Below are 91,364 nucleotides of genomic sequence, written 5' to 3' on the forward strand. Positions count from 1 at the left end.
GCTCGCGCGCGCCGGCGGGCTGGCGGCCGTGGCCGGCGCCACGATCGTCCTGCCCTGCATCGCACTGGCGCTCGTCGCTTCGCTGCCTGCCGTCGCGCCGCAGCCGGGCCTGCGGGTGCCGCTGTCCCGCGTGCTGCGAATCATCGCGCGGCCCGGATGCAGCCTCGCGCTGCAGGGCGTCGGTTTCGCGGCGATCGGCGCGTTCGTGACGCTGCTGTTCCAGGCGCGCGGATGGGAAGGCGCGGGCCTCGCGCTCAGTTGCTTCGGCGGCGCCTTCGTCCTCGTCCGCGTCCTGTTCGGCCATCTGCCCGACCGGTTCGGCGGTTATCCGGTCGCGCTCGCCGCGCTCGCGGTCGAGGCGATCGGCCAGGCTCTCCTGTGGGCGGCGCCGGTATCCGGCGTCGCGCTCGTCGGCGCGACCGTGTCCGGCCTCGGCTGTTCGCTGGTCTTTCCCGCGCTCGGCGTCGCCACCCTCCGGCACGTGCCGGCGCAGGCACGCGGCACCGCCCTCGGCGGCTTCACGGCGTTCCAGGACGTCGCCTATGCGTGCACCGGCCCGCTCGCGGGCTGGGTCGTCGCGCGTACCGACTACCCGTCCGCCTTCGCCGTCGGCGCGTGTGCCGCATTCGCCGGCGTCCTGCTGACAGCGTGGCTGATGCACACCGACCGGTCGCCCCCGTGAGCCCCGGCGGACGGCGGGCGCATGCCCTGCCGTCCGCCGCCCGTATCCGACACACCCTCGCGGCGCCCGCGCGGCGCCATCCTGCAGTCCTTCACGCTTCTACAAGGAGTACCGATCATGGAATACCGAACCCTCGGCGGAACCGGCTTCAAGGTCCCCGTTCTGAGTCTCGGCACCGCGACGTTCGGCGGCGGCAACGCATTCTTCAGGGAATGGGGCAGCACGGACGCCGCCGGCGCGCGCGAGCTCGTCGACATCGCGCTCGACGCCGGCATCTCGATGTTCGACAGCGCGGACGTCTATTCCGACGGACTCGCCGAAGAGCTGCTCGGCCAGGCGATCGCCGGCCGGCGCGATCGCGTGATCGTGTCGACGAAGGGCACGTTCCGGCTCGGCGAAGGCCCGAATGACGTCGGGTCGTCGCGCCATCATCTCGCCAATGCCATTCACGGCAGCCTCAAGCGGCTCGGCACCGACTACATCGACGTGTACCAGTTGCATGGATTCGATGCCCAGACACGCGTCGAGGAAACCCTGCGCACGCTCGACGATTTCGTGCGCGCCGGCAAGATCCGCGTGATCGGCTGCTCGAACTTCTCCGGCTGGCACCTGATGAAGTCGCTCGCGGCCGCCGATCGCGACGGGCTCACGCGGCATGCCGTGCACCAGGTCTACTATTCGCTGATCGGCCGCGACTACGAAACGGAGCTGATGCCGCTCGCGCTCGACCAGCAGGTGTCCGCGATCGTCTGGAGCCCGCTCGGATGGGGGCGGCTGACCGGCCTGATCGGACGGGGCCGGCCGTTGCCGGAGACGAGCCGGCTGCACAAGACCGCCAACGAGGGGCCGCCCGTCACGGATGCCCTGCTGCACCACGTCGTCGATGCGCTCGACGAGATCGCCGCCGAAACCGGCAAGTCGGTCGCGCAGGTCGCACTCAACTGGTTGCTGCGGCGGCCCACCGTCGCGAACGTGATCATCGGCGCCCGCAACGCCACGCAATTGCGCGAGAACGCGCAGGCGGCCAGCTGGGCCTTGACACCCGACCAGGTGAAGCGGCTCGATGCCGCCAGTACGACGCAACTGCCCTACCCGTACTGGCACCAGCGCGGCTTCGAGCGCAACCCGGCACCGGTCTAATACGGTGCCGGCGCGTGCGGCACCGGCGGCGACCGATGCGACGGTACCGCACGCGTCGCCGCGGCCTGCATGCGCGCGGCGAGCGGCGACGCGCCGACCAGCCAGTCCAGCTCGACCGGCAACGGCGGCAGCGCGGGCGACGCGTGCGCGGTCAGCGCATCGTAGCCGAACACCCAGTCCGGCTCGGTCGGGCCGTGCATGAAGGTATTCGCGGCGGACACGCGATGCACTTCGCCGAGTCTCGCGACCCGGCACTGCGCATAGGTCGAGAACGCACTCGCCGCGTTCGACGAGCCGATGAGCGCACGCAGCAGGATCGTCGCGTCCTCGAGCGCCATGGCCGCGCCCTGCGACATGAACGGGCGCATCGGATGACAGGCGTCGCCGATCAGCACGACGCGCTCGTTGCCGAACTCGAACTGCGGCGAACGTTCGAACAACGCCCACTTCATGACCGACTCGCGTGGCGCGCGTGCCAGCATGTGACGCACGGCCGGATGAAAATCCGCGAAGATCGCCTGCATCTCGTCGACGTCGCCCGGCATCGACGAAGCCTGCGTGGGCCACTCGGCCTGCGGTGTCATCGCGGCGAAATAGAATTCGCGGCGCGCACGATCGAGCCAGTACGACAGCACGAATTTCCGGTCGCCCCACCACTTGGTCAGATCCTCGACCGCGAGTTCGCCCAGCAGCGCGCGCGGATACGCCCCGCGAAACGCGACCTGCCCGGAGAATTCCGGCGCCTCGAATCCGCGCAGCGCCTCGCGCACGCGCGAGCGCAGGCCGTCTGCCCCGATCACCAGATCGGCCGTTTCGCTCGAACCGTCCTCGAACGTCAGCCTGATCGCGTCGCCCGCCGGGTCGAGGCCGGCGAGACGCTTGCCCCACGCGATCGTCCCGGGCGCCACCGCCCCCAACAGCGCGGCATGCAGGTCGCCGCGCTTGAGCGTCACGAACGTCGCGCCGAAGCGGCCGATCGCGTGTTCGCCGAGCGGCAGCCGATACAGCAGCTCACCGTCGGCCGCCTGGCGGTTGGCGAACGCATCGGGTTCCTGGCCCGCCCACAGGGCCTGGCGATGCACGCCGAGCAGCCGCATCACCCGCATCAGGTTCGGGCTCAGGTGAATGCCGGCGCCCACCCGGGCAAACGCCGGCGCCTGCTCGAACAGGCGCACGTCATGGCCGATCCGTTGCAGCATCGCGCCGAGCGCGCACCCGCCGATACCCGCGCCCACGATCGCGATGCGCGCCGCCGAAGTCGTCCCGGTCATCCCTGCTCTCCCACGGTTGCCGCCGGTGCCGCGCCCTGTACGATGATGCCGATCGTGCGTGCGGTGCGTTCGCGAATATCCCGTGCGCGCCGATAGCCGTCGGACTCGTACCACGCCTTTGCGCGGTCGATCGAATCGAATTCGAGCACCACGACGCGCCGAGGCGACCACGCGCCTTCGAGTGTTGCCGCCTCGCCGCCGCGCACCAGGAAACGCCCGCCGAATTCAGCGACGGTCGGCGCGCCGATCTCGCGGTACTCCTCGTAACCGCGTGCGTCGTGAACATCGATGTCAAACACGATATATGCCGTCATGTCTTCCCCCCACTTGGTCTCGCGGGCCGCGGCCGAGCGCGGCCCCGGCGTCACAGGCTCCCGAGCGCGATGCTGTGCGTGTCGGCCGCATCGAGCCGCAGCTGCCTCGCGCGCTGATATTCGTCGGAGCCGTGCCAGCGGCGCGCCGCGTCGAGATCGTCGAACTCCAGCACGACCAGGCGCCGCGGCGTCCATTCGCCTTCAAGCACGACCACGTCGTCGCTGCGCGCGAGCACGCGGCCGCCGTGCGCGGCGATCGTCGGCACACCGAGCTTCCGGTATTCGGCAAATCGCACTTCGTCGTATACGTCGACATCCACCACCACATAGGCACTCATGTCCGCTCTCCCGTTGATGCATCCGCTTCGTCATGCGCGACTTCGGTATCGAATCGCACGAACACCCGGCCCGCCTCGATCTTCACCGGGAACGTCTTCACGCAAGCCGTGACCGGCGCGCACAGCGCGGCACCGGTCCGCACGCTGAAGCGCCCCTGATGCAGCGGGCACTCGATTTCGTCGTCGAGCAGAAAACCGTCGCTCAGGCGCGCCTCGCCGTGCGTGCACTGGTTGTCGGTCGCGAAGATCTCGTCGTCGACCGCGAACAGCGCAATGTCGCGCCCGCCGACGATCACGCCCGTCAGCCCCTCCTCGCGTACCGCGGCCGTATCGACCGCATAGGTCCATTCCGTCGTCACGCTGCCTCCTCAGATCGGATAGATGATCGAATTCGGCACCATCTCGCTGTCGTACACGCAGATGCGCGACTCGAAACGCAGCCCGTGCGGCGTGCGGCGTATCCGGTCGAGATAACGACCGGTGTTGTACACGTCGCTCATCTGTTCGCTCTTGGTACGCAGCACCGCGTAGTTCGTTTCGGCCTCGATGACCGATTCGTCGAGATACGTGATGAGCGGCGTGCCGATCAGGTGGCGCTGGTAGTACGGGTCGTAGAACAGCGTCTCCTTGATGCCGTACACGCGATCCTTCAGCATCCCCTTGCTCTCGAACGCGAGCAGCGCAAGCGGAAAGTCGCGTTCATGGTTCTCGCGCGGCAACAGCTGATACGTGCAGTCCTCCTCGAAGAATTCCGGCCACGCGTCCCAGTCGCCGCGATCCAGTGCAGACGCGTAGCGCGCGTTCAGGTCCACGAGCCCGTAGAAATCGGCGAAGGTCGCCGCAACCGTTCCGGTGCCGCGCGTCGCGGGCCGTGCGTCGGCCAATGCGGATGAAATCGTCATTCATGCCTCCATCACGTGGCGCCAGTACTGGTACATGCCGCGCACGAGCGTTTCGCTGACCATGTGGTCGGTGCGCTCGTCGACTTCGCGGCCGCCGAGCTCGTTGTATACGTTGCCGTGCTGGATCTGCTCGAAGCTCTGCTGCACGCACTCGATCACTTCGCCGTCGTCCGCCGAAACGAAGCCGGCCGGCCCGAACAGGTTGGCCTGACGCAGCCGCCGGCGCGTCATGTCCTCGTCGTCCGTCTCGAATCCGAAGTGCGTCCAGACGTAATCGAACACGCCGGGGCTGACCGGGCGGATGCGCCGGGTCGACAGCGCATTCACCTGCTGCTGGATGATCACGCTCGGCATCAACGTCAGCATCACGACGGTCGGCTCGCCCCACCACGGCTCGTGCACGACGTCGAGGAAACGGTCGTCGTTCAGCGTCATGCGCTCCTTGAAGCTCGTCACGTTGTGCGTGACCTCGCCGCCGCCCCCGCCGCTGCGGATCGAGATCATCGCGCCGTGACGGTGATGCGCGTCGGTGACCAGCTGGGCCGGATTGTCCGCGCGCCACAGCCCGAAGTTGACGAACCAGGTGTGCAGCAGCCCCGCGTGATAGGGGTCCTTGATGTTCTCCACCATCAGCTTCCAGTTGCTCGGCACGCGCTGGCGCGTATAACCGAGCACGGTCAGCTTCGGCCCGTGGAACAGGCGGTCGTAATAGCGCAGGATGTCGGGACCGAGGAAATCCTCGAACGACTCGACGTCCTGGTCGAACGACGCGAACACCGCGCCGCCGCGCGTCGACACGCGCAGCCGCCGCAACCCGTGATTCTTCGGATCGAAATCCGGCGGCATGCCGCCGTTGATCTTGCCGCTCTGCCGTACGCCGCGCCGGAACGGCACGCCGACAAGGTTGCCCTTCAGGTCGTAGTTCCACTGGTGATACGGGCAGTGGAAATCCTTCGCGTTCCCCGCGCGTTCACGACAGAACTGCATGCCGCGATGCGCGCAGGCGTTCTCGAACACGACCACCTCGCCGTCCTCGGTGCGCGTCATCACGACCGAACGCTCGCCGACTTCGGTGCGCTGGAAATCGCCGGGAGACGGCACTTCCGCCTCGAGGCCGATGTAACACCAGTGTTTCGAATAGAACAAACGCTCCAGTTCGCGCTGGTAAAGCGCATCGCTCGTATAGGCTTCGAACGGTGTCCGGCTTGCGCCGTCCCCCTTCCAGTCGAGCGCGTGTGCGATATCGATGGGTGAGTTCAAGAAAGCTCCTTTCAGTAAGAAATGGCTTGTACGGTGCCGGCCGGAACACCCGGTACCAGAAAGCCGACTCGGGACCGCCGCCGCGACCCGACCGCGGCGGCGAACAGCTCGATCAGTGCAACCGTGTCCTCCCAGCCGAGACAGGCGTCCGTCACGCTCTGCCCGTAGGTCAGTGCCCGGCCGGGCACGATGTCCTGCCGCCCCTCGACGAGAAACGACTCGACCATCACGCCGGCAATCGCGCGCTGCCCGTCGCGCAGCTGCCCGGCCACGTTCTCGCATACGGCGATTTGGGCGCGCGTCTGCTTTCCGCTGTTGCCGTGACTCGCATCGATCACGACGTGCGGCGGCAACTGCGCATCGCGCAGCGCCGCACAGGCGGCCGTCACGCTGACGTCGTCGTAGTTCGGCACGCGCCCGCCGCGCAGCACGATGTGCGTATTCGGATTGCCCTGCGTGGCCGCGACCTCGAGGCCGCCTTCGTCACGCGGGCGGAGATAGTGATGCGCTGCCCGCGACGTGCGAACCGCGTCGATCGCGATCTTCACGTTGCCGTCGGTGCCGTTCTTGAAGCCGATCGGCGCATCGAGGCCGGATGCGATCTGCCGGTGAATCTGCGACTCGGTCGTGCGTGCGCCGATCGCACCCCAGGACACCAGATCGTCGAGGTAGGGCGCCGTGAGCGGATCGAGAAACTCGGTCGCGACCGGCATGCCGAGTGCGTTGACGTCGAGCAGCAGGCGACGCGCGAGACGCAGCCCGTCGTCGACGCGATAGCTTCCGTCGAGCCGCGGGTCGTTGATCAACCCCTTCCAGCCGACCGTGGTGCGCGGCTTTTCGAAGTACGTGCGCATCACGACCTCGAGCGTATCGGCGTAACGCGCCCGCAGCGGCGCGAGCCGGCGCGCGAATTCGAGCGCGGCGTCCGTGTCGTGAATCGAGCACGGCCCGACGATCAACGCGAGGCGATCGTCCCTGCCCGCGAGGATGCGGGCGAGTGCGCGCTGGGCGCCACGTACCACGCGAGTGGTCGCGGCGTCGGCATGCAACTCGCCGCGCAGTTGCATTGCCCCGGTGACCGCCGCCGTCCCTTTCAGATGAGGCTGTTCCACTTGACTCTCCGATTTCGATTCGACAATACGAAACTCACGGGGGTCAATTAAAGCTTTATCAAATTCGATTCGATACTGTCACTTATCTCAGTCGCCGATCGAATTCCTCAATCTGCCATTTTTTACAGTATCTAAAACCATCCGATTCAATTTATTTTCATCGCGAGGACATGCGCCATTGCACCTCGCACTCTCACATGGAGATACACATGACGAAAAATCATTATGAAACTGAAATTACAGTTAAATACCGGGAGACGGACGGACTCGGACATGTCAGCAGCCCGGTTTATTACGATTACCTTCAGCACGCGTATCTGACGTTCATGCACGACCTGCTGGAGCTGCCGTATTCGGAGAAGTTGCCGCACATCATGGTCAAGACGTCGTGCGAGTACCTGAAGCCCGCCCAGTACGGGGATACGATCACCGTGCGCAGCAGCATTACCCGTTTCGGCTCGAAGAGCTTCGAACTCGAGCACCTGATGATGCGGGACAACGGCGCGGCCGGCGACGACGCGATCGTTGCCCGCGCGCAGTCGACGCACGTGATGTTCGACTATGCGAGCAATGCGACGATGCCGGTTCCCGAAGAGTTCAAGGCGCGCGTGCTGGCGTTCCAGGGCGCGATCTGAAAAACGGCTTCCCCGGGGCGGGCGCCCCGGGTCCTTTCTAAACGAATACGATCAGGCCCATCAGCACGGCTTTCACGACCGCGTTTGTCTTGTTCGAAGCGTCCAGCTTGGCAATGGAACGTGAAATGTGAAAATTGATCGTACGTTCGGTCAATCCGAGAATCATGCCTATCTCATAGGCAGTCTTCCCTTCGGCTGCCCATTTCAATACTTCACACTCTCTCGTGCTCAACGCGACCGCAGTGGGGGGTGTCATGTTCAATGCCAACCGAGTCATTCTAATCTCCAGAACAATTAACCATGCTGGCCGACTCGGCGCACGCCCATCCTGCGAAGCGTGAATCATCCTGTTCAGCCCTCGAAAGCGCAAACGACAGTGCTTGGCGCCAAAGCGCCAGCCTGTTTCTTTATTTATTAAGTCAGTAATGCACGCGAATCGGCCATGTGCCGCTCGCGTACCTCGGGATCATTATCAGCAACGATCAGGCAACAATCACGAATCAAGGTGCATTGAGCGAAACAATGCAATACGGATTAATTACGCCGGACGCAGCAATCGGACAAGGTTGAGCATACCGAGTTGCAATCCCGCGCGGAAGATGCGTCAGGCTCAATGTATTCATGCAGTTGACGCGCGCGAACGTGACGTGTGCACCGTCATGGTTCAGGTGCGCCGACATCGTACAACGACGACGCCTGGGTCGCGCAGACACGTCGCAGGCAACTGCGCAGCCAGCGATGCGCGGGGTCGTTATCGAAGCGCGGATGCCATATCTGCGAAACCGTCAACGTGGCAGTCAGCACCGGCAACGGGAAGCTGAACATTCCCCCCCGCGATTTCCCGGTCTGCCGCTCCGGAACATTGGCGATCAAATCCGAGTCGCGCGCCAGGGACAATGCGGCGGGAAAACCGGACACGATCGCCGCGACGGTTCGCTGCAGCCCCAGCGTATCAAGCACGTTGTCGATGGGGCCGCTGAGCTGCCCCCGCCGCGACACGCTGATATGGCCGAACGATGCATATCGCTGCGGCGTGACCTCCTCCCGCGCAAGCGGGTGACCGGCCCGAACGACGCCGATGAAGCGGTCGCGGAACAGCGCCTGTACACGCAATTCGGGGCCCGTATGGCCCACCACGCCGATTTCGAGATCGACGGCCCCCATGCGCAACGCCTCGACACTCTTGTCCGGCTTCGGCGCGAAGCGCAGCCGAACGTTCGGCGCGGTTTCCATCACCAGCGCGAGCAGTTCGGCCGCGAACGTATCGACGAACCCTTCGTTGGCACGAATCGTAAACGTGCGCTCGAGCCCGCCGAGGTCCGCGTTCTTGCACGGACACAGGACGGCCTGCGCGCCTTCCACGAGCGCGCGAACCTGGACCCGCAGTTCAAGCGCATGAGGCGTCGGCACCAGATCGCGTCCGGCCCTGACGAGCAGCGGATCACCCGTCGTGGCCCTCAGGCGGGCCAGGGACCGGCTCAATGCCGACGGGCTGAGGCCGAGCGTCTCCGCGGCCCGCGCGACGCTGTTCTCGGACAGCAAGGCATCCAGAACAATCAAGAGATTGAGGTCAGGTGCATTCATCTTGTTCAACTCGTGCCGATCGGGACCCGGCCTGGATTGACGATTAACGGGAACCGCGAATTCGACGTGATATCCGCGCAGCGCACGATGACGGACAACCGCGCCGGTCGATCGCCGGCACGGCGTTCCATCCGTCATCGTGCGCCGGAATACGTGAAGCGAGACGGCCCGTTTGCGCGATGTCATTCTGTTTCCGGATTGTGCACCGCACGCGATTCGATCTCAACCGCCATTCGACGTCGCCGCCTGTCCATATCGGCCGCAGACACCGGGTGACGGCAAGGCAAGCAGGAACCTGTCGTCACGGGTCGACGCGGTGCGCCTGCGTTCGGCCGATGCGGTGCCCTGCCGGCGGCCGAGAATCGGCCGGCCACGCAAATCGAACGGCATCCCGAACGCGATCTCGCGGTATTCCGGCTACCTGCATCGGCCGCGCTTCGCGGACGCGCGTCGCCACGCTACTTCGGCTTGTCGCCCATCGGATTCCGCAACCGGGCCCGCTGTCGACACGCGCACGAGTTGCACACGACGACGTCGCGATTCATCAGCGCCACGAGGGTTGGGTCACGCGCGTATCGCAATCGCCGCGCCCCCTGCGCGATCTGTCGATGCTCGTGCGTGTACTCGAGGCGGCCGAGCGCGGGAACGGACCGCGCACGTGGCGTTACCGGTCATGAGAGGAACCCCGGTTCGCCCGCGTCGAATGCCCGGGTTCGGCACCCGCCGGCGCGGAAGCGGCAGGAGCAGCCAACGGCGCGTTCATGTACGCCGGTACAGCCTTCTTTCCCTGTCGGACGCCCGGCGGCGGCGCCGTCGGGCGCTGCTCCATGTCGGCCAGCATCTGCCCGCACGGCAACGAGCGACTGCGGCCCGGCTGCAGCAACGCGAGCAGACTGGCGAGCGGATTCAGCAAGCCCAGCCCGATCGCGGCACCGCCACGCGCGATCAGTGCGCCCGCCTTCACCCCGACGTGCGGTTGCTTGAAGGACCCGGTGACGTACAGCGGCGAGCGTAGCGATATCACCCGGAATCCCTTGGTGTGGGGATGGATCGTCAGATTCATGGTCTCGTCCCGCAGGTTCACGTTGCCATCCATGCCGATCACCGCATCCTCGGTGTCGAGCGCGAATACGCGCGAGTCGAGCACGCCGTCGGTGACCACGAAGTCGGCCACACCGCAGTTGATCTTGACGTCGCGCGTGCCGAACAATTTCTCGTACACCACGTTTGCAACGTTCAGCCCCGCGGCTTCCATCAGCAAGAGACTCACCGTGCCGTCGGTCACCAATGTCTTCACTTCCCCGTTGGAAGTCGCGGCGAGTGCCGCCGGCGAATTGCCGGTGGCCGACAGCGCGGCATCGCCGTTGACCTCGCCGAGCGCCGTTTGCATCACCGGAAATGTCGGGAACAGTTGCTTGAGTTTCAGATGTCGCGCCTGCAGCGAGAATCGCCCCTTGAGCGGCATGCCGCTGCCGTCCAGGTGGATGTTCGAAGCAAGCGTCCCCCCCGCGACGCCGAAGTTCAGCGGGTTGAGCGTCAGCACGCCGTCGTGCAACACGACGTGGGTCGACAGGTCGGTGATCGGCAGGCTCGCGGTCTTGACGATGCGCCGCCCGGTCAATCGAACGTCGGCGTCGATCTTCTTCCAGCGGTCCGTGCGGAACGCCTCGACCGGCAATGCCTTGTTCGCGGGCTGCGCGACGGCGGCGCCCCGCCGCGCCTTGCTGGCATTCGTGTCGGCGCCGATGAGCGGAGCAAGGTCGGAAAACTGCAGCAGCCTCGACACCAGCGTACCGGACAAGAGCGGCCTCGGTTCGCGCGAAACGTACACCAACGAGCCGTTGATGTCGCTGCCGCCGACGCGTCCCGTGAAGTCCTCGTACTTGAAGACGTTGCCGGACGCCCGGAACTGGCCGACCAGTCGGCCGTCGGTCGCATAGGGAGCGGTTTCGGGAAGGGTGAGGCCCGTGACGTCATACAGCTTGGCCATGCTGGTGCCCGCGAGCCACAGTCGAAGATCGACCGCCGCCAGGTGAGCCGGATCGGTCAGCGTGCCGACGAGCGCCAGGTGCGTATCGCCGAAGCGCAAATCGGCTTGAACCGGAAACGGGTGTTGCGCGCCCTGCACCTCCAGCACATTGCCGATCTTGCCCGTGCCGGCGACCGCGCCTTTCTTGTAGGTCCCCTTGACGGTCCAGCCGATCGCGTACGTGCCGACGCCGGCAGATGCCGCGGGTGCCGCGGATGCTGCGCCCGTCGATGCGCTCGTCGTCGCCGAAGCCGTTGCGCCAGATGCGGCCAGTGCGGGCACGCTCGATGCCATCGACGGGCCTGATGCAGCCGGGGCTATCGTGGTGCGAGATGTCGTCGCCGCGGCATGGGACGCAGCGGCCAGCGCTTGCGACGCCGCGGCCGATGCGCGGGACGCCGCCTCGGCACCCGACGCAGGCACCGCCGGTTGCGCCGGGCCGGCGCGCGCCTGGGCCGCGAGCTTTTTCTGACCTGCCGGCCCGACGGCACGCGCCGATTCGTGTTGCGCCAACGCCTGCTGCTGTTTCAGCACCGCGCCGAACGGGATCGGCTGGCCAAGCGTGTCGACCACGGCGCTCAGATCGAATTGCTTTTGCTGATCGTAGTAGCCGAGACGACCCTGGGCAAACGCGACCTGATGCAGGTCGAGCGTCCATCGGCCCGGCTGCGCGGGGCTCTTGAGCTTGAGCGTCCAGTTGACTCGCCCGTCCCTGATGCGCTCGAGGTCGACGGACGGATTGACCAGGTCGATTGCCGGAATCACGATGCGGCGTGCCATCAGCGGCAGCGCCTCGACTTCGAAGCTGATCATGTCCAGCGCGACGAAATACTTCGTGCGCGCCCAATCGGGATTGGCGATCGTGACATCGCGTGCACTGAATCGCGGCCACGGCACCCATGCGCGCCAGCCTTGCTCGCTCACCGGCCGACGCCAATCGATACGCAAATCGCCGTTGATCGCGAACTGACGTCCGATCGCGTCCGACACCTTGTCATCGATCCACGGCCGGGCTCGATTCCAGTCGAACGTGACGATGAAGATGACCAGCGCGGCAAGCGCCAGGGTGACGATGACGGCAAGCCACGCGGCCACCTTGCCGACGGTGTGGCCAATGTGCATTGCTCCCTCCCCGAGTTTGCTGCACCGTATCCAGCAATTCGTGTTCCTGAATACGGGGGCCGCCCGCCAGGTAGCGTGCGTGCCTTCGAGATGGGGTTCGTACGACTTTTCAGGCGTCGATCTTCGCAGTAATGTTCCGGATCGACTGCGCTACCTGCCCTCGCCGCGTAACGCCGGCAAGCTCGTTGAGCGAGAGAAGCGGACACCTGCTGCAGTGCTTCCTGCATCCGCGGGATGCGATCGGGAGGATCAATGGATCGTCGCCATTTCCTCAAGTCGTCGGCCTTTTTTACCATTGCGGCTGCCGCCGCTGCTGTCCCGTACGACGTTTCACCAGCGGCCCTGCCGGGCAGCACCGTGCGCAAAAACACCAGTCAATTTCCGCAAGGTGTCGCAAGCGGCGATCCGCGCGATCGCTCCATCGTGTTCTGGACACGCTGTGTGCCGGTACCGAGCGGCGACCAGCACGATGCAAGAAGTGCCGCGCGCGCGGTACCGCTACGGCTCGAAGTATCGACGCTGCCGGATTTCTCGACGCTCGTCGCCAGCGTACCGCTGAGGGCGCTGGCCATCTACGACTTCACCGTGCGCGCGAAGGTGACGGCGCTCTCGCCGAAGACGACCTATCACTACAGGTTCGTCGCCAGCGGCGACGTCAGCATGACCGGTGTCGCGCGCACGGCACCGGAGGCCGGCGAGGCCAACGAACAGGTTCGCTTCGCGTGGCTCACCTGTCAGGACTGGAGCGTCAACCACTGGCAAGCGATGACGCTGATGGCCGCCGAACGCGATCTCGATTTCGTCGTGCACGTGGGTGACTATATCTATGAAACGGTCGGGACCTCTCCCCCCGGCCAGGCCGAGCCGGCACATTCTCCGCTGCATCTGCCCGACGGCAAGCGGCTCGCGGACGGCCGCGCGTATGCCGATTCGCTCGAAGACTACCGGACGCTCTATCGCACCTATCGTACCGATTCGCGCTTGCAGACACTGCACCAGCGCCTGCCGATGATCGCGATCTGGGACGACCACGAATTTTCCGACGATTGCTGGCAGGATCATCAGGTCTACACCAACGAGGAGCGACAGGAAACCCGGCGGCGGCGCAACGCCAGCCGCGCGTGGGCAGAGTACATGCCGGTGGATTGGGGCGACGTGCGCTTCGAGCCAGACGATCCGTCGTACATGAACATTCGCATCTACCGCGATTTTCGTTTCGGCATGCTGATGCATCTGGTGATGACGGACGAGCGGCTGTATCGCGACGACCATGTCGTGAGCGAAGCGGCTATCGCGCGCGCGCACGGGCACGACCCGGTGCACGGTGACGACGCGGCCGGCTCGCGCTACTTCGTCAAGCAGGATGGACTGCTACGCGACGAGGCGCGTCTTGCCCGGCAGTTGGGCCGCCCGCCGTCGCTGCTCGGTCCGGAACAGACGCAATGGTGGAAAGCCGCGATGAAGGGCTCGCCGGCAACCTGGAAGGTATGGGGCAACGAGGTGATGTTGAACCGTCTGTGGTTCGTGATGCCGGGTGCACCCCAGACACCGGGAGCCCGCCTCGTGGTCGATTGCGACGCATGGGACGGTTATCCCGCGCACAAGCACGAACTGCTCGCCTACTTGAGGGAGCACGGGATCCATAACGTCGTCGCGATTACCGGAGACCTGCATGCATTTCAGTGCGGCGTCGTGCGGGACGATCCCGATCCCGCGACGGGGGTGCCGGTCATCGTCGATTTCGTCTGCGCCGGCATCAGCAGCATGTCGTTCTATTCCTACCTGAAGGCGGCATGGAACGGCACACCGCTCGCGTCCATCGCGGCGACGCCTGCCAGGCTCGACCGCTTCCTGATGGCGAACAACCCCGATCTGTGCCACGCCGACCACGACGCGCAGGGTTACGCGTCGGCCACGGTCACGCCGGACTCCTTTTCCGTCACGTTCAACAAGATGAAGCCGTTGAACCCGGACGGCGCCGCGCCCGCGGATGCACTGCTGGGCCGCACGCGATTGACCGTGCCCAGGGATTCAGTCGAGGTACGCGTCGAGCACATGTAGGTTCCGACGCGCCGCCGTTTCCCGGCGGCATTGCGCGTCTCCGAAAACTCGAGCAAGCGGCCCTGTGCGGTCATGCACAGGGCCGTTCCGCGCGGCGCGTCAGTGGAAATGTCCGCCGAAAAGCCCGAGCAACCCTATGATGATCAGGTACAGCGCAACGATGTAATTCAGCAGTCGCGGTACCACCAGAATGAGAATCCCGGCGATCAGCGAAACCAATGGGCTCCAGTTCGTGAATTCGTGCATGGCGCGGCCTCCTGACAGTGGATCGCGAAATCGGATGTGCGTCGGTGCGACGCTGATCCACGTAACGGAGCGATTTCCATGCCTGACTCGACGCGTGCCGCGTCGGGTCTTCGAATCGGCGAGCCTTCTCTTCCGGAGCCGCGCAGATCGCTCAATCGGCGGGGGGCAGCTTCGCGGACAGGTCCGGAAAGTGGAGTTCGCCTTCGTAGGTCTCGGCACCGGCTGCGAGTATCGCCTTTACACGCGCCTGTATCGCTTCGTTGGCCACGCAAAGATCGGCCTCGTGCGCTTCCACCAGCAAGCCTTCGGAGAAGGAAACGTCGGACCCCATGTCCACGGACCGCTTCAGGTGTGCAATCGTGGAGGGCGGGAACGTCGCGATGCGGCGTGCCAGCTTGTCCACGAACGGGCCCAGTTCCCTGGCCGGCAATGCACGATTGATATAGCCGTAGTGGTCGGCCAGCTCCGCGGAGAAGTCTTCCCCGGCCAGCAGTACCTCGAGGGCGCGGGCGCGTCCCATCCGCCGCGGCAGGCGCTGCGTATTGCCGCCGCCGGGGACGAGCCCGCACACGACCTCCGGCTGACCGAACACGGCTTCGCCAATCGCGGCGAAACACATGTCCGCGGCCAGCGCAATTTCGCAGCCGCCGCCGCGGGCGATCCCTTCGACCTTCGCGATGACGGCCTTGGGCATGTTGCGCAAGCGCTCGCCAAGCATCTGTGTCAGGCGGAAGGTGCGCGTATTCGAAGTCGTCTTCGGCGCCGAGCCGACACGATGCAGGCCCGAGTGAGCGATGAAGAACTTCGGCACGGCGCTCTGCAGGACAACGACACGTACGCTCGCATCCTGTTCCAGCAGCCGGGTCAGCGAGTCGAACTCCTCCGAGAGAACCTCGTCGAGCAGATTCAGCGGCGGATAGTCCAGGGTAACCGTGGCGACGCCGCTATCGCGGGTCACCCGGATATGTTTGTAATCGGCATAGCTTCCGCCTCCCCCCTGTGATGGCGCGGACGGTTGGGGAGCAGCGCCTCCTTCCGAAGACGCGAGCAACACACCGGGCGCGAGTGTGGCGGCACCGATAGACTGGACGAAGGTACGTCGAGAGATAGTCGACATGGCAGACTCCTGGGTTGGTTTCATCTCGCCTCGGCAGAGCCGCGCCCGGCTCGCGATCCGCGGCGGCATCAAGTAACGCAGTTGCAATCCCCTGGCGCGGCGGTCCCCATGTCACTGCGCATGGCAATGACTGCGCCGGCAATCCGGCGTCGTTGAGCGGCATTCGTCAGTTCGAAAAAGCAAGCTTCGCCGACGTCATGATCCGCGCCCCGTCGGGGCCTTTGCAAGAATCCTCCCTAACTGGGGGGGCGCCCCGATCGACCTCGCGCGGCAGCGCGGAGCGGGTCGATCCTGCACGCCCTCCCCGAACAGGGGGCTGCCTTCGCGCCGGGCCATGGGTACTTTTGGCGGCATGGCCCCTTCGACACATGATCCGGCGCGCGTCTCCCTTCCTGGGCATCCGCCCGACTCATGCCTGTTGAAGTGCGTACCGGCACGCTGTCGCTGCAGGGTCGGCAGACCCTCGCGGCCGCGCTCCGACGACACCACGGAATGATCCGCCCCATCCATGAACAAAAGCCAATCATCCGGCGACAGGCCGGCGCCTGAGTCAGGCCGGCGTGTTTTCCTCAAACGCGTCGCCATCGTTCCCGCCGCCGTCGCGATAGGCGGGTGCCATTCGGGCGACGACGCATCGCCGGCACCGACGGCGACGCAAAATGCCGGCAGCGGCGTTCGGCTCGACACCTATCGTCCGGTGTTCTTCACGCCCGAAGAATGGCACTTCGTACTCGCGGCGGTGGATCGCCTGATCCCGCACGACGACGAGGGGCCCGGTGCGCTCGACCTGAACGTTCCCGTCTTCATCGACCGGCAACTGGAAACCGGTTACGGCTACGCGGCGCACTGGTACATGCAGGGTCCGTTTCGCGCCGCCTCCCCGCTGTTTGGCTATCAGTCGAGGCTCACGCCGCGCGAGTTGTATCGGGCCGGCATCCAGGCGACGAACGCACGCTGCATGCACGAGTTCGCCGGCAAGCGCTTTGCCGAACTCCCCGTCGCGGAACAAACCGGCGTGCTCGCACGCCTGGAGTCCGGCGCGATGGCATTCGACGCGATCTCCTCGGCGGATTTCTTCGCGTTTCTGCTGGAGAACACCCGCGAAGGCTATCTGTCGGACCCGATACACGGCGGCAACAAGGAGATGGGCAGCTGGAAAATGATCGGCTTTCCCGGGGCCAGGGCTGACTTCCTCGACTGGGTCGGGACCGGCAAGCGCTACCCGTACGGGCCCGTCAGCATCGAAGGTCAACAGGGTTGAGACGCATATGCCGCAAATCACGAAGCCGGAAGTGGATGCCGTCCTCGTCGGGATGGGTTGGACAGGTTCGATCATGGGGATGGAGCTGGCCGAGGCCGGCCTGACCGTGGTCGGCCTGGAGCGCAGCGCAAACCGCGATACGAGCCCCGAGTTCGCGTACCCCGCCATCGCCGACGAGCTCGCCTACATTCAGCGGCGCAAGCTGATGCAGAATCTTGCGCACGAGACGGTCACGATCCGGCATGCGCCGAACGAAGACGCGTTGCCCTACCGGCAGCTCGGCGCATTCCTGCTGGGTACCGGGGTAGGCGGCTCGGGCGTGCACTGGAACGGCACGACCTGGCGTGCCAATGCCGCCGACCTCAAGATCCGCTCGCACTACGTGCAGCGATATGGCGCCGGGTTCATCCCCGGCGACATGACGATCCAGGACTGGCCTTACTCACTGGACGAACTCGAACCGTACTTCGAGCGCCTCGAGGCCGTGATGGGCACGTCGGGCAAGGCAGGCAATCTGCGCGGCCGGATCGTCGACGGCGGGAATCCCTTCGAGGCCATGCGCCGGCGCGACTATCCGTGCCCGCCGCTCGCCGACAATTATCCGGCGACGCTGTTCCGGAACGCGGCGCGCGACGCCGGTTTTCATCCGTTTCCGATACCCGCGTCCAATGCGTCGATCGCCTATCAGAACCCGTACGGAATGCAGCTCGGCCCGTGCAACTTCTGCGGCTATTGCGAAGGCTTCGGCTGCTACATGTATGCGAAGGCATCGCCGCAAGCCTGCATCCTGCCCGCCTTGCTGGCCAAACCCAATTTCGAGTTGCGCGACCGATCCCATGTGACGCGTGTGCAGCTCGATTCGGACGGCAAGCGCGCGACCGGCGTGACCTATCTCGATGCGCAGGGCCGGGAAGTGTTTCAGCCGGCGCGCATCGTCGTGCTGTGCGCGTTCCAGATGCACAACGTGCGCCTGCTGCTGCTGTCCGGGATCGGCACGCCGTACGATCCGGTGAAGGGAACGGGAACCGTCGGCAGGAACTTCGCCTATCAGAAGAACAGCGCGGTCTCGCTGTTCTTCGACAAGGACGTCCACATCGATCCGTTCATCGGCGCCGGCTCCGGCGGCCAGGCATTCGACGACTTCAATGCGGACCACTTCGATCATTCCGCCGCGGGGTTCGTCGGCGGTGCCTATATCAGCGCGATGGTCACCGGCGGCCGCCCGATCGGACAGACCCTGCTGCCGGAAGGCACGCCCAAATGGGGCTCGGCGTGGAAGAAGGCGCTCAAGGACAACTACCTGCATTCGTTTTCCATCGGTACGGCGGGGTCGGTCATGTCTTACCGCACGAACTACCTGGATCTCGATCCGACCTATCGCGACGCATACGGCCTTCCGCTGCTGCGCATGACGTTCGACTGGCACGACAACGAGATGCGCATGACGCGCTTCGTCACCGGCAAGGCCGAGCAGGTCGCGCGCGCGATGAAGCCGAAATCGATGTCGGTCCACGCCGGGAAGATCGGCGATCACTTCGACATGCGGCCGTACCAGACCACGCATACGACGGGCGGCGCGGTCTGCGGGGATCGTCCGGACACGAGCGTCGTGAACAAGTACCTGCAATCGTGGGACGTCCACAACGTATTCGTGACGGGGGCCTGCGCGTTTCCGCAAAACTGGGCCTACAACCCGACAGGCATGGTCGGCGCGCAAGCGTATTTCTCGGCGCGCGCGATTCGCGAGCAGTACCTGAAGAATCCCGGTCCGCTGCTACCGACATAGGAAAGGCAATGGGTGAGCGATACAAGAAACTGGCCGGAATCTCATTCGGGCTGCTATGTACCTTCGTCACGCTGGCTACGTGGTTGCAACCGGCCGACGCGAACGCGCAGGATGCCGGGCAGATCGCACGCGGCGCCTATCTGGCGCGCGTCGGCGATTGCGTGGCATGCCACACGTCGCGCCGCGACCAGCCGTTTGCCGGCGGGCTGCCGATGGAAACGCCATTCGGTACGATCTATTCGACGAACATCACGCCCGATACCACGCACGGGATCGGCCGCTACAGCTACGACGATTTCGCGGCCGCGCTGCGCAAAGGCGTCGCGAAGGACGGGCACCTGCTCTACCCGGCCATGCCGTATCCGTCGTTCTCGAAGGTCAGCGACGCCGACACCCGTGCACTCTATGCGTACTTCATGCACGGCGTGCGCCCGATCGGCCAGCCGAACACCGAGACGCGGCTCCACTTTCCGTTCAACCTGCGCGTGCTGCTCGCGGGATGGAATCTTCTGTTCCGGCCCAGTGGCACGTATCGCGAGGACCTGACGCAAAGCGCGACGTGGAATCGTGGTGCCTATCTCGTCCAAGGGCTCGCGCACTGCGGCGCATGTCATACGCCTCACGGTCCGATGGGTCAGGAGAAGGCGCTGGACGCACGCGGGACGGACCTGTACCTGAGCGGCTACACGCTCGCGGGCTGGCATGCGCCCGACCTGCGCCCCGGCGACGGAAACGGCGCGGGCGAGCGCACACGGGACAGCATCGTTCAGCTTCTGCGCACCGGACGATCGCACGGCAGCGCCGCGTTCGGCGGGATGTCCGAAGTGGTGGAGAACAGCACGCAGTATTTCAGCGACGCCGACCTGGCCGCGGTGGCCGATTACCTCGTCAGCCCGGGCCCCGGTCGCACAACGCGGACGTCGGCGGCACCTCCCGTCAAGTCCGATACGACCGCGGCGTTGCGCTCGGGCGTCACGCCGACGGGCGGCGCGTTGCTGTACCTCGACAACTGCAACGCGTGCCATCGCTCGGACGGCAGCGGCGCGATGAAGGCGTTTCCCGCGCTGGCGGGCAACGCGGTGGTCACGTCCGACGATCCGTCGTCGGTCATTCACGTGATTCTGACCGGCTCGCGGATGCCGTCGACCCGATCCGATCCGGCGCCGCTGGCCATGCCCGCATTCGGCTGGCGGCTGTCGGACATGCAGGTCGCCGAGCTCGCGACGTTCGTCCGCGGCAGCTGGGGCAATCGTGCCGGCGAGGTGAGCGCCTCCGACGTCGCGAAAGTCCGGCGGCAGGTCGATCCGGCGCAACTGAAGCGGATTCGGGCCGCCGTCACGAACGAAGTGACCGACGACGGTGCGCCCGGTTCGACCGGCAAATGACCTCGGGCGGCGGCCCGTATCACGCGGAGCCCATCGCCCGCACGCGATCGAAGGACTGCGCGGCACGGGCCTTCCACTTGTTTGACTCGATTATCGGAAAACCATCATGCGATTCATCAGCTTTGTCCGCGACGGCGCCACCGGCGTCGCTATCCGGTCCGGCGACGGCCGTTATCTCGGACTGACGCGTAGCGAGCCGGACTTTCCCGGCGATCTCGACACCCTCGTTTCCGGCGGTCCTGCCGCGCTGGCGCAGGCAAGCGAACGCCTCCAGCTGGCCGGCCGGCCGCTGGACCTGGCCGATTGCACCCTGCTCCCGCCCGTGACGCGGCCGGCGAAGATCATCTGCGTCGGGCTCAACTATGTCGAGCACTCGCACGAGGCGGGATACGAGGTTCCGTCGTATCCGACACTCTTCGCACGCTTTCGCAGCAGCCTGACCGCGCACGGCGCTGCGATACGCATGCCGACGGAATCGGATCAGCTCGATTACGAAGGCGAGCTGGCGGTCGTCATCGGGCGCGGCGGCCGGCGCATCGCGCGAAGCGATGCGTTGAACCATGTGGCCGGTTATACGGCTTTCAACGACGCGACCCTGCGGGACTATCAGTTCAAGACGCCGCAATGGACGGTCGGAAAGAATTTCGACGAAACGGGCGCACTCGGCCCCGAGCTGGTGACCGTCGACGAATTGCCGGCGGGCGCGGCCGGTCTCAGGCTTCAGACCCGGCTCAACGGTGTCGTCATGCAGGACGCCAATACGAACGACATGATCTTCGACATCGCTGCGCTGATCGCCACCATCAGCGAAGTCATGACGCTCGAGCCAGGCGACGTCATCGCGACCGGCACGCCGTCGGGCATCGGCATGGCGCGCAATCCGCCGCGCTGGATGCGCGCCGGCGAAGTGTGCGAGGTCGAGATCGAGGGGATCGGCGTACTCAGGAATACCGTCGTGCAATCGTGATCCGGTCGGGCCGGCGCAGCGCGCGCCGGCACGCGTTCAGCCAGGCTGCATGATCAGCGCATCGTTCGCGAGGATCATCGCGCCGGCGTTGGTGGGCCTCGGCCGCTCCGCCGGACGAAACACCGCGTCGCCGGGGAAGATCGGCAAGTGCGTCAGCACGCAGATGCCGCGGCGCGACGCGACGACACGCCGCCAGCGCTGCTCGCCGAAGTGCCGGACGCCGGGCTCGACCCAACGAACCACCAGCACGCTTCCGTCGCATTCCAGCACCGTCACCCGGGCACCCGCGAACTCGCGGGCGGAACCCACGCGCGGCCCGTCGTCCAGTCGTGAAATCGCATCAGGCATGTCCCGCTCGCAAGCCGGTGCGGTCGAGCCGTGGGCCCGGTCGACCGCGCGTGTTCAATCGGTCACGTGATCCTGACCAGCATCTTGCCGGTGTTGGTCCCGTTCATCAGCCCGATAAAGGCCTCCGGCGCGCGCGCGACACCGTCGACGATCGTCTCGTCATGCACGATCTGCCCGGCCCTCAACCACGCCGCCATTTCGTCGACGAACGCGTCGCGGTGCTGCCGATAGTCGTGCAGCAGGAAGCCCGTCAGCGTCAGGCTCCGGTAGACGACGTTTTCCATGAACCGCGGCCCGGGCGACACGCCGACGCGGTCGTACTGCGAAATGGCGCCGCAGATCGCCGCCCGCCCGCCGTAATTGAAGGCCGACAAGGCCGCCTCGAGATGATCGCCGCCGACGTTGTCGAAATAGACGTCGATACCTGCCGGTGCCGCGGCCGCCAGCTGCTCGAGCACCGGCGCGCGCCGGTAGTTGAACGCCGCATCGTATCCGTAGCGTTCAAGCATCACGGCAACTTTCTCGTCGCTCCCTGCCGAGCCGATCACGTGCGCGGCGCCTTTCAGCCGCGCGATCTGCCCCGCGAGCGAGCCGACCGCGCCCGCCGCGGCCGACACGAATACGACTTCATCCTCGCGCATGCGTGCCACCACGAGCAGCCCGACATAAGCCGTCATGCCCGTTGCGCCCATGACGCCGAGGTGAACGCTGCTCGGCAAGTCGGGCAAGTCCGCGACGCGGGTGAATTCGGCTGCGGCGCCCTGCGCGATGTCGCGCCAGCCGTAGCGGTGCAGCACGAGATCGCCGGGTGCGAACGTGCTCGACGCGCTGTCGGTCACCCGGCCGACCGCGGCGCCCGTCATCGTTTCATGCAGCTTGAACGGTTCGACATACGACGGCCGGTCGTCCATCCGGCCGCGCATGTACGGATCGACCGAAACGTATTCGTTGCGTACGCGAACCTCGCCGTCCGCCAACGCCGGAAGCGGCACCTCGACCGTCAGGAAATCGTCCGGGACCGGCTGACCGTTCGGCCGTCTCGCCAGTTGAATCTGCGTGCTGATCGTGGATAACCTCACCGCCCCTCTCTCCTTGCAAGAACCCAGGGTGCCGGCGGTGCCGGCCGGGCACGCCGCACGGATGCGGCGGCGTACCGCGCCTCATGCACCGGCGATTCGGACTTCGCTCACGTGCTCGACCGACGGCGGGCCCACGAAGAAGGGGCCGGCCAGCTCGCGCCATCGCTGAAAATCGGCAGTCTGGCGAAAGGCGTCGTGCAGCGCGACGCTTTCCCATTGCACCATCAGGCGGTAGCGCGACGGTTGCTCGATACCGCGATACAGGCGCAAGCCATGGCAACCGGGGGCGCGTTCGATGAGCGGCTTCGCCTCGGCGACCGCGCGCTCGAATTCCTGCTCTCGGTTTTCCTGGATCTCGATCTGGGCAATTTCAAAAATCATGGCGGGTTTCTCCGCGCAACGCGAACCGTCGCGCAGTGCAATTGACACGATGCCGGCATCGATCCCGGGCCGGACATTCCGGGTGGGCGGCGCGTGCATGTGCGCTGCCCTGCTGCCGGCTCGCGTGGACAGGCGGACGCGTCCCAATCGTCGACGGGTTCATGCGCGGTTCAGCACGACGTCCTGGCAGTTTTTTTCAGCCGCGGTCGGATCGGCAGATGAGGTCGGTGCGGAACGATCGAGTCGTTTCATGCTGCGCAGTCTCGCTCCGGAACCGGACGACGTCACCTCATCCGCTCGATACGAACCGGCCTGCATCGTTTCGGCCCGTCGCGACGATGAGCCAACGATAGCGTTGTCCTGCCGACCGCTCTACCCCCACTACGGGGGGGGTGAAATAAACCTCTGGAAGCACCGGCACCCGATGCTGACGGCAACCCGCTTCCATGCATGCCGGACTATCCGACCGACCGGCGTTCGTTCGAGCCGGTCACTGTTTGCCGCCGACGACCCGCTGCCATGCGGCGGCCTGTTCGTCGCGCACGAGCTGCTCGGCGGAGTCGGGCCTGACCGTGCGATACGGCGGCGCCTCCGCCTCGATCACCGTGACGATGGCGTCGATCATTTCCGCGGGATCGTGTTGCCGATTCAGTTCGCGCGTCGGCCAATGGGCGACGACGCGCTCGCCTTGATCCCACCACTGATCCATGCTTTCCATGCCGGTATCGTTGAAGCCGGTGCGATAGGCACCCGGATTGATCGTGACGACTTCGACGCCGTAAGGCTGCAGTTCTTCCGCCATCGCGGAGCAGATGCCTTCGACGGCATGCTTCGACGCGGCGTAAGCGCCGTCGAACGGCACCTTGATCAATCCCGCGACCGACGACATCCAGACGATCCGGCCATGCCCGCGCGCGACCATCCTGCGCGCGAATCCCTGCGCAACCTCCAGCGCCGCGAAGACATTCGTTTCGAAGACCGAACGAAACACGGAGATCGGGATCTCCACGAGCGGGCCGGACTCCATGATGGCCGCGTTGTTCAGCAGGACATCGATCTCGTGCGTCAATGCGTGCGCACGATCGATTTCGTTCGTCACATCGAACTTGATGACCTGCATGTCCACGCCGCGCGCCTTGGCCTCCTGACGCAGTGCCCAGACCTGCGGCCAGATCTGGCCGCACGCGATGACGCGATGCCCCCGCTCCGCCAGTGCGAACGCGACCCCTCGCCCGAATCCGGACCCTGCACCGGTTATCAACACCGTTCTGGTCATGCATCCTCCCGCTCGGTTCACGATGATGGCGCCGCCCGGCCGGACGACCCACCCGGACGGCGATCTTGCCGACTACGTTACGGCGTTTCCCGCAGCCAACGGCCCCCCCGAATGGGGAGGCGGTCCGCATCGACGACACGGTTCGGAAGCGGCCGCATGCCATCAGTCGCAGCGACGCCCGACTCCGGCGAACGCCTTATGACACGGCCCTTGCGGGGCGCGGATACCCCGTTCGCCGTGACCATGCGCGCCGCGTCAACCGCAAACGGGACCGATCGGAAAGCGCGAAATCGCGCCGCAACCTCGCTAGACGACTGGTCTACTCAGTCGTATGATCCGCGTCACGGTTCGACCGCCATGTCGGCCCTCGCATTCATGCGATGCATGGCGCAACCCGGCGCATCCCCGCAGGTCATGCCCTGCGACGTTGCCCGCAAGCGTCCACGCTATAGACGACTGGTCTACTTTGTTCGTGCGTCGTGCCGTCGTGGCACGTCGTCCCGCGCATCTCGACCGTCACGCGAACAACCCGCCGCCGCCGGCACGATCCGGGCGGCGAAACCGTTACACAGAGGTCACCCATGCCGCATTCCCCATCCGTCAATCGCCGGGTCGTCCTGGCCAGCCGCCCCGTCGGTGCGCCGGCAGCGCACGACTTCCGGCTCGAAACCACGGCGGTGCCGACGCCCGCCGACGGCGAAGTCCTCCTGCAGACGCTTTACCTGTCGCTCGATCCCTACATGCGGTGGCGCATGAGCGACGCGCCGTCCTACGCGCCGCCGGTTGCGCTCGGCGACACGATGGTGGGCGGCACCGTCAGCCGCGTCGTCGCGTCGAAGCATCCCGCGTTCGCGGTGGGCGAGCTGGTGCTGGGCGACAGCGGCTGGCAGGACTACGCGCTCTCCGACGGCATCGACCTCATGCCGCTCGGCACGGACCTCGAGCGCCCGTCCCATGCGCTAGGCGTGCTTGGCATGCCGGGCTTCACCGCCTATACGGGCCTGCTGAAGATCGGGCAACCGAAGCCGGGCGAAACGGTCGTGGTCGCGGCGGCGAGCGGCGCGGTGGGCGCCGTCGTCGGCCAGATCGCGAAGCTCAAGGGCTGCCGCGTCGTCGGCATTGCGGGAGACGCGGAGAAATGCCGGTACGTCACCGAGACGCTCGGCTTCGACGTGTGCATCGACCGGCGGGCCCCCGATCTTGCGCGGCAACTCGCGCAAGCCTGCCCCGACGGCATCGACATCTACTTCGAGAACGTCGGCGGCGCGATTTTCGACGCCGTGCTGCCGCTCCTCAACGTCGGCGCACGCGTGCCGCTCTGCGGCCTGATCTCGCAATACAACGACAGCGAACCGGCGCCCGGCCCCGACCGGCTGCCGCGCCTGACCGACACGCTCCTGAAGAAGCGGATCCGCATGGAGGGCTTCATCATCCTCGACCACTATGCGACCGGCTATCAGGCGTTCCTGGCCGAAATGGGCCGTTGGGTCGAGGCCGGCGAGATCACGCCGCGCGAAGACGTCACCGACGGCCTCGAACGCGCGCCGGAAGCGCTCATCGGCCTGCTGGCAGGAAAGAACTTCGGCAAGGTGGTCGTGCGCGTCGCCGAAGTCGCTGCATGAAGCGAATTCGCGCATCCATCATTCATCTCCATCCCCAGACATCATGAAACTTCTGTTCGTCCTGACTTCCCACGACACCCTCGGTTCGACCGGCGAGAAAACCGGCTTCTGGCTCGAGGAATTCGCGGCTCCCTACTACACGCTGAAAGACGCGGGCGCCGACATCACGCTTGTGTCGCCGGCCGGCGGCCAGCCGCCGCTCGATCCGAAAAGCGCGGACCCCGCGTTCCAGACCGACGCCACGCGCCGCTTCGAAGCCGATCCGGACGCGCGCGCCGCGCTCGCGGCCACGCAAAAACTGTCGGAGGTCGCGGTCGACGCGTTCGACGCGGTGTTCTATCCGGGCGGCCACGGCCCCCTCTGGGATCTCGCCGAAGACGCACGGTCGGTCTCGCTGATCGAGCAGGCCATCGCCCTGGGCAAGCCGGTCGCGGCCGTCTGCCACGCACCGGGTGTGCTGCGCCATGCGAAGGGGCCGGACGGCAAGCCGCTCGTCGCCGGCAGGAACGTCACCGGCTTCTCGAATTCGGAAGAGGATGCCGTCGGGTTGACGAACATCGTGCCGTTTCTCGTCGAGGACGAACTCAAGTCGAAGGGTGGCCGTTATTCGAAAACCGATGACTGGCAACCGTACGTGGTCGTCGACGGCCTGTTGATCACCGGCCAGAATCCGGCGTCGTCCGAACCGGCCGCCCACGCGCTGTTGAAACTGCTGACGCGCGCCTGACCCGCGGAGCGCCCCCCGCGCCGGCGGCGAACATCCGGTTCGCCGCCGGCTCGCACACGAACGACACGCGCGGGAACACGGCCGTCGCGCGATCACATCGATCCTGATCCCGAAAAAGCGTTTAACACCACGCGCAATACTCGAACGCACCTCCGGAAAATACAATCACGGTCGTCCTGTCGCCGCACGCCTGCATCGCGCACCACATCCATCATGTCTTCGCCGCTCTCCAGATTCATGTCATCTATTTCGGATCCCAAAACAGGCATCGCCGATGCGGCCCGTCATTGGGCCGGCACGAGCGGCGTCACCTGGCTGTACATCTTCAAGACCCTGCTCGCCGCGCTGCTGGCGCTCGGCGTGGCGATGAAGCTCGAACTCCCGATGCCGCGCACGGCGATGACGACGGTCTTCGTGCTGATGCAGCCGCAAAGCGGCATGGTGCTCGCCAAAAGCCTGTACCGGATCTGCGGCACGATCGTGGGCCTGCTGGCCATGCTGGTGCTGATCGGCCTGTTCGGTCAGGTGCCCGAACTCTTCCTCGGCGCCACCGCGCTCTGGATCGGCATGTGCACCGCAGGTGCCGCGCGAAACCGCAACTTCCGGACCTATGGATTCGTGCTCGCCGGCTACACGGCCGCGCTCATCGGCATCCCGTCATGGCAGCATCCGGACGCGGCCTTTCTTTCTGCGATGACGCGTGTGACGGAGGTGACGATCGGCATCCTGAGTTCGGGCGCGGTCAGCGCGCTCGTCTTTCCGCAGCATGTCAGCGAACAGATCAGCCGCGTGAACCGCACGCGGTTCACCGCGTTCGCGGACGATGTGCTGTCGATTCTGTCCGGCCGGATCGACCGGTCGTTTCTCGAGGCGCTGAGCGTGCGCATCGTCGACGAGACCGTGAGCGCGGAAGCCGCGCGCAGCGCAGCGGTGTTCGAAGGCCCCGACACGCGCTTGCGAAACGGCCGCCTGACGCGGCTCAATGCGGAGCGCATGGCGGCATCGACGCGATTGCACGCATTGAGTCAGCTGATCGCCCGGCTGCGTGTCGCGCGAGCCGATGAGGTGCTGACGGAGATCGACGCACTGATGGCCGGTATCGCAGAGCCGCTCCGACTCATACGGCAGGACGCGACGCACGCCGACGATATCGACGCCTTCGCCGCGTCGCTGGCCGCCACGCTCGAGCACTGCCGCACGGCGCTGCCCGGACGCGCGCAGTCGGCGCGAGACCGGCTCGGCAGCGGCGCGACCGCGCTCGATTTCGACACGGCGGTCGACCTGCTCGACCGGTTCCTGGGCAGCTATGTCGCCTATGCGAGCACCTATCTGTCGCTGAACGCCACCGCGCACGAGCGCGAACAGTGGGTGACGCCCTACGAGCCGCGCACCAATCCGCTCATCGCGGCAGTCGCCGGCGTCCGCGCGATGCTGCTGACGCTCGTGCTCAGCGCGTTCTGGATCGCGACCGCGTGGCCGTCGGGCGCCCTGCTCGTGCTGAACGGCGGTGCCATCTGCGCGCTGGTCGCGTCCTCCGCGCACCCGTCTCGCACCGCGTTCCAGATGGCGATCGGCACCGCGTTCGCGTCCGTCGTCGGGCTGATCGTCATGTTCGTCGTCTATCCGGTCATCGACGGCTTCCCGCTGCTCTGCGTGGTACTCGCCGCGCCGCTCGCATTGGGATGCTGGATGACGACGCGCGCGTCGCTGGCCGGGTACGGCATCGGCTACTGCATCTATTTCTGCTTTCTGACCGGCCCCGACAATGTCGTCGCCTACGATCCGACCTCCTTCATGAACGACGCGATCGCGCTGGTCCTGTCCATGCTGATGGCGTCCGTCGCGTTCGAGCTGTTCCTGCCGCCGACGATGCGCGGGTTGCGCCGGCATCTGCTGGCCGACCTGCGCAGGCAGGTCGTGTTCGCATGCACCGATTCGGTCGCAACGCTGCGCACGCGCTTCGAAAGCCGCACGCGCGACCTCATGTATCAGGTCCGGTCGATATCGCGTGACGACCCGGTGGCAAACGGCGAGTCGGTCGAATGGTTTCTGTCCGTCCTCGAGATCGGCTCGGCCGTCGCGGACCTGCGCGACGCAACGGCCATCGAGGCGGCACGAACCGCGCCGGACGCCGCACCGGCCTGGCTCGACGATTGCGCATCCGCGTGCCGCGCGATCCGGCTGCTGTTCGAGGCGCCGACACCGAAGGCCAGCGCTGCTGCCACGCACGCGGTACAGGTTGCAATCGCCACGCTGCAACGGACGATGCAGACCGCCGATGCGGCAAGCCCGTCCGCGCCCCGCCTTCAGACGGTGCTCGGCAGCCTGCATTTCATTCACAGCGCACTCGCGGCACCCGACTCGCCGCTCTCCGCTTTCCGCCCGCACTGACCACGCGTCGGCACCCGCCGCGCACACCGGCTCGTTCACCGGCGCGCGGCGGGCGACGCGGTTCACTCCGGTCAATGCTCGACGGCCCGTTCCGCACCGAGCCCGGTCTGGGCGCGCACGAACTGGGCGTCGAACGCATGCCGCTCCGCGTCGGCCTTCGAACTGCGATCGAGTGTCGACATCACGTAGCTCGCCAGGAACGCCAGCGGCATCGTAAACAGCGCCGGATGATCGTACGGGAACACGGCAGCCGGATGCCCGAGCACCGACTTCCACACCGCCGGCGACAGAATGACCAGCGAGACCGACGATACGAGCCCGACGACGCCGCCGCAGACGGCCCCGCGGCTCGTCAGCCCCTTCCAGTACATCGAAAGCACGAGCGGCGGAAAATTCGCCGAAGCGGCAACGTTGAACGCCAGTGCCACGAGAAAAGCGAGGTTCTGCCCTTTGAACAGCATGCCGAGCACGACGGCCACGGCGCCGATCGCCAGCGTCGTCCACCGCGTGACGCGGATTTCATCGGCCCCGCTCGCCCGGCCCTTGCGCAACACGCCCGCATAGAGGTCGTGCGATACGGCCGACGCACCCGCCAGCACCAGGCCCGACACCACGGCCAGGATGGTGGCGAACGTCACCGCCGCGAGGAAACCGAGGAACAGGCTGCCGCCCGTCGCGTCGGCGAGATGCATCGCCACCATGTTGCTCCCGCCGCGCAGCACGCCGCCCACGCGTCCGCCCTCGAAGAACTGCGGATCGGTGCCGACGATCACGACGCTCGCGAGCCCGATGACGAACATCGCAATGAACATGAAGCCGATGCACGTGCTCGCCACGAATACGCTCTTCCTGGCTTCCCGTGCATTCGGAACGGTAAAGAAGCGCATCAGCACGTGCGGCAGTCCGGAGAGCCCGAACACTGTTGCGAGCGACATCGAGACGGCCGAGACGGGGTCCGAGAACAGGCGGCCCGGCTCCATCAGCGCGTTCCCCGCGTGGTGTACCGAGATCGCCGACCGCGCAAGCCGTTCGAAGCTGAAACCGAAGTGACCGAGCGCCAACAGCGTCAGCAACGTGCCGCCGAACATCAGCAGGACGGCCTTGATGATCTGAACCCACGTCGTCGCGATCATCCCGCCGAACGTCACGTAGACGATCATGAGACACCCGACGCCGATGACCGCATAGTTGTAGTCGATGCCGAACAGCAGCTGAACGAGTTCCCCCGCGCCGACCATCTGGACGATGAGATAGAAGAACACGACCGTCAACGAACTGACCACGCCCATCCAGCGCGTGCTGACCGGATCGAGCCGATAGGCGATGATGTCGACGAACGTGAACCGGCCGAGATTGCGCAGTCGTTCGGCCATGAGGAACAGCATCACCGGCCATCCGATGAAGAATCCGACGACATACAGCAGGCCATCGTAGCCCTTCGCGTAGACGAGACTCACGACGCCGAGCAACGTCGCGGCGGACATGTAGTCACCGGCGACCGCAAGGCCGTTCTGAAGCCCGCTGATTCCGCCGCCGGCGGTGAGGAAGTCGTTGACCGTCCTGGTACGGCGCGCCGCCCAGTACGTGATGCCCAGCGTCATGCAGACGAACACCATGAACATCGCGATGGCGGCCGGATTGAGCGGCTGACGCTGCCCCGCCTCCACGGCGGGGCCGGCCCACGCAAGGCCCCCCGGCGCGGCGGCAAGCACGAATGCCGCGGTCGAAACGCGTGCGATCGGTTTCATTGCCCCACCTCGCCCAGCAATTCGCCGGTCAGACGTTCGAACCGGTCATTCGCGACGCGGACATACAGCCACGTCAGCCCCCATCCCGCAACGATCACGGCGATCGCGAAGATCACGCCGACGGTCGTGACACTGCCAGCCCACGCGGCGCTGCGCAACAGGTCGGGCCGCAACGCGACCAGCGCAATCAACCCGAAATACGCGCCCAGCACGATGACCATCGACACCCGGCCCAGGCGTGCGCGTTCGTCGACCAGCTCTCGAAACTTCGCGTGCTCCCGGATACGTGAAACTGCGCTTGCATTCAACGTCATATGTCTCCTCCATCGCCAGTTTTGAGAATCGGGATCGCTTGTGTATCCGTCATCCCGTCAATCGATTCGTCGTCCGTAAGATAGGGTTCACTTCCTTGCCCTGTCGGCCTTCGCTGCGCGATCGCCAGGACGACCGAGCTTATTTCCGCCATCGGCGAATAGCAGCCCCCACAGGTGGGGGGCATCGGCGCGCTCACGTGTCCCCCGGGGAAACACCGACTGTTCCCGTCGACGACCGTCACTCGGGGCTCGCGCGCGCACGGAATCCCGGGGCGAGCGGCGCGAGGCGAACCGCCCCCCCGTCCGGGGGGGGAAAAAACGTGTCTTCGCGCGGTATTTCTCACGAATCGCCGCTGCTGCCGCGCCATCCTTTCATTCGCGACGTCATGAACCTTTTCCGTACCGACCTGAACCTGCTGGTGGTACTCGAGCGCATCTACGCCCAGCAGAGCATCACGCGCGCGGCGCAGCAGCTCAGCCTCAGTCAGTCGGCGGTCAGTCATGCGCTGAACCGGCTGCGCGAGTTGCTCGGCGACCCGCTGTTCGAGCGCCACGGCAATGCCATGATGCCCACCCCGTTCACGAGAGCGATCATTGCGCGCGTGCGCAACGGCCTGCATACGCTCGAATGCACGCTGCATGAAGCCAGCCGGTTCGATGTCGCGACGACGATCAGGCGTTTCACGATCGGCATCCTCAATGCGCAGGAACCGGTGGTATTGCCGGCCATCGCGCAATACGTCGCGCAGCACGCACCGTCGATCGATATCGCCGCGGTGCAACACGACCGGCGCGCGATAGAGGCCGACCTGCTCACGGGCTCGCTCGATGCCGTGATCGACGTGCTGCTGCCGCACCCGCAATCCGTCCGCAGTACCCGGCTGTCGACCGACCGGTACGTCGTGCCGTGCCGGCGCGATCACCCGCGCGTCGGCCAGCGCCTCGACCTCGACGCCTATCTCGCCGAAGAGCACGTGCTCGTGACGAGCCGGCAGCGCGGCGGAGGCGTCGAGGATGCCGCGCTCGTCAGGCTCGGCGCCGAACGCCGCGTGCCGCGTCGTCAACCAGACCGACCTGCTGCTGACCATGCCGGAGCGGTACGCGCGGCTGCTCAACGAGATGTGCGGCAACCGGATGCTCGAATGCCCGTTCGACGCGTCGATCGATACCTATCTCTACTGGCACGCGAATGCCGATGCCGATCCCGCGAATGGCTGGCTGCGTCGGCAACCGGGCGACATATTCGATCCCGTTCGCGCGGACACGGCGAGCCACCCGTGATGCGGTGCCTCGCCGGCCGCTCGCTCACCCGCGCATCTCGCGCCGCAGGATCTTCCTCGTCATGGTCTTCGGCAGTTCGTCGATGATCTCGACGATGCGCGGATACTTGTATGCCGCCATCCGCTCCTTGCAGTAGGCGACCGGCTCGTCGGGCGAGACTTCGGCATGCACGCGGCGGGTCGAATGCAGCGCCCTGCATGGCGAAGATCCTCCGGATGCGAACATCCGGAGGATCCGGTATCGCTCAGCAATGCGGCATACGCCGCATCACTGCCCGCCTTCCATGCGCAACTGAAGCTTGCTGGTCACCGACGTGACGCCCGGCACCTGACGAGCCGCTTCCACCGCGGCCTTGTCCTGCGACTCGTCGGTAATCAATCCCGCCAGCGTCACTTCACCCGTCTTTGCCTTGGCAAAGACGGTGACCTGTGCATTGCCGATCCCGTGCGCTTTCACGATCGCCTGACGGACCTTCTTCGAAAATGCACGGTTTTCCAGGCGCTCGGCCTTCTTGGCCGATCGCGACGGGGCAGCCGTCTGCGTGGCCGTTTGCGTGTCGGGGGTGCCGGATTGCGCGTAGGACGTGACGGACGTCAATGCGACAAAACCGGCGACAACGATCATAAGGCGTGACTTCATCATCCTCTCCTCAATTTGAACGAACGGGAAACTACGGGTGGGTGGGTACTCGAATCGGGCCCGGTATTGCGCCTGCGTCGCGCCGGCCACTGCCGGTTGCAGTGCGCAGGCCTTATGCGGCAATCGCATTCAACGCACCTTCGTCGGCTTCCAGCGCCGGCGAAAGCGTCATGCGCAGATGCTCGAGAAATGTCCGTATCTTCGCGTCCATGAACTGCCGGGATACGTACATCGCGTAAACGTCGAGCATCGTCAGGCGGTAACCCGGCAACACCCTGACGAGTTTCCCGCTCCGCAGATCGTCAATGACGGAGTAAATCGCCAACGACCCGATGCCCATGCCGGCACGCAACGCGATCGCCAGAGCTTCCGGTGCATTCGCCTGGAACGGGGCCGAGAGAACGGAGTGTGATTCCACCTCGCCGCGCGTGCCATGAAGCAACCATTCATCGTTCGAGTCGGCCGGCGTGTCGAGGCGCAAGCACGTATGATCGGCAAGGTCCGCCGGCTTCGACGGGGTGCCATGCCGGTCGAGATAGTCCTGCGACGCGACCAGCACGCTGTAGCACCTTCCGTAGGTATGCGCGATGTATCCCGAATCGGGAAGACTCGACGCCGCGACCACCGAAATGTCGTAGCCGTCTTCCACCAGGTTCGGCATCCTCTGCGAATAGGTGATGTCGACGGCCACCTCGGGAAAAGCCGCCTGATAGGTGACGACGGCCTCGGTGACATGGCTTTGCCCCAGGCCCGGCATCGTGTGCACGCGCAACCGCCCGTATGGCCGGACGAGTGCGTTTCTCGCCTCGGCATTCGCCTGGTCGACATCGCCGAGGATGGCCAGCAGGCGCTCGAAATAACGCCGTCCGCTGTCGGTCAGCGAAATCCTCCGGGTCGTTCGATTCAACAAGCGGGTCTGTGCATATTCCTCGAGGCCGGATACCGCCCGCGATACCTGTGCAATCGCCACATCGGTCTGTTTCGCCACTGCCGTAAAGCTGCCGGCCTGCACGACGCGCACAAACGTCCGCATGTTCTCAAGGATGTCCATTTCGACCCATCATCCAGTGCTGCATCCACGCGACACGCCAGCGAGGTGCGGCGACGCGTTCGGTGTCACCGATTGTCCGGCATTCCGCGCCGACACTTCAGCCCCCCGGTCGGGGGGCTGAAGTGTCGGTCGATCATGTGGAATGCTTGGCGTTTGCGTCAACGCGCTGATCGCGCAGACGCACCGGTCGCGATCCGATATGACCACGGAACCTCATTCGCACGAGCGTGGCGCGCGCATCGTGACGAACGAACAGTCCGTACACCTATGGGTCGACGGTCGATGTCCGGATCGGTGGCTATATCGCCTGCGGGCGCAAGCAGTTCATTCGCCGCCTGGGCGCGTGCGGGACGCTTCGAGCGCCAACCCGCTGCGCACGGCCTGGATGCGCGACGTGACGTTGAGTTTTTCGAAGATGTTCTTCAGATGCCACTTGATCGTCTCCGGCGCGACGCGCAGCGCACGGGCGATTTCCTTGTTCGAGAGCCCGCGCGCGACGTAGTCGAGGATCTCGACTTCCCGAGCGCTCAGGTTGCCGGCCACGCCGGGCCGCCCGGCCGGCGTCGCGCTCGCGGCGCGCGGCGCGTCGAACGCGCGCGTCAGTTCGCGCGGATACCACGCCCCGAGCGCCGGAAATCGCTCGAGCCGGTTCTGCACGCGCGCCAACATGCGCTCGACCGGCGGACCTTCGTCGACGAAGGTCCGCACGAGCCCGTTGCCCTGACCGTATTCGAGCGCGCGGGCGAGTATCGCGAGCGCCGTCTCTTCGTCGCCCGCCTGTTCGCACGCGAGCGCGCGCAACACGGCCGCCTGCGCCGCCAGCCAGTCGAACCCGCGGGCAGCAAGCAACTCGTGCACGGTCGCCATGACTTGCGCGGCCTCGTCCGCGCGCGCATCGGCAAGCAGCAGGCGCGCACGTGCGGATTGCGCCATCTGCCATGTCTCGACCTGGCTCGACGTTTCTTCCGGCGGCGCCTCCGACACCAGCGACGCGAGCGCCCGCCCCACGCGATGCGCCTGCGTCGGCTTCCCGGCATGGAGGTGAAGCCGGATGCCGGTCGCCATGCATGCAACGCGCAGCCGCAGCCATTGCCGGCTGCATGCGATGTGATCGGCCTCGTCGAGCAGTTCGTGCGCGCGCGCTTCGTGCCCGGCCTGGAACTGCAGCAATGCGGCGGTCTGCACGAACCTGAGCAGCGGCCCCAGCGAACACGCCTGCATCGCGATGTCGAAGCGGTCGGCCTGCGCGTCGCGCACCTTTTGCCAGTCGTTCCATTCGTAGTAAATGGCCGACAGGTAACCGGACGACAGCGCCGTCGCCGCCGACAGGCGCCCCGCCGCCCGCTCCGCGGCACGCAACGCAGTTTCGAACGTCTTCGACGCGTCGTGCAAGCGGCCGGCGACGAACTCCGCGAGGCCGGACATGTTCTGGCGATACACGTTCGCAAACAGCGGTTCGTGGCCGGACGCCGCGCGCTCGGCCCGCGCCCGGAGGTCCAGCGCGTCGTCGAGGCGGCCCGCGTACCCGAGCCCGAAACTCAGCGCGGTCTGCCCGATCTGCTCGACCCACGAACCGGACGGCGGGCCGGCCGCGAGTACGCGCTCGCCCAGGTGCAGCGCCTCGATGCTGCGATCCGACAGCGCGACGATCAGCGAGCGGACGGCCATCAGCTCGGTCGCCGTGACGGCATCGGTGTCGAGCCGCCCCGCGTCGATGTCGGCTTCGAGCGCATCGAGTGCGTGCCGCGCGTCGATGATCTGCATCGCCAGTGCCAGCGCCCAGGCATGCGCGATCCGCAGCCGCAACCGGCCTGCCAGCGCCTGCCCGGGCAGGCGCGACACCCAGTCGAGCACGGTGCGCACGTCGCTCGACGCGATCAGCTTCATCGCGCATGCCTCGACCCAGGCGGCGGCCGCGTCGAAATCGCCGGCTGCCAGCGCGTGCCGGACGGCGTCCGGCCACTGCCGCTCCGCCGCATACCACTCGCTCGCACGGCGATTGAGCGTCGCCACCGCATCGGGCTCACGCAGCGCCAGTTCCTCGCGCAGGTACTGCAGAAACAACGCGTGATAGCGATAACGCTGGCGGTCGCCGTCGATCGACCGGATGAAGAGGTTATGCCCGACCAGCCATTCGAGGCAGCCGAGCGCATCGTCCCGGCCGGTCAGCGCATCGCACAGTGCCGGCGTCATCCGGTCCAGCACGGCCGTGTGCAGCAGAAAGCGCCGGATCGCGGCCGGCACCTGCGTCATCACGTTCTCGTTCAGGTACGCGGCGATGCCGGCCCGGGCATGGCTGACCTGTTCGGCCACGCGCGCCGCATCGTTGTCGTCGTTCAATGCAAGCGCCGCGAGTTGCAGGCCCGACACCCAGCCCTCGGTGGCCGCACGCAGGCGCTCCACGTTTTCCGCGTTGAGCGGCTTGCCGGCGATCAGCTCGAAGAACGAGCGCGTTTCCGTATCGTCGAAACGCAAGTCGTTCTCGTCGATTCGCACGAGCTGGTCGCGCGAATCGAAGTAGCTGAGCGGCAGCGCCGGTGCCGAACGGCACGACAGCACGACGTGAAGGTTCGACGGCGCGTAGCGCAGCAGACCGAACATCGCGTCGTGGATGACCGGCGACACGAGGCGATCGAAGTCGTCGAGCATCAGGAACAGTTCGACACCCGAACTTTCCAGCTCGTTGAGCAGTTCGTCGAACACGACCTTCAGCGGAATCAGTGCGCGGTCGCGCAGCATCTGCCGGGCATGCGCGCCGACCCCGCCCGTCGCGTCGACGATTGCCGCGACGACGTAGGACGAAAAGATCGACGCGTTGTCGTCGTCCTGGTCGAGGCTCACCCACGCGACCTTCCTGCCCGATTCGACCAGCGTGTTGCGCCATTCCGCCAGCAGCGTCGTCTTGCCGTACCCGGCAGGTGCGCAGACGAGCGTCAAACGGCGATCGAGGCCGCGGCGCAGCCGCCCGAGCCGCGTGATGCGCGACACGATCCCGCTGGCCGACGGCGGCGCGAGCTTGGTGCGCACGAGCACTTCGATCGTGTCGGCGTCCGCCGGGCTGGTTGATCGTCTGTTGTCCCTCGGCGTCATGCTGTTCACGTTCTCCTCGCGCACTGCGCGTATCCGCCCGGCAGGAAAAAGCACCGCCGGCCGCCCGGCCGGATGCCCGGCCACGGCCCGCGGCGCTCCGCAACAGCATAGCGAGTCGGCGCCGGCCGTCAAAAGTAGGTGATGTCCGTACCGCTCCGCCCGCTCGCGGCGCCGCGTCGCGGTCGGCTCCAAAGGACCCGCATTGTTCTTGAACGGGCGCACGATGTTCAGCCCCCCATTCGGGGGGTACCTCGCACGACAATGTCGTTTCATTCTGGCAACTCGGCATCGCGGGCGACCCGCGCCGCCACCGACGCTGCGCTTTCCCCCAGGAGCCGCCATGAACAGTCGCGACGCCGTCGCCGCGTTTTTTGACCGGTATCGCCGGCATGACATCGAAGGGATGCTCACGCTGTTCGCGCCGGATGCCACCCTCGACTACGTGCCGATCGGCGTGACCGGCCGGGCGGACGTACAGGGCAAGGCCATCTGGGCGGCGCTGCTGGACGCATTTCCGGACCTGCACAACGAGGTCGGCGCCATTCATGCGGACGACGCCGGCCGTCACGCCACCGCCGAAGTCACGATCGGCGGCACGCAGGTGCGCGAATTCGCCGGCATCCAGAACCGCGGACGCACGTTCTCCCTCCGGCATGCGTTCGTGTTCGAGTTCGATACCGACGGCCGGATCGAGCGGCTCGCCGCCTACTGGGACAACGTCCGGCTCTTCGAGGATCTCGGCAAGACGACCCTCGGGTGACGTCCTCCGGAGGATTCCGTCGTGCCGCCCCGGCGCCGCACCGCAAGTGCGAGCGGCGCCCGGCGGCCACGCCGCACTCAGTCGGGCTCGTAGCGCTCGCGCAGCGCGCGCTTGTTGATCTTCCCGACGCTCGTCTTCTCGATCGCGTCAACGATCAGCAGGCGCTCCGGCACCGCATAGCGCGAGATCAGCCCGCGGTCGGCCACCTGCTTCACATGCGCCTGCAACTCCGCCGGCCCGACGCGGCCCACATGCTCGTCAGCCAGCACGACGAGCGCGAGCGGACGCTCGCCCCACCGCGCGTCCTTCACGCCGATCACGGCCGATTCCCGGACGGCCGGATGGCGCGACAGGATGTCCTCGAGCTCGAGCGACGACACCCATTCGCCGCCCGTCTTGATCACATCCTTGATCCGGTCCGTGATCTGCAGCCGACCGTCCTTGTCGATCACGCCGATGTCGTTCGTATGAAGATATCCGCCGGCCCACAGCGCGGCCGATGCCGCCCCGTCGCCGAGATAACCCTGCGTCGCCCACGGCATCCGCACGACGATTTCGCCCGCCGAGCGGCCGTCGTGCGGCACGTCGCGAAATTGGGCGTCGACAATGCGCAGGTCGACGAGCGGCAGCGGCAAGCCTGCCTTCGTCCGGCGCGCGATATCGTCGTCGTCCGTCGTGCAGCCGGCCCCGGGCGGCGGATCGACCTGCGCGATCGTCATCAGCGGGCAGGTTTCGGACATGCCGTAACCCGTGTACACCTCGATGCCGCGCGCGAGTGCCGCCCGCGCCAGCCCCTCGGGCAGCGGCGAGCCGCCCACGATCACCTTCCACGACGACAGGTCGATCCCGGCCAGCGCCGGGCTGTCGAGGATCATCGCAAGCAGCGTCGGCACGCAGTGCGAGAACGTCACCGATTCGCGCGCGATCAATGCGAGCAATCCGTCCGGCGAATAGCGCCCCGGATAAACCTGCTTGAGGCCGAGCGCGGTCGCGATATACGGAATGCCCCACGCGTGCACGTGGAACATCGGCGTGATCGGCATGTAGACGTCGTCACGATGGATGCGGCCGCGATCGCGCGCGCTCGACAACGCCGCCATGCCGGCCAACGTGTGCAGCACGAGCTGGCGATGGGTGAATGCCACGGCCTTCGGCAGCCCCGTGGTACCGGTCGTGTAGAACGTCGTCGCGCGGGTCTGTTCGTCGAAATCGGGGAACACGAAATCCGGCGGGCTGGCGCCGACCCAATGCTCGTACTCGTCGACGAACCCGTCGGGAAGGTCGATCTCGGCTCCGTCGCCGATCAGCACGAACCGTCTCACCGTTTCGAGCCGGTCGCGAATGCCGGCGAGCATCGGCAGAAAGTCGCGATGCACCAGTGCAACCTGCGCCCCCGAATGATTGAGGCTGTACAGGAGCTGATCGGGAGACAGCCGAACGTTGGCGGTCATCAGCACCGCCCCCATCATCGGAATCGCGAAATAGCACTCGAGATAACGATGGCTGTCCCAGTCCATCACCGCGACCGTATCTCCGGCCCCGACGCCGATCGACGACAACCCGCTGGCGAGTTGACCCAGACGATGGCGGAAGGTCCAGTAGTCGTGGCGCACCTGGTCGCCGTAAACGATTTCCTGTTCCGGCCGCGTCGCCAGCGGGGTGTGAAGCAATTGCTTGACCAGCAGCGGATACGTGGACGCGGACGGCAATGGCTCATCCCGGGAGCCGGAATGCGAAGGGTTCATGAGAGTCTCCGTGAGCGGCGACGTGGCCCGATTCAAGGTTTCTGGCGGCCATGCAGGCCGTCGCCAACGCCGGTTTGCGTCGGCCAGGGTGACAGTCAAGATACCGTACCGGCATGCGCCGGACACCCCCACGTTTTGGGGGGGACAAGCCGTCCTGGCGGATCGGCCATGCCGCGATCGATCGCGCGGGCGGCAACCCACCTGATCGGGGGGGCAATTAATCCCGGCCGCGTTGTAAGATTTCCGGGCATGCTCGCGCGGCCTGGCGAAATCGCCGTCTTCGCCTCGAAGTGCAAAGGAGACCTACCGAGCAGACTCGAAGGCCTCCGTCGGCTGAGCACGGCCAATCGTCGACGCCAGACCGATTCCTGAACCCAGTCCAGTGAAAGGAGCAGTTATGACCACCGAGCCGCAGCAAACGGACAAGATCCCCTCGCCCGATCCGGCCGAGAACAATGCGTACTTTCCGTCGCCGTATTCGTTGTCGCAATACACGTCTTCAAAGACCGACTTCGACGGCGCGCATTACCCGAACCCGTACAAGGGCGGCAAGTGGAAGGTCCTGATGATCGCCACGGACGAACGCTACGTCCTGATGACGAACGGCAAGATGTTCTCGACCGGCAATCATCCGGTCGAGATGCTGCTGCCGATGCATCACATGGATCAGGCCGGCTTTGAAATCGATGTCGCGACGCTTTCGGGCAATCCCGCCAAGCTGGAGCTGTGGGCCATGCCCGGCGACGACGAGGCCGTGCAGTCCACGTACCGGAAATATCTGCCGAAACTCAAGACGCCGCTCAAATTGTCCGACGTGCTCGAGAAGGACCTCGGCGCCGATTCGCCGTACATCGCGGTGTTCATTCCCGGCGGCCACGGCGTGCTCGCCGGGATTCCGCACAGCAAGGAAGTGAAGCGAACCCTCAAGTGGGCGCTCGACAACGACCGGCACATCATCACGCTGTGTCACGGCCCGGCGTGCCTGCTGTCGGCGGCCGTCGACGAGGATCCGCAAAACTATCCGTTCAAGGACTACGAGGTTTGCGTGTTCCCGGATGCCCTCGACAAGGGGCCGAATCTCGATATCGGGTACATGCCGGGCCCGCTGCCGTGGCTCGTCGCCGAAAGCCTCGAAAAACTCGGCGCCAAGGTGTTGAACAAGGACATGACGGGCCGGTGCCATCAGGACCGGAAACTGATCACGGGCGATAGCCCGCTTGCGTCCAACAACATCGGCAAACTGGCCGCCGCGGCACTGCTGAAGGAAGTCGGGAACTGACGACCGGCGTGCATCGCGCAATTGCACTGGTGTTACGCGTCACCGGTGCAATTGCTGTTGTCATCGGCGCCGGCAACAGGCAACTGTTTCCCCGGGACGGGTGCGCTACGCGTTCGATCCGTCGGCAAAACCTTCGTCGAGCATGGGTGCGCTTCAATGTCGACTAAACCGCAATCCCCGATTTGATTGGCTTCGTTTGATGCGTGTGCTCACGCAGCATCAGGATCATTCGAGAATACCGAGGATGCCAAATCATCGAGAAAAGCCATTCCCGCGTTATCTGCACAGCGCATCCCGAGCAGCCTCGAGTATTTCTTCCGACAGCGCCTCGTTATCGACCACGCGCGACATCATCAGCGCACCGATCATGGCTGACGCGGCCGCCAGCGACTTGCCACGCTTGCTTGCTTCCGTGCCGCCCAACTGTGCATCGATGAGACCTACGAGACGGAGAAACCCGTCCGTCGCGACTTGCCGCGTGCGCGAATCGGCTCTCGCCATATCTCCACCCAGCGCCGCAAACGGGCAGCCTATCGACATATTGTCGCGATGCGCGACCGACAGGTAACGCTCCGCAATCTCCCGGCGCGCCTCACGAGGCGGTTTCCCCTGCACGAACGACTCGAGCGTCCCGTACAGCGTCGCGCTGGCAACATCGCATGCTTCCGCCACGAGATGGTCCTTCGACTCGAAGTGCCGATAGAACCCGCCCGGGGTCAAGCCGGCAGCCGACATGATGTCGGCAATCCCCGCACCTACCACCCCCTTCTCGCGAAACTCCCTTGCAGCGGTTTCCACGATTCGCTTGCGGGTCTCGCTTGCCTCTTCCCTCGACTTTCTCATATCGATCTTGCGCCTGAGCGCTCCGTGTAAAACTTCCCGTTGACACTTAGAGTGTATTCATACTCTAATTGGATGTCGACCATACTCTTATTTACCCAAGGGGGCGGAAGTGGGACAGGACTGGAAACATGGATACGTCCATACCAACGGCATTCGCATGCACTATGTGGAGCAGGGATCCGGGCCGCTGATCCTGCTCTGTCACGGGTGGCCTGAATCGTGGTTTTCGTGGCGCCATCAGATCGCGCCATTGGTGCGGGCCGGGTACAGGGTTGTCGCAATGGATCAGCGAGGCTACGCCGACACCGATGCACCGCAAGCAATCGACGCATACAACGTCCTGAATCTCGTTGCGGACCTGGTCGGCCTGGTTCATGCGTTGGGGGAAGAACACGCGATTCTCGTCGGGCACGATTGGGGATCCATGGTCGCAGCGTCCGCCGCACTGCTTCGTCCCGACATGTTCCGCAAACTGGCTTTGCTGAGCGTGCCGTACCTGCCGCGCCAGACACTGCGGCCGGCCGTCCGCTTTCAATTGCTCACGCAGGAGCAGCATTTCTATCAACAGTATTTTCAGGAACCGGGGCGGATCGAGCGCGAGCTCGAAGCCGACGTTCGCCGCGCTTTGCTGGGCATTCTGTATTCGGCCTCGGGGCAGGCTCGCTCGAGTGAAAAACACCGCCATTCCAGCTTCGTCCGTTTCGACAAGGCCAGTCGTCTTGTCGACAGTCTCGTGTTCCCCGACGAGCAACTCGCCTGGCTGACGACGGAGGAACTCGACTACTTCACGGCTCAGTTCAAGGTGTCGGGTTTCCGGGGCGGCATCAACTGGTATCGGAACTTCGATCGGAACTGGGAGCTGACGCCGTTCCTGGACGGCGCGCGCATCCTCCAGCCCACGGTCTTCATCGCCGGTGAACTGGATGGCGTGCTGAAGATGGCGAAGGACGAATACGAGACGCTCGAACGCAACGTGCCCAACCTGAAGGGAAAACACCTGATCGCCGGAATCGGTCACTACGCGCAACAAGAAGCGCCGGACGCAGTCAATCAGTTGCTGCTGTCGTTCCTGTCCGACCGGGGATAGGGACGAAGCATATGGATCAGACTTCAAACAAGCCCGATGCCGGCGCGCTACGTCGCGCCCGCATTCTGGGCGGCCCCCTGTTTCGAACCCTGCTGTCGCTCGGGGTGACCACCATGGCCGTATTGATCGCCCAGACATTCGTCGGCGTGCTGGAGACGTGGTACGTAAGTTTTCTCGGTACCGATTCGTTGGTCGGCGTGTCGCTTGTCTTCCCGATCTCGATGTTGATGACGATGATGTCCAACGGCGGCATTGGAGGTGGCGTTGCGTCCGCCGTGGCTCGAGCAATTGGCGGCGGCAAACGGCGCGACGCCGATGCGCTCGTCCTGCATGCGGTTGTCGTGGCCGTGGCACTCGGCTGCCTTTTCACGATATTGGCGTGGTGCTACGGTCCCGAGTTGTATACCGCGCTCGGCGGCCGGGGGCCGGGACTCGCCGCGGCGGTGACCTATTCGAACTACGTATTCGCCGGCGCCATACCGGTCTGGATCGTCAACTTGCTGTGCGCAGCCCTGCGAGGTAGCGGGAACGTCAAGATTCCCGCGATCACGACTTTCGCCGGCGCACTGGTGCTGATTCCGCTTTCGCCTTTGCTGATTTTCGGCATAGGCCCTGTACCCGGCCTGGGCATTGCCGGTGCGGGTATTGCCGTCTCCCTCTATTACAGCATCGCCGCCGTCGCGCTCCTGATCTACATGGCCAAGGGGCGCACCGGATTGGTCCTGACACGCGCGCCGCTGAATCTGCGTTTCTTTTCGGACATTCTTCGGGTTGGTGCGCTCTCGTCGATAGGCGCACTGCAACTGAATCTGATGGTCGTATTGCTGACCGCGGTGGTCGGGCGTTTTGGCCAGGCTGCGCTGGCCGGCTACGGCATCGCTTCACGACTCGACTACGTCTTGATACCGCTGCTGTTCGGTCTAGGTACCGCCGTGCTGACCGTCGTCGGAACATGCATGGGAGCCGGCGACATCGCGCGGGCCCGACGAGCCACTTGGCTCGGTATTGCGATGGGAGCCGGCTTCACGCAGATCATCGGGTTGATCGTCGCCATCCATCCCCCCGTCTGGCTGGGCCTGTTCACGCATGACACGGCCACGACACACTTCGGGGGCCTCTATTTAAGGACCATCGCGCCACTCTACGGTCTGGTCGGCGTGTCTTTCATCCTCTCGTTTGCGGCCCAGGGTATCGGCCGTCCTTTCTGGACAATCCTGGGTGGAACGGCTCGCTTGCTCATTGCGGCCGGTGGTGGATGGCTGGCCGTCAATCAGCTGGGGGGCGGCATGGGCACGCTGTCCGCCTTCGTCGCGGCGGGGACGATCGGCTCAGCGCTGGTATGCGCGGCCACGATGGTGCCCAAACGTATCTGGACTCGGGTCGAGGTGTGACGGATCGCACAACGACCCGCCGTTATCGATCGGCTATATCTGGAGAATGGTGAAATGAATCGTACCGTCATCGCTGGTTATGTGCGCACGCCTTTCGCATTTGCACGCAAGGGACCCTTTCACGCAACGCGGCCGGACGATCTCGCCGCCGTCGCACTTGCCGAACTGGTCCGACGCAGCGGAATCGATCCGCACCTGATCGAGGATGTACTGATGGGGTGTGCCTATCCCGAGGGCGCTCAGGGAGACAACGTCGCACGTATCGCATCGCTGCTCGCGGGACTGCCCGTTCAAATCGGTGCCGCGACGGTCAATCGCTTTTGCGGCTCGTCGATGTATGCCATCCACATGGCGGCCGGACAGATAGCCATCGGTACCGGCGAAGCGTTCATCGCGGCCGGTGTCGAGAGCATGACGATGGTGCCGCAAGGCGGCTTGTCGGCGTCTCCTAATCCGCGTTTCGCGTCGAGAGAACATCCCGATGCAGACGTTCCGACCCAGGCGTACACGCCAATGGGCATCACTGCCGAAAACGTGGCGGCACGCTGGGCTATTTCGCGTGAGCAACAAGACGCGTTCGCCGTCGAGTCTCAGCGCAAGGCTTCGCGTGCGCAAGCCGAAGGTCGTCTGGACGATGAGCTCGTGCCGGTTATCACGCCCGACGGCACCGTGGTCGATCGCGATCTTTGTCTGCGTCCGCAGACTTCGCTCGAAGGGCTCGCTGCGCTGAAACCTGCGTTCGGGGAAGGCGGTACCGTAACGGCGGGTACTGCCTCGCCTTTGACGGATGGTGCCGTTGCCGTACTCGTCACGTCGGAAGCATTCGCGCGACAGCATGGGCTCGACATGCTCGCCCGCGTACGGTCGACCGCAATTGCGGGCCTTGAACCCGAAATCATGGGGATGGGGCCGGTACACGCGACCCGCAAGGCACTTGCGCGTGCCGGCCTGCGCATCGAGGACATGGATGTGATCGAAATCAACGAAGCTTTTGCCTCGCAAGCGATCGCATGCATGCGCGAGCTCGGCATCCATCCCGATCGAACCAATATCGACGGCGGAGCAATCGCGCTTGGCCATCCGCTCGGCGCAACAGGCGCACGGATCACGGCCAAGGCAGCGACGCTACTGCGTCGTGTCAATGGTCGTTACGCGCTTGCCACGCAGTGTATCGGTGGCGGACAAGGGATCGCGACTGTTCTCGAAGCGTTGTAGTCACCCGTTCGATACTCGCCCTGCAGGCTGCGCTCCACGCGCAGCCTTGAACGTGGCGCGAAGCGGCCGCCACGGACATCCATGTCGCTGCCGGCAACCAGCATCCGCACTGCGTGTTCATCTCCTCGCCGTGCAAGGGCGCATCGGGCAGACGTGTGAAGCACGGAAGGAAGACCCGGTGGAACTCATCGTGTTCGAGAACGTGCCACGGCTCGCGACGCGGGCGCCACCTGCTCGACCAGATTAGGCGGATCCTGCGCCACTACAACTACACCGTGAACGAGACGACACACGACTGCGGCGAGATCGACGGTCTCGCGCAGAGCCGGAAAGCGACTTATCACCACCCGGCGAGCGGTTTCGAAGCATCAATCACCGCGCGAATGCCGAGGTAGCACCCAGAGCATCCGTCCCACTGCCTCGGCCTGGTTCCGGGTGTGCGTCTTCTCGTAGATCGCGCGCAACTGGGTGCGAATGGTCGCGAGCGACACGCCCGCGCTGGCCGCGCATTCGTCCGGCGTCTTGCCACCGATCAACGCTTCGGCGACGGCGGCTTCCGCGCTCGACAAGCCGAACGCCTGTCGTAGCTGTTGCGCGGCGACGAGCGGCGCCCCGCTACGTTGCCTGGCCGTGACCAGCAGCGTCGCATCGCCGAGAACGGCATGCCGCCCGTGTCCGGACATAGCGGCGATGCTCAGAAAGACTTCGTGCGCGGCGTTCACGGTGCTGGACAGGGCCAGACTCTCGCTTTTGCGGGTTTTCGCGACACGCCCCAGCGCCGCCTTGAGCGCGTCATTCTGAGGCGCACTTACCGCGCCAAGATGACCGTTCTCGAGCCTGATCCAGGTGGCCGCGCGGAGCATCGCTTCGGCCGCCCTGTTGACGAACACGATGCGTGCATGCCGGTCCAGCGCGAAGACGGACAAGCCCAGTTCCTCCATCAGTTCGGTACCGAGTGCCGCATCGTGATGCAGTACCCTGGCGTCCTGCCACAGGTTGATCGAACGTTGCAGATGCCCGGCCATGCCGGTCAGCGTCGCACGCTCTTCCGGTGAATAGGGCGGGCGCCCGTGCGCGCGCAACAGCCCGAGCAAGATGTTGTCGCTACCGGGGCGGGCGAACCGAATGCCCATCAGATAGCGAATGCCCGACGGAATCTGATAGTCCTGGAAGAATTCGCTGCGTTCGATATCGCGCTCGGTCAGGTGATCCTGGCAGCAAACGAATTCGCCTAGCGGTGCATTCTCCACGAAGCCTCGGCGTGGATCGAGCGCGCCGTAATACTGGTCGTAGAGCGCGACGATCTCGTCGAATTCCGCGCGCGGTGAATAAATCGAGAATTTCGGCGCATTGCGTGCGACGTCCCAACTGAACATGTGAAATACATTTGCACCGAGGCTTTCGGATACCCGGTGAAAGACTTCGAGAAAACCATCCGGATGCAGCGCGGCCTCGTAGAGGTCCCCGATGAGTTGGTCACGGTGCATGCTCCCCCCGTCGCTTCGCGATCTTCGTATGTTGATTTTGTCTGACGATATTGCTTCGAATACCGAATGTTTTCAGGCTAACACAGGTTATTTGCATGCAGTGCCATGTTATTTCCTGATTTTCATCCACCTGAATGATGATCAAAAAAAATGGCTTTGCGAGAATCCCGGCCATTCAGCGTGCATGAGCAGTGCATATGGCACGTATCAACCAGCAGGCTCTCGGGGAAAAAACAATGAAGCTCACACCTATCGTATCCGGTATTGCAGTGCTCGTCCTGTCGGCTTGCGGCGGCGGTAGCAGTTCGTCCTCGTCGCCTGCCGAACCAACAGCACAGACGGTCAGCGGGGTCGCGGCCGCCGGCGCGGCGATGCAGGGTTCCACCGTGAAGCTGGTCGATGCGACCGGCAAAGCGGTAGACTGCCCGGCCGATGCGTCGACCGGCGCGTTTCATTGCACCGTAACGGGCTTGAGCGCGCCGTACGCATTGTCCGCGTACGGCAACGTCGCCGATTCGCAAGCCACGCTGATCGCGCTCAGCGCGAAAGCCGGCACGCAGACCATCAACATCACGCCGATCACGAACGCAATCGCCGCCACGATCATCGGCGACAACCCGACGAAGCTGCTCGCCGACACCGGCTTGCTGCAGAGCAAAGTCACCGCGCAGGCAGTTGCGAGCACCGTGCAAGCGTATTCGTCTGCGCTATCGGACCTGCTGGCCGCGACCGGCAATACGGGTGTCGACCTGATTTCCGGCCCGCTGACCGCCGGCGCACCGGGCCTCGACCGGCTGCTCGACCAGGTGAAGGTCAACGTGCTGCCGGATGGCGGCGTCCAGATCAGTTCGGTGGCAGGCGCGTCCAGCGATACGCCGGTACAGCTTCAGCTAGCACCTGGTGTCGCGCCGCAGGCCGGCGACAAGGCGAGCCTGCCGGCCGCCGCGACCATCAACGGTGCGGTAGTGTCGAATTTGCCGAGCGCCAGCGATCTGGCCGCATTGCAGACCACACTCAACCAGTGCTTCGCCGGCTCGACCGGCACCGCGCGAACGGGCGGCAGCGTAGCGGCGTGCGGCCGGATCTTCGTGGACGACGTCGCATCGAGTGCGCTGAACGCCGGCGTGCCGGCTGCATATCTCAACAACGGGATGTCGGCCGACCAGGAGTTCGGTGCAGTGGCCGGCAGAACGCCGGGGATCGTCGCCGACGACGCAATGAACAACGCCAGCTTCAGCTTGCCGGAAGTCATCCGCGTCGTTGCCGGTGACACGATGTGGGTCAAGCTCGCGTGGACGCGCAGCGATGGCATTCGCGACGGCATGCAGCAGCATGTGCAACTGGCGGTGCGGGCGGGCAGTCTCGCGAGCGGCGACAACGGCTGGCGCGTGGTCGGCAATCAGCGCGCGGTATTGAGCAAGGTGAACGCGAACGCACAAAAATGGGACTGGCTGAATCCGGCCAACCCGTCGACGGGAACCAATGCATTCGTCGATTCGCTCAACCTCCAGGTGGGCGCTGTCGATGCGACCGGTACCGCCGTGGACTTCGCGATCGTGAACGGCCCCGGCTTGCGCAACGGCGTGTTCCTGCAGCCGTCGAGCGGCACCTGCGACACCTTGAACATCCGGGCGCAGATCGCGAGCGGGCAGACTCCGGCGCAGCTTGCCGCGCTGGCGAAGAATGCGCAGTGCCGCAACAATTTCCGCCTCGCCGGCGTCGCGCAGGATCCGGCCACCCAGGGCCAGTTCACGTGGCCCGGCGACGCGCCGCGCAACAATACCGCGTGGGCGAAACCGCAACTGAGTGCCGCCGAGCTGGCCGACATCAAGCCGTTCAGCGCCTATACGATCGACGTATATCAGAACGGCAACACGTCGACACCAGCCAAACACTACACGGTTCGCTTGCGTACGCCGTCGCCGCTTCCCGAAGCGCTGCGCCAGTACGCGTGGCACGAGCTGGCACAATCCACGCGCGACAAGCTGACGCCGGGCACTGCCGATACATTCGTGGGCGGCACGACCTTTCCGCTGGCCTGGACGTCGAAAGCCGGACTGCCGTTCGTCAAGCGCGGCAACGTGCAGATTCGCGCAACCGCGGCCGGGCAGACGGCGGCGACGTTCGTCAATGGTTCGGCATCGGCGTTGCCGGTCCAGCCGGGCGCTGCGGTGACGCTCAACGTGCCGGGCGACCAGGGCGTGGCGTTTCCGTCGGTCGCCGGCTGGACCGGCAGCACGGACTTCTCGTTCGTGAATTTGAACTGGTCCGATCCGGTCGACACGCTCTTTACCGAGTCCTTCGAGTACGACCGGTAACGGGAGGCTCAAAATCGGCGCTCGCTGACAGTCCCGTGCATGCCGGATCACCTTGGTCGTGTCCGGCTGCGAGGAAAACGGCGAGCGTCGCGTCGAACCCGGCTCCGTGTCGTCGCGTAGCGGGATCGCCGCTTCCCGAGCCGTACGAAGACGGCGAGCGGACATTCCGTGACGCGATGCCTCGCGCCCAGCCCACACGTGATGGGTCCAGGTCACCCTGGACAGGCGACGAGCATTCGCGGCATTTCCGGCACGACAGAAACGACTCGAAACCATGAGTGACGCCGACCTCCCCGCGACTCGCTCACTGGCCATAATGATCTGTGCGGATACAGGCCAAATCGTTAGCCGCCGATAAAGCGAGCTATCGCAGAAACGGCGCTAACGCTTCGGAAGCTTCGGAGAACTGCTTTTCGAGGAAGTCGAGCAGTGTGCGCACGCGCGGTGCCATATAAAGCGTGCGTTGAAAGAGTGCGTTCACCGGCACGTCCGGGCAACGCCACTCCGGCAGGAGCAGTTTCAGCCGCCCGGCCTGCAGATCTGCGCCGATGTCCCAGATCGACTTCATGGCCACGCCGCGCCCCTCTATCGCCCATTCGCGGGCAAGCGAACCGTCGTTCGTTTGACGTGAACTGTCGAGCGGTGCCGTGAACAATGCTGTCTCGCCATCGCGCGCGAAACGCCAGTTGTTCGCCGCGCCCGCTGCCGAAGAAAGTACGACGAACCGATGTTCACGCAAATCGTCGGGATGGTTCGGCATACCGTGCGCGGCAATGTAGTCGGGCGACGCACATAGTGCACGGCGATTGTCGGCCATGCGCTTGGCGACCATCGAACTGTCGGCCGGCACGCCGAAGCGGATCGCGAGATCGATGTCGTCCTGCAGCAAATGTGACAGCGAATCGGACAGGACCAGCGTCAGCGTGACGTTCGGGTGGCGTTCGTTGAATTCGTCGAGCCATCGACGTAGCACGGTGCGTCCGAAATCGGAGGTAGCCGACACGCGCAACGCCCCACTCACCGACGCCCGTCCGGCCTGCAATGCAGCGCGCGCATCTTCCAGGGTTTGCAGCGCATGCTGGCAATGTACGAGGTACAGGCGACCTTCGTCGGTGAGGCGCAGCTTGCGGGTCGACCGCTCGAACAGCTGAGTATGGAGTTCTCCCTCGAGCTTCACGAGCCGGGCGCTCGCCGCGGCGGGAGAGAGGCCGAGCTTTCTGCCGGCAGCCGAAAGACTGCCTTGGCTTGCCGTTTCAACGAAGAGGCGAATATCACCGAGATTGTCCATGATCGCGTCACGCGAAAATAATGATGGGTTGTGCCGCGCGATACCCCGCGTGGGCCCCGGCATGGTAACGCGATGCAGATCGAATCAGGAAAGGCCGACCGGCGAGATCGGCCTCATGCCCGTTTACCTGGCGACCACGCCGAGTTGCTGGAGGAACGTCAGATTGTCCTCGAGATGCCAGTTGTCGGTGATCTTGCCGTCGCGAACGCGATAGATGTCCGTCGCGATGAAGTCGACCACCTGCCCCTTTCCCTGCACGCCGTTGAAGCTGCCCGTGAAGTGACCGGTGAAGTGCAGATGGGTGATGACGCGGTCGCCTGCGACGATCATCTGTTCGACGTCGGCGTGAACGTCCGGCACGGCGCCATGGAAACCCTTCGATGCCGCGAGTGGCCCCGCGATGCCCTGCGGCCGGCCGGCGGGCAACGTGCGGTCGGTGAAATCGGCCGCCAGCGCCTCGCGAGCCTGGGCCTCGTCACCCGTGCTCCAGAAGGTATCGTAAAGGCGTGCCGCACGGATCTGTTGCTCGGCCTGATGCTTCGACAGACTCTTGTCGACAATCAGCGTTTTCGGCTGCACGAGATTGTCGTCGGTGGCGGAAACGGCCGGCAATGCGGCAGCAGCTGTGGCGGCGGCCAACGCGATGCGGGAAACGACGGTGCTGGTTTTCATGTCAGGCTCTTTTGCGGTGTGCTCGAAAAAAAATGAAATGAATCCGGAAATGATGCGGCTTTGAATGTTCAGGCGGGAATACGTACTGCGCGATCGCATCAGTGCGAAGCCGCTCGGGCAATACCCTAGATCGTCTCGCTTTCGCGTACCGTAATCGGGCTTTTCAGTACGAACCGTGCAATGTCGTCCTTGCGCATGAACGCAACGCCGGGATGGCTCTTCGCATAACGCAGAAACGCGTCCCATGCACGTGTCATCTGCGGCGTTCCGCTGATACGGTCATGCGCGCTGATCGACATCATGCGTCGACGCGATCCCGCCTCTTCGTACAGCTGATCGAAATCGAACTTGATCTGTTCGAGGAATTTTTCCGGAGAGTAATTCCGGCCCTCGACCAGCAGGATGTCGTTATTGCGCAGTGTGTACGGAACCACAACGAAATCCTTGCCGTTGACCTTTTCGATGAACGGCTCATCACGGCTCGTATCGTCGATGTGATACACGTAGCCGAGCTCCTGCAGCAACGACAGTGTGTTCGGGCCGCGTCGCAGCCAGTTCGCGTTATAGCCGATCGGGCGTTGACCAGTCACCTCTTCCACCATCGATCGCGCCTGGATCAGGAACTCGCGTTCCTGTGGCCGCGACATCGCGTACTGCGAGTTCCACGTCGGCCCGTGGCCCGACGCTTCATGGCCACGCGCCACGATCTCCCGAGCAATCTCCGGATGCCGCTTCGCTGCCTCGCCGATCATATGAGCCGTCACCTTCACGTCGTGGCGATCCCAGAGATCCAGCATCCGGGGAATCCCTTCGCGGTATCCATACGCAAACCACGCTTCGGCGGCCAGATCGGCGGGGACACTCGCCGGGAAATCGACCTTCGGGAACGGATTGTCGGCTCCCTTCGGGGGCTGCCCACCCGCCTCGAACTGCATCGAGATTGAAATGACCAGCCGCGCGCCGTCGGGCCAGAATTCTCCCCGCCCGGGCGCAGCGACCGCGTTCGGTTGGGAATGACTCGTTTGCGCGCCGACCTGTGCCGTTTGAAGCATCGCACCGACGGCGAAAGCACCCGCGCCGACACCGGCCTTGGTCAGGAAGGAACGGCGCGTCGGCAGGTCCGGCGCCCGATTGACTGAATCACGATCCGTTTGATCGACCTGAATTGCCATAGTTGAGCTCCACATGACGCACAAGCGCGTCTATGTCACCGCGTTGCGGTGCATGATGACGAATGAACAGATATTGAATGTCGCGCCAAACCGTGCGCTTGGGACTAATTTTCGGCAAACGCCCATATTTTGAAAATGGGCCTTGAAATGAATAGACTTTCAATCCAGACCAAAAAATTCGGATCCCACCGAGACAGGTCGGGCAAACTCGGCATGCGTCTCTTCAATGCCTCGCCGCCCGCCGATAAATCGCGGTGAGTAACGCAGCCGCCAAAGCACTCAGTGCCAGCAACATGGTCGGCCCGATCGCATCGTGATGACGGTCTTTCAACCACCCGAACGCGATCGGTCCGGCGAAGCCCGCAAGGTTTCCGAAACAATTGATCGTCGCAATCCCCGCTGCCGCGGCCGTGCCGGTCAATCGCATGGTCGGCAGATGCCAGAACAGAGGCAATGCCGTCAGCGTGCCCGCAGCGGCGAGTGAAAGCCCCGCGATCACGGCCGGCAGCGCGCCACTGAACGATGCGCTCAAAATGAAACCAACCGATGCCACACCGGCGCCGCCTACGACATAGGCCGCCCAGTTACCCGCACGGTCCGCGCTACGTGCTCCGACATTCATCGCCAGCACCGCAATCAAATACGGAATCGCACTGCAAACGCCGATCCATGACAGTTTCGTCAGACCCGTGTCCTTCACGAGCGTCGGAAGCCAAAAGCCGATTCCGTACAGACCGACGAGAAGCAGGAAATAAATCGTCGTCAGCAACACCATCTCCGACGCCGACAACCTGGATGCGCGCTGCGTCTCCTCGGCACGACCTGCATTGACATCGAGGCCTCGCAACACCGCATCCGCCTCTTCCGGCGACAGCCAGCGGGCATCGTTCGGGCGGCTCGGCAGCAGATAATGCACGGCGAGGCCCACGACGACCGTCGGCAAGCCTTCGATTACAAACGTCCATTGCCATCCGGACAGCGCCGCGAATCCGTCGAGATTCGTCATGATCCAACCCGACAGCATGTTGCCGACAATGCCTGCGACCGCCGTCGCGCTCATGAACAACGTCGTCATCCGGCCGCGCCGGTGAGCAGGAAACCAGTAGGTCAGATACAGCACGATGCCGGGGAAAAATCCGGCCTCCGCTACGCCAAGGATCAACCGCTGCAGATAGAAAGTGGCGGGAGAATGTACCCACGCAGCAGCGGCCGAAACAATACCCCAGGTCACCATGATGCGAGCAATCCACACGCGCGCGCCCACACGATGCAGCATGAGGTTGCTCGGTACCTCGAACAAGAAATAGCCGACGAAGAATATCCCCGCGCCGATACCGTAGACGGTGTCGCTCAATCCAAGATCACCTGCCATCTGCAGTTTCGCGGCCCCGACGTTAACCCGGTCGAGATACGCAAGAACCTGAGCCACCAGAAGCAACGGCATCAGTTTCCAACCGATGCGTCGATAAAGTGCGTCGAGATCCGCGGGCAACGAGTCTGCCGGGATTGCTTTCCGTTCGTCGGGCGTCTCACACCCGATGCTGCGCATGATGTCCATTTCAGTCTCCATGAATTGTTGTTGATACGTGCCACGTCATGCAGAAGCACCCGTCTCGGCGTGGGTCCCGTCACGAACAGTCTTGATGTACGGCGCGCCGCTGAAATCGCAGACGAGTACGCAGCACTGCCATCCGAACGCCGGCTGGATACGCTCGACGTCGTCTCGCACGACGTCGTGAATCAGTCTCCCCATTTCGTGCAGTACCGGCTCGCTCCTGGGTTTCGTCAGCAGCAGCCTGACGACGACGAATTCGTTTGTCGGATCATCTCCGGACAAGAACTGCTCGGCCGTATAGGTGCGGCTCTTCAATTCGGATAGCAAAGCATGCCCTTGTGCCGCGAGCCGTTCGTGCAACGTGCCCGTCAAGGAGCGGAAATCGATCAGTCGCGCAATCCCGGGCGTGGATTCGATGATCAGGTGCGGCATGTCTTCACCTCTGTTGAAAAAATGCGTGGGTGAGAGGTTAGGATTCGGATCACCTGATGTAAATTAATGTTTCGCGCATCAATTCATTAGCCCTTGTTATGTATTCAGCCATCGATCTTCGCCTGCTGCGCAGCTTCATTGCGGTCGCACGCTCCGGCAGCGTGACCCGCGGGGCAGCCCGACTGCATTTGACTCAATCGGCACTTTCGCAGCACCTCCGTGAGCTCGCGGATCTGCTCGGCGTGACGTTGTTCGATCGGGTGGGTCGCGGCATTCTGCTCACTCAAGCGGGAGCGGACCTGTTCGCGGAAGTCGAGCCGCTCCTGGAAAAACTCGACGTGACGCTTGCCAACGTCCGGAACCGCTCGCTCGAAGTTCACGGCACATTGCGCATTGGTGCGATCGACACCTACGCACGATCGCTCGTGATACCGACGATATCGACGCTACTCGCCCGGCATTCTCAGCTACGCGTGTCCGTTCACGAACTCCCGGCCGCGGCGATCGATCAAGGGCTGATCGAAACTGAACTGGATATCGGCGTGTCGTTCTCTCACTTGTCGAATGCGGACATCGAGCAGAGAACGTTGTTCACGGAACGGCTGGCGCTCGTCCGGCGATCCAAGCGTCGCAGGGCCGGAAAGACCGTCAGCCTGCAGGAAGTTGCGCCCCAGCCGCTCGCGCTGCTGAATCGGACATTCGCCATGCGCGGGCAAATCGACGCCGCATGCGCGAGTGCAAACATTGCGCTGAACGTTCGCGTAGAGGCCGCCAATGTCGATTCGCTGATACGGCTCGTCGAGCATGCCGACTACGCAACAATCGCGAGCCCGCTGGCAGTGCAGGCCGGCTCGCGAATTGAAACGACGACTATCTCGGACGACGGCCTGGCGCGCATCGCTGCGTTGCGCTGGCGCCGCGGCAGGACCTTTACACCCGCCATGGAACGTTTTGAAGAAGCGATGTTGCAAACAATTCGTTCGTCTGGCCTGGAAACGCCAGACGACGATTCGGCACGCATGTCGGAGCCGTCCCGCCGTCCGCGTATTCGACAGCGCTGACGGCATCCTGAACATGCCCGTGGCGTAGACGTAACGGCTGTTCAGGAGGCGGATACTCCCCTTCGCCCCAACTCCGGACGGACGTGAGCGATTCACGAAGGAGTTCCGCTAAATCGCGGACGCGCGGTACCAGCAAGCGGCCGTAAAGGAAGATCACGCGCAACGGCGCGGCCCGTCAGGTTCGATGATGTTTTGGGTTCACCGGCACGCGTCCCGACGCAGCGTACTACGCGATCGCGCCACCACCGTCTACCAGCACCGTCGAACCCGTCGCATAAGGGGTCGACGCAAGGTAGAGCACGGCGTTCGCGACGTCCTCGGGTTGTCTAACTCGACCGGCCGGCAATCGCGCCGCGGCGCCTTCGTACATCCGGTCGCGTGCTTCCGCATCGATCTTCGACCAGAGAGGCGTCGCAATCAGGCCCGGGGATACCGTGTTGACACGTACCGGAGCAAGTTCAAGCGCAAGTCCTCTCGCCAACGATTCAAGCGCCGCATTGATCGCGCCTTGCAAGACCGAATTCTTGCTCGGCCGCACACTCAGAAAGCCCGACACAAACGTCAGGGAACCACCTTGCCGAATGCGGACGGCCCGTGCGATGCGATACGCTCCCCAGAACTTGCTGTCCATCGCCGCGTAGGCGTCATCAAGCTCCAGACCACGCACCGGCCCCGTGGCTGTCTGGGCGGCCGATACGACAACGTGGTCGAATTCGCCCGCCGAATCGAGAAATGCACGTACGCTCGCGTCTTCGGTAATGTCCATCACGCCGGTACTCACGCCATAACCGATCCTGTCTTTGCTCGCCGCCAGCCTGGCCGCATCGCGCGATGCAATCGTCACTTTCGCTCCGGCCTCCGCAAATGCATGTGCGGTCGCTTCACCTATCCCGGAGCTTCCGCCAACCACCAACACCCTTTGATCATTGAGTTTCATCGCCCGTTTCCTCCGTTAAGAATCTGTCCTTCGAACGCCACCGCCGATGGCACTACCGGCAACGCACCATCGTGGAAAGCCGGGGGCGACATCCTGCCTGCATGCCAGAGCTGTAAAAAGATGCGCCCCCTCCCTCTGCATGCACCGCCTCTGTCACGTTACGCCGGCCTTCGATCTGTGCGTCACAATCCGACATACCGATTCAAGCATTCTTGATATCGCCTTGATCATTGGATGCGAGTGTCGTCACGAACTCGACGCAAACGCCCGGAGCAATAGACACGAACAGCTGTCGCTCGTTTGACAACGGCACGTCGCTCAATGTGTAGTCGATCCGCCTGGTGGTCAGCCGCTCGATCAACGCCTCCCATTCGCGACGCGCGTCGATGCGCAGCGCAATATGATCGATACGCGGTGTGCTACGACCTTTTTGCGCAGGAAGCGTCGCGCGCGTAACGTGAATCATCGGGTGACGATCGAGGTACAACCAATAGCCGTCCACGCTGAACGGCGGTCGGGGCCCGGTATCGAGACCGACAACCTCATCGAAAAAGCAACGGGTACCGTCGATGTCATCGGTAACAATGGTGGCGTGGTCGAAATGCATGGCTCATGCCTGTACGAGGGTGCGATGTTGTATTTTGTTGCCCCCGGTCGATCTTGATAATTGGCTTCGCGATTGAATGATTTTCAACGATGACAAGAAGATGGGAAGTGCATGTTTCCACGCTCCCGATCAGCCTGGTCAGTGGCCGGGAAGATACGGGAAGGTCAACGGAAAATGAAAACGGGTGCAGACCATGGTCTGCACCCGTTACGTCCCTTCCGCATCCCGGTATACCCCGTCACGAATCGGTGGTGACTGTAGCGCGACTCCGTCACTGGATCGGCTGCGACGATCAAGCCGGGATTGCTCGTCCCGGTGTGATTCGCGACCTCGGTCAGACTTCTCAAGGTGCCTGCACGATCGACGGCCGCACCTCGCGACACGCCGGTAATGGCATCAGCCAAGTGATTCGCAAGCGCATCGAAGAGCACTTTGGCTGGTGCAAGACCGTCGGCCGGATTTGGCAGTCCGCGTATCGCGGCATCAAACGGGTCGACCAGCACTTCAAGCTGACGATGCTGGCGAGCAACCTAACTCGAATAGCTCGAATACGGGAATCGATGCCGCTGGGAGTGGAACGGCGAGCCGCTCCTGCGCAGCCGTTGCGCGGCAACGCGTCGGTTGGCCCGCTGACAAGCGGGGCATCCGGCACGATCCGCCAGCGACTCAACGGCCAATTGCATACGAAACCCATTTAAGTAGCGCCTCGGTCGTCACAACGAGGCGTTTTTCAACAGCCTGCTAGAAGTCCCCGGGTTGCGCAATCGGCCGAAGCGTAGCAGCATCGTCCGGCAGGAGATAACGCTCCTTGATCGACTTTGCTTTCGCCGCCTCGAATTCCTGCTCGTAGTTCTGGTAATTTCCGTACAACTTTCTCATCTTGCTTTTCGAATACGGAATCTTCGTGTCGTAGATCAGACCGCAACCCGTTTCCTGGTCGGTCATGTAGGTCGCGGACGGCACCTGAATCCAGGGTGGACGGACTCCTCCCTCCATGTTTCCAGTTACCAGATCGCGCACCACGGCCTTTCCGTTGCGGACGACCCTCGGCGCCTTCGGCATGGTCTCGCCGTTCCGCACCCATCTATCCATCCCGTCAAGGATTGCCGATACGACGTCCTCCACCGGCTCGTCATAGAGCGTTCGGCAACGCGGATCGTTACCCTTGCCGATATCGGCGGCCACCCACTCCTTCTCACCCGTGCCGAGATCGGCCTTTCGCAAGTGCGGCATGCCCGTAACTTCGTAATAACGAAGCTTGGGGCTGTCGGTGTCCGGCGGCAGCGGAATACCGGCGAGCACATCGTGCATCAATTCGGATTCGCTGAAAACCGTCACGAACGGTGCGTCGTCCGGCATCTCGCGCGGAACGCGAATGGATTCACCCCCCACCTCGCCATAGGCCATGCGCCCCGCCATGTACGCGTCGATCAAAGGACGACCGTCAGGCATCCGCCATTGCTGGTGACGCCCCTGGTCGAGATAGTCCATCCATACTTGCGCCGTCACGGCCCAACTATCGACATAGACCCGCCGAACCTTCAGTGGCGCGAGCGGACTTTGCGGCGTATCGGACTTCAGCATCAGCGCCAATTGCGCACCGATGCCTTGCGATTGCGGAATGAAAGGGTCCGGCACGTTGCCCAGCACGAAATGCTCGGGATCGTAATACACGCCCAGCGGCGCATAACGCGCGTAGTCGAAGCGACGCATGAAGTCGAAATTGACGATGTTTCCATACAACGCGATCTGGTCCGCCTGCTCCTTCGGCGTGTCCGATATGAACTTCGGATCGACCGCCGGCTTGTTGCTATTGAGCGTGTATCCCACGTAGGCGTATCCGCGACTCAGCAGATATTTCCGGGTAAGGATCCAGCCGGCGCCGCGCTCTCCGAACCAGCTGAACGGCTCGATTATCACGGTTCCATTGAAGCGGGCCGGGTCGGTCGGTGCGCGGACGAGAATCCGTGTCAGGTACGGCGCCTGGAACATCGTCTTCCCCGTCGCGGTAATGACCGGGGCGATACCGGATAGGTAGTATTCCTTCTCGGTGTACCCGTATCTGGCCAGATCGATATATTCGGTTCCAGGGCGGGAAGCCGACGACAGAGGCAGCTTACCGGAGGGTGGAACTTCGACGACGGTGGGCATTTGCGGGACCTCCGCGCGAACCGGTGCGGCCGTACCTGCCACGATCCAAACTCCCATCAAGACAACGTATCGGGTTTTCTCTATCAGACGGTGCATGTGAATGTTTCCACTGTTGATGAGCCTGGTCACTGCGCGAAACACGTGACCCACGGCGTCGCTTCACGAATGTCTTTCGGGCATCCCACGCCACGCTGCGACGAAAGCGCCACCCTTCCGTTTCCGGCATCTCGTATTCGCTGATGAGCGGTATTGCCGCGCGGGCTTTTCCTTCATGCGGCGCGGTGCCTCCGCGATTCCAGTTCGCCCTGCCGCCACCCCGCTGCACGGTCGACCAGGGAAGCACACCCGTCGGCGGCTCGACGCAAGTCATTAAACAGCGTCTCCAGACAGCGGTTTATCCAGAAATGGCAACTCCATACGGAACCGGGGGAATACCCTCGCGAAAGGAAACCGCCAACGGCAACGGCTCGATTGCACCGCCACGTTTCGCATCGCCGCCTGCACCCGACCCTCGTACTTTGTGCTGATTTGGGCTACCACCTCACGGCATCGCGACTGAACACTCGAACCCGCGATTCGCGGTGCTCGTGATGACTTCAATGACGCGCTGTCTCCCGTCGACAGCGCGCGCTGCGCAGGCACACCGCGTGCAGAAAAACTCCAGTGCGCCGCACATTTCAGGACAATTCCATGTATTCCGTTATCCGAATTTTGTTTCCGGCGCTGATCGTCATCGGCACATTTCCGTCGCCTGCAAGCGCATACGAGTTCTACAACGACGGGAGCACGAACATCGACGCGAATCTGAGCGTGGGCTACGGGTTCTTCAGTGTCCAGCGCAGTTATATCGACCGTCCGGGCGCTACCCGATGGCAGGAAGGCTATCTGAAGTATGGCTTGAGCGGCGGCACGGCGATCCCCGGCGCAGGGTCGATCTACGGGGCCGTGAGTCTTCTCGGCTCCGCCACGTGGGGCGACGGCGACCCCGGCGGCTTTACGACCGGCCGCGAACGCCGCAACGCGCTCGAGGACGCCTACCTCGGCTGGAAATCCGGCGACTCGATTCCTGCATTGGGAAAGGACGGCATCGATATTTCCGCCGGCAGCCAGTACGTCAACGTGGGCTCCGGTTTCCTGATCAAAGGAGACAAAGTCAGTGCCGGCAGAGCTGTGGACGACGGCCGCTACGATCGCGGCGGCGCTTACTATCTGGCATCGCGCGTGGCTTTCTCGCGAACCGCAGTGCTGCGACTGGGCGGCGACACCGGATGGCATGGAAGCGCAATCTGGCTCAAATCAAACAATCATCTGCAAGCCGATACCGAGCTGGCCGTAGGCACCCTGGACTATACGGCCCAGCCGGGAACGCTCGGGTTCACCTTTGTCCATGGCATCAGCATCGACAAGCGATATGTCAGTACCCCAAGCCGCCTCGATCGCCCGGGGATGAACACGTACAGCATTCGAGGCGACGGTGACGCCGGGATCTCCAATACGCACTTCGCGTTCGAATATGCATACCAAACCAAACGATCCGGCAACGACAACGGGTGGTATGCCGAAGCCGGATATACGTTCCAGAATGTCCGGTGGCAGCCGTCGTTGAGCTATCGCTACACGCGTTATTCGAAGGATTTCGACTCGCTGTTCCAGGGTGGATTCGGCAATCGCTACCAGGGTGAAATCGCATCCAACTATTCGTTTTCATACAACTTCAATACGCGCATCCATGACGTCGGGCTCACAGTCCACCCGTCCGAAAAATTTACCGTGACCCTGATGTATTTCAACTTCCGGACGTTGTCCAATCGCTCGACCCTCGATCTCGACGCGTCCGAGCTGACACTCTATCTGGATTGGGCTCTGACCAAGCATCTCCAGTTTTCCCCGAACTTCGGTGTCTACAAACCGCGAAAATACGCTGCAAACGGCGGAAACCAGACCGGCAGCGCGGCCGCAAACTTCTATGCCAACCTGATGATCGTCGCGAATTTCTAGCGCAATCTTCGATCACCCCGCCGCACATCGCATCGCCGACATCGGACTTCGTGGCAGTCGCAACTGCTTACGGCGCCTCGACACGCCGAAGTTGACGGAGTCATCGGACCGGCGGACGGGCTCGCGCGTCCCGGCTCGACATCCGCGGGTTTCCCCCGCTGGGATAACACACGATTTGTTCGCAGAATTTCTCCTGCCCAAAAAACGATCAGTCGCCCTACGCACGTCCTTCGCCGCCCCCGTCGAGGTTTCCTGTCATGAAGAGCATCGACCGATTTGATGACGTGAATGCCCACGCCGCGTCGATCAAGCACTGGAATCAAACCTACAGCCAGATATCGGCGGGTTCGCTCGAAAGCTCGCTGATGCAACTTGCGAGCGCGCGCTGCCACCTTTTCCGGGAACGGATAAACCAGCGCGTCGTTCAACACGGCGAAGCTCCGTCGGGAAAGATTTGCTTCGCCATACCGATTTCGGCGTCCGGACCGGTCGTCATGCAAGGCCGCAAGGCAGACTGCAACAGCGTTCTCTTCCTGCGTAGCGGCGAGGAGTTCATGTTTCATATGCCAACGGGCATGGACATGCTCTCGATCAACTTCGATCGCGATATGTTCGAATCGGCACTATCAACCCTTGCGAACGCCCACGCGATCAACACGCTCCTCAAGCAACCCGTCATCACGTTGCCCAGACAGCGCCTGAACGCGTGCCGCCGTCGCCTGCTTGCGATATTTTCCGAGGCGTTCGCCGACGACGAAGGCGGCACCATCCAGCATGACGAAGGCGCGTTCGAGCAATTCGTTCTTCACGAAATGATTCGACTGATCAGCAGCCCGGATTGCAATCTACGCCAACGCAACGGCAGTTCCACCCAAAGTTTCATCGTCGAGAAATGTCATCACCTGACCATGTCCGAGAGCGTCAAGGTTCCCAGCGTGATGGAGCTGTGCCGGCAACTGCAGGTCAGCCGGCGTACTGTGCAGAACAGCTTTCGATCCGTGACCGGAACGACGCCGTTGAATTACCTTCGGTCCGTGCGGCTCAACGGCGTGCGTCGAAGCCTGATGTCGACGCATCCATCCAAACTCCTGATCGGTGACGCCGCCGCCCGATGGGGATTCTTCCACATGAGCCATTTCGCCGAGGACTACCTGGCACTCTTCGGCGAGCTGCCTTCGCATACCAAAAGACCGGTTCGGAACGACGGATAGAAGCCGGACGAGCCGGCGCGGTCCGATCACCGAGCCCGACCGCGATGCAGGGTGCCTCGCACCCATTCCGACGGCTGCGGCCACCACCCTGCTCGTCATCTTCCGCGACCGAATCCGCTGCCGGAGCGCACGCGGACTCACGTGATGGCCGACATACGACCGGTGACTCGCGTGCGCGAGGCGCCTGGTGTACCCCGAAAATGACGGTCAATTCACCTGTCCGGCGTCGATCATGGATCTGAGATCCGCGGTCGGGTCGGCCAGCGTCGCAGCGGGAATACGCGATCGCTGGGCGATCAGCTTGCGCGCCAGCACGTGGTCCGACGGCCGGTTCACGGAATGCGCAGCCGCCATCGCACCGTCGTGCAGGTAGAACACCGTAAAGCGATCGCTGGCGGGTGCACCGCGCAACACCACCTGGTCTCCGGACGATGGCAGACCGGCCATCTGGAATCTCAGGTCGTGCTGCTCGCTCCAGAACCATGGTACGGCCGAAAGCGGTTGAGGCCGACCGACCAGCACCGAGGCCGCGGCGCGCGCGCCGTCGCTGGCGGCCTGGATAGATTCAAACCGCATTCTGGCTGGACTACCCGGGAAAGGCGGCTGCGCCATGTTGGCCACGTCGCCGACGGCCAGTACGTTCCGCACCGAGGTGCGGCCCAACGCATCGACAAGGATGCCGTCGTCGCAGGCGATGCCGGCGGCATCGGCAAGCTCCGTGTTCGGCAATACGCCGATCCCTGTTACGACCAAGTCGCAATCCAACGTGCGGCCATCGTCGAACTGGACTGCCTCGACGCTACCCTGACGGCCCAGCAGCGCCCGTACGCTGCGGCCCAGTTCCAGCGAGACGCCGCGCCGGCGGTGCGCATGCGCGACATAGTCCGACATGAACGCCGGGAAGGCGCGCGCGAGGAGGCGAGTCTGGCTCTCGACCACGGTAACCCGCGTTCCAGCCGAGCTCAGCGCGGCCGCGACCTCCAGACCAATAAACCCGCCGCCAACGATGCACGCGCTCGAGCAACGGCCAAGCCTGCGCTGCACCGCCAGCGCATCGTCGAGCGTGCGCAGTTGATGCACGCCCTGAAGCTCAGCGCCGGGAACCGGAAGCGGGCGGCAGCGCGCGCCCGTCGCGAGTGCAAGCCAGCCGTATTCGAGATGCTCGCCGTCCGCCAGCCGCACGCGGCGCGCGGCCAGATCCAGCGCTGTAGCGCGCTGCCCCACGCGCAGATCGATGCATTGTTCAGTATAGAAATCCGGGCTGCGCAGTGCGAGCTGGCCCATGCCGGTCTTGCCCGTGAGCAGGCCCTTGGAAAGAGGCGGGCGCTGGTAGGGTGCGTGCGGCTCGTCTCCGATCAGGACGATAGGTCCATCGAATCCCAGTTCGCGCGCAGCCGCGGCGAGATGAGTTCCGGCATACGAGGCACCGACGATAACGAGCGGCGCTTTTTGTGAGGATGTCAAAGTTGTCTCCCGAGGAAACGCCCTGGCAATCCACGGGTTTGAACCGGATCGGCGTGCGGAGTGCGCACCGGAACCGGCTGTCGAGGACGACGTTCGCCGGCAAACCGTCGCTTCGACAATCGCGCAGCCGGAACGATGTTCGACGAGGTGGATCACTTGCCGGGCAGTACGGACTCCAAATGCGTTGAAGAGGATGACGAGCGTGTCTCGCCGACAGGCAATCGGAGACGCCCACGCGAGCGCGTCTCCGATCGCCGAACCGGCCGCGGCCCCCGTCGATGCACAACGCGCACGAACGGGCACGAAACACGAAGATTCGCATTCGCGCCCCGGTTCATCGCCGTCGTACTCCGTCGAAGTACGCGCGCCGAGCCGTCAGGAACAGGCTCGGGATAGCCGCCTAGCCTTGCTTCTCGGGCATTCTCAGCACCAGGCCGTGCAATTCTCGTGTCAACTTGATCTGACAAGCGAGCCTGCTGTTCTCCTGCGTTGCACCCAACGGCTCGAGGAGGGCAAGCTCGATCGCCGGATCGGCTTTGCCGGTCACGCCGAGCCAGGGTTCGTCGACATAGACATGGCAAGTCGCACACGAGGCCTGGCCGCCGCAAAAGCCGTCGATACCCGGCACTCCATTTTCCAGTGCGGTCTCCATTGCATTGGCGCCGTCCGGCGCGACCACGACGTGCTCGTCGCCATTCGCTTCGATATAGGTAACTTTTGGCATATTCAAGAAAGGTGATTTTTTAACGAGCACGCGCGACTCTGTTCGATATCGAGTCGTGCGTGCGGCCTGGATATCCGCCCGTCGGCGAAAACTCACTCGTGGGTCGGCGTCACGGTATCCTGGCGAGCGCCGATTTGAAGCAAACCCTGCCAGAACGAAACGAATGGCTCGAGATAGAAACCTCGCAGGGTTTTGTGAGGATTTTTTTCCCCAAACTCCACTTCATTCAGCCCCCAGCGCCATGTTTCGTTCTTTTTCGGCAGATAAAGGGTTCCGAACATCCAGTCCCATACCGTCAAAATCACCCCGTAGTTTTTATCTCGATGCGGCAGCTCGATGCTGTGATGGAGGTTATGCATGACAGGCGCGAGCACGATACGATTCACCCAGTTTCCGTACGAAACGTGCACGTGTACGTGAGACATCGTGTCGACGACAAAAAAGGAAACGTACACCTGAATTCCGATCACGGTCACGGTTCCCGGATTGACAGCGGTTCCGGTGGCGTAAAGCAGCAAGCCCAGCATCACGCCAGCGAAAAACGACGGAATCGTGTTCAGAAAAAAGAACTCAACCGGGTGTTGACGAAAGAGCGTCCATGGCGTCAGCGTTTCGGCCGTATGGTGCGGCTTGTGCAGTGGCCACAGGACGGGAACCTCGTGACACCAGCGGTGCACCCAGTAGCCGGAAAAATCCAGAGCCAGAAAATAGATAGCGAACTGAACCGCAACCATTTTCCAGTCGGTGTGCATCAGAGGCGCTCTCGCCCCGAAATACGTCGCCAGAAAACCCGCCAGATTGTCCGCCACCGATATCGCATTGATTGCGACGAATACAGAAAGTGGAAAACCGATCGCCAGAAGAATAATGCCGTTCCATCGGTCGACGCGAGCCGACGCGTGATCGTACTGGTCCTTCGGAAATACGGACCTCACCACCGCCCGTAACGTCACCGGCTCTCGTTCTTTTCTTGCCAGGAACGCGACCCATGCAACTACCACGAAATAAATCGGAAGACCCCATGCCCACTGCCGCAGCATTCCGATGGTCGGGTCATAAAAGTCAGCAACCGAGCTCCATATCTCATTTAGCATCTTCGTCTCCGGGATTGCATATTGTCACGAGCCAGGGCAGGGCCGCGAGTCGCGCACGCCGCGCTTGCCAGGTACCGTCTATGCCCGCGGCCTGTTCGACGCAGAAGGAAGACGCGGCCGTCGGGATAGTGCGTTCATGGTGGTCTGCCGCCCTCCCACGGGCCAGTAACGAACGGTGGACGAACGGTTAACGAACGTTTTTTTGGTGTTTTCGCGTGACCGGACAACTGCAATTCCCGGGGTAAACCCGATTTCATCGCATCGCGGATGCCTGCGTATCGCGGGCATATTGACTCCGGCGTGCATTGCGCCCGCTCTTCTGCTCCGCTCGCTTGCGGCGCGCACCGGTTCGCGCCCAGCCGAAATAACGACGTCTCGAAACGGGAGGAACGGGTGGAGAAATAGAAGACGGCGCGGTATCGGGCATTCAATCTCGATGCGGCATCGAGAGCACATCCGGATCGCCGTCGAAACAGGTGCGTTCCGCATGCTCACCACGATCTCGAGCCCGGACCGGCTCCATGGATCACCGTACGCAGCGCAACTTTTTATTTTGGTTTTGCGGGTTCGCCGGCTCCGGCTTTTTTGGGCGCAAGCTCGCTTTCTCTTACAGGCCACATCTGGCCGACCTTCAGATGGCGAACAATGACCGGCTTATTACCGACGTTCGACGGTCCGAATGTACGGACTTCATACAGTGCCTCGAACGTGTTATCGGAGCCGAGACTCTTCTTCAGCTTGTCCAGTTCGGATTTACTCGACGCAACATGTATCGCCTCCATGAGCGCAGGATCCCTGGTGCCAGCAATAACGACGATATGATTTCCCGATGAGCCCGGAAAGCTGGCTATATATGCATAGTCGCGGCGCATAATCCCCTCGGTCGAAGGGTTGTCCCAGTCGGATTGAAACTGATTCCCGCTCGCCCGATCGACAAGCGTATCGCCGTCGTCCGACAGAGAGAAACCCGAGATATCGCAAAGCGGTTCTTTCAGGTCCGCCAGATTCCTCAGCAAACCGACATAGACGAGATCGTGAGTCCGCAACATATTGTTGGTGAAGCGCGACATCGCGATGGATTGCAGCGACGGCAGCTCACCGGCTCGCGCGGTCGCAATGATGGGAGTAATGGCAGCCATAGCCGGCGCCACACCTTCAGGAAGGGTGTAGGTATTCAAGTCGATATATTTTTGATTCTCGCCCGAGGTCCGCAACCGGTACTGACCCAACTCATCCGCAGAGTGAATTCGGGGGTCGAGTATCAGGCGGGAAACCTCGTTGTCGGAATCCAGCTCGCCGAAAACATAATCGCCGCCATAAACGACAAGAGTCGGAATATGGCTCCCCGCCAGCGCACTCCAGAGATTGGTCCCGAGGCGAGCGTCTCCGGCGGGATTGCCTGCGAACCAGTTCCAGCAAATCAGATTGAGCCCGACGAGAAGCACGGCGCCCCCTGCGAACCACATCCAGGCGCCGCGTCGCAGGCGGCGGCGCGGTGCGGCACGTTCGTCTGCCTCGGCCGCAGCCGGCGGAACGACGACGAGCCGATATTCCCCGCGCGGAAGGGCCAGGCGTTCACCATGCTCGTCCGGTGGCAGTTCCTCGAGTTTCTTCCGTAGCCGGTGGACGTGCACCCTCACGGTCGCATCGGCGGCAAGATCCACGTCGATGGATTTGCCGAAGACCGTTTGCGCAATCTCGATTTCCTTCGGTGCGGCGTCGGCCAGCGAACGTTCGAGCAGTAATTCGAAAAGACGATTGATCTGCGACGATTTTCCGAGCACGCCACTTTTTTGAATGCGTTCCCCGTGAGCAACGAGCCGCCTTGTGTCTTTGTCCTCTAGCACGCTCGACCTCCCCGGCTTGTACGGAGACACGCCCGTTCGCTCGCCGCGCGGCGCGGCGGCAGAGTACGCGGCACCAGGCTCGTCACCAGCACCGAACCGACCACCAGCAGCCCCGCGACCACCCCGAGCCCGGCATGCGGCGTCCCCGTACGCGCAAACAGGAGGCCGACCAGCCACGAACTGAAGGCGCCGCCGAGCGAACCCAGCATGCTGATCACCGCGATGCCCGCCGCCGCCGCGCGACCGGTCAGTTGTGCAGCCGGAATCGTCCAGAAAACGATCGGCACGGTGAACGCGCACAGCTGCGCGATCGCCAGCAAGGCCACGGTGATCCATACGTGGCCGACCGAGAAGCGCAGGAGCAGTAGACTGCACGCGGTGACGAGCATGCAGACCACCGTATGCCACCGGCGCTCGCCAAATCGGTCGGAACTCCATGCGATCGCCACGTTTCCGATCATCGTGAACACCGATATCAGCCCGGATAACCAGCCGATTCCGGAGACGCTCGACACCCCGGCCGACTTCAGCACCGTGGGCGACCAGAACGTCACCGTACCCATCCCGACGTAGATGCAGAAATAGATCGCGGCAAGCCCCAGCACGCGACCGTTGCCAACGATGTCGACAACGCCGACCCGGTCATGGCCGACCACGGCCGAGGCCCGCTCGGCGTCCAGATCGCGCAAGAGCGCCTGCCGGTCCAAAGACGACAGCCATGCCGCCTGTTCCGGCCGGTCACTCAGCATCAGCGGCGCAACCAGCCCGAGCGCGATGGCCGGCAACCCCTCGATCAGAAACAGCCATTGCCATCCGCGCAACCCCATCACGCCCTGCATGTGCGCCATGATCCAGCCGGACAGCGGTCCGCCGATCATTCCAGCAACCGGAACGGCGAGCAGCAGCATGCTGTTGACACGGGCGCGCACCGCGTCCGGAAACCAGTACGACAGGTACAGGATCAGGCCCGGAAAGAAGCCGGCCTCGGCGGCGCCGAGCAGAAATCGCACCACGTACAGCGACACGCTGCCGGTCACGAACATCTGCGCCACCGTGCAAAGGCCCCACAGCACCATGATGCGCATCAGCGTGCGGCTCGCGCCGATGCGCGCCAGCACCAGATTGCTCGGCACCTCGAAGGCGGCGTAACTGATGAAGAAAATGGCCGTCGCGGAGCCGAACACGGCTTCGCTCAAGCCGAGATCCTGCAGGAACTGCAGCTTGGCGAACCCGATGTTGACGCGATCGACGAAGTTGATGACGTAGCAGACGAACAGAAACGGAATCACGCGCAGCGCGATCCGGCGGTACAAGACGGCAGGGGGTGATTCGGACATGGACCGCTCCCGGTAGGTGGACATGCATCGGCAGTCGCGTGCGTTGCTCGCGGCTGTAATCGGCGGCGCCATGCATGCGCACGGCCAGTCGAAGCGCCACGGGAGAATTATACGAATCTCACAATTCGGGATTCATTGGTAGTTAACACGAGAAAATCCGCCGGGCGCCGCCTGCACCGCATCGCCAACCTTCATTCGTCAGTTTTGTAAGAAAACATCGAGATCCTGCGGATATCACGGTCATTTCGCCTACACTGCAAGGTATCGCGTCGTATCGCACGTAAACCCCCATCATAAAAATAACTTCAATCTCATATAATGAGATTTACAAAAACAAACGGCCGCGAGCGTCAACGGGATTTTCGATCGCGTCACCCGTTGTTTTTTTCTGGATATGATCGTCGGCGGGACCGGCCGCATGGCACGGCATCTTCGGAAGCCGTCCATCCGGGCGAATCCAGGCGAACCGCGCGCATCGCGCGCTGCCCGCGCCCGGGCAACCTGCGTCGGCCTCGGCCGGCATCGAATTTCAGACGGTATGCATCAGCCACGCCATGAATCTGCACGCTGAAACACTGTGCTTCTCGGATGTGTTCCTCCATTCCCAGGCGATCGTGAACTGGTCGCAGCACTACGACCAGATCAGTCCCGGCACCGCAACGACCACGCTGCGCCAGGTCGCCGGCCAGCGTTTCCACGTCTTTCGCGAACGCATCAATCAGCGCGTGATGCAGCACGGCCTCGCGCCGCGCGACCGGCTCTGCTTCGCGCTGCCGATCGTCAGCGCGGTCGCGCCCGTGGTCCAGGGGCGCACCGTCGAGCGCCCGAGCCTGCTGACGCTGCGCGGCGGCGAGGAGTTCGTCGCGCATCTGCCGTGCGACACCGAGGTGCTCGCCTTCACGATCGATCGCACGCTCACGGCCGATCGCGAACTGGACGAACTCGCGAACCTGCCTGCCCGCATCCTGAAGCAGCCGGTGCTGCCGATCTCGCCCGCACGCTACGGCCATGCGCTGGACGGGCTCGAGCGCGTGCTTTGCCAGGCGCTCGACAGCGGTTCGCTCACCGCACGCGATGCATTCGACGAACGCGTGCTCGCGCACAGTGTCGTCGGCATCCTGCTCGACCTCGTGCAGTCCGACGATGCCGATGCCGGCGCGCTGCCGTCGGCCTCGACGCAAAGCTACATCGTTCGCCGCAGCCAGGAAATCGCGCTCGAATGCGACGACGTGCCGACGGTGATCGATCTCTGTCACCACCTCAGAATCAGCCGCCGCACGCTGCAATACAGTTTCCAGAACGTGGTCGGCACGACGCCGACCGCCTATCTCCGCTCGATCCGGCTGAACGCCGTGCGGCGCTTCCTGATGACGACGCCCGAGACGATGCGGATCGGCGACGCGGCGGCGCAATTCGGCTTTTGCCACTTCGGGCGCTTCTCCGCGTACTACCAGCAGCATTTCCACGAGCTGCCGTCACACACGCCGCGCCTGAGCTGAGCCCGCGAACGACGCATGGTGGCGGCGCATGGTGGCGGCGCATCCGGGTAATCCCCTGCCGCCCCCGCGCATGCGGATTGCCGATAACGGACAACGCGCGTGATTTAGGCACCGTAAATTTTTGTCGTCGGCCTGCTTGTGTGCGCTTCACCGCATCGAGCGGCCGTCCAAGCGCACACCTGTGTCGTCGTCGGTGGTCGGCCGCCGGCATCCCTTGCCGGCTCGTCAGGATCGGCGCGCGGCACGGGAATATCGATCAGGCATGCCGGTGTCGATTCCTGACGGACGATCCGGCCAGCGGGACTACTCATGAACGAATCGTCACCCCGGTCCGAAGCGGGGCTCAGCAAGAACGCCGTCGGACTTTCACACATCGTTTTCTTCGTCGTCGCCGCGGCCGCGCCGCTCACCGCGATGGTCGGCGCGACGCCCGCGGCATTCTCGCTCGGCAACGGCCCCGGCGTGCCCGGCGTATTCGTGCTGGCGGGCGTCATGTACCTGATCTTCAGCATCGGCTATGCCGCGATGAGCCGGCACATCTCCAATGCGGGCGCGTTCTATGCGTACATCGCGAACGGGCTCGGACGCCCCGCCGGCGTGGGCGGCGCGTTCGTCGCGATCGTCGCTTACAACGCCGTGCAGATCGCCATCTACTGCATGTTCGGCTTTTTCCTGAACGACAGCATCCAGCGGCACTACGGCGTCGACGTGCCGTGGTGGGCGTTCGCGCTCGCATGCGTCGTCGCGGTCCACGTCTGCGGCGCGCGACGCATCGAGTTCAGCGGCCGGCTGCTCGGCATGCTGATGATCGGCGAGATCGCGATCGTGATGCTGCTCGATCTCGCGATCGTCGTGCACGGCGCGAGCACCGGCGGCTTCAGCGCGAAGCCGTTCAGCCCCGCGCTGGTGTTCGCACCCGGGCTCGGCACCGCGCTCGTGTTCGTGCTCGGCTCGTACATGGGCTTCGAGGCGACGGCGATCTTCTCCGAGGAGGCGCGCGACCCGAAACGTACGATTCCGCGGGCCACCTACCTGGCCGTGATCCTCATCATGGCGTTCTACGCGCTGTCGTCGTGGGCGATCGTCGAGGCGTGGGGCGAGGGGCAGATCGCCGCACAGGCGGGCCGCGATCCGGCCAATCTGTGGTTTGCCGTCAGCGGCCGGCTGCTCGGCGGCATCGCGACGGACGCGATGAACGTGCTGCTCGTCACGAGCCTCTTCGCGGCCATCCTGTCGTTCCACAACACGATCACGCGCTATTTCTACGCGATGGGCCGCGAACGCGTACTGTGGCGCAAGCTCGGTCATACGTGCCCCGTGCATCGTTGCCCGGACGTCGCCGGCAAGGTGCAGACGCTGATCGCGCTCGCGGCCATCGTCGGGTCGGCGGTGTTCCGCCTCGATCCGTTCGCGGTCGTGTTCTCGTGGATGAGTGCGCTGGCCACGATCGGCATCATCGCGGTGCAGATCCTGGTGGCGGCCTCGGTAATCGCATTCTTCGCACGCGATCGCCGGGACGCCAGCGTCGTGCACCGCCTGATCGCGCCGCTCGTCAGCGTGATCGCGCTCGGTGCATGCCTCGTGCTGGTCGTGCGCAACCTGTCCGTGCTGAGCGGATCGGATTCGACCTTCGTCGCGATGTTTCCGTATTTCCTCGTCGCCGTCGGCGCGCTCGGCATCCGCGCCGCGCTGCGGCTGAAGCGCAGCGATCCCGACCTGTACCGCGAACTCGGGCGCGCCGCCCAGTAGCCGCTGGCCCGTAGCCGCGGCCCGGACGGTGCCGCGCCGCCCCGTCGTCCCGTTACGCCCTCCCCGGGCATTTCCCGCTGCCGACGCGACTCGCAATGCGTCGCGCCGGCACGGGTATTCCCTATCCCGATCGCACAGCAACGATTGCCGATAGCGGACAAGGCGCGCGATTTCATCGACATACAGTGAAAGCGACGTCGCCGCAGCACGGTGGCAGCCGCCCTCGCCGCCGCCCCGTTCAGCCCGACGATTCGCCCCTGTGAAACATGGACACCATGATGAAAATTCAGAATCTGATCGGCGGCAGGCATTGCGATGCAGCGACCGGCCGCACTTTCGAAAAGCTGGCGCCGGCAACCGGCGACTACGTCGCCGCCGTGCCCGCATCGACCGCCGAGGACGTCGATCGCGCGGTGCGTGCCGCGCACGCCGCGCTGCACGACGACGCGTGGGCCCGCGCCGGCGGCTCGGCCCGCGCCCGCTGGCTCCTTCGGCTCGCGGAGCTGGTCGAGCGCAACGGCAATGCGCTGACGGAATTGCTGGCCGTCGAACAGGGACGCCCGCTTGCCGAGATGCGCATGATGGACCTCCCGATGTGCATCGACACGCTGCGCTATTTCGCCGGCTGGGCGGACAAGCTCGAGGGCCGCACGATTCCGACCGACGGCTTCATGGGCCGACCGACGCTCAGCTACACGCGGCGTGCACCGGTGGGCGTCGCCGGTCTGATCATTCCGTGGAACGCGCCGTTGATGATCGCCGTGTGGAAACTCGCGCCGGCGCTCGCGGCCGGCTGCCCCGTGGTCATCAAGCCGTCGGAGGACACGCCGCTGGCCGTCGCCCGGCTCGGCGAACTCGTCTGCGAAGCCGGCCTGCCCGCCGGGGTCGTCAACATCGTTCACGGCGTGGGCGCGGAAGTCGGCGCCGCGCTGGTCGCGCATCCTCTCGTGAACAAGATCAGCTTCACCGGCAGCACCGAAGTCGGCCGCGCGATCGCGACCGCGGCAGCGAAAACCTTCAAGCGCGTCACGCTCGAACTCGGCGGCAAGGCCGCGCAGGTCGTGTTCGCGGATGCCGATCTCGATCGTGCGATTCCGTCGCTGATGGCCGGCATGTTCGCGAACCAGGGCCAGACGTGCGCGGCCGGCTCGCGCGTGCTCGCGCACCGCTCGATCGCGCACGCGCTCGAAGAGCGGCTTGCCGAGGCGGCCCGGGCCATCCGTGTCGGTCCGCCGTCGGAGCCCGGCGTGCAGATGGGCGCGCTGATCAACCCGCGTCACCTCGCGCGCGTCCGTGCGCTCGTCGACGGCGCGCTCGCCGAAGGGGCGGTCATGCTCGTCGGCGACGAACAGGTGCCGCCGCGCGGCTGCTTCATGCGACCGACGATCCTGGGCGGTGTCCATCCGGGCATGCGAATCGCCCGCGACGAAGTGTTCGGCCCGGTCGGCATGGTCATGCCGTTCGAGACCGAGAACGAGGCCGTTCGCATCGCCAACGACACGCCGTTCGGCCTCTCCGCTTCGGTGTGGACACAGGATGTCGACACCGCGCACCGCGTCGCCGAGCGGCTCGACGTCGGCGCGGTCGCAATCAATGCATGGAGCCCGATCGACGCACGCCTGCCGTGGGGCGGCACCAAGCAAAGCGGGATCGGGCGCGACCTGTCGAAGGCCGCGCTCGATGCATACCTCGAGGAAAAGATCGTCACCGCAGCCCTGTGACCCGCGGCGCACACCACGTCGCACCCCTCTGTTCAAGCACTTCGTAAGAGAGACGAGAGACACCATGGACTATCAAAAGCGTCAAAAACGATTCTGGCATCCGATGAGCTCGGCCGCCGCCGGCCATACGACCCCCACCGTCGTCATCGCACGCGGCGACGGCAACTACGTGTACGACGTCGACGGCCACCGCATGCTCGACGGCGTCGGCGGACTGTGGAACGTCAACGTCGGCCACAACCGGCCGGAAGTGAAAAGCGCGATCGCGCGGCAGATGGACGAGCTGTCTTACTACCAGACCTTCGACGGCGTCGCCCATCCGCGCGTCTACGACCTGGCCGACCGCCTGTGCGCTATGTTCGCGCAGGAGGACATGCAACGGGTGATGTTCGGCAGCGGCGGGTCCGACGCGATCGAGACCGCGCTCAAGATGGCGCGTCAGTACTGGGTCGCCGCAGGCGAGCCGTCGCGCACGAAATTCCTGTCGCTGCGCAACGGCTATCACGGCGTACACATGGGCGGCACCTCGATCGGCGGCAACGGCGTCTACCATTACAATCACGGCCCGCTGCTGCCCGGCTGCGTACTGCTCGACACGCCGTGGCTCTACCGCAATCCGTGGAACTGCGACGATCCGCAACAGCTCGTCGAGCACTGCATCCGGCAGCTCGAGGAAACGATCGCGTTTCACGGCCCGCAGACCATTGCCGCGTTCGTCGCCGAACCGGTGCAGGGCGCCGGCGGCCTGATCGTCCCGCCGGCCGATTACTGGCCGCGCGTGCGGGCCGTATGCGACCGCAACGGCATCCTGCTGATCGCCGACGAGGTGGTCACCGGCTTCGGCCGCACCGGCAGCCTGCTCGGCAGCCGCGGCTGGGGCGTCGCCGCCGACATCCTGTGCGTCGCCAAGGGCATTTCTGCCGGCTACGTGCCGCTCGGCGCGACACTGTACAACGGCCGGATCGCCGACGCGATCGAACATGGTGCGGGCTTCTCGCACGTGGTCATGCACGGCTATACGTACAGCGGGCATCCGCTCGCTTGCGCGGCGTCGCTTGCCGTGCTCGACATCGTCGAGGCCGAGGATCTGCCCGGTAATGCGGCGCGGGTCGGCCAGCGCCTGCTCGAGCAATTGCTGCCGCTGAAGGCCGACTTCGAGACGGTCGGCGACGTCCGCGGCAAGGGACTGATGCTGGCGCTCGATCTGGTGACCGACAAGGCCAGCCGCACGCCGCTCGATCCGGGACAGGGGGTCGCCGCCCGCGTGGCCGATGCCGCGCGCAGGCGCGGCGTCCTGGTACGGGCGATCGCGAACAAGGTCGTGATGTCGCCGCCGTTGACGCTGCAGCAGGACGAAGCCGACTTCATCGCGGTGACGCTGCGCGAAGCACTGCAGGAATGCTGCGCGGATTCGCTGGCGATCGCCTGAGCGCGCGAAATAGCCTGGCGCACGGGCCTCTCGTCGAAGGTTCGTGCGCATCGCCACCCGGCCTCGGTTCGACGAAGATCGGCGCGAGACGTTGACGATCGGCATCCCGCCTGTCGCAGCGTCGCTTCAAAGGAAGACAAATCAAATGGAACACCAGGCCATTGCATTCACCGTGGAGAAATACCCGCTCGCGCTTCGGCTGTTGCACTGGGTCAGGGCGATCCTGATCGGCGCGCAGCTCTGGACCGGCTGGACGATGGTCCGGCTCGACGACAACCTGCCGGCCAAGTTCGACTGGTACTACCCGACGCACAAGGAGTTCGGCGTGCTCACGCTGCTGGTGGTCGTCACGCAACTGGCGATTCGGTCGATGAAGCCGTTGCCGCCGCTGCCTGCCACCCTGCCGACGCTCGACCGCAAGCTCGCCAAGATCGGCCACTACCTGCTGTACGCGCTGGCGATCGTCGTGCCGCTGATGGGTTATTCGATGTCCAGCACTTTCACGCAGAGCGACGGCGTGCCGTTCTTCTTTTTCCGCGTACCCGAGCTGCTGCCGAAGAACGACCACTGGTTCGAGGCGTTTCAGTGGCTGCACCGGACGCTCGCCTACACGTTGCTCGCGCTCATCGTGCTGCATGTGCTCGGCGCGCTGAAGCACCGCTTCTTCGACCGCAACCCGGAAAACGACGTGCTGCGGCGGATGCTGTAGCTCCGCTACGCGGAACCTCGCGCCCGGCGAGGCGCCGTATTCGGTCCGCTCGATCGCGGCGGACCGATTTTCTTCCCGATTAATATTTCGTTTAACTAACGATAAACGGACCCGCTGCACGCGTCCGGTGCTGACGCACGCCGTCGGAAACCGTGTCGCCACGCGCGGGCCGCCCACACCTGGAGATCGACGATGAAGAAGATGATGGCGGCCGTATCGGCCGCGAGCGCCATGGGTTTCGGCCTGCCGGCCCACGCGCAAAGCACCGTGACGCTGTACGGCCTGATCGACGAAGGCATCAATTTCACGAGCAACGCGGGCGGCAGCACGGCTTACCAGATGATCAGCGGCGATACCGTCGGCAGCAACTGGGGCTTGAAAGGTACCGAAGACCTCGGCGGCGGCCTGAGGGCGCTGTTCCAGCTCGAAAACGGCTTCAACGCGAGTACGGGCGCGCTCGGCGTGACGTCCCGGATGTTCGGCAGGCAGGCTTATGTCGGACTCGATTCCGACCGGTTCGGCACGCTTACGCTCGGCCGCCAGTACGACCCCACGCTCGACATGTGGAGCCCGTTCACGGCCACCGGAAACTGGCTCGGCGACTTCGGCGCGCACCCGTACGACAACGACAACGCCGACTGGGACTACCGCATCCAGAACAGCGTCAAATACGTGTCGCCCGCGTATGCCGGCTTCAAGGGCGAAGTGCTCTACGGCCTCTCGAACCAGGCGGGCGGCTTCGCGCGAAACCGCGTCTACAGCGCGGCCGTGCAGTACCAGATGGGCGCGTTCTCCGCCGCCGTCGCCTACCTGAAGGCAAACAACGGCGGCGCGACCGCGGGCGGTGCGCTGTCGAGCGACGACACGGTATTCGGCGGCCGCTCGCAGCAGAACATCGATGCCGGCGCGTCATACAAGTTCAGCGACAAGTTCACGCTCTCCGCCGCGTATTCGCACGTCGACGTGACCAACCCCGATCCGAATCTCTATTTCGCGAACCCGCCTGCGTCAGGCACGCAGAACGCGTGGAAATTCGACAACTTCGAGGTCAACGGCCAGTATTTCTTCCGGCCTGACTTCTGGCTCGGTGCCGCCTATGCATTCACGCATGCGCATGTCGCCACGACGGCCGGCGACGCATCGCCGAGCTGGCACCAGTTGTCGATGATGCTCGACTACGACCTCAGCAAGCGGACCTCGACCTACCTCCAGGCTGCATACCAGCATGCAACCGGCAACACCGGTACCGACTTCGAATATGCGCACGTGCTCGGCACGGCCGGGCAGTCGTCGGGCCGCAACCAGCTGGCGCTGCGGATCGGGATGATGCATCGGTTCTGAGCGCGGCGACCCGCGGGCCGGGTTGCCGCACGCGGCAACCCGTGCTTTCCCGTGCGGTCAGAACTGATACCGCACCCCGACGCGCACCGCGGTCTGCGACGTGCCCGCCGCCGCTGCGCCGAGCGCGGCCTCGACCTGGGCACCGTAAGCACTGTCGTGCCCGCGCGCGACCACCGCGTACAGCCCCGTGCGCTTCGACAGCGAATAGTCGGCGCTCAGCGTGATCTGGTTGGCCGAGCCGATGTCCCCGCCGCGCTGCTGGTACTGGAAACCGCCGCCGAGCTGCAACGAGGGCGTGACCGAATAGGTCAACCCGGCGTCGTAGGTAGTGGCGCGCAACGGCGCGGCAGCGCTGATCCGTACGTCCGACACCATGCCGAAGACGCGGAACGGCCCGACGTTGTAGCCGGCCCCGCCCGAGAAGTTGCGCAGATTGCCGCCGGCAGCCACGTCGTGCTGGCCGAAATAGGCGAGCGCTGCGCTGAACGCGCCTTGCGTGTAGGACAGCATCGCACTTTGCACGCTGCTGCGCGCGACCGTGCCGGGCACGTTGCCGAACCCCCACATGCCGCCGAACGCGACACCGCCGAACGTCGGACTCACGTACTTCACCGCGTTGTTCACCTGCACACCCCACACGCGGTTGTCGAGCGCGCCGCCCGCCGACGCGTTCGCCGGCAAGCCCCACGCGAGCAGCCCGGCCGGCGTGTTCGCGCCGATCGCGAACGACGGCATGAGATCGCCGACGAAATCGAACTGCCGCCCGAGCGTCACGGTGCCCCAGTCGCCGCCGAGCCCGACGTACGCTTGCGAACTGAACGCGGAGCCCGGCACGGTCAACGTGCCGTCCGATGTCTGGAACTGGCTTTCGAGCCGAAATACCGCGAAGTTGCCGCCGCCGAGGTCTTCCCTGCCCGTCAGGCCCCACACGTCGTTGCGCGACACGCCCGCCTGGAGCGCGAGCTGGCGGCCGCCGCGCGGCGCGGAAGCGACGTCGCTCGTATAGGTGATGCCGGTGTCGAGCGAACCGTAGAGCGTCACGCTCGACTGCGCGAACACCGGCGAAACCGCACCGCAGCCGCACAGCGCCACCATCTTCAACCACGTTCCCATCTTCTTCTCCTCATCGAATATTCATGCATCGCGTCCGCGAGCCGGATCGCACGCAGGCCGTGTCGGGTTGCGTTATCTGCATCGTCAACATAGGATTCCATATTGATTCGATGCGACGCGATCACAGGACGATCAGCGGCATGTGTCGCGCGCCTTCCTTGATGCGGGTCCGGTTGCCGCCGCCACGACTTAAGTTAGACTACGGCCCTGCCGTCGCCGATGTGTCGCGTCACCCGCGACCGCGGCGCGAGCCGTTTCCGATCCTCCCGTTCCATTGCCGCAAGCCGCCTGATTTCCGGATCACGTCATGTCGAGCCTCACCAAAATGCTGTCCATCCTCGACGTCTTCTCTTCGTCCGCGACGTCGATGACCGCCGAGGAAATCGCCGAACACATGGGCTTTTCACGCACCACGTGTTATCGCTACGTGAAGGAACTGGCTTCCGTCGGCCTGCTCGTCGGCACCAACGGCCGCTATACGCTGGGCCCGCGCATCATCCATCTCGACTACAACATGCGGCAGTCGGACCCGACGCTCACCGCCGCGAAGCCCGTCATCCAGAAACTGGTCCAGGTCACCGGCGGCGATGCGCTCGTGTCGACGCTGTTCGACGAACAGATCATCAACGTCATGCACGAAACCGGTGCCGAAAACCTGCAGCTCGGTTTCGGCCGCGGCCGCATCATGCCGCTGTTCCAGGGCGCATCGTCGAAAGTGATCGTGGCCGCGATGTCGCGCGCGCGCCTGAAACGGCTGCACGAACGGCACAACGCCGCGTTCGGCGAGTTCGCGGCCGACTGGACACAGTTCTGGCGGCACTGCCAGCAGATCGTCGAGACCGGCTACTGGATCTCGCGCGGCGAACTCGATGCCGGTTTCGTCGGCATCGCCGCCCCGATCCGCACCGCCAGCAGCGGCGAGATCAACAGCAGCCTGTCGCTGGTCTTTCGCGCCGAGCACTTCGCGCTGTTCGACGAGCACGTGCTCGGCAAGCTGCTGATCGACGCCACCGCGCAGATCGGCGAAGCCACCTGAAGGCTGGCGCGACGTCGCGCGCGGGCGCCGGCGCGCGCACCGTCAGTTCAGTTGCGTGATGAATTTGGTGACCAGATAACCGTCGAAGGTCTCGGTGCCTCCCTCGCTGCCGAAGCCGCTGTCCTTCACGCCGCCGAACGGGATCTCCGCCGGCCCCATGCCGAAGTGATTGATGTTGACCATGCCGGCCTCGAGCGCGCGGCCAATCCGGTGCGCGTTGCGTGCCGATGTCGTGAATGCATACGACGCCAGGCCGAACGGCAATCGATTGGCTTCGGCGAGCGCATCGTCGAGTGCATCGAACGGCACGATCCCGACGATCGGGCCGAACGGCTCGTCATTCATCAGGCGCGCCTCGCGCGGCGGTGCCACGACGACCGTCGGCGCGAAGTAATGGCCGGCCCCCGGCAAACGCGTGCCGCCCGCGACGATCGCCGCGCCGTTCGCCTTCGCGTCGGCGACGAACGCGTCGATCTCCGACACGCGCCGCGCATGCGCGAGCGGCCCCATCGTGACACCCTCCTCCAGTCCGTAGCCGACGCGGATCTTGCCGACCGCTTCCAGATACGCGGCAACGAAGCGATCGAACACCGCGCGTTGCACGAAGAACCGCGTCGGCGACACGCACACCTGCCCGGCATTGCGAAACTTGTACGCGGCCAGCATCGCCGCCGCGCGCTCGATCTCGGCATCCGCGCAGACGATCACCGGCGCGTGTCCGCCCAGCTCCATCGTCATGCGCTTCATGTGCGCCGCGGCGAGCGCCGCCAGCCGCTTGCCGACCGGCACCGAACCGGTGAACGAGATCTTGCGCACCTGCGGCGCCTCGATCAGTTGCGTCGACACGTCGCCCGGCACACCCCACACGATGTTCAGGCAGCCCGGCGGCAACCCCGCATCGTGGAAGAGGTGCGCGAGCGCGACGAGCGCACTCGGCGATTCCTCGGGCCCTTTCAGCACCAGCGTGCACCCCGACGCAAGCGCGGCCGCGATCTTGTGCATCGCCTGGCTGAACGGGAAATTCCACGGCGAAAACGCCGCGCACACGCCGATCGGCTCCCGCAACACCGTCTGCATCACATCCGGCGAACGCGCCGGCACGACGCGGCCGTAGGTGCGACGCCCCTCCTCCGCGTGCCATTCGAGCTGTTCCGCGGACGACATGACCTCCGCGACCGCCTCGCGAAGCGGCTTGCCCTGGTCCATCGTGATATGGCGGCCGATGGACTCGGCGCGCTCGCGCACGAGCGAGGCGGCGCGCCGCAGGATGTCCGAGCGCACGAGCGGCGACTCGCGGCGCCATGTCGCGAACGCACGATGCGCGGCATGCACGGCGGCGTCGATATCGGCCCGCGTCGCATGCGGCAGGTCGCCGAGCACGCGGCCGTTGCCCGGATCGAAGACGGGCTGCGTGCGCCGGCCGTCGGCCGGCAGGAACCGTCCGTCGACATACAGACGAAGCGGCGGGTAATCGACGCACGCATCAGGCACCATGCGCGAAGTCAGCGGCGTAAACGGAATCAAGACGGAACCCTCGGTTGAAAGTGCGCGGTTGGCGCGGACGGCGCGACGGCCGCTTCACGCCGCCTGTTGCGGCGCATGCAGCAAGCCGCCGATTTCCTGCCGGAGAATCTGGTTTTCCTGCCTGACGAGCAGATGCCGGACCTTGCCGCGAAAAATCCCGAACTCGGGATCGACCATCAGCGCGGCACGCCGCCGCGCACGCGTGTCGAGCGAATCGAATGCCCACAGATAGACGAGCTGGTTCAGCGGCCCGACTTCCGTCGCGAAACAGCCGATCATCGTGCCGAGCACCCGCTCCTGCGCGGCGCGTCCGCATTCCGCATACAGCCGCAGATATTCGGCGACGCCGCCCGGCACCAGCGTATAGGTGCGTTGTTCAACAAACATGCGCTTCCTCCCGTTGTCGTGGCGCGAACGCCTGAAAGGCCGCGGTCGCGCGGGCCATCCCCACGGCGTCCGTCTGCGCCGCCACGTAGCGATCGGGGCGCACCACCACGAGCGGGCCGGCATGCCGGTCGAACCACGCCGCCAGCGCGTTGTCGACGTCCTCGACGCAGGCGCTGCCGTGCACGCTGGTCACGCGCCGGGCGCGACTCGTCCCGCTGCGCGAACGGCTCACCTGCACGAACGCCGCGCCGAGCGACGTCCAGTACGCGCGATCGTCGTCGCTCAGGCACGCTTGCGGATCGCACTGCCAGCCGACGATCGAGAACCACGGACCCAGCACGTCGTCGAGTTTGCGGCGCACGCCATCGGCCGTTTCGACATCGGGCTGCACGATCATCCTGCCGATCGCATCCGATCCGCCGGGCAGCACGATGCCGCGCGTGTAGCTCGGCATCGGCTTGAACCGCATCTGCAGGATGTAGTCCTTCAGTCCCGGCGCGAAGCGGACCAGCCCGAGAACGCGATCGCGCACAAACGCGACGAGCCGGTTGGTCGGCATCAGCATCGCGCCGAAGGTGTCCGCGAGGTCGATCATCGCCTTCGCGTGATCGCGCCGCTCGGATTCGTACGTCGAGATCACGCCGGGATGCAATGCGCCACGGACGATGCCCGCCAGCTTCCACGCGAGGTTGCCCACGTCGCGCAGGCCCGCGTTCAGGCCCTGGCCGATCCACGGCGGACTCAGGTGCGCAGCATCGCCGACGAACGCCACGCGACCGACAACGAAACGCTCGGCCACCCGCGAATGGTGCGTGTAGGTTCGCGCGCGCACGATCTCGACGCGATCGATGTCGTCGACGTACGGCGCGATCAGCGCGCGAATCGAGTCGGGCTGGGCGATCGCCGCTTCGTCCTCATGCGGGAACACGAGAAACTCCCAGCGCCGGAAATCGAACGGCAGATAGATGCAGACGTTCGGGCGGCGCGGGTCGCAGTTCAGCGCCGTGCAAGGCTGGTCGAGGCCGGCGTTCTTCACATCGACCACGACCCACTTGATCGGATGCGTCGTGCCGGCGAGCGTGACGCCGAGCAGCTCGCGCATCGGGCTGCGTCCGCCGTCGGCCGCGACCACGTAGTCGGCCTGGAGCGCATACTGCCGGCCGTCCGCGCGGCGCACCTGCAACGTGACGCCTCCATCGTCCTGTTCCACATCCACCACTTCCTCGCTGGTTCGCAGCGACACGTGCGGATAGCGGGCCAGCCCGGCACGCAGCGTTCGTTCGGCCAGTTGCTGCATGAAGATGTTGCGCCGCCACCAGCCGAATTCGCGGATCGACGGGCGGATATCGGCAAAGCATTCACCGTTCGCCTTGAACATGCGCAGCGGCACGTTCTGGATGATGTCGCGGCTCAGTTCGTCGGCTAGCCCCGCTGTCTGAAACATCCGCAACGCTTCGTCGTCAATGCCGACCGCGCGCGGAAATTCGACGACGTCCGCCGCCTTCTCGACGATCACCGTCGCGATGCCGTAGAGGCCGAGCAGATTCGCCATCGCCACGCCGTTCGGCCCGGCGCCGACGATCGCGACCGATGTCCGCTCCGGATTGTTCGCCTTCATGCGTCGGCTCCCGTGCGCCATGCCGGATCGTCGAGACGATCGAGCCAGGTGCGCAATGCGTGGTTGAACGCGGCGGGCTGATCGTCATGCACGTAGTGCGTCGCGCCCGGAATATCGAGCCAGTCGATGCCGGCGCTGGCCGCCATTTCGGCCGCCACTTCCGCGGACAGGAAATCCGATTCGCCGCCGCGCAACAGCAGCGTCGGCACCTGCAGGTTGAGAACCAGCGGCCACAGATGGACGAGCTGCTCCGGCGACGCGGCCAGCCGGGCCGCCGCGATCCCGACGGCGTCGTGCCGCCACACGATCCGTCCGTGTGCGTCCTCCTTCAGCGAGTGCGCGACGCGCGAATCGAGCGCGGATTCCGCGATGTTCGGCCGCTGATGCCGCCAGAATGCGCGCGCGTCGTCCCACGACGCGAACGCGTCCGGCGTTTCCTTCAGCTCGCGCTTGATGCGCTCGGAACCTTGCGAGCCGGCCGACGCGCCCGGGCCCATGTCCTCGATCACGAGACCGGCAAGCCGGTCCGGATTCGATGCCGCGTAGACGAACGCATTGGCGCCGCCCATCGAATGCCCGGCCAGCACGAATCGTCGCAGGTCGAGCGCGCGTACCAGCGCATCGAGATCGCGCACGTAGGCCGCCGCGTAATAGTCCCGCCGCGGATCCCAGTCGCTCAGCCCGCGCCCGCGCTGATCGAGCGCGACGACCCGGTAGCGGTCGGCCAGCGCGTCGGCAACGGGCTCCCACGTCCGCGCGTAGCTGCGCAAGCCGTGCAGCATCACCACGGCCGGCGCATCGTCGCGACCCCAGCTCACGTAGTGCAGCCGCAACCCGTCGCTCTCGACCCATCCATCCTTGACGGACACCGTATTCATCATTCGCTCTCCGGCAGCCCCTGCTTTCACACCAGGCCGTCGCGGCCGACGATCTCGCTCGCCTTCAGCCCGCCGAGCCGCGCATGCAGGCGACCGCGCGTCGCGAACGCGAAGATCACCAGCACTTCGTCGTCGTTGGGCGCGTCGGGAAACAGGCACGTCACCGTGTCGTAGTGCGAGCGCACGTAGAGCGCATCCTTGTGCGCGAGCGGCACGTCGATCACCGTGTTGATCGGGCCGCGCTTGCCGCTCGACGGCACCCACGATTTGCCGCCGCCCAATGCCGCACGGATCGGCTCCGCGAAGATCGACGTGAGGAACGCGTTGCCGTGTTCGTATTCGCCGGCCGAGCCGACCAGGCACGCCTTGCCGTAGCTCTCGATCGCGCGGCCCGCCGCGAGCGACTCGATGCGTCGCGCGAATTCCTGCCCGAGCGCCGGCGACGGGCGTACGAGATCGTCAAGATTTTCGCTGTACCGCCCCGCATACGGGTTGTGCACGGCCGCGGCGATCACGATCTTGCGCAGCGGCTCGCCGTCCGCGAGCTGGCCGGTCTCGTTCGCGAGCGAATCCTCGATCTGCGTATACCACTTGCGGATATGAAAGCCCTCGAAATTGGCGATCTTGCTCATCAGTAATCCTCTATAAAGTATCGATGGTGTCGGAATGGACGGCGGGCACGTCAGTCGAACAGCGGCTCGAGCTGAAAGGGATCGCTGGGCGCGTTGTACCGGTGCAGCACGCGCTTGCCTTCCTCGTCGTCCGTGACGGTTTCGCAAAAGAATTCGAGCCGGTTGCCGTCCGGGTCCGAAAAATACACGCCGATTCCGACCTTGTGATCGGTGATCTTCACGATCGGCACGTCGCGACGGATCAGCATCCCGTACAGCCGGCGCAGCTCGGTCAGGCCGCCCGCGATTTCGAGGCCGTAGTGCTGCAGGCCGATCGTGCCGAGTTCCGCATCGGACGCCGCGCGAATCAGCGCGATGTCATGGTGTTTCTGGCCGAACGACATGAACACCCACTGCTCGCCGCGAGCGGTTTCCGTCATGCCGAGCACGTCGGCATACCAGATGCTCGAGCGCACCGGATCGCGCACGAACAGCGACAGGTGCGTGCGCTGCACGCGCGGTACCGGCAGCGGCAGCCCAAGCGCGTTCGCATGCGCCGCTCGTTGCTGGAGGTCAGGCTGGGTCATCGCTCGCTCCGCTCAATGCGTCGACTGCGCGTGGGCGACGAGCGGCGCTTCGAACGGCGTCCACGCCACGGCCGTGATCTCGCTGAAATCGCGCCATTCCTTGGTCCAGCTCCGGCCGCCGTCGTGTGAACGGAACAGGTGCCCGTACTTGGTCCCCGCATAGACGAGCCCGGGCCGCGCCGCATGGACGCCGAATGCCCAGAACGTCGAATTCGGCGGCGTGTGCAGATCCGTCTCGTGCCATGCACGGCCGCGATCGGGCGAGCGGTAGATACGGCTGCGCGTGCCCGGCGTGCCGTCGCCGATCGCCATCAGCAGGTCGCCGCCGGGCGCCGCCAGCGGGACGACCGTGCGCGTGTAGTACAGCCCGTCGAAGCGGTCGCGCGACAGCTTGCCGTCCCAGGTCAGGCCGTCGTCGTCGCTCACGTGCACCGCATTCACCGTCAGCAACACCGTGGTCTTCGGCTGGTGCGGCCCGGCGGGCAGCACGGCGATCGCATGAATGTCGCTGTTGCGGATCGCCGTGCCGGGGCCGTCCACGCGCGTCCAGGTCGCACCGGCGTCGCGGCTGCGCCATGCGCCGCCTTCCTCCACGCCGTACCACACGTTGCGGCTGTCTTCCGGGTCCACGCAGATCGTCAGCAGCCGCGGACGATTGACGCCTGAACAGAACTCCGGAAACTCGGGAGCCGTTCGCGCCCAGGTCAGCCCCGCGTCGCTCGACTTGTAAAGCGCGGCACGCGACGGCGCGCCGGTGCCCGCATACAGCACGGCCGGATTCGCCGGATCGATCGCGATGGACCAGACTGTCTGCCCGTTCAGCAGGTTCTCGGGGCGAAACCAGTGCGCGCCGCCATCCTCGCTGATGCACAGCCCCGAATCGGCGCCGGCATACACGCGCGACGGCGTCGCGGGGTCCACCGCGAGCGCGCGCACGATGCCGTCGAACTCGATGGGCTCGTCCAGCCCGAGGCGATGCCAGGTCTTGCCGTCGTCGTTCGAGCGCAGGATGCCTTGTCCCGCGGTGGCGACCAGTACGGTTGCGGTCATGCGATGCTCCTTGTGTCAGAGAAAAATGCCGCGCGTGAGCCCACCGTCGCAGCCGATCGACTCGCCGGTGATCGAGCCGGACTTCGGTGACGCGAGAAACGCCACGATCCATCCCATTTCTTCCGGCTGCAGCACGCGCCGGATCGGCGTGACCTTCACGTAGTTGGCCTCGACCTCCGCGGCCGTCAGCCCCTGCTTCTGCGCTTCCTTCTCGTAGAGCTCGTGAATGTGCGGCGTCTCGACGACGCCCGGGTGAATCGTGTTGACCGTGATGCCGAACGGGCCGAGCTGGTCGGACAGCGTCTTGGTCAGGTGCACGATCGCGACGTTGCGCATGCCGGACAACTGCTTGCTGCCGCGGCCGGTGAGCCCGCCGATATTGACGATCCGGCCGAAACCATGGCGCCGCATGTAGGGCGCGGCCGCCTTCGCGCAACGCAGGTAGCCGACGACCTTGATGTCGATGTCCTGGAGCAGCCCCTGCGGATCCGCGTGCTCCAGCTCCGCGCGCACGAGGCCGCCCGGATGCGCAGCGCCGTTCAGCAGGATGTCGAGCCGGCCGAAACGTTCGACGCTCGCCGCCATCGCTGCTTCGATGGACGCCATGTCGGTCGTGTCGAGCGTGACGGGCAGGATCGCGCCGGCCGCGTCGCCCAGCGGCGCGAGCGTCGCGCGAATCTCGGCGGCGGCGGCCTCGAGGTGTCCGAGGCGTCGCGCGGCAATGGCGACGTTGACGCCTTCGCGGGCCAGTTCGAGCGCGACCGCCTTGCCGATGCCCATGCTGCCGCCGGTGATGAATGCGGCTTTTCCGTGGAGTTGCAGGTCCATAACGATGAAAGATCAGAGTCGGGATTGAAGAAGTCAGCGGGTAGCGCGATCAGGGCAGGCACATTTCGATGAGCCGCGGCCCGTCGGAGTGCGCGAGCGCGACGTCGAGCGCCTGGGACAGCGCCTGCACGGTATTCGTGCGCTCGGCCGGTACGCCGTAGCCGCGCGACAGCGCGAGCCAGTCGATCGGCGGATCGTCGAGCAGGGTCAGGCGGCTCGCGTGCGGCGTGTCGGCCGGCAGGCCGCCGCGTGCGAGCTCGGTCTGCAGGATGCCGTAGCGCCGGTTCGAGGCGATCAGCATGACGATCGGCAGACGCTCGCGCGCCATCGTCCACAATGACTGGATCGTGTACTGCGCGCTGCCGTCGGACTGCAGCGCGAACACGCGGCGCTCAGGGCACGCGACGGCGGCGCCGAGCGCCACCGGCAAGCCCTGGCCGATCGCGCCGCCCGTGTTCGTGAGGATCGTGTGACGGCGCGCGCGCGCCGACGCGGTCACGAACGGATAACCGCACGTGCCGCCCTCGATCGACACGATCGCGTCGTCGGGCAGCGCATTCGCCAGCACGCGGCCGACGGTCTGCGGCGTCAGCGGCCCGTCCTCCACGCGCCAGCGTTCGATAGGCACCCCATCGTCGTTCGTTGCCGCGCCGATGCGATCGGCCAGCGCCTCCAGCGCGTCGTCCGCCGCATCGCCTGGTGTTGCCAGCGTCACGATGTCCTCGGGCCGCGCGAGTTCGCCCGGAATGCCCTCGTAGCCGAAGTAGGTGACGGGCGCGAGCGCGCCGGCGAGCACCACGCGCCGGCCGGCCAGCGCAGCGAGCGCCGGTTCGGGGAAATAAGGCAGGCGGTCGATGTCCGGCAGACCGCCGCCGCGCTCCGCCCGCGCAGGAAAAGTCTCGCTGAAGCAGGTCGCACCGGTGGCCGCCGCGATGCGCGCTGCCGCCCGCTGCCCACGCGCCGACAGCGCGCGGGAGCCCATCAGCAGGACAGCGCGATGACCGCTGAGCAGCAGGTCGGCCACCTGTTCGACCCGAGCGGCATCGAACGTCACCGCAGCCGGGCGCACGATGGCGGGCCACGCCGCACTGCGCACCCGGACCGATTGGAGATCGACTGGAAGCACGAGCGTCGCGACGCCACGCCGCGTGCCCATCGCGGCGGAAATCGCGTCGGCCGTGTCCGTCGCGAGATCGGCGTCGCGCGCCACGCTGCGATACCACACCGACACCGGACGGGCGAGCGATTCGATGTCCGACGTCAGCGGTGCGTCGTACTTCAGATGCTCGCGCGTGTGATCGCCGACGATGTTCAGGATCGGCGTGCGGGCGCGGCGCGCATTGTGCAGGTTGGCAATGCCGTTCGCGTGGCCGGGGCCGAGATGCAGCAGCGTCATCGCGGGCTTGCCGGTCATGCGGCCATAGCCGTCCGCGGCGCCCGTGCACACGCCCTCGAACAGCCCAAGGATCGAGCGCACGCCCGCCACGGTGTCGAGCGCACCGACGAACGGCATCTCGGTCGTGCCTGGATTGGCAAAACAGACGTCGACACCGGCGTCGCGCGCCGTGGTGAGCACGACGCTCGCCCCGCTTCTTGCTTCGGTATCGCTGCCCAACTGTGGGATGTTCATGCGGCTGCTCGACGGGTTTGGCTAAGGTGTTTTTACTGTAATCCCTAATTACGGGATTTGTCAAACACAACCACGCCCTTCCTCGTCAGAAGAAGAACGGGAAATTCCCGAACATTTCCGGATTTCGCGGGGATACATCCTACTGAAAAGACAACGCAATATTTTGCATTTACCACAATTCGGGATTTGACCAAAAAAATGGAGAGGGTATGCGGCAAGTCGGCGCCCGTGCCGCGCACCGCGACAAACCTGCTCGAGAGCGCCGACGGTCAGGGCCAGTACGCGCTGGACTCGCTCGGGTTCGGCACGAATTCGAAAGCGCTCGTGGGCTGTCCAGGGATCGCTTTTGTCAGTCGGTCAAGAATCGCCCGAAGGGCGTGACGACGAGCCGGCTGCAGTCGGCGCTGAGCCCGCGACTCTGGATCGTGTACCGCGTGAACCGCGGCGCACTCGATTCAGACAATGGAAGCGGCTACGAAGCCGATGTGAAATGGACCGGCACGCGGTAGCTCGCGACCGTGGTGACAGATGCCACCGACCGTCGTGCCGACCAGCCGGTTGGTGCGCAGGCCGGCCGCATTACGGGAGTTCATCCGCTCCTGCAACTGCCGCGACGACCAGCGCTCCAGGCGACAGAGTTCGATGTAGAAGTCGCGCTTGAGCGGGTCGTCGACGTACATCAACATCCTCAGATGGGTCCAGCTCAATTCTCTCCGCAGGGCGGAGAGAATTCAGCCACCGGCCCGCCGAGGCCCTCGCCTGTCACCGCGCTAAATGTGCGCGCGCAATTGAGCTTCGGCACCGCCAGAGACAAAGCCGCCCCTCCAGTCGCCCCGCCCAGATCGAAGAACCTCCAGGCCCGCGAGCGACGCAATGCCCAATGAACCCGCCCACCGACACGTCGTCGCCCGCGCCAGAATTACAGGGGCGCCGAGACGGTGGCGGCAGCGTTTTTCGATCGCCACGGCGGGGGCGCTCAATGCCCTTCGGACACGATGCCTCGCACGCGGAGGCTCCGCCTAAGTCCCGAAATGAAGGAGAACCTGGCCCTTACTATGTTCCCCTTCATTCCGCCGGATCCTGCCTCGAAATGGACCACTTCGGCGGAGCGCACCGCGCCCGTCTTTCACTGCACAACCGCACACGTCCTAACTCGCCCCCTGAAGTTTCTACGAAAAAGCTGCCAAACTTCCGCGTCCACACGCGCACCACACGTCGGTCGCGCTAGCTTGCAAACTCATCCGTCTATCAACGCGCATCGCACGTTCGGCGTGATGCATGACCGCAGTCAAACAACGCTCGTGTCCCTGTCCGATTCGACCGGCCAGCCAAACTCCGGATTCGCCGCGCCTCTCGACGAACACTAAAAAGACACTAAAAATCGCGGCACGAACAGGTGCCCGGTAAACATCGGCAGGTCCCTCTGTCGAAGGCCCTTGCCAGCCGGGGCTTCGACAGATTCCAGCGCCCCAACCCAACACCCCAGACTTCACGATTCATTTAACTTTGAATCGTGGCTGTGCTGTCAGCCAATGCCCGTAAGGCTTTCCGTTCCGCCCCCTTAAAACGAAACTCGCGTCAGCTCGCCCTGGACCGGCCAGCCTTTCGTAGACATCTTCGAGCCATAATTTATGGCAACCGAGGAGGTCAGGATGAGCGGCAAGCGGTACACGGATGAGTTCAAGATCGAGGCAGTCAAACAGGTAACCGAACGGGGTCATTCGGTGGCGGATGTGGCGCAGCGGCTGGGCATCACGACCCACAGCCTTTACGCCTGGAAACTGAAGTTCGGCAGGCCCGACGTCGTGCGGCAAGCGGAGCTGGATCAGAGCGCCGAGGTTCGGCGACTGAAGGCCGAGCTCAAACGCGTGACCGAGGAGCGCGACATTCTAAAAAAAGCCGCCGCGTACTTTGCAAAGGGATAGCGGCAAGGTACGCGTTCATGCGAGCCCATCTCGGCGAGTTCCGCCTGCACTCGATGTGCCGGGTCCTTGGCGTGCATCGTAGCGGCTATTACGTCTGGCAGCGGCAGACAGTCGGGGCCCGCAAGCGTGAGGATGAGCGATTGCTCGGTCTGATCAAGCATGCGTGGCTGGCCAGCGGCGGCGTCTATGGCTACCGCAAGGTCACGATGGATTTGCGTGAATCGGGCGAAACGTGCAGCCGTCACCGCGTCCATCGCCTCATGAGAGGCGAAGGTCTGCGGGCAGAAGTGGGCTATGGCAGCAAGCCCCGCTATCGGGGTGGTCCGGTCGGCGTAATCGCCAACGTGTTGAACCGTGAGTTCGCGCCAACCGCACCGAACCGGGTCTGGGTAACGGACATCACGTACATCCGGACCTACGAGGGCTGGCTGTATCTGGCGGCTGTTATGGATCTGTACTCGCGCCAGATCGTCGGTTGGGCTACGCGCTCGACGATGACCAGCGATCTGGTTTTACAGGCGCTGTTGGCTGCGGTTTGGAAACGCAAACCGGGACCCGGTGTCATGGTGCATTCCGACCAGGGTAGTCAATTCACGAGCGATGACTGGCAGTCGTTCCTGAAGGCACACCATATGGTGCCAAGCATGAGTCGGCGCGGTAATTGCCACGACAATGCCGTGGCCGAGAGCTTCTTCAGTGCCCTAAAGAAGGAGCGAATCAAGCGGCGCATCTATCCGAGTCGGGCGACCGCGACCTCGGACTTGTTCGATTACATCGAAATGTTTTATAACCCGGTTCGTCGGCATGGTTCCGCCGGCGATCTTTCACCGATTGAGTTCGAGCGGCGCTACGCGTTAAACGGCTCGTGAGTGTCTATGAAACTCTGGCCGGTCCA

78 protein-coding genes and 5 pseudogenes are annotated in these 91,364 nt (G+C 64.6%); 32 read left to right on the forward strand and 51 right to left on the reverse strand.

Annotation, left to right across the window (positions count from 1 at the left end; genetic code table 11):
* A partial coding sequence (locus DPV74_RS01950) for an MFS transporter (RefSeq protein ID WP_119336421.1) occupies nucleotides 1–682 on the forward strand: 682 nt, incomplete at its 5' end.
* Between the two features lie 117 nt (nucleotides 683–799).
* The gene (locus DPV74_RS01955) at nucleotides 800–1,822 is read left to right on the forward strand and encodes an aldo/keto reductase (RefSeq protein WP_060082679.1); all 1,023 of its coding nucleotides are present in this window, start codon (nucleotides 800–802) and stop codon (nucleotides 1,820–1,822) included.
* Here the strand turns inward: DPV74_RS01955 and DPV74_RS01960 are convergent.
* From DPV74_RS01960 to DPV74_RS01990, 7 genes are read right to left on the reverse strand one after another with little or no spacing between them, the layout of a single operon-like run.
* Nucleotides 1,819–3,093, reverse strand: a complete 1,275-nt coding sequence (locus DPV74_RS01960) for an FAD-dependent monooxygenase (RefSeq protein ID WP_091922947.1) — start codon at nucleotides 3,091–3,093, stop codon at nucleotides 1,819–1,821. The two genes, DPV74_RS01955 and DPV74_RS01960, sit on opposite strands and share 4 nt — an antisense overlap.
* A complete protein-coding gene (locus DPV74_RS01965) occupies nucleotides 3,090–3,461 on the reverse strand; it encodes a DUF1330 domain-containing protein (RefSeq protein WP_240439900.1) in 372 nt (123 codons plus the stop codon). Before DPV74_RS01965 ends, DPV74_RS01960 begins: the two co-directional genes overlap by 4 nt.
* Nucleotides 3,458–3,745, reverse strand: a complete 288-nt coding sequence (locus DPV74_RS01970; protein WP_027792275.1) for a DUF1330 domain-containing protein — start codon at nucleotides 3,743–3,745, stop codon at nucleotides 3,458–3,460. The genes DPV74_RS01965 and DPV74_RS01970 overlap by 4 nt, the downstream gene beginning before the upstream one ends.
* On the reverse strand, nucleotides 3,742–4,104 hold the full coding sequence (locus tag DPV74_RS01975) for a non-heme iron oxygenase ferredoxin subunit (protein ID WP_059696880.1): 363 nt from the start codon (nucleotides 4,102–4,104) through the stop codon (nucleotides 3,742–3,744). The genes DPV74_RS01970 and DPV74_RS01975 overlap by 4 nt, the downstream gene beginning before the upstream one ends.
* 9 nt (nucleotides 4,105–4,113) lie before the next feature.
* Nucleotides 4,114–4,647: an aromatic-ring-hydroxylating dioxygenase subunit beta gene (locus tag DPV74_RS01980; RefSeq protein ID WP_027792273.1), complete on the reverse strand. Its 534-nt coding sequence runs from the start codon at nucleotides 4,645–4,647 to the stop codon at nucleotides 4,114–4,116.
* The gene (locus tag DPV74_RS01985) at nucleotides 4,648–5,907 is read right to left on the reverse strand and encodes a Rieske 2Fe-2S domain-containing protein (RefSeq protein WP_021157710.1); all 1,260 of its coding nucleotides are present in this window, start codon (nucleotides 5,905–5,907) and stop codon (nucleotides 4,648–4,650) included.
* Nucleotides 5,908–5,918: 11 nt separating this feature from the next.
* Nucleotides 5,919–7,019 carry a 3-deoxy-7-phosphoheptulonate synthase gene (locus DPV74_RS01990; RefSeq protein WP_091922945.1) on the reverse strand — a complete coding sequence of 367 codons (1,101 nt, stop codon included), beginning with the start codon at nucleotides 7,017–7,019 and terminating at the stop codon, nucleotides 5,919–5,921.
* A gap of 209 nt (nucleotides 7,020–7,228) precedes the next feature.
* On the opposite strand from DPV74_RS01990, the gene DPV74_RS01995 reads away from it, so the two are divergent.
* Nucleotides 7,229–7,654: a thioesterase family protein gene (locus tag DPV74_RS01995; RefSeq protein WP_021157713.1), complete on the forward strand. Its 426-nt coding sequence runs from the start codon at nucleotides 7,229–7,231 to the stop codon at nucleotides 7,652–7,654.
* A gap of 37 nt (nucleotides 7,655–7,691) precedes the next feature.
* Here the strand turns inward: DPV74_RS01995 and DPV74_RS02000 are convergent, their stop codons facing one another.
* The 3 genes from DPV74_RS02000 to DPV74_RS02015 form a co-directional block, all read right to left on the reverse strand.
* Complete coding sequence (locus tag DPV74_RS02000) at nucleotides 7,692–7,931, reverse strand: LuxR C-terminal-related transcriptional regulator (RefSeq protein WP_225723211.1); 240 nt, start codon at nucleotides 7,929–7,931, stop codon at nucleotides 7,692–7,694.
* Nucleotides 7,932–8,311: 380 nt separating this feature from the next.
* A complete protein-coding gene (locus DPV74_RS02005; protein WP_059696994.1) occupies nucleotides 8,312–9,238 on the reverse strand; it encodes a LysR family transcriptional regulator in 927 nt (308 codons plus the stop codon).
* Nucleotides 9,239–9,902: 664 nt separating this feature from the next.
* On the reverse strand, nucleotides 9,903–12,389 hold the full coding sequence (locus DPV74_RS02015; RefSeq protein ID WP_119336422.1) for an AsmA family protein: 2,487 nt from the start codon (nucleotides 12,387–12,389) through the stop codon (nucleotides 9,903–9,905).
* 252 nt (nucleotides 12,390–12,641) lie between these two features.
* On the opposite strand from DPV74_RS02015, the gene DPV74_RS02020 reads away from it, so the two are divergent.
* Entirely contained in the window at nucleotides 12,642–14,450 is a 1,809-nt protein-coding gene (locus DPV74_RS02020; RefSeq protein ID WP_091922940.1) for an alkaline phosphatase, read from the forward strand.
* A gap of 99 nt (nucleotides 14,451–14,549) precedes the next feature.
* On the opposite strand, the gene DPV74_RS02025 is transcribed toward DPV74_RS02020, so the two are convergent.
* Together DPV74_RS02025 and DPV74_RS02030 are read right to left on the reverse strand one after the other, a co-directional pair.
* A complete protein-coding gene (locus DPV74_RS02025) occupies nucleotides 14,550–14,696 on the reverse strand; it encodes a DUF3096 domain-containing protein (protein WP_021157720.1) in 147 nt (48 codons plus the stop codon).
* Nucleotides 14,697–14,847: 151 nt separating this feature from the next.
* The gene (locus DPV74_RS02030; RefSeq protein ID WP_060082737.1) at nucleotides 14,848–15,813 is read right to left on the reverse strand and encodes an enoyl-CoA hydratase/isomerase family protein; all 966 of its coding nucleotides are present in this window, start codon (nucleotides 15,811–15,813) and stop codon (nucleotides 14,848–14,850) included.
* A 508-nt stretch (nucleotides 15,814–16,321) separates the two neighbouring features.
* Here DPV74_RS02030 and DPV74_RS02035 point away from each other — a divergent pair.
* From DPV74_RS02035 to DPV74_RS02050, 4 genes are all read left to right on the forward strand, one after another.
* The gene (locus tag DPV74_RS02035; protein ID WP_081076278.1) at nucleotides 16,322–17,074 is read left to right on the forward strand and encodes a gluconate 2-dehydrogenase subunit 3 family protein; all 753 of its coding nucleotides are present in this window, start codon (nucleotides 16,322–16,324) and stop codon (nucleotides 17,072–17,074) included.
* A 7-nt stretch (nucleotides 17,075–17,081) separates the two neighbouring features.
* Entirely contained in the window at nucleotides 17,082–18,860 is a 1,779-nt protein-coding gene (locus DPV74_RS02040) for a GMC family oxidoreductase (RefSeq protein ID WP_119336423.1), read from the forward strand.
* Nucleotides 18,861–18,868: 8 nt separating this feature from the next.
* On the forward strand, nucleotides 18,869–20,245 hold the full coding sequence (locus tag DPV74_RS02045) for a cytochrome c (protein WP_119336424.1): 1,377 nt from the start codon (nucleotides 18,869–18,871) through the stop codon (nucleotides 20,243–20,245).
* Between the two features lie 106 nt (nucleotides 20,246–20,351).
* Nucleotides 20,352–21,212 (forward strand): fumarylacetoacetate hydrolase family protein, encoded by an 861-nt coding sequence (locus DPV74_RS02050; RefSeq protein ID WP_091922934.1) that lies wholly within the window; start codon nucleotides 20,352–20,354, stop codon nucleotides 21,210–21,212.
* Between the two features lie 36 nt (nucleotides 21,213–21,248).
* Here DPV74_RS02050 and DPV74_RS02055 read toward each other — a convergent pair whose 3' ends face one another.
* From DPV74_RS02055 to DPV74_RS02070, 4 genes are all read right to left on the reverse strand, one after another.
* Nucleotides 21,249–21,560, reverse strand: coding sequence for a DUF3331 domain-containing protein (locus tag DPV74_RS02055; protein WP_081066181.1), 312 nt, complete (start codon nucleotides 21,558–21,560; stop codon nucleotides 21,249–21,251).
* Nucleotides 21,561–21,622: 62 nt separating this feature from the next.
* Entirely contained in the window at nucleotides 21,623–22,639 is a 1,017-nt protein-coding gene (locus DPV74_RS02060; RefSeq protein ID WP_091922932.1) for an NADP-dependent oxidoreductase, read from the reverse strand.
* An 81-nt stretch (nucleotides 22,640–22,720) separates the two neighbouring features.
* On the reverse strand, nucleotides 22,721–23,119 hold the full coding sequence (locus DPV74_RS02065; RefSeq protein WP_374702477.1) for an antibiotic biosynthesis monooxygenase: 399 nt from the start codon (nucleotides 23,117–23,119) through the stop codon (nucleotides 22,721–22,723).
* Nucleotides 23,120–23,510: 391 nt separating this feature from the next.
* The gene (locus DPV74_RS02070) at nucleotides 23,511–24,296 is read right to left on the reverse strand and encodes an SDR family oxidoreductase (RefSeq protein ID WP_060198286.1); all 786 of its coding nucleotides are present in this window, start codon (nucleotides 24,294–24,296) and stop codon (nucleotides 23,511–23,513) included.
* Between the two features lie 581 nt (nucleotides 24,297–24,877).
* On the opposite strand from DPV74_RS02070, the gene DPV74_RS02075 reads away from it, so the two are divergent.
* Complete coding sequence (locus DPV74_RS02075) at nucleotides 24,878–25,918, forward strand: NADP-dependent oxidoreductase (protein ID WP_091922930.1); 1,041 nt, start codon at nucleotides 24,878–24,880, stop codon at nucleotides 25,916–25,918.
* 43 nt (nucleotides 25,919–25,961) lie between these two features.
* Nucleotides 25,962–26,645, forward strand: a complete 684-nt coding sequence (locus DPV74_RS02080) for a type 1 glutamine amidotransferase domain-containing protein (protein WP_091922928.1) — start codon at nucleotides 25,962–25,964, stop codon at nucleotides 26,643–26,645.
* A 92-nt stretch (nucleotides 26,646–26,737) separates the two neighbouring features.
* On the opposite strand, the gene DPV74_RS02085 is transcribed toward DPV74_RS02080, so the two are convergent.
* Nucleotides 26,738–26,884, reverse strand: coding sequence for a hypothetical protein (locus DPV74_RS02085; protein ID WP_166742094.1), 147 nt, complete (start codon nucleotides 26,882–26,884; stop codon nucleotides 26,738–26,740).
* On the opposite strand from DPV74_RS02085, the gene DPV74_RS02090 reads away from it, so the two are divergent.
* The gene (locus tag DPV74_RS02090; protein WP_091922926.1) at nucleotides 26,859–29,036 is read left to right on the forward strand and encodes an FUSC family protein; all 2,178 of its coding nucleotides are present in this window, start codon (nucleotides 26,859–26,861) and stop codon (nucleotides 29,034–29,036) included. The two genes, DPV74_RS02085 and DPV74_RS02090, sit on opposite strands and share 26 nt — an antisense overlap.
* A 71-nt stretch (nucleotides 29,037–29,107) precedes the next feature.
* Here DPV74_RS02090 and actP read toward each other — a convergent pair whose 3' ends face one another.
* Both actP and DPV74_RS02100 read right to left on the reverse strand, forming a co-directional pair.
* Complete coding sequence (actP, locus tag DPV74_RS02095) at nucleotides 29,108–30,784, reverse strand: cation/acetate symporter ActP (RefSeq protein ID WP_091922924.1); 1,677 nt, start codon at nucleotides 30,782–30,784, stop codon at nucleotides 29,108–29,110.
* Nucleotides 30,781–31,098 carry a DUF485 domain-containing protein gene (locus DPV74_RS02100; RefSeq protein WP_048027840.1) on the reverse strand — a complete coding sequence of 106 codons (318 nt, stop codon included), beginning with the start codon at nucleotides 31,096–31,098 and terminating at the stop codon, nucleotides 30,781–30,783. The genes actP and DPV74_RS02100 overlap by 4 nt, the downstream gene beginning before the upstream one ends.
* A gap of 386 nt (nucleotides 31,099–31,484) precedes the next feature.
* Between DPV74_RS02100 and DPV74_RS42075 the strand changes: the two are divergent.
* Both DPV74_RS42075 and DPV74_RS41950 read left to right on the forward strand, forming a co-directional pair.
* Nucleotides 31,485–32,090: pseudogene (locus DPV74_RS42075) on the forward strand (LysR family transcriptional regulator); the annotation flags it as partial.
* Nucleotides 32,091–32,112: 22 nt separating this feature from the next.
* Nucleotides 32,113–32,379, forward strand: coding sequence for a hypothetical protein (locus DPV74_RS41950; RefSeq protein WP_308355519.1), 267 nt, complete (start codon nucleotides 32,113–32,115; stop codon nucleotides 32,377–32,379).
* Nucleotides 32,380–32,403: 24 nt separating this feature from the next.
* Here DPV74_RS41950 and DPV74_RS02110 read toward each other — a convergent pair whose 3' ends face one another.
* The 4 genes from DPV74_RS02110 to DPV74_RS02125 form a co-directional block, all read right to left on the reverse strand.
* Nucleotides 32,404–32,550, reverse strand: a complete 147-nt coding sequence (locus DPV74_RS02110) for a hypothetical protein (RefSeq protein ID WP_177203669.1) — start codon at nucleotides 32,548–32,550, stop codon at nucleotides 32,404–32,406.
* A gap of 96 nt (nucleotides 32,551–32,646) precedes the next feature.
* Nucleotides 32,647–33,147 (reverse strand): BON domain-containing protein, encoded by a 501-nt coding sequence (locus DPV74_RS02115; RefSeq protein ID WP_240439901.1) that lies wholly within the window; start codon nucleotides 33,145–33,147, stop codon nucleotides 32,647–32,649.
* Complete coding sequence (locus DPV74_RS02120) at nucleotides 33,131–34,069, reverse strand: LysR family transcriptional regulator (RefSeq protein ID WP_048027848.1); 939 nt, start codon at nucleotides 34,067–34,069, stop codon at nucleotides 33,131–33,133. The genes DPV74_RS02115 and DPV74_RS02120 overlap by 17 nt, the downstream gene beginning before the upstream one ends.
* Nucleotides 34,070–34,393: 324 nt before the next feature.
* Nucleotides 34,394–37,159: a LuxR C-terminal-related transcriptional regulator gene (locus DPV74_RS02125; RefSeq protein ID WP_119336430.1), complete on the reverse strand. Its 2,766-nt coding sequence runs from the start codon at nucleotides 37,157–37,159 to the stop codon at nucleotides 34,394–34,396.
* 340 nt (nucleotides 37,160–37,499) lie between these two features.
* Between DPV74_RS02125 and DPV74_RS02130 the strand changes: the two genes are divergently transcribed.
* On the forward strand, nucleotides 37,500–37,919 hold the full coding sequence (locus DPV74_RS02130; protein WP_091922922.1) for a nuclear transport factor 2 family protein: 420 nt from the start codon (nucleotides 37,500–37,502) through the stop codon (nucleotides 37,917–37,919).
* Between the two features lie 77 nt (nucleotides 37,920–37,996).
* On the opposite strand, the gene DPV74_RS02135 is transcribed toward DPV74_RS02130, so the two are convergent.
* On the reverse strand, nucleotides 37,997–39,664 hold the full coding sequence (locus DPV74_RS02135) for a fatty acid--CoA ligase (protein ID WP_091922920.1): 1,668 nt from the start codon (nucleotides 39,662–39,664) through the stop codon (nucleotides 37,997–37,999).
* Nucleotides 39,665–40,061: 397 nt separating this feature from the next.
* Here DPV74_RS02135 and hchA point away from each other — a divergent pair, with 397 nt between their 5' ends.
* Complete coding sequence (hchA, locus tag DPV74_RS02140; protein ID WP_059696909.1) at nucleotides 40,062–40,943, forward strand: glyoxalase III HchA; 882 nt, start codon at nucleotides 40,062–40,064, stop codon at nucleotides 40,941–40,943.
* Between the two features lie 276 nt (nucleotides 40,944–41,219).
* On the opposite strand, the gene DPV74_RS02145 is transcribed toward hchA, so the two are convergent.
* Nucleotides 41,220–41,741 carry a TetR/AcrR family transcriptional regulator gene (locus DPV74_RS02145; protein WP_240439902.1) on the reverse strand — a complete coding sequence of 174 codons (522 nt, stop codon included), beginning with the start codon at nucleotides 41,739–41,741 and terminating at the stop codon, nucleotides 41,220–41,222.
* A gap of 154 nt (nucleotides 41,742–41,895) precedes the next feature.
* Here DPV74_RS02145 and DPV74_RS02150 point away from each other — a divergent pair, with 154 nt between their 5' ends.
* The 4 genes and pseudogenes from DPV74_RS02150 to DPV74_RS02165 all read left to right on the forward strand — a co-directional run.
* Nucleotides 41,896–42,873, forward strand: a complete 978-nt coding sequence (locus tag DPV74_RS02150) for an alpha/beta fold hydrolase (protein ID WP_205571877.1) — start codon at nucleotides 41,896–41,898, stop codon at nucleotides 42,871–42,873.
* Between the two features lie 11 nt (nucleotides 42,874–42,884).
* Nucleotides 42,885–44,264: an MATE family efflux transporter gene (locus DPV74_RS02155; RefSeq protein WP_091922914.1), complete on the forward strand. Its 1,380-nt coding sequence runs from the start codon at nucleotides 42,885–42,887 to the stop codon at nucleotides 44,262–44,264.
* Between the two features lie 54 nt (nucleotides 44,265–44,318).
* Nucleotides 44,319–45,479, forward strand: coding sequence for a thiolase family protein (locus tag DPV74_RS02160; RefSeq protein ID WP_119336425.1), 1,161 nt, complete (start codon nucleotides 44,319–44,321; stop codon nucleotides 45,477–45,479).
* A gap of 53 nt (nucleotides 45,480–45,532) precedes the next feature.
* Nucleotides 45,533–45,811 (forward strand): annotated as a pseudogene (locus DPV74_RS02165) (DNA cytosine methyltransferase); the annotation flags it as partial.
* Nucleotides 45,812–45,847: 36 nt separating this feature from the next.
* On the opposite strand, the gene DPV74_RS02170 reads toward DPV74_RS02165, so the two are convergent.
* Nucleotides 45,848–46,966 carry a LuxR family transcriptional regulator gene (locus DPV74_RS02170; RefSeq protein ID WP_091922912.1) on the reverse strand — a complete coding sequence of 373 codons (1,119 nt, stop codon included), beginning with the start codon at nucleotides 46,964–46,966 and terminating at the stop codon, nucleotides 45,848–45,850.
* Between the two features lie 236 nt (nucleotides 46,967–47,202).
* Between DPV74_RS02170 and DPV74_RS02175 the strand changes: the two genes are divergently transcribed.
* Nucleotides 47,203–49,284 (forward strand): hypothetical protein, encoded by a 2,082-nt coding sequence (locus DPV74_RS02175; protein WP_091922910.1) that lies wholly within the window; start codon nucleotides 47,203–47,205, stop codon nucleotides 49,282–49,284.
* A 364-nt stretch (nucleotides 49,285–49,648) separates the two neighbouring features.
* On the opposite strand, the gene DPV74_RS02180 is transcribed toward DPV74_RS02175, so the two are convergent.
* The 5 genes from DPV74_RS02180 to DPV74_RS02200 form a co-directional block, all read right to left on the reverse strand.
* Nucleotides 49,649–50,572 (reverse strand): LysR family transcriptional regulator, encoded by a 924-nt coding sequence (locus tag DPV74_RS02180; protein ID WP_060082701.1) that lies wholly within the window; start codon nucleotides 50,570–50,572, stop codon nucleotides 49,649–49,651.
* A gap of 123 nt (nucleotides 50,573–50,695) precedes the next feature.
* Nucleotides 50,696–51,244: an ester cyclase gene (locus DPV74_RS02185; protein ID WP_091922907.1), complete on the reverse strand. Its 549-nt coding sequence runs from the start codon at nucleotides 51,242–51,244 to the stop codon at nucleotides 50,696–50,698.
* A gap of 125 nt (nucleotides 51,245–51,369) precedes the next feature.
* The gene (locus DPV74_RS02190; RefSeq protein WP_374702478.1) at nucleotides 51,370–52,410 is read right to left on the reverse strand and encodes a polysaccharide deacetylase family protein; all 1,041 of its coding nucleotides are present in this window, start codon (nucleotides 52,408–52,410) and stop codon (nucleotides 51,370–51,372) included.
* Nucleotides 52,411–52,639: 229 nt separating this feature from the next.
* Nucleotides 52,640–53,965, reverse strand: a complete 1,326-nt coding sequence (locus tag DPV74_RS02195; protein ID WP_091923081.1) for an MFS transporter — start codon at nucleotides 53,963–53,965, stop codon at nucleotides 52,640–52,642.
* Between the two features lie 45 nt (nucleotides 53,966–54,010).
* Nucleotides 54,011–54,403 carry a 5-carboxymethyl-2-hydroxymuconate Delta-isomerase gene (locus tag DPV74_RS02200; RefSeq protein WP_060082703.1) on the reverse strand — a complete coding sequence of 131 codons (393 nt, stop codon included), beginning with the start codon at nucleotides 54,401–54,403 and terminating at the stop codon, nucleotides 54,011–54,013.
* Between the two features lie 98 nt (nucleotides 54,404–54,501).
* On the opposite strand from DPV74_RS02200, the gene DPV74_RS02205 reads away from it, so the two are divergent.
* The gene (locus DPV74_RS02205; RefSeq protein WP_091922903.1) at nucleotides 54,502–55,464 is read left to right on the forward strand and encodes a LysR substrate-binding domain-containing protein; all 963 of its coding nucleotides are present in this window, start codon (nucleotides 54,502–54,504) and stop codon (nucleotides 55,462–55,464) included.
* Between the two features lie 226 nt (nucleotides 55,465–55,690).
* On the opposite strand, the gene DPV74_RS02210 is transcribed toward DPV74_RS02205, so the two are convergent.
* The 3 genes and pseudogenes from DPV74_RS02210 to DPV74_RS02220 form a co-directional block, all read right to left on the reverse strand.
* Nucleotides 55,691–56,401: an SDR family oxidoreductase gene (locus tag DPV74_RS02210; protein WP_119336426.1), complete on the reverse strand. Its 711-nt coding sequence runs from the start codon at nucleotides 56,399–56,401 to the stop codon at nucleotides 55,691–55,693.
* 20 nt (nucleotides 56,402–56,421) lie between these two features.
* Nucleotides 56,422–56,579, reverse strand: a pseudogene (locus DPV74_RS02215) (alkene reductase); the annotation flags it as partial.
* Nucleotides 56,580–56,603: 24 nt separating this feature from the next.
* Nucleotides 56,604–57,008, reverse strand: coding sequence for a hypothetical protein (locus tag DPV74_RS02220; RefSeq protein ID WP_059621536.1), 405 nt, complete (start codon nucleotides 57,006–57,008; stop codon nucleotides 56,604–56,606).
* Nucleotides 57,009–57,352: 344 nt separating this feature from the next.
* Between DPV74_RS02220 and DPV74_RS02225 the strand changes: the two are divergent.
* A pseudogene (locus DPV74_RS02225) lies at nucleotides 57,353–57,580 on the forward strand (IS5/IS1182 family transposase); the annotation flags it as partial.
* Between the two features lie 169 nt (nucleotides 57,581–57,749).
* Here the strand turns inward: DPV74_RS02225 and DPV74_RS02230 are convergent.
* Complete coding sequence (locus tag DPV74_RS02230) at nucleotides 57,750–59,159, reverse strand: alpha/beta hydrolase domain-containing protein (protein WP_240439904.1); 1,410 nt, start codon at nucleotides 59,157–59,159, stop codon at nucleotides 57,750–57,752.
* Between the two features lie 690 nt (nucleotides 59,160–59,849).
* Here DPV74_RS02230 and DPV74_RS02235 point away from each other — a divergent pair.
* Both DPV74_RS02235 and DPV74_RS02240 read left to right on the forward strand, forming a co-directional pair.
* Complete coding sequence (locus DPV74_RS02235) at nucleotides 59,850–61,157, forward strand: alginate export family protein (protein ID WP_091922899.1); 1,308 nt, start codon at nucleotides 59,850–59,852, stop codon at nucleotides 61,155–61,157.
* Nucleotides 61,158–61,414: 257 nt separating this feature from the next.
* Entirely contained in the window at nucleotides 61,415–62,368 is a 954-nt protein-coding gene (locus DPV74_RS02240; RefSeq protein WP_091922897.1) for a helix-turn-helix domain-containing protein, read from the forward strand.
* 207 nt (nucleotides 62,369–62,575) lie between these two features.
* Here the strand turns inward: DPV74_RS02240 and DPV74_RS02245 are convergent, their stop codons facing one another.
* The 5 genes from DPV74_RS02245 to DPV74_RS02265 all read right to left on the reverse strand — a co-directional run bounded on the left by DPV74_RS02245 (nucleotide 62,576) and on the right by DPV74_RS02265 (nucleotide 68,858).
* Entirely contained in the window at nucleotides 62,576–63,832 is a 1,257-nt protein-coding gene (locus tag DPV74_RS02245) for an NAD(P)/FAD-dependent oxidoreductase (RefSeq protein ID WP_059651206.1), read from the reverse strand.
* A gap of 400 nt (nucleotides 63,833–64,232) precedes the next feature.
* A complete protein-coding gene (locus DPV74_RS02250) occupies nucleotides 64,233–64,586 on the reverse strand; it encodes a 2Fe-2S iron-sulfur cluster-binding protein (protein ID WP_021157738.1) in 354 nt (117 codons plus the stop codon).
* Between the two features lie 62 nt (nucleotides 64,587–64,648).
* Complete coding sequence (locus tag DPV74_RS02255; protein WP_051392171.1) at nucleotides 64,649–65,650, reverse strand: sterol desaturase family protein; 1,002 nt, start codon at nucleotides 65,648–65,650, stop codon at nucleotides 64,649–64,651.
* Between the two features lie 548 nt (nucleotides 65,651–66,198).
* Nucleotides 66,199–67,497: a hypothetical protein gene (locus DPV74_RS02260; protein ID WP_134319457.1), complete on the reverse strand. Its 1,299-nt coding sequence runs from the start codon at nucleotides 67,495–67,497 to the stop codon at nucleotides 66,199–66,201.
* On the reverse strand, nucleotides 67,491–68,858 hold the full coding sequence (locus DPV74_RS02265) for an MFS transporter (RefSeq protein ID WP_240439905.1): 1,368 nt from the start codon (nucleotides 68,856–68,858) through the stop codon (nucleotides 67,491–67,493). Before DPV74_RS02265 ends, DPV74_RS02260 begins: the two co-directional genes overlap by 7 nt.
* A gap of 530 nt (nucleotides 68,859–69,388) precedes the next feature.
* On the opposite strand from DPV74_RS02265, the gene DPV74_RS02270 reads away from it, so the two are divergent.
* The 6 genes from DPV74_RS02270 (at nucleotide 69,389) to DPV74_RS02295 (ending at nucleotide 77,282) form a co-directional block, all read left to right on the forward strand.
* Nucleotides 69,389–70,333 carry a helix-turn-helix domain-containing protein gene (locus tag DPV74_RS02270; RefSeq protein WP_048027883.1) on the forward strand — a complete coding sequence of 315 codons (945 nt, stop codon included), beginning with the start codon at nucleotides 69,389–69,391 and terminating at the stop codon, nucleotides 70,331–70,333.
* A 309-nt stretch (nucleotides 70,334–70,642) separates the two neighbouring features.
* A complete protein-coding gene (locus DPV74_RS02275; RefSeq protein ID WP_048027885.1) occupies nucleotides 70,643–72,082 on the forward strand; it encodes an APC family permease in 1,440 nt (479 codons plus the stop codon).
* 275 nt (nucleotides 72,083–72,357) lie between these two features.
* The gene (locus DPV74_RS02280; RefSeq protein WP_091923076.1) at nucleotides 72,358–73,803 is read left to right on the forward strand and encodes an aldehyde dehydrogenase; all 1,446 of its coding nucleotides are present in this window, start codon (nucleotides 72,358–72,360) and stop codon (nucleotides 73,801–73,803) included.
* A gap of 64 nt (nucleotides 73,804–73,867) precedes the next feature.
* On the forward strand, nucleotides 73,868–75,232 hold the full coding sequence (locus DPV74_RS02285) for an aspartate aminotransferase family protein (protein WP_091922893.1): 1,365 nt from the start codon (nucleotides 73,868–73,870) through the stop codon (nucleotides 75,230–75,232).
* Nucleotides 75,233–75,377: 145 nt separating this feature from the next.
* The gene (locus tag DPV74_RS02290) at nucleotides 75,378–75,941 is read left to right on the forward strand and encodes a cytochrome b (RefSeq protein ID WP_048027888.1); all 564 of its coding nucleotides are present in this window, start codon (nucleotides 75,378–75,380) and stop codon (nucleotides 75,939–75,941) included.
* A 192-nt stretch (nucleotides 75,942–76,133) separates the two neighbouring features.
* Entirely contained in the window at nucleotides 76,134–77,282 is a 1,149-nt protein-coding gene (locus tag DPV74_RS02295; RefSeq protein WP_119336427.1) for a porin, read from the forward strand.
* A 57-nt stretch (nucleotides 77,283–77,339) separates the two neighbouring features.
* On the opposite strand, the gene DPV74_RS02300 is transcribed toward DPV74_RS02295, so the two are convergent.
* Nucleotides 77,340–78,395, reverse strand: coding sequence for a porin (locus tag DPV74_RS02300; RefSeq protein ID WP_091922888.1), 1,056 nt, complete (start codon nucleotides 78,393–78,395; stop codon nucleotides 77,340–77,342).
* Between the two features lie 307 nt (nucleotides 78,396–78,702).
* On the opposite strand from DPV74_RS02300, the gene DPV74_RS02305 reads away from it, so the two are divergent.
* On the forward strand, nucleotides 78,703–79,431 hold the full coding sequence (locus DPV74_RS02305; protein ID WP_048027892.1) for an IclR family transcriptional regulator: 729 nt from the start codon (nucleotides 78,703–78,705) through the stop codon (nucleotides 79,429–79,431).
* Nucleotides 79,432–79,473: 42 nt separating this feature from the next.
* On the opposite strand, the gene DPV74_RS02310 is transcribed toward DPV74_RS02305, so the two are convergent.
* The 10 genes and pseudogenes from DPV74_RS02310 to DPV74_RS42080 form a co-directional block, all read right to left on the reverse strand.
* Nucleotides 79,474–80,925, reverse strand: coding sequence for an NAD-dependent succinate-semialdehyde dehydrogenase (locus tag DPV74_RS02310; RefSeq protein ID WP_175895146.1), 1,452 nt, complete (start codon nucleotides 80,923–80,925; stop codon nucleotides 79,474–79,476).
* A gap of 84 nt (nucleotides 80,926–81,009) precedes the next feature.
* On the reverse strand, nucleotides 81,010–81,342 hold the full coding sequence (locus tag DPV74_RS02315) for an NIPSNAP family protein (RefSeq protein ID WP_091922886.1): 333 nt from the start codon (nucleotides 81,340–81,342) through the stop codon (nucleotides 81,010–81,012).
* On the reverse strand, nucleotides 81,332–82,960 hold the full coding sequence (locus DPV74_RS02320; protein ID WP_091923074.1) for a bifunctional 3-(3-hydroxy-phenyl)propionate/3-hydroxycinnamic acid hydroxylase: 1,629 nt from the start codon (nucleotides 82,958–82,960) through the stop codon (nucleotides 81,332–81,334). Before DPV74_RS02320 ends, DPV74_RS02315 begins: the two co-directional genes overlap by 11 nt.
* On the reverse strand, nucleotides 82,957–83,838 hold the full coding sequence (locus DPV74_RS02325) for an alpha/beta fold hydrolase (RefSeq protein ID WP_091923072.1): 882 nt from the start codon (nucleotides 83,836–83,838) through the stop codon (nucleotides 82,957–82,959). The genes DPV74_RS02320 and DPV74_RS02325 overlap by 4 nt, the downstream gene beginning before the upstream one ends.
* A 26-nt stretch (nucleotides 83,839–83,864) precedes the next feature.
* The gene (locus DPV74_RS02330) at nucleotides 83,865–84,470 is read right to left on the reverse strand and encodes an amino acid synthesis family protein (RefSeq protein WP_021157757.1); all 606 of its coding nucleotides are present in this window, start codon (nucleotides 84,468–84,470) and stop codon (nucleotides 83,865–83,867) included.
* Between the two features lie 50 nt (nucleotides 84,471–84,520).
* Entirely contained in the window at nucleotides 84,521–85,036 is a 516-nt protein-coding gene (locus tag DPV74_RS02335) for a VOC family protein (RefSeq protein WP_059562561.1), read from the reverse strand.
* A 12-nt stretch (nucleotides 85,037–85,048) separates the two neighbouring features.
* Nucleotides 85,049–86,086: a sialidase family protein gene (locus DPV74_RS02340; RefSeq protein WP_048027898.1), complete on the reverse strand. Its 1,038-nt coding sequence runs from the start codon at nucleotides 86,084–86,086 to the stop codon at nucleotides 85,049–85,051.
* A gap of 15 nt (nucleotides 86,087–86,101) precedes the next feature.
* The gene (locus tag DPV74_RS02345; RefSeq protein ID WP_091922884.1) at nucleotides 86,102–86,914 is read right to left on the reverse strand and encodes an SDR family NAD(P)-dependent oxidoreductase; all 813 of its coding nucleotides are present in this window, start codon (nucleotides 86,912–86,914) and stop codon (nucleotides 86,102–86,104) included.
* Nucleotides 86,915–86,963: 49 nt separating this feature from the next.
* Nucleotides 86,964–88,544, reverse strand: a complete 1,581-nt coding sequence (locus DPV74_RS02350) for an acetolactate synthase large subunit (protein ID WP_091922882.1) — start codon at nucleotides 88,542–88,544, stop codon at nucleotides 86,964–86,966.
* A gap of 584 nt (nucleotides 88,545–89,128) precedes the next feature.
* Nucleotides 89,129–89,275 (reverse strand): annotated as a pseudogene (locus DPV74_RS42080) (DUF1016 N-terminal domain-containing protein); the annotation flags it as partial.
* A 921-nt stretch (nucleotides 89,276–90,196) separates the two neighbouring features.
* On the opposite strand from DPV74_RS42080, the gene DPV74_RS02360 reads away from it, so the two are divergent.
* Nucleotides 90,197–91,338, forward strand: a protein-coding gene (locus DPV74_RS02360; RefSeq protein WP_162922924.1) for an IS3 family transposase whose coding sequence is annotated in 2 segments (ribosomal slippage) — nucleotides 90,197–90,434 and nucleotides 90,434–91,338 — 1,143 coding nt in all. Because the reading frame shifts where the segments join, the coding sequence is not laid out codon by codon here.
* Nucleotides 91,339–91,364 lie beyond the last annotated feature (26 nt).

Origin of the sequence: Burkholderia sp. HAN2018 (assembly GCF_024704855.1) — a bacterium.
Taxonomy (GTDB): domain Bacteria; phylum Pseudomonadota; class Gammaproteobacteria; order Burkholderiales; family Burkholderiaceae; genus Burkholderia; species Burkholderia cepacia.

What these genes read in the sequence shown, in the direction of transcription:
- DPV74_RS01955 (WP_060082679.1), top strand. Translation starts at nt 800, where the DNA reads ATGGAATACCGAACCCTCGGCGGAACCGGCTTCAAGGTCCCCGTTCTG.
- DPV74_RS01960 (WP_091922947.1), bottom strand. Translation starts at nt 3,093, where the DNA reads ATGACCGGGACGACTTCGGCGGCGCGCATCGCGATCGTGGGCGCGGGT.
- DPV74_RS01970 (WP_027792275.1), bottom strand. Translation starts at nt 3,745, where the DNA reads ATGAGTGCCTATGTGGTGGTGGATGTCGACGTATACGACGAAGTGCGA.
- DPV74_RS01980 (WP_027792273.1), bottom strand. Translation starts at nt 4,647, where the DNA reads ATGACGATTTCATCCGCATTGGCCGACGCACGGCCCGCGACGCGCGGC.
- DPV74_RS01995 (WP_021157713.1), top strand. Translation starts at nt 7,229, where the DNA reads ATGACGAAAAATCATTATGAAACTGAAATTACAGTTAAATACCGGGAG.
- DPV74_RS02000 (WP_225723211.1), bottom strand. Translation starts at nt 7,931, where the DNA reads ATGACTCGGTTGGCATTGAACATGACACCCCCCACTGCGGTCGCGTTG.
- DPV74_RS02005 (WP_059696994.1), bottom strand. Translation starts at nt 9,238, where the DNA reads ATGAATGCACCTGACCTCAATCTCTTGATTGTTCTGGATGCCTTGCTG.
- DPV74_RS02015 (WP_119336422.1), bottom strand. Translation starts at nt 12,389, where the DNA reads ATGCACATTGGCCACACCGTCGGCAAGGTGGCCGCGTGGCTTGCCGTC.
- DPV74_RS02020 (WP_091922940.1), top strand. Translation starts at nt 12,642, where the DNA reads ATGGATCGTCGCCATTTCCTCAAGTCGTCGGCCTTTTTTACCATTGCG.
- DPV74_RS02025 (WP_021157720.1), bottom strand. Translation starts at nt 14,696, where the DNA reads ATGCACGAATTCACGAACTGGAGCCCATTGGTTTCGCTGATCGCCGGG.
- DPV74_RS02030 (WP_060082737.1), bottom strand. Translation starts at nt 15,813, where the DNA reads ATGTCGACTATCTCTCGACGTACCTTCGTCCAGTCTATCGGTGCCGCC.
- DPV74_RS02035 (WP_081076278.1), top strand. Translation starts at nt 16,322, where the DNA reads ATGAACAAAAGCCAATCATCCGGCGACAGGCCGGCGCCTGAGTCAGGC.
- DPV74_RS02040 (WP_119336423.1), top strand. Translation starts at nt 17,082, where the DNA reads ATGCCGCAAATCACGAAGCCGGAAGTGGATGCCGTCCTCGTCGGGATG.
- DPV74_RS02045 (WP_119336424.1), top strand. Translation starts at nt 18,869, where the DNA reads ATGGGTGAGCGATACAAGAAACTGGCCGGAATCTCATTCGGGCTGCTA.
- DPV74_RS02050 (WP_091922934.1), top strand. Translation starts at nt 20,352, where the DNA reads ATGCGATTCATCAGCTTTGTCCGCGACGGCGCCACCGGCGTCGCTATC.
- DPV74_RS02055 (WP_081066181.1), bottom strand. Translation starts at nt 21,560, where the DNA reads ATGCCTGATGCGATTTCACGACTGGACGACGGGCCGCGCGTGGGTTCC.
- DPV74_RS02065 (WP_374702477.1), bottom strand. Translation starts at nt 23,119, where the DNA reads ATGCACGCGCCGCCCACCCGGAATGTCCGGCCCGGGATCGATGCCGGC.
- DPV74_RS02070 (WP_060198286.1), bottom strand. Translation starts at nt 24,296, where the DNA reads ATGACCAGAACGGTGTTGATAACCGGTGCAGGGTCCGGATTCGGGCGA.
- DPV74_RS02075 (WP_091922930.1), top strand. Translation starts at nt 24,878, where the DNA reads ATGCCGCATTCCCCATCCGTCAATCGCCGGGTCGTCCTGGCCAGCCGC.
- DPV74_RS02080 (WP_091922928.1), top strand. Translation starts at nt 25,962, where the DNA reads ATGAAACTTCTGTTCGTCCTGACTTCCCACGACACCCTCGGTTCGACC.
- DPV74_RS02090 (WP_091922926.1), top strand. Translation starts at nt 26,859, where the DNA reads ATGTCTTCGCCGCTCTCCAGATTCATGTCATCTATTTCGGATCCCAAA.
- DPV74_RS02085 (WP_166742094.1), bottom strand. Translation starts at nt 26,884, where the DNA reads ATGAATCTGGAGAGCGGCGAAGACATGATGGATGTGGTGCGCGATGCA.
- actP (WP_091922924.1), bottom strand. Translation starts at nt 30,784, where the DNA reads ATGAAACCGATCGCACGCGTTTCGACCGCGGCATTCGTGCTTGCCGCC.
- DPV74_RS02100 (WP_048027840.1), bottom strand. Translation starts at nt 31,098, where the DNA reads ATGACGTTGAATGCAAGCGCAGTTTCACGTATCCGGGAGCACGCGAAG.
- DPV74_RS41950 (WP_308355519.1), top strand. Translation starts at nt 32,113, where the DNA reads ATGCCGCGCTCGTCAGGCTCGGCGCCGAACGCCGCGTGCCGCGTCGTC.
- DPV74_RS02115 (WP_240439901.1), bottom strand. Translation starts at nt 33,147, where the DNA reads ATGCGATTGCCGCATAAGGCCTGCGCACTGCAACCGGCAGTGGCCGGC.
- DPV74_RS02120 (WP_048027848.1), bottom strand. Translation starts at nt 34,069, where the DNA reads ATGGACATCCTTGAGAACATGCGGACGTTTGTGCGCGTCGTGCAGGCC.
- DPV74_RS02125 (WP_119336430.1), bottom strand. Translation starts at nt 37,159, where the DNA reads ATGACGCCGAGGGACAACAGACGATCAACCAGCCCGGCGGACGCCGAC.
- DPV74_RS02130 (WP_091922922.1), top strand. Translation starts at nt 37,500, where the DNA reads ATGAACAGTCGCGACGCCGTCGCCGCGTTTTTTGACCGGTATCGCCGG.
- DPV74_RS02135 (WP_091922920.1), bottom strand. Translation starts at nt 39,664, where the DNA reads ATGAACCCTTCGCATTCCGGCTCCCGGGATGAGCCATTGCCGTCCGCG.
- hchA (WP_059696909.1), top strand. Translation starts at nt 40,062, where the DNA reads ATGACCACCGAGCCGCAGCAAACGGACAAGATCCCCTCGCCCGATCCG.
- DPV74_RS02155 (WP_091922914.1), top strand. Translation starts at nt 42,885, where the DNA reads ATGGATCAGACTTCAAACAAGCCCGATGCCGGCGCGCTACGTCGCGCC.
- DPV74_RS02160 (WP_119336425.1), top strand. Translation starts at nt 44,319, where the DNA reads ATGAATCGTACCGTCATCGCTGGTTATGTGCGCACGCCTTTCGCATTT.
- DPV74_RS02170 (WP_091922912.1), bottom strand. Translation starts at nt 46,966, where the DNA reads ATGCACCGTGACCAACTCATCGGGGACCTCTACGAGGCCGCGCTGCAT.
- DPV74_RS02175 (WP_091922910.1), top strand. Translation starts at nt 47,203, where the DNA reads ATGAAGCTCACACCTATCGTATCCGGTATTGCAGTGCTCGTCCTGTCG.
- DPV74_RS02180 (WP_060082701.1), bottom strand. Translation starts at nt 50,572, where the DNA reads ATGGACAATCTCGGTGATATTCGCCTCTTCGTTGAAACGGCAAGCCAA.
- DPV74_RS02185 (WP_091922907.1), bottom strand. Translation starts at nt 51,244, where the DNA reads ATGAAAACCAGCACCGTCGTTTCCCGCATCGCGTTGGCCGCCGCCACA.
- DPV74_RS02195 (WP_091923081.1), bottom strand. Translation starts at nt 53,965, where the DNA reads ATGCGCAGCATCGGGTGTGAGACGCCCGACGAACGGAAAGCAATCCCG.
- DPV74_RS02200 (WP_060082703.1), bottom strand. Translation starts at nt 54,403, where the DNA reads ATGCCGCACCTGATCATCGAATCCACGCCCGGGATTGCGCGACTGATC.
- DPV74_RS02205 (WP_091922903.1), top strand. Translation starts at nt 54,502, where the DNA reads ATGTATTCAGCCATCGATCTTCGCCTGCTGCGCAGCTTCATTGCGGTC.
- DPV74_RS02210 (WP_119336426.1), bottom strand. Translation starts at nt 56,401, where the DNA reads ATGAAACTCAATGATCAAAGGGTGTTGGTGGTTGGCGGAAGCTCCGGG.
- DPV74_RS02220 (WP_059621536.1), bottom strand. Translation starts at nt 57,008, where the DNA reads ATGCATTTCGACCACGCCACCATTGTTACCGATGACATCGACGGTACC.
- DPV74_RS02230 (WP_240439904.1), bottom strand. Translation starts at nt 59,159, where the DNA reads ATGCCCACCGTCGTCGAAGTTCCACCCTCCGGTAAGCTGCCTCTGTCG.
- DPV74_RS02235 (WP_091922899.1), top strand. Translation starts at nt 59,850, where the DNA reads ATGTATTCCGTTATCCGAATTTTGTTTCCGGCGCTGATCGTCATCGGC.
- DPV74_RS02240 (WP_091922897.1), top strand. Translation starts at nt 61,415, where the DNA reads ATGAAGAGCATCGACCGATTTGATGACGTGAATGCCCACGCCGCGTCG.
- DPV74_RS02255 (WP_051392171.1), bottom strand. Translation starts at nt 65,650, where the DNA reads ATGCTAAATGAGATATGGAGCTCGGTTGCTGACTTTTATGACCCGACC.
- DPV74_RS02265 (WP_240439905.1), bottom strand. Translation starts at nt 68,858, where the DNA reads ATGTCCACCTACCGGGAGCGGTCCATGTCCGAATCACCCCCTGCCGTC.
- DPV74_RS02270 (WP_048027883.1), top strand. Translation starts at nt 69,389, where the DNA reads ATGAATCTGCACGCTGAAACACTGTGCTTCTCGGATGTGTTCCTCCAT.
- DPV74_RS02275 (WP_048027885.1), top strand. Translation starts at nt 70,643, where the DNA reads ATGAACGAATCGTCACCCCGGTCCGAAGCGGGGCTCAGCAAGAACGCC.
- DPV74_RS02280 (WP_091923076.1), top strand. Translation starts at nt 72,358, where the DNA reads ATGATGAAAATTCAGAATCTGATCGGCGGCAGGCATTGCGATGCAGCG.
- DPV74_RS02285 (WP_091922893.1), top strand. Translation starts at nt 73,868, where the DNA reads ATGGACTATCAAAAGCGTCAAAAACGATTCTGGCATCCGATGAGCTCG.
- DPV74_RS02290 (WP_048027888.1), top strand. Translation starts at nt 75,378, where the DNA reads ATGGAACACCAGGCCATTGCATTCACCGTGGAGAAATACCCGCTCGCG.
- DPV74_RS02295 (WP_119336427.1), top strand. Translation starts at nt 76,134, where the DNA reads ATGAAGAAGATGATGGCGGCCGTATCGGCCGCGAGCGCCATGGGTTTC.
- DPV74_RS02300 (WP_091922888.1), bottom strand. Translation starts at nt 78,395, where the DNA reads ATGGGAACGTGGTTGAAGATGGTGGCGCTGTGCGGCTGCGGTGCGGTT.
- DPV74_RS02305 (WP_048027892.1), top strand. Translation starts at nt 78,703, where the DNA reads ATGTCGAGCCTCACCAAAATGCTGTCCATCCTCGACGTCTTCTCTTCG.
- DPV74_RS02310 (WP_175895146.1), bottom strand. Translation starts at nt 80,925, where the DNA reads ATGGTGCCTGATGCGTGCGTCGATTACCCGCCGCTTCGTCTGTATGTC.
- DPV74_RS02315 (WP_091922886.1), bottom strand. Translation starts at nt 81,342, where the DNA reads ATGTTTGTTGAACAACGCACCTATACGCTGGTGCCGGGCGGCGTCGCC.
- DPV74_RS02320 (WP_091923074.1), bottom strand. Translation starts at nt 82,960, where the DNA reads ATGAAGGCGAACAATCCGGAGCGGACATCGGTCGCGATCGTCGGCGCC.
- DPV74_RS02325 (WP_091923072.1), bottom strand. Translation starts at nt 83,838, where the DNA reads ATGAATACGGTGTCCGTCAAGGATGGATGGGTCGAGAGCGACGGGTTG.
- DPV74_RS02330 (WP_021157757.1), bottom strand. Translation starts at nt 84,470, where the DNA reads ATGAGCAAGATCGCCAATTTCGAGGGCTTTCATATCCGCAAGTGGTAT.
- DPV74_RS02335 (WP_059562561.1), bottom strand. Translation starts at nt 85,036, where the DNA reads ATGACCCAGCCTGACCTCCAGCAACGAGCGGCGCATGCGAACGCGCTT.
- DPV74_RS02340 (WP_048027898.1), bottom strand. Translation starts at nt 86,086, where the DNA reads ATGACCGCAACCGTACTGGTCGCCACCGCGGGACAAGGCATCCTGCGC.
- DPV74_RS02345 (WP_091922884.1), bottom strand. Translation starts at nt 86,914, where the DNA reads ATGGACCTGCAACTCCACGGAAAAGCCGCATTCATCACCGGCGGCAGC.
- DPV74_RS02350 (WP_091922882.1), bottom strand. Translation starts at nt 88,544, where the DNA reads ATGAACATCCCACAGTTGGGCAGCGATACCGAAGCAAGAAGCGGGGCG.